The 115,343-nt window shown below is 69.8% G+C and carries 100 protein-coding genes and 6 pseudogenes (1 of these 106 running past the window's edge); 78 read left to right on the top strand and 28 right to left on the bottom strand.

Annotation, left to right across the window (positions count from 1 at the left end; all coding sequences use genetic code 11):
• Positions 1-309, bottom strand: the beginning of a protein-coding gene (gene cofC, locus ACWCP8_RS19045) for a 2-phospho-L-lactate guanylyltransferase (protein WP_352263103.1). 375 nt of this gene lie to the left of the window's left edge; 309 of the gene's 684 nt are visible here — the first part of the coding sequence; it begins with the start codon at positions 307-309; its stop codon lies beyond the left edge, outside the window.
• A gap of 150 nt (positions 310-459) precedes the next feature.
• Between cofC and ACWCP8_RS19040 the strand changes: the two genes are divergently transcribed.
• From ACWCP8_RS19040 to ACWCP8_RS19030, 3 genes are all read left to right on the top strand, one after another.
• The gene (locus tag ACWCP8_RS19040; RefSeq protein ID WP_352263105.1) at positions 460-1,212 is read left to right on the top strand and encodes a lysophospholipid acyltransferase family protein; all 753 of its coding nucleotides are present in this window, start codon (positions 460-462) and stop codon (positions 1,210-1,212) included.
• Entirely contained in the window at positions 1,209-2,219 is a 1,011-nt protein-coding gene (locus tag ACWCP8_RS19035; protein WP_352263106.1) for an NAD(P)H-dependent glycerol-3-phosphate dehydrogenase, read from the top strand. Before ACWCP8_RS19040 ends, ACWCP8_RS19035 begins: the two co-directional genes overlap by 4 nt.
• Positions 2,220-2,292: 73 nt before the next feature.
• The gene (locus ACWCP8_RS19030; RefSeq protein WP_352263108.1) at positions 2,293-3,450 is read left to right on the top strand and encodes a D-alanine--D-alanine ligase family protein; all 1,158 of its coding nucleotides are present in this window, start codon (positions 2,293-2,295) and stop codon (positions 3,448-3,450) included.
• 55 nt (positions 3,451-3,505) lie between these two features.
• Here ACWCP8_RS19030 and ACWCP8_RS19025 read toward each other — a convergent pair whose 3' ends face one another.
• Both ACWCP8_RS19025 and ACWCP8_RS19020 read right to left on the bottom strand, forming a co-directional pair.
• The gene (locus tag ACWCP8_RS19025) at positions 3,506-3,994 is read right to left on the bottom strand and encodes a DUF3515 domain-containing protein (protein ID WP_451117033.1); all 489 of its coding nucleotides are present in this window, start codon (positions 3,992-3,994) and stop codon (positions 3,506-3,508) included.
• Positions 3,995-4,014: 20 nt separating this feature from the next.
• A complete protein-coding gene (locus tag ACWCP8_RS19020; protein WP_030928667.1) occupies positions 4,015-4,248 on the bottom strand; it encodes an Lrp/AsnC family transcriptional regulator in 234 nt (77 codons plus the stop codon).
• Between the two features lie 318 nt (positions 4,249-4,566).
• Between ACWCP8_RS19020 and ACWCP8_RS19015 the strand changes: the two genes are divergently transcribed.
• Together ACWCP8_RS19015 and thiD are read left to right on the top strand one after the other, a co-directional pair.
• Positions 4,567-5,538: a thiamine-phosphate kinase gene (locus ACWCP8_RS19015; protein ID WP_352263112.1), complete on the top strand. Its 972-nt coding sequence runs from the start codon at positions 4,567-4,569 to the stop codon at positions 5,536-5,538.
• 42 nt (positions 5,539-5,580) lie between these two features.
• Positions 5,581-6,393, top strand: coding sequence for a bifunctional hydroxymethylpyrimidine kinase/phosphomethylpyrimidine kinase (gene thiD, locus ACWCP8_RS19010; protein ID WP_352263114.1), 813 nt, complete (start codon positions 5,581-5,583; stop codon positions 6,391-6,393).
• 83 nt (positions 6,394-6,476) lie between these two features.
• On the opposite strand, the gene rpmB is transcribed toward thiD, so the two are convergent.
• Positions 6,477-6,662, bottom strand: coding sequence for a 50S ribosomal protein L28 (rpmB, locus tag ACWCP8_RS19005; RefSeq protein WP_030928661.1), 186 nt, complete (start codon positions 6,660-6,662; stop codon positions 6,477-6,479).
• A gap of 258 nt (positions 6,663-6,920) precedes the next feature.
• Here rpmB and ACWCP8_RS19000 point away from each other — a divergent pair, with 258 nt between their 5' ends.
• Positions 6,921-8,561, top strand: a complete 1,641-nt coding sequence (locus ACWCP8_RS19000) for a DAK2 domain-containing protein (protein ID WP_451117031.1) — start codon at positions 6,921-6,923, stop codon at positions 8,559-8,561.
• A gap of 141 nt (positions 8,562-8,702) precedes the next feature.
• Here ACWCP8_RS19000 and ACWCP8_RS18995 read toward each other — a convergent pair whose 3' ends face one another.
• Both ACWCP8_RS18995 and ACWCP8_RS18990 read right to left on the bottom strand, forming a co-directional pair.
• Positions 8,703-11,651: a tetratricopeptide repeat protein gene (locus ACWCP8_RS18995; RefSeq protein WP_451117029.1), complete on the bottom strand. Its 2,949-nt coding sequence runs from the start codon at positions 11,649-11,651 to the stop codon at positions 8,703-8,705.
• Positions 11,648-13,555 carry an HSP90 family protein gene (locus ACWCP8_RS18990; protein WP_451117027.1) on the bottom strand — a complete coding sequence of 636 codons (1,908 nt, stop codon included), beginning with the start codon at positions 13,553-13,555 and terminating at the stop codon, positions 11,648-11,650. Before ACWCP8_RS18990 ends, ACWCP8_RS18995 begins: the two co-directional genes overlap by 4 nt.
• Before the next feature lie 161 nt (positions 13,556-13,716).
• On the opposite strand from ACWCP8_RS18990, the gene recG reads away from it, so the two are divergent.
• From recG to mutM, 8 genes are all read left to right on the top strand, one after another.
• Complete coding sequence (gene recG, locus ACWCP8_RS18985) at positions 13,717-15,927, top strand: ATP-dependent DNA helicase RecG (protein ID WP_352263121.1); 2,211 nt, start codon at positions 13,717-13,719, stop codon at positions 15,925-15,927.
• A gap of 190 nt (positions 15,928-16,117) precedes the next feature.
• On the top strand, positions 16,118-16,702 hold the full coding sequence (gene rsmD / locus ACWCP8_RS18980) for a 16S rRNA (guanine(966)-N(2))-methyltransferase RsmD (RefSeq protein WP_451117025.1): 585 nt from the start codon (positions 16,118-16,120) through the stop codon (positions 16,700-16,702).
• 26 nt (positions 16,703-16,728) lie between these two features.
• The gene (gene coaD, locus ACWCP8_RS18975) at positions 16,729-17,208 is read left to right on the top strand and encodes a pantetheine-phosphate adenylyltransferase (protein WP_277329857.1); all 480 of its coding nucleotides are present in this window, start codon (positions 16,729-16,731) and stop codon (positions 17,206-17,208) included.
• Positions 17,209-17,306: 98 nt separating this feature from the next.
• Positions 17,307-18,437 (top strand): ATP synthase F0 subunit B, encoded by a 1,131-nt coding sequence (locus tag ACWCP8_RS18970; protein ID WP_451117023.1) that lies wholly within the window; start codon positions 17,307-17,309, stop codon positions 18,435-18,437.
• Positions 18,438-18,591: 154 nt separating this feature from the next.
• Positions 18,592-19,260, top strand: a complete 669-nt coding sequence (locus tag ACWCP8_RS18965) for a YceD family protein (protein ID WP_352263125.1) — start codon at positions 18,592-18,594, stop codon at positions 19,258-19,260.
• 2 nt (positions 19,261-19,262) lie between these two features.
• On the top strand, positions 19,263-19,436 hold the full coding sequence (gene rpmF, locus ACWCP8_RS18960; RefSeq protein WP_003965982.1) for a 50S ribosomal protein L32: 174 nt from the start codon (positions 19,263-19,265) through the stop codon (positions 19,434-19,436).
• Between the two features lie 19 nt (positions 19,437-19,455).
• Positions 19,456-20,280: a ribonuclease III gene (gene rnc / locus ACWCP8_RS18955; RefSeq protein WP_352263126.1), complete on the top strand. Its 825-nt coding sequence runs from the start codon at positions 19,456-19,458 to the stop codon at positions 20,278-20,280.
• Positions 20,281-20,381: 101 nt separating this feature from the next.
• Positions 20,382-21,236: a bifunctional DNA-formamidopyrimidine glycosylase/DNA-(apurinic or apyrimidinic site) lyase gene (mutM, locus tag ACWCP8_RS18950; RefSeq protein WP_352263128.1), complete on the top strand. Its 855-nt coding sequence runs from the start codon at positions 20,382-20,384 to the stop codon at positions 21,234-21,236.
• A gap of 32 nt (positions 21,237-21,268) precedes the next feature.
• Here mutM and ACWCP8_RS18945 read toward each other — a convergent pair whose 3' ends face one another.
• On the bottom strand, positions 21,269-21,667 hold the full coding sequence (locus ACWCP8_RS18945) for a winged helix-turn-helix transcriptional regulator (protein ID WP_352263130.1): 399 nt from the start codon (positions 21,665-21,667) through the stop codon (positions 21,269-21,271).
• Between the two features lie 1,123 nt (positions 21,668-22,790).
• Here ACWCP8_RS18945 and ACWCP8_RS18940 point away from each other — a divergent pair.
• Positions 22,791-23,033, top strand: a pseudogene (locus tag ACWCP8_RS18940) (tyrosine-type recombinase/integrase); the annotation flags it as partial.
• A gap of 23 nt (positions 23,034-23,056) precedes the next feature.
• Here the strand turns inward: ACWCP8_RS18940 and ACWCP8_RS18935 are convergent.
• Positions 23,057-24,013: a CAP domain-containing protein gene (locus tag ACWCP8_RS18935; RefSeq protein WP_352263131.1), complete on the bottom strand. Its 957-nt coding sequence runs from the start codon at positions 24,011-24,013 to the stop codon at positions 23,057-23,059.
• A gap of 145 nt (positions 24,014-24,158) precedes the next feature.
• Between ACWCP8_RS18935 and ACWCP8_RS18930 the strand changes: the two genes are divergently transcribed.
• The 5 genes from ACWCP8_RS18930 (at position 24,159) to ACWCP8_RS18910 (ending at position 30,655) form a co-directional block, all read left to right on the top strand.
• Positions 24,159-24,440 carry an acylphosphatase gene (locus ACWCP8_RS18930; RefSeq protein ID WP_352263133.1) on the top strand — a complete coding sequence of 94 codons (282 nt, stop codon included), beginning with the start codon at positions 24,159-24,161 and terminating at the stop codon, positions 24,438-24,440.
• 209 nt (positions 24,441-24,649) lie between these two features.
• A complete protein-coding gene (locus ACWCP8_RS18925; RefSeq protein WP_451117019.1) occupies positions 24,650-24,790 on the top strand; it encodes a hypothetical protein in 141 nt (46 codons plus the stop codon).
• A gap of 88 nt (positions 24,791-24,878) precedes the next feature.
• Positions 24,879-25,091, top strand: coding sequence for a hypothetical protein (locus ACWCP8_RS18920; RefSeq protein WP_018551753.1), 213 nt, complete (start codon positions 24,879-24,881; stop codon positions 25,089-25,091).
• Positions 25,092-25,387: 296 nt separating this feature from the next.
• Positions 25,388-29,008, top strand: a complete 3,621-nt coding sequence (gene smc, locus ACWCP8_RS18915; protein ID WP_451117017.1) for a chromosome segregation protein SMC — start codon at positions 25,388-25,390, stop codon at positions 29,006-29,008.
• A 228-nt stretch (positions 29,009-29,236) separates the two neighbouring features.
• On the top strand, positions 29,237-30,655 hold the full coding sequence (locus ACWCP8_RS18910; protein WP_352263138.1) for a sugar porter family MFS transporter: 1,419 nt from the start codon (positions 29,237-29,239) through the stop codon (positions 30,653-30,655).
• A gap of 75 nt (positions 30,656-30,730) precedes the next feature.
• Here the strand turns inward: ACWCP8_RS18910 and ACWCP8_RS18905 are convergent, their stop codons facing one another.
• Positions 30,731-31,690, bottom strand: a complete 960-nt coding sequence (locus tag ACWCP8_RS18905; RefSeq protein ID WP_451117015.1) for an LLM class flavin-dependent oxidoreductase — start codon at positions 31,688-31,690, stop codon at positions 30,731-30,733.
• Positions 31,691-31,772: 82 nt separating this feature from the next.
• Complete coding sequence (locus ACWCP8_RS18900; protein ID WP_451117013.1) at positions 31,773-33,143, bottom strand: purine-cytosine permease family protein; 1,371 nt, start codon at positions 33,141-33,143, stop codon at positions 31,773-31,775.
• A 109-nt stretch (positions 33,144-33,252) separates the two neighbouring features.
• Between ACWCP8_RS18900 and ftsY the strand changes: the two genes are divergently transcribed.
• Positions 33,253-34,467: a signal recognition particle-docking protein FtsY gene (gene ftsY, locus ACWCP8_RS18895; protein WP_352263144.1), complete on the top strand. Its 1,215-nt coding sequence runs from the start codon at positions 33,253-33,255 to the stop codon at positions 34,465-34,467.
• A 34-nt stretch (positions 34,468-34,501) separates the two neighbouring features.
• On the opposite strand, the gene ACWCP8_RS18890 is transcribed toward ftsY, so the two are convergent.
• Positions 34,502-35,203 carry a bifunctional DNA primase/polymerase gene (locus ACWCP8_RS18890; RefSeq protein ID WP_451117011.1) on the bottom strand — a complete coding sequence of 234 codons (702 nt, stop codon included), beginning with the start codon at positions 35,201-35,203 and terminating at the stop codon, positions 34,502-34,504.
• Positions 35,204-35,628: 425 nt separating this feature from the next.
• On the opposite strand from ACWCP8_RS18890, the gene nsdA reads away from it, so the two are divergent.
• The 6 genes from nsdA (at position 35,629) to ftsH (ending at position 45,502) form a co-directional block, all read left to right on the top strand.
• Complete coding sequence (gene nsdA / locus ACWCP8_RS18885) at positions 35,629-37,104, top strand: transcriptional repressor NsdA (protein WP_451117009.1); 1,476 nt, start codon at positions 35,629-35,631, stop codon at positions 37,102-37,104.
• Positions 37,105-37,473: 369 nt separating this feature from the next.
• The gene (locus tag ACWCP8_RS18880; protein WP_352263150.1) at positions 37,474-38,832 is read left to right on the top strand and encodes an ammonium transporter; all 1,359 of its coding nucleotides are present in this window, start codon (positions 37,474-37,476) and stop codon (positions 38,830-38,832) included.
• Entirely contained in the window at positions 38,829-39,167 is a 339-nt protein-coding gene (locus ACWCP8_RS18875) for a P-II family nitrogen regulator (protein ID WP_150487428.1), read from the top strand. Before ACWCP8_RS18880 ends, ACWCP8_RS18875 begins: the two co-directional genes overlap by 4 nt.
• Positions 39,168-39,198: 31 nt before the next feature.
• A complete protein-coding gene (locus tag ACWCP8_RS18870; protein ID WP_352263152.1) occupies positions 39,199-41,652 on the top strand; it encodes a [protein-PII] uridylyltransferase in 2,454 nt (817 codons plus the stop codon).
• A gap of 134 nt (positions 41,653-41,786) precedes the next feature.
• Positions 41,787-43,337, top strand: coding sequence for a signal recognition particle protein (gene ffh, locus ACWCP8_RS18865; RefSeq protein ID WP_352263154.1), 1,551 nt, complete (start codon positions 41,787-41,789; stop codon positions 43,335-43,337).
• Between the two features lie 251 nt (positions 43,338-43,588).
• On the top strand, positions 43,589-45,502 hold the full coding sequence (gene ftsH, locus ACWCP8_RS18860) for an ATP-dependent zinc metalloprotease FtsH (protein ID WP_451117006.1): 1,914 nt from the start codon (positions 43,589-43,591) through the stop codon (positions 45,500-45,502).
• Positions 45,503-45,567: 65 nt separating this feature from the next.
• Here the strand turns inward: ftsH and ACWCP8_RS18855 are convergent, their stop codons facing one another.
• Complete coding sequence (locus ACWCP8_RS18855; protein ID WP_352263158.1) at positions 45,568-46,428, bottom strand: methyltransferase domain-containing protein; 861 nt, start codon at positions 46,426-46,428, stop codon at positions 45,568-45,570.
• A 246-nt stretch (positions 46,429-46,674) separates the two neighbouring features.
• On the opposite strand from ACWCP8_RS18855, the gene proS reads away from it, so the two are divergent.
• From proS to ACWCP8_RS18765, 18 genes are all read left to right on the top strand, one after another.
• On the top strand, positions 46,675-48,090 hold the full coding sequence (gene proS / locus ACWCP8_RS18850) for a proline--tRNA ligase (protein ID WP_352263160.1): 1,416 nt from the start codon (positions 46,675-46,677) through the stop codon (positions 48,088-48,090).
• Between the two features lie 241 nt (positions 48,091-48,331).
• On the top strand, positions 48,332-48,925 hold the full coding sequence (locus ACWCP8_RS18845; RefSeq protein ID WP_327126977.1) for a hypothetical protein: 594 nt from the start codon (positions 48,332-48,334) through the stop codon (positions 48,923-48,925).
• Positions 48,926-49,082: 157 nt separating this feature from the next.
• A complete protein-coding gene (gene rpsP / locus ACWCP8_RS18840) occupies positions 49,083-49,526 on the top strand; it encodes a 30S ribosomal protein S16 (protein ID WP_030928571.1) in 444 nt (147 codons plus the stop codon).
• Positions 49,527-49,528: 2 nt separating this feature from the next.
• Positions 49,529-49,768, top strand: a complete 240-nt coding sequence (locus ACWCP8_RS18835; RefSeq protein WP_014153811.1) for an RNA-binding protein — start codon at positions 49,529-49,531, stop codon at positions 49,766-49,768.
• 79 nt (positions 49,769-49,847) lie between these two features.
• Positions 49,848-50,417: a ribosome maturation factor RimM gene (gene rimM, locus ACWCP8_RS18830; protein ID WP_352263162.1), complete on the top strand. Its 570-nt coding sequence runs from the start codon at positions 49,848-49,850 to the stop codon at positions 50,415-50,417.
• Complete coding sequence (gene trmD / locus ACWCP8_RS18825) at positions 50,417-51,238, top strand: tRNA (guanosine(37)-N1)-methyltransferase TrmD (RefSeq protein ID WP_352263164.1); 822 nt, start codon at positions 50,417-50,419, stop codon at positions 51,236-51,238. Before rimM ends, trmD begins: the two co-directional genes overlap by 1 nt.
• A 128-nt stretch (positions 51,239-51,366) precedes the next feature.
• A complete protein-coding gene (rplS, locus tag ACWCP8_RS18820; RefSeq protein WP_267001357.1) occupies positions 51,367-51,717 on the top strand; it encodes a 50S ribosomal protein L19 in 351 nt (116 codons plus the stop codon).
• Positions 51,718-51,762: 45 nt separating this feature from the next.
• Positions 51,763-52,530: a signal peptidase I gene (lepB, locus tag ACWCP8_RS18815; protein ID WP_352263166.1), complete on the top strand. Its 768-nt coding sequence runs from the start codon at positions 51,763-51,765 to the stop codon at positions 52,528-52,530.
• Positions 52,523-53,566, top strand: a complete 1,044-nt coding sequence (lepB, locus tag ACWCP8_RS18810) for a signal peptidase I (protein ID WP_352263168.1) — start codon at positions 52,523-52,525, stop codon at positions 53,564-53,566. Before lepB (ACWCP8_RS18815) ends, lepB (ACWCP8_RS18810) begins: the two co-directional genes overlap by 8 nt.
• A 10-nt stretch (positions 53,567-53,576) precedes the next feature.
• Entirely contained in the window at positions 53,577-54,395 is an 819-nt protein-coding gene (lepB, locus tag ACWCP8_RS18805; protein ID WP_451117165.1) for a signal peptidase I, read from the top strand.
• Positions 54,396-54,446: 51 nt separating this feature from the next.
• Positions 54,447-55,199 carry a signal peptidase I gene (gene lepB / locus ACWCP8_RS18800; protein ID WP_451117002.1) on the top strand — a complete coding sequence of 251 codons (753 nt, stop codon included), beginning with the start codon at positions 54,447-54,449 and terminating at the stop codon, positions 55,197-55,199.
• Positions 55,189-55,677: an NUDIX hydrolase gene (locus ACWCP8_RS18795; RefSeq protein ID WP_352263171.1), complete on the top strand. Its 489-nt coding sequence runs from the start codon at positions 55,189-55,191 to the stop codon at positions 55,675-55,677. Before lepB (ACWCP8_RS18800) ends, ACWCP8_RS18795 begins: the two co-directional genes overlap by 11 nt.
• Before the next feature lie 64 nt (positions 55,678-55,741).
• Entirely contained in the window at positions 55,742-56,050 is a 309-nt protein-coding gene (locus ACWCP8_RS18790; protein WP_003965949.1) for a DUF2469 domain-containing protein, read from the top strand.
• A gap of 130 nt (positions 56,051-56,180) precedes the next feature.
• Complete coding sequence (locus tag ACWCP8_RS18785) at positions 56,181-56,540, top strand: YraN family protein (RefSeq protein ID WP_352263173.1); 360 nt, start codon at positions 56,181-56,183, stop codon at positions 56,538-56,540.
• Positions 56,540-58,165, top strand: coding sequence for a YifB family Mg chelatase-like AAA ATPase (locus tag ACWCP8_RS18780; RefSeq protein ID WP_352263175.1), 1,626 nt, complete (start codon positions 56,540-56,542; stop codon positions 58,163-58,165). The genes ACWCP8_RS18785 and ACWCP8_RS18780 overlap by 1 nt, the downstream gene beginning before the upstream one ends.
• The gene (dprA, locus tag ACWCP8_RS18775) at positions 58,162-59,442 is read left to right on the top strand and encodes a DNA-processing protein DprA (RefSeq protein ID WP_451116999.1); all 1,281 of its coding nucleotides are present in this window, start codon (positions 58,162-58,164) and stop codon (positions 59,440-59,442) included. The genes ACWCP8_RS18780 and dprA overlap by 4 nt, the downstream gene beginning before the upstream one ends.
• Positions 59,443-59,684: 242 nt before the next feature.
• Entirely contained in the window at positions 59,685-60,521 is an 837-nt protein-coding gene (gene whiG, locus ACWCP8_RS18770) for an RNA polymerase sigma factor WhiG (protein ID WP_352263176.1), read from the top strand.
• A gap of 93 nt (positions 60,522-60,614) precedes the next feature.
• Positions 60,615-61,172, top strand: a complete 558-nt coding sequence (locus ACWCP8_RS18765; RefSeq protein ID WP_352263277.1) for a TetR/AcrR family transcriptional regulator — start codon at positions 60,615-60,617, stop codon at positions 61,170-61,172.
• A gap of 77 nt (positions 61,173-61,249) precedes the next feature.
• Here ACWCP8_RS18765 and ACWCP8_RS18760 read toward each other — a convergent pair.
• Positions 61,250-61,849: pseudogene (locus tag ACWCP8_RS18760) on the bottom strand (peptidoglycan DD-metalloendopeptidase family protein); the annotation flags it as partial.
• 276 nt (positions 61,850-62,125) lie between these two features.
• Here ACWCP8_RS18760 and rpsB point away from each other — a divergent pair.
• From rpsB to ACWCP8_RS18735, 5 genes are all read left to right on the top strand, one after another.
• Positions 62,126-63,061 (top strand): 30S ribosomal protein S2, encoded by a 936-nt coding sequence (gene rpsB / locus ACWCP8_RS18755; RefSeq protein WP_352263178.1) that lies wholly within the window; start codon positions 62,126-62,128, stop codon positions 63,059-63,061.
• Positions 63,062-63,163: 102 nt separating this feature from the next.
• On the top strand, positions 63,164-64,000 hold the full coding sequence (tsf, locus tag ACWCP8_RS18750) for a translation elongation factor Ts (RefSeq protein WP_327421913.1): 837 nt from the start codon (positions 63,164-63,166) through the stop codon (positions 63,998-64,000).
• A 160-nt stretch (positions 64,001-64,160) separates the two neighbouring features.
• Positions 64,161-64,937 carry a UMP kinase gene (gene pyrH / locus ACWCP8_RS18745; protein WP_352263180.1) on the top strand — a complete coding sequence of 259 codons (777 nt, stop codon included), beginning with the start codon at positions 64,161-64,163 and terminating at the stop codon, positions 64,935-64,937.
• Between the two features lie 181 nt (positions 64,938-65,118).
• Positions 65,119-65,676 carry a ribosome recycling factor gene (frr, locus tag ACWCP8_RS18740; RefSeq protein ID WP_030928366.1) on the top strand — a complete coding sequence of 186 codons (558 nt, stop codon included), beginning with the start codon at positions 65,119-65,121 and terminating at the stop codon, positions 65,674-65,676.
• Entirely contained in the window at positions 65,676-66,773 is a 1,098-nt protein-coding gene (locus ACWCP8_RS18735) for a phosphatidate cytidylyltransferase (protein WP_451116995.1), read from the top strand. Before frr ends, ACWCP8_RS18735 begins: the two co-directional genes overlap by 1 nt.
• 205 nt (positions 66,774-66,978) lie before the next feature.
• Here ACWCP8_RS18735 and ACWCP8_RS18730 read toward each other — a convergent pair whose 3' ends face one another.
• Positions 66,979-67,230, bottom strand: a complete 252-nt coding sequence (locus tag ACWCP8_RS18730) for a hypothetical protein (RefSeq protein ID WP_352263185.1) — start codon at positions 67,228-67,230, stop codon at positions 66,979-66,981.
• Between the two features lie 26 nt (positions 67,231-67,256).
• Positions 67,257-67,598, bottom strand: a complete 342-nt coding sequence (locus ACWCP8_RS18725; protein WP_352263186.1) for a DUF6233 domain-containing protein — start codon at positions 67,596-67,598, stop codon at positions 67,257-67,259.
• 229 nt (positions 67,599-67,827) lie between these two features.
• Here ACWCP8_RS18725 and rlmN point away from each other — a divergent pair, with 229 nt between their 5' ends.
• From rlmN to ACWCP8_RS18700, 5 genes are all read left to right on the top strand, one after another.
• On the top strand, positions 67,828-68,934 hold the full coding sequence (gene rlmN / locus ACWCP8_RS18720; RefSeq protein ID WP_451116993.1) for a 23S rRNA (adenine(2503)-C(2))-methyltransferase RlmN: 1,107 nt from the start codon (positions 67,828-67,830) through the stop codon (positions 68,932-68,934).
• A gap of 226 nt (positions 68,935-69,160) precedes the next feature.
• Positions 69,161-70,282 (top strand): thiamine ABC transporter substrate-binding protein, encoded by a 1,122-nt coding sequence (locus ACWCP8_RS18715; protein WP_352263189.1) that lies wholly within the window; start codon positions 69,161-69,163, stop codon positions 70,280-70,282.
• Between the two features lie 116 nt (positions 70,283-70,398).
• The gene (locus ACWCP8_RS18710) at positions 70,399-72,012 is read left to right on the top strand and encodes an ABC transporter permease (protein ID WP_352263279.1); all 1,614 of its coding nucleotides are present in this window, start codon (positions 70,399-70,401) and stop codon (positions 72,010-72,012) included.
• Between the two features lie 22 nt (positions 72,013-72,034).
• The gene (locus ACWCP8_RS18705; protein ID WP_352263191.1) at positions 72,035-73,060 is read left to right on the top strand and encodes an ABC transporter ATP-binding protein; all 1,026 of its coding nucleotides are present in this window, start codon (positions 72,035-72,037) and stop codon (positions 73,058-73,060) included.
• A gap of 143 nt (positions 73,061-73,203) precedes the next feature.
• On the top strand, positions 73,204-73,656 hold the full coding sequence (locus ACWCP8_RS18700; protein WP_355999109.1) for an SRPBCC family protein: 453 nt from the start codon (positions 73,204-73,206) through the stop codon (positions 73,654-73,656).
• On the opposite strand, the pseudogene ACWCP8_RS18695 reads toward ACWCP8_RS18700, so the two are convergent.
• Positions 73,634-74,801: pseudogene (locus ACWCP8_RS18695) on the bottom strand (LOG family protein). The gene ACWCP8_RS18700 and the pseudogene ACWCP8_RS18695 sit on opposite strands and share 23 nt — an antisense overlap.
• Positions 74,802-74,878: 77 nt before the next feature.
• Here ACWCP8_RS18695 and ACWCP8_RS18690 point away from each other — a divergent pair.
• Positions 74,879-76,423: an ArnT family glycosyltransferase gene (locus ACWCP8_RS18690; protein ID WP_451116990.1), complete on the top strand. Its 1,545-nt coding sequence runs from the start codon at positions 74,879-74,881 to the stop codon at positions 76,421-76,423.
• 34 nt (positions 76,424-76,457) lie between these two features.
• Here the strand turns inward: ACWCP8_RS18690 and ACWCP8_RS18685 are convergent, their stop codons facing one another.
• From ACWCP8_RS18685 to ACWCP8_RS18670, 4 genes are all read right to left on the bottom strand, one after another.
• Positions 76,458-77,639, bottom strand: a complete 1,182-nt coding sequence (locus ACWCP8_RS18685) for a hypothetical protein (RefSeq protein WP_451116988.1) — start codon at positions 77,637-77,639, stop codon at positions 76,458-76,460.
• A complete protein-coding gene (locus ACWCP8_RS18680; protein WP_451116986.1) occupies positions 77,621-78,358 on the bottom strand; it encodes an ABC transporter ATP-binding protein in 738 nt (245 codons plus the stop codon). The genes ACWCP8_RS18685 and ACWCP8_RS18680 overlap by 19 nt, the downstream gene beginning before the upstream one ends.
• 280 nt (positions 78,359-78,638) lie before the next feature.
• Positions 78,639-80,018 (bottom strand): aspartate aminotransferase family protein, encoded by a 1,380-nt coding sequence (locus ACWCP8_RS18675; RefSeq protein ID WP_352263202.1) that lies wholly within the window; start codon positions 80,016-80,018, stop codon positions 78,639-78,641.
• Positions 80,003-80,494: an Lrp/AsnC family transcriptional regulator gene (locus ACWCP8_RS18670; protein ID WP_030928325.1), complete on the bottom strand. Its 492-nt coding sequence runs from the start codon at positions 80,492-80,494 to the stop codon at positions 80,003-80,005. Before ACWCP8_RS18670 ends, ACWCP8_RS18675 begins: the two co-directional genes overlap by 16 nt.
• A gap of 178 nt (positions 80,495-80,672) precedes the next feature.
• On the opposite strand from ACWCP8_RS18670, the gene ACWCP8_RS18665 reads away from it, so the two are divergent.
• From ACWCP8_RS18665 to ACWCP8_RS18655, 3 genes are all read left to right on the top strand, one after another.
• Positions 80,673-82,112 carry a gamma-aminobutyraldehyde dehydrogenase gene (locus ACWCP8_RS18665; RefSeq protein WP_352263205.1) on the top strand — a complete coding sequence of 480 codons (1,440 nt, stop codon included), beginning with the start codon at positions 80,673-80,675 and terminating at the stop codon, positions 82,110-82,112.
• A 179-nt stretch (positions 82,113-82,291) separates the two neighbouring features.
• A complete protein-coding gene (locus tag ACWCP8_RS18660; RefSeq protein ID WP_352263281.1) occupies positions 82,292-83,455 on the top strand; it encodes a polyamine ABC transporter substrate-binding protein in 1,164 nt (387 codons plus the stop codon).
• Between the two features lie 54 nt (positions 83,456-83,509).
• Positions 83,510-84,055: a hypothetical protein gene (locus ACWCP8_RS18655; RefSeq protein WP_382838006.1), complete on the top strand. Its 546-nt coding sequence runs from the start codon at positions 83,510-83,512 to the stop codon at positions 84,053-84,055.
• 1 nt (position 84,056) lies between these two features.
• Here ACWCP8_RS18655 and ACWCP8_RS18650 read toward each other — a convergent pair.
• From ACWCP8_RS18650 to ACWCP8_RS18630, 5 genes and pseudogenes are all read right to left on the bottom strand, one after another.
• A pseudogene (locus ACWCP8_RS18650) lies at positions 84,057-84,399 on the bottom strand (peptidase); the annotation flags it as partial.
• 195 nt (positions 84,400-84,594) lie between these two features.
• Positions 84,595-84,831: pseudogene (locus tag ACWCP8_RS18645) on the bottom strand (sensor histidine kinase); the annotation flags it as partial.
• A gap of 38 nt (positions 84,832-84,869) precedes the next feature.
• Positions 84,870-85,316 (bottom strand): annotated as a pseudogene (locus ACWCP8_RS18640) (SAM-dependent methyltransferase); the annotation flags it as partial.
• A gap of 75 nt (positions 85,317-85,391) precedes the next feature.
• On the bottom strand, positions 85,392-86,096 hold the full coding sequence (locus tag ACWCP8_RS18635; protein WP_352263209.1) for a glycerophosphodiester phosphodiesterase: 705 nt from the start codon (positions 86,094-86,096) through the stop codon (positions 85,392-85,394).
• 23 nt (positions 86,097-86,119) lie between these two features.
• Positions 86,120-87,154, bottom strand: a complete 1,035-nt coding sequence (locus tag ACWCP8_RS18630) for an adenosine deaminase (protein ID WP_451116982.1) — start codon at positions 87,152-87,154, stop codon at positions 86,120-86,122.
• Positions 87,155-87,287: 133 nt separating this feature from the next.
• Between ACWCP8_RS18630 and ACWCP8_RS18625 the strand changes: the two genes are divergently transcribed.
• A complete protein-coding gene (locus tag ACWCP8_RS18625) occupies positions 87,288-87,998 on the top strand; it encodes a DUF4190 domain-containing protein (protein WP_352263211.1) in 711 nt (236 codons plus the stop codon).
• Between the two features lie 110 nt (positions 87,999-88,108).
• Here the strand turns inward: ACWCP8_RS18625 and ACWCP8_RS18620 are convergent, their stop codons facing one another.
• On the bottom strand, positions 88,109-88,648 hold the full coding sequence (locus ACWCP8_RS18620; RefSeq protein ID WP_382837994.1) for an NADAR family protein: 540 nt from the start codon (positions 88,646-88,648) through the stop codon (positions 88,109-88,111).
• A gap of 215 nt (positions 88,649-88,863) precedes the next feature.
• Here ACWCP8_RS18620 and ACWCP8_RS18615 point away from each other — a divergent pair, with 215 nt between their 5' ends.
• The 8 genes from ACWCP8_RS18615 (at position 88,864) to ACWCP8_RS18580 (ending at position 98,646) form a co-directional block, all read left to right on the top strand.
• On the top strand, positions 88,864-90,378 hold the full coding sequence (locus ACWCP8_RS18615; RefSeq protein ID WP_382837991.1) for a gamma-aminobutyraldehyde dehydrogenase: 1,515 nt from the start codon (positions 88,864-88,866) through the stop codon (positions 90,376-90,378).
• Positions 90,379-90,420: 42 nt separating this feature from the next.
• Positions 90,421-91,671: a polyamine ABC transporter substrate-binding protein gene (locus ACWCP8_RS18610; RefSeq protein WP_451116981.1), complete on the top strand. Its 1,251-nt coding sequence runs from the start codon at positions 90,421-90,423 to the stop codon at positions 91,669-91,671.
• Between the two features lie 58 nt (positions 91,672-91,729).
• Positions 91,730-92,881, top strand: a complete 1,152-nt coding sequence (locus tag ACWCP8_RS18605; RefSeq protein WP_451116979.1) for an ABC transporter ATP-binding protein — start codon at positions 91,730-91,732, stop codon at positions 92,879-92,881.
• Positions 92,878-93,810: an ABC transporter permease gene (locus tag ACWCP8_RS18600; protein WP_352263221.1), complete on the top strand. Its 933-nt coding sequence runs from the start codon at positions 92,878-92,880 to the stop codon at positions 93,808-93,810. Before ACWCP8_RS18605 ends, ACWCP8_RS18600 begins: the two co-directional genes overlap by 4 nt.
• Positions 93,810-94,613: an ABC transporter permease gene (locus ACWCP8_RS18595; protein WP_267001213.1), complete on the top strand. Its 804-nt coding sequence runs from the start codon at positions 93,810-93,812 to the stop codon at positions 94,611-94,613. The genes ACWCP8_RS18600 and ACWCP8_RS18595 overlap by 1 nt, the downstream gene beginning before the upstream one ends.
• Positions 94,614-94,636: 23 nt before the next feature.
• Positions 94,637-96,052, top strand: a complete 1,416-nt coding sequence (locus ACWCP8_RS18590; protein WP_352263224.1) for an NAD(P)/FAD-dependent oxidoreductase — start codon at positions 94,637-94,639, stop codon at positions 96,050-96,052.
• 138 nt (positions 96,053-96,190) lie between these two features.
• The gene (locus tag ACWCP8_RS18585; protein WP_451116976.1) at positions 96,191-96,685 is read left to right on the top strand and encodes a hypothetical protein; all 495 of its coding nucleotides are present in this window, start codon (positions 96,191-96,193) and stop codon (positions 96,683-96,685) included.
• Between the two features lie 137 nt (positions 96,686-96,822).
• Positions 96,823-98,646, top strand: coding sequence for a chitinase (locus ACWCP8_RS18580; RefSeq protein WP_451116974.1), 1,824 nt, complete (start codon positions 96,823-96,825; stop codon positions 98,644-98,646).
• On the opposite strand, the gene ACWCP8_RS18575 is transcribed toward ACWCP8_RS18580, so the two are convergent.
• Together ACWCP8_RS18575 and gabT are read right to left on the bottom strand one after the other, a co-directional pair.
• Positions 98,631-99,455, bottom strand: a complete 825-nt coding sequence (locus tag ACWCP8_RS18575) for a phosphatase PAP2 family protein (protein ID WP_451116972.1) — start codon at positions 99,453-99,455, stop codon at positions 98,631-98,633. The genes ACWCP8_RS18580 and ACWCP8_RS18575 overlap by 16 nt on opposite strands.
• 123 nt (positions 99,456-99,578) lie before the next feature.
• Positions 99,579-100,919, bottom strand: coding sequence for a 4-aminobutyrate--2-oxoglutarate transaminase (gabT, locus tag ACWCP8_RS18570; protein WP_352263232.1), 1,341 nt, complete (start codon positions 100,917-100,919; stop codon positions 99,579-99,581).
• A gap of 257 nt (positions 100,920-101,176) precedes the next feature.
• Between gabT and ACWCP8_RS18565 the strand changes: the two genes are divergently transcribed.
• The 10 genes from ACWCP8_RS18565 to ACWCP8_RS18520 form a co-directional block, all read left to right on the top strand.
• Positions 101,177-103,600, top strand: a complete 2,424-nt coding sequence (locus ACWCP8_RS18565; protein ID WP_352263234.1) for a type IV secretory system conjugative DNA transfer family protein — start codon at positions 101,177-101,179, stop codon at positions 103,598-103,600.
• Between the two features lie 177 nt (positions 103,601-103,777).
• Positions 103,778-105,349: a PucR family transcriptional regulator gene (locus tag ACWCP8_RS18560; RefSeq protein ID WP_352263236.1), complete on the top strand. Its 1,572-nt coding sequence runs from the start codon at positions 103,778-103,780 to the stop codon at positions 105,347-105,349.
• A 198-nt stretch (positions 105,350-105,547) separates the two neighbouring features.
• Complete coding sequence (locus ACWCP8_RS18555; RefSeq protein ID WP_352263238.1) at positions 105,548-106,993, top strand: aldehyde dehydrogenase family protein; 1,446 nt, start codon at positions 105,548-105,550, stop codon at positions 106,991-106,993.
• Positions 106,994-107,327: 334 nt separating this feature from the next.
• Positions 107,328-109,274, top strand: coding sequence for an acyl-CoA dehydrogenase family protein (locus ACWCP8_RS18550; RefSeq protein WP_352263240.1), 1,947 nt, complete (start codon positions 107,328-107,330; stop codon positions 109,272-109,274).
• 90 nt (positions 109,275-109,364) lie between these two features.
• Positions 109,365-110,612 (top strand): 3-phosphoshikimate 1-carboxyvinyltransferase, encoded by a 1,248-nt coding sequence (aroA, locus tag ACWCP8_RS18545; protein ID WP_451116968.1) that lies wholly within the window; start codon positions 109,365-109,367, stop codon positions 110,610-110,612.
• A gap of 34 nt (positions 110,613-110,646) precedes the next feature.
• A complete protein-coding gene (locus ACWCP8_RS18540) occupies positions 110,647-111,276 on the top strand; it encodes an LppU/SCO3897 family protein (RefSeq protein WP_352263244.1) in 630 nt (209 codons plus the stop codon).
• A gap of 188 nt (positions 111,277-111,464) precedes the next feature.
• The gene (locus ACWCP8_RS18535) at positions 111,465-112,187 is read left to right on the top strand and encodes a hypothetical protein (protein ID WP_451116966.1); all 723 of its coding nucleotides are present in this window, start codon (positions 111,465-111,467) and stop codon (positions 112,185-112,187) included.
• 223 nt (positions 112,188-112,410) lie between these two features.
• Positions 112,411-113,664, top strand: coding sequence for a 1-deoxy-D-xylulose-5-phosphate reductoisomerase (gene dxr, locus ACWCP8_RS18530; protein ID WP_352263248.1), 1,254 nt, complete (start codon positions 112,411-112,413; stop codon positions 113,662-113,664).
• Positions 113,661-114,971, top strand: coding sequence for a M50 family metallopeptidase (locus ACWCP8_RS18525; RefSeq protein WP_352263250.1), 1,311 nt, complete (start codon positions 113,661-113,663; stop codon positions 114,969-114,971). Before dxr ends, ACWCP8_RS18525 begins: the two co-directional genes overlap by 4 nt.
• 208 nt (positions 114,972-115,179) lie before the next feature.
• Positions 115,180-115,343: flavodoxin-dependent (E)-4-hydroxy-3-methylbut-2-enyl-diphosphate synthase (locus tag ACWCP8_RS18520; protein WP_352263283.1), on the top strand; the 164-nt coding region annotated here is incomplete at its 3' end.

The raw sequence follows: 115,343 nt of genomic DNA, 5'->3' as shown, positions 1-115,343 counted from the left end.
CTCGCCGTGGACGAGTGCGGCGTTGAGCCCGGCGGCCGGTTCGTCGGGAACGGTGCGCGCCCCGAGCGCGGCGAGCGCCGCCGCGGCCACCGGGTCGTCCGTGACGACCACCACATCCCGTACGGCCCGGCAGGACAGCGCGGCGGCCACGGTGTCCTGGGCGAAGGCCAGGGCGAGTCGGGGGCGCAGCAGGACCCCGGCCGCCTGCGTCAGCCTGCTCTTGCCCTGTGCCAGCGGCTTCAACGGGACGACCAGGGACCACAGGCCGGTCGGGTCGGTGTTCGTGGCGATCTCCCCCTCGATGCACATCGCCGCTCATTCTCGCCTGCCGGTGCGACAACCCGGAGGGTCGGTCCCGGAGGCGGGGCGTACCGTGTTCTCGACAGAGCAGGGGCCTGGGGTCACAATTGGCCGCCCACAGTCAGGCAGCACGTCAGGTCCGTAGAGGAAGGTGTCCGAGTGTCCCGCCGCAGAATCGGCTTCTGGTACCGCCTGGCGGCGGTCATCGCAAAACCGCCGCTGGTGGTTCTGTTCAAGCGTGACTGGCGGGGAATGGAACACATCCCGGCCGACGGCGGATTCATCACTGCGGTCAACCACAACTCGTATCTGGACCCGCTTTCCTACGGTCACTTCCAGTACAACACCGGCCGGGTGCCGCGGCTTCTCGCCAAGGCGGGCCTCTTCAAGACCCCCTTTGTCGGAATGATGCTGCGTGGCACCGGACAGATCCCCGTGTACCGCGAGACGACCAATGCGCTGGACGCTTTCCGGGCCGCCGTCGACGCCATCGAGCGCGGTGAATGCGTCGCCTTCTACCCGGAGGGCACCCTCACCCGCGACCCCGACATGTGGCCGATGGCCGGCAAGACCGGTGCCGCCCGCGTCGCGTTGATGACCAAGGCCCCGGTCATCCCCGTCGCGCAGTGGGGCGCCAACCTGGCGATGCCGCCGTACGCCAAGGAGCAGAAGCTCCGGCTCTTCCCCCGCAAGACACTCCAGGTGCAGGCCGGACCGCCCGTCGACCTCTCCCGGTTCTACGACAAGGAGCCGACGCCCGACGTCCTGCGTGAGGCGACCGAGGTCATCATGGCCGCCGTCACCGCCCAGCTCGAAGTCGTACGCGGCGAGAAGGCCCCCACCGAGCTCTACGACCACCGCAAGGCACGTGCCGAACAGCGGCGCAAGGCCGAAGGGAAGGGACCCAAGTGACGCACCCCGTAAAAGTGGCCGTCTTCGGAACCGGCTCATGGGGTACGGCCTTCGGCATGGTCCTGGCCGACGCCGGTAGCGAGGTCACTCTCTGGGGCCGTCGCGCCGATGTCGTCGAGGCGATCAACACGACCCGTACCAACCCCGACTATCTGCCGGGAATTGAACTCCCCGAATTCATCAGGGCCACCACGGACGCCGCGGAGGCGCTGCGCGGCGCCGACTTCGCCGTGCTCGCCGTGCCGTCGCAGACGCTGCGCGCCAACCTCGCCGACTGGGCCCCGCACCTCGAACCGGACACCGTCCTGGTCTCGCTGATGAAGGGGGTCGAACTCGGCACCGCCAAGCGGATGAGCGAGGTCATCGAGGACGTCACCAAGGTCGGCGCGGACCGCATCGCCGTCATCACCGGCCCCAACCTGGCCAAGGAGATCGCCGAACGCCGCCCCGCCCTGGCCGTCGTCGCCTGCCAGGACGAGTCGGTGGCCCGTCGCCTCCAGGCCGCCTGCCACACCCCGTACTTCCGCCCGTACACCAACACCGATGTCGTCGGCTGCGAACTCGGCGGCGCGGTCAAGAACGTCATCGGTCTCGCCGTCGGCATCGCCGACGGGATGGGCCTCGGCGACAACGCCAAGGGCTCGCTCATCACCCGCGGCCTCGCCGAGACCACCCGGCTCGGCCTCGCCATGGGCGCCGACCCGCTGACGTTCTCCGGACTCGCGGGCCTCGGCGACCTGGTGGCGACCTGCTCCTCGCCGCTGTCGCGCAACCACACCTTCGGCACCAACCTCGGCCGCGGCATGACGCTGGAAGAGACCATCGCCGTCACCAAGCAGACCGCCGAAGGCGTCAAGTCCTGTGAATCGGTGCTCGATCTGGCACGCCGGCACAAGGTCGACATGCCCATCACGGAGACGGTCGTCTCCATCGTCCACGAGGGCAAGCCGCCGATGGTCGCACTGGGCGAGCTGATGTCGCGCAGCGCGAAGGCCGAGCGCCACTGAGCGGCTGCTCCGTACGCGGGTCGGCCCCGGGGGCGCTGACGTGACTCGTACCAGCAGGTACGCTCAACGCGATATGAGCAGCGAGAACCTCCCCCAGAGCCCGGAGCAGCAGCTCCGCAAGCCGCGTGTGGCCGTCGTGTTCGGCGGCCGCAGCTCCGAACACGGCATTTCGGTCGTCACCGCAGGTGCCGTCCTGAACGCCATCGACCGGACGAAGTACGACGTCCTGCCGATCGGCATCACGACGGACGGCCGCTGGGCGCTCACCGCCGACGAGCCCGAGCGGATGGCCATCACCGACCGGAAGATGCCGGACGTCGCACAACTGGCCGAGTCCAGCGAGGGCGGCGTGGTGCTCTCCGTCGACCCCGGCAGCCGCGAGGTGGTCTACAGCGAGCCCGGCTCGGTCCCGAAGGCGCTCGGCGAGGTCGACGTCGTCTTCCCCGTCCTGCACGGCCCGTACGGCGAGGACGGCACCCTCCAGGGGCTCCTGGAGCTGTCCGGGGTGCCGTACGTGGGCGCCGGTGTGCTCGCCTCGGCGGTCGGCCAGGACAAGGAGTACATGAAGCGGGTGTTCACCTCGTTCGGGCTGCCCGTCGGCCCGTACGTCGTGATCCGCCCCCGTGAGTGGGACACCGACCGCTCCGCTGCCCGCAAGCGCATCGTGGACTTCGCCGGTGAGCACGGCTGGCCGCTCTTCATCAAGCCCGCCCGGGCAGGTTCGTCCATCGGCATCACCAAGGTCGACGACCTCTCCGGCCTCGACGAGGCGATCGAGGAAGCCCGCCGCCACGACCCCAAGTTCCTGGTCGAGTCGCTGCTGCGGGGCCGCGAGATCGAGTGCGGGGTGCTGGAGTTCGAGGACGGACCGCGCGCCAGCGTGCCCGCCGAGATCCCGCCGGTCACCGCGCACGACTTCTACGACTTCGAGGCCAAGTACATCGACTCGGCGTCCGGGATCGTGCCCGCCCCGCTGACCGAGGAGCAGACGGCCGAGGTCCAGCGGCTCGCGGTCGAAGCCTTCGAGGCGGCGTCCTGCGAGGGCCTGGTGCGCGCCGACTTCTTCCTCACCGAGGACGGCAGCTTCGTGATCAACGAGATCAATACGCTGCCGGGCTTCACCCCGATCTCCATGTACCCGCGGATGTGGCAGGAGAGCGGCGTGAGCTACCAGGAGCTGGTGGACCGGCTGATCCAGGCGGCGTTGACCCGCCCGACCGGCCTGCGCTGAGAAGCGCCGGGCCGGATGTGCGCACCGGCGCCGGGCCGGACTGCGCGGACACTCTCTAGATGCTGCTGGGGACCGTCTTCTTGACGGCAGCGGCGAACGCCGCCAGCGGGCTCATGTCATGTGCGTACGCCGTCGAGAGCGACACCTCGACATACGCCTTGCGATAGGTGGTGGTGAAGCGCGGACCGGCGTCCTCCGGTTGCTCCAGCAGCCAGTTGACGCCGTCCGCCTCGGTCCCCTTCGCCATCGGATCGTCCATTTTTGCGGGCCGGTCGACCCCGCAGCGCAGTACGATCGCCCCGTCCCCCCAGCCGGCGGTCAGCTCCGACTTCGGTCCGGGGTCGGAGCGTTTCTGTCCGGCGACGGTCTTCGGCAGCTCCTTGTGCAGTGCACGGCAGTAGGCTGCGGCTTCCGACGTCGGGGTGGGAACCGTGATCGACGCATAGGTGTCCGTGGAAGAGCAGCCCGCCGCGGCCAGCAGCAGAACGGCAGCGGACGGGCCGAGGAACACGGGGCGGCGAAGCCGGCGGCGAAGAGACGTCACCGGCCCAGCGTATAAGGGGGCTACAGATGAACGACCGGGCAGGTCAAGGTTCTGGTGATGCCTTCCACCTGCTGGACCTTGGCGACCACCATGCGTCCGAGTTCATCGACTGTGTCGGCCTGCGCGCGCACAATCACGTCGTAGGGGCCGGTGACGTCCTCTGCCTGGATCACTCCCGGGATTTTCGTGATGGTCTCGGCGACGGTCGACGCCTTGCCCACCTCGGTCTGAATAAGGATGTACGCCTGTACCACGGAACCTCCAGGGCGGCCACGAGGATCATGTGGGGGAAAGAAACGCCACGGTATCGCGTTGCCGCGGGCCGCGGGGAGACCTGCGGACCGGATGACGTCCCACCGCGTGGCGTACGGATGGCAGCGGTTGACGTATCTCTTGACAGTACCGACAGCAGTGACGGCTCGCGACCGCAAGTGCAGCGGTCCGGATGGGGGACAGGCATGCCGGCGACAACCGGAGCAGACTGCTTCCGACGGCCGGGCCACGGTCCCGGCCCCCGGCCGCCGATCCAGGCCGGACGCCCGTCCGGCGCGATAGATGAGAGGTGAGACTCGGTGAAGGGAACCGTGGGCGAGTTGGGGGAGTTCGGGCTCATCAGGGAGCTCACTTCCCGCCTCACCACCACTTCGGCGGTACGGCTCGGCCCCGGCGACGACGCCGCGGTCGTGGCCGCTCCCGACCGCAGGGTCGTGGCCAGTACCGACATCCTGTTGGAGGGACGGCACTTCCGCCGCGACTGGTCGACGGCGTACGACGTCGGACGCAAGGCCGCCGCGCAGAATCTCGCCGACATCGCCGCCATGGGCGCCGTGCCCACCGCGCTGCTGCTCGGCTTGGTCGTCCCCGCCGAACTCCCGGTCACGTGGGCGGGCGAGCTGATGGACGGCATCCGTGACGAATGCCAGGTCGCGGGGGCGGCCGTGGTCGGCGGTGACGTGGTCGGCGGGGATACCATCACCGTCGCGATCACCGCACTCGGCGATCTGCGCAACCACGAACCGGTCACCCGGGCCGGCGCCCGCCCCGGGGATGTCGTCGCCGTCACCGGCTGGCTCGGCTGGTCCGCCGCCGGGTACGCGGTGCTCTCCCGCGGTTTCCGCTCGCCGCGCGCCTTCGTCGAGGCCCACCGGCGCCCCGAACCGCCGTACCACGCGGGCCCCGCGGCCGCCGGGCTCGGCGCCACCGCCATGACGGACGTCAGCGACGGGCTGGTCGCCGACCTCGGGCACATCGCCGAGGCCAGCAAGGTCCGGATCGATCTGCGCTCCGGTCTCATCGACATCCCCTCGCAGATGTCCGACATCGGTCAGGCGGTCGGCGTGGATCCGCTGCAGTGGGTGCTCACCGGGGGGGAGGACCACGCGATCGTCGCCACGTTCCCGGCCGACGTGAAGCTGCCCGCCCGCTGGAAGGTGATCGGCGAGGTCCTCAACCCGTCGGCGCTGCCCCAGGTGACGGTCGACGGGGCGCCCTGGACCAGCAAGGGCGGCTGGGACCACTTCGGTGGCATCGAGGACGCCCACTAGGGGGCGCCCGGCAGCTCCGGCGCCCGGAGTAGATTTCGGGGCATGCCCATATCTGCATCCCCCGCCGCACCACTCGTACCACCCCGTGTACTCACCGTCGCCGGATCCGATTCCGGCGGCGGTGCGGGCATTCAGGCCGATCTGAAGACGATGCTGGCGCACGGCGTGCACGGCATGAGCGTGATCACCGCAGTGACGGCGCAGAATTCGCTGGGTGTCCAGGGCGCTTGGGAGCTGCCCGTGGAAGCTGTCAGGGCCCAGTACCGCAGCGTCGTCGACGACATCGGGGTCCAGGCGGTGAAGACCGGCATGCTGGCGTCGGCCGCACTCGTGGAGACCGTCGCCGCACTCCTCGCGGCGACCGACGCCCCGGTCGTCGTCGACCCGGTCGGGGTCTCCAAGCACGGTGATCCGCTGCTGGCCGCCGAGGCCCTCGATTCCGTACGGCAGAAGCTCCTGCCGGTCGCGACGGTGGCGACCCCCAACCTGGACGAGGTGGCACAGCTCACCGGGGTGACCGTCACGGACGAGCCCGGAATGCGGCGGGCCGCCGGGGAGATCCTCGGATACGGGCCTCGCTGGGTCGTCATCAAGGGCGGGCATCTGCCCGGCGAACCGGTCGACCTGCTCACGGACGGCACCGAGGAGCACTGGCTGCGTGCCCCCCGGCACGACAACCGGCACACCCACGGCACGGGCTGCACCCTGGCCTCCGCGATCGCCTGCGGGCTGGCCCGGGGGCAGGACGTACCGACGGCGGTACGGGCGGCGAAGGAGTACGTCACCGGGGCGATCGCGGCAGGCTTCCCGCTGGGCGCCGGGATCGGCCCGGTCGACCACGGGTGGCGGCTGTAGGAGCTCGGCGCACAGCAAAAAGCCGGTCCACCGAGGTGGACCGGCTTTTTGGGCAACCGGAAGGCTGCGCTACGACGGGAACGTCAGCGCGCGACCTTGCCGGCCTTGATGCACGAGGTGCAGACGTTGAGCCGCTTCGGCGTCCGACCGACCACGGCACGCACGCGCTGGATGTTGGGATTCCAGCGACGGGACGTACGGCGGTGCGAGTGCGAAATGTTGTTGCCGAAGCCCGGCCCCTTGCCGCAGACGTCGCAGTTGGCAGCCACGGGTCACTCCAAAGACTTCAGGTGCACTTACAGTGAATTCCGGCGCGCCGGAATCATTTGACTGAAGTGGCGGTACCGGAGGAATGGCCCGACTCTCATCGGGCAACCGAAGCAGCATACAACGGCTGCGTCGGTGGAACGAAACTACCATGGGTTTCGCCGCCGTCCGCCCCGGCCCTGTCCCGGCCGGGCCCACCGGTCCGGACTACTCTGCGGTTCAGCCAGCCGCCCCCGGCCGCTCTCCAGGAGGAACACCACGTGCCGCAGACCGCCGACGACATGGACGCCGTCGCGGTGCGTACCTGGTGCTCGCTCGCCCTGGAGGCACTGGGCCGGGAGCGTGCGGCGATCGACGCGATCAATGTGTATCCCGTCGCGGACGGGGACACCGGGACCAACCTCTATCTGACGGTGGAGTCCGCGGCAGGAGCCGTCGAAGCGGTCTTCGCCGGGCACGAGACCGGCGCGTCCGTGCCCTCCCTCGCCGATGCCGTAAGGGCCATGGCGCACGGGGCGCTGATCGGTGCCCGCGGGAACTCCGGCACGATCCTGGCGCAGCTGCTGCGCGGCATGGCGGGGGTGCTGGCCGACGGGCACGACTCGGACCATCTGCGGCTCGCGCTGACCCGGGCCGCGACGGCAGCCAGGCAGGCCGTCGCCCACCCCGTCGAGGGCACCGTGCTGACGGTGGCCACCGCCGCCGCCGAGGCCGCCGGGCGCACGGCGGGTGACCCGAGTGCGCGGGCGGTCGTGCAGGCGGCGTACGAGGGGGCGCGCACGGCGCTGGACGCGACCCCCGGACAGCTGGCCGTCCTCGGGCGGGCGGGCGTCGTGGACGCCGGAGGACGGGGCCTGGTGACCGTCCTCGAGGCGCTCGTCGAAGCGGTCTCCGGGGAGGCACCCGAACACGGCACCTGGGTGACCCCCGACATCGCCCCCGTGACCACTGCCGCGGCCGACGACTGCGCTGCGGGCGGACCGCAGGACGGCGGCCCCGCCTTCGAGGTGATCTATCTGCTGGAGGCCGGGGACGACGCGGTCGACCGGCTGCGGACCCGGCTCGACGGGCTCGGTGACTCGCTCGTCGTGGTCGGCGGGGACGGGCTGTGGAACGTCCACGTCCATGTCGACGACGCGGGTGCGGCGGTGGAGGCCGGGGTCGAGGCCGGCCGGCCGTACCGGATCCGGATCACCCATTTCGGCGCCGACCGGGTCCACCAGCACCACGGCGAACCCGCGCAGCGCGGTGTCGTCGTCGTGGTCCCCGGCCCCGGGCTCTCCGGCCTCTGCTCGGAGGCCGGTGCGACCACCGTGCTCGCCCGGCCCGGGGAGCCGCCGGCCAGCGGCGAACTGGTCGACGCGATCCGCCGCGCGCACGCCCGCGAGGTGGTTCTCCTGCCGAACGACGCCGAGCTGCGCCACACGGCGGCGGCCGCCGCCGAACAGGCCCGCACCGAGGGCATCCGGGTCGCCCTCATCCCGACCCGGGCCGCCGTCCAGGGCATTGCCGCGCTCGCCGTCCACGAACCGGACCGCAGCTTCGACGAGGACGTGGTAGCGATGACCGCTGCGGCCGGTGCCACCCGCTACGGCGAACTGGCCGTCGCCGAACGGCAGTCCTGGACCATGGCGGGCATCTGCCAGGCCGGCGACATCCTGGGCCTGATCGAAGGCGACGTGGCGGTCATCGGCGAGGACATCCCCGGCACGGCCCGGGCGGTGATCGACCGGATGCTGGCGGCGGGCGGCGAACTCGTCACTCTGGTGCTGGGCGAGGACGTACCGGACGCCTTGGCCGATGCCCTGGAGGAGCATGTGCGGGAGGGCTATCTGGCGGTGGACACGGTGGTGTACCGGGGCGGCGGACAGGGAACGCCGCTGCTGATCGGCGTGGAGTAGGGCGGGTACGGGCGGCGCCGCCCGTGAAGCGTTGTCCCGATCGCCGGACGGGCTTGAAGGACCGGCCGACTGTCCACCGGGCAACGAAATCCAGCCCGTCCGCCGATTGCGGACAGAACGGCCACCGGGCGGGCCTGGCCCCTACTTGTGCGGCGCACGGTCCACGTACCCGAGTACCGATTCCGCCTCCGCCCGCCGCGCATGCACCGTGTCGTCCGCCTCCGTCCCGGCCCCCTCGTACACCGCAAGCACGCCCCGCGCCCGCGCCCGTGCCCCGTCGCGGCGGCCCAGATCCGCCTCCAGCCAGGCGGCCACCAGTTCCGCCGCCGTCCGCCGGCCCAGGAAGTCCGGGCCGGCCTCGGTGAAGCCGATGACAGCCCGGTCGACCTGGGCGAGCGCTTCCTCGTACGCCGAACGCGCGCTTCCGTCGTCGTCCTGGTCCGGCTCGCCCTCGCACGCGTTGGCGATCAGTTCGCCGGTCTGGCGGTGGGTGTCGGCGAGTTCCGCCCGCAGCCCGGGCACCTGTTCCGGCTCCGCGGCCACCAGCGCCGCCTCGCACTCGCGCTCCGCCGCAGCCATGAACGCCCGCGCCGCAGCCGGCCCCGGCTGCCCCTCACGGACCGCGATCCAGGCCCGTACCCGCAGCGTTCTCACCAGCGCGTGGACGTCGCTCAGCTGCCGCCACAGCTCCCCGGCCCGCGCATACGCCTTTTCCGCCTGGGAGTTGAGCTCTGCCTGGTACAGCGCCTGCCCGGCGAGGTTGGCGAGCATCGCGTGATCGCGCTGTTCGGGCCAGGTCCTCGCGATGTCCGCCGCCTTCAGCCAGTGTCCCGCCGCCTCCCGCGGCTCGCCGAGCGCGGTCAGCGCGTCACCGAGCCACCACAGTGTCTGGACGACCATGCCGTCGCCGTGGTCCTCGGCCGTGACGTCGGGCAGCACGGCCTCCAGTACGGCTGCCGCCTCCGCCGCCCGCCCCAGCTGCAGCAGCCAGCCGCCGAGCAGATGCCGGGCATGGACCCCCAGGCCGTCGCTCTCGCCCGCCTCGTCCGCCCAGTGCGCGGCATCGAGCGCCTGCTCGGACGCCTCGGCGAACTCCCCGATGCCGCCCAGGACTTCGGCGAGCTGCAGATGAAGTCGTGCGCGGCCCGGCGCGGGTACGAATGCCCCGTGCTCCAGGGCCGCGCGGGCGGCGCGTTCGGCCGTGGCGTGGTCCTGCAGTTCGACCGCGATCCGCGCGGCCTTGGTCTCGTACGCGACGGAGTACCAGGGCAGTCCGGCCGCGTCGGTCTCGGCGGCGGCCCGCGCATACAGCTCGCCCGCTCCGGGCCCGTCGCCCCGGTACGCCGCGATGTCGCCGAGGAACCCCAACGCCTCCGCAGTCCCGGTGGCCACCCCGGCCTGCGCGCCCAGCGGTTCGGTGAAGGCGAGCAGCTCCCGTACCCCCTGCTCGAGAGCGTCGACCGCGGTCTCGGCAGACGGCTCGTCCGGGGCACCGAGCACCAACTGATTGAGGATCCGGGCCCGGCAGACCAGCACGCCGCAGGCCTGGCGGCCGGTGGCCCGGCCCGCCGCGTGCAGGGCGAGGGCGCGGTCCACGAGGACCGCTGCCTCGGCGAGGGCCGCGGCCGCGTGCTCGGCCTCCAGCGAGCGGGCGTACGCGCCCCGGGCCGCCGCGGCAACGGCCTCGCCCGGGACACCCGCCGCCCCGTACAGCTCGGCCGCGGACAGGAACAGTCCCCGCGCCACGGCCGGCGCAAGGGCCCCGTCCCTCGCCCGATGGTCGTCGATGCAGGCCCGGTCGTGGTCCGCGAGCCCCGTCGATCCTTCGGCCGCACGGGCGGCGGCCTGCCAGGCGGGCCCGGCGTCCGGGTGCTGGGCATCGGAGAGGCGGCGGGCCTCGGCGAGGAGCCCGGCAAGGTCGAGCGGCGAGTCCACGGCGGTCCTCGGCTCCGCGGCCGACTTCCGGGCCGCCGCGGCCGGCCGCGGAGCCCGTAGGCCGAGCGGCAGCCGGTCCAGCAGCGGCTGCTGGGCCAGACGCTCCCGCACCACGTCGCTGACCTGCGAATTGCCGTTGCGCTCGTCGAAACGGGCGGCGAGTGCGAGCGCCTGCTCACGGGCGTGACCGGCCAGCGAGCGCGCGGTCCGGTCCGTGCCGGCGGGCCCGGGCACGGACTGGCCGCCGTGGCCCAGCGCGGTCAGCCGGTCCATCAGCAGAGCCGTGACGGCCAGGAAGTCCATCAGGGAGTCGGGGTTCCCGGCGGCGGTGAAGTACGCGGGCCGCTCGGCGAGGATCTCCAGGGCCCGCGCCTCATTGCCGGTCAGCGCGCAGAACTCGATGTGCAGCGCCACGGAGTCCCGCATGGACTCCATCGGGCGGATCATCCGGTACCCGCGCAGATGGTGGCCGCGGGCCTGCTCGGCGCGACCGGTGCGCAGCAGCGGAAGCAGCGAGGCCGCCAGCACGGCATGGGGCTCATGGGCGCAGGTGTGCTCCCCGTCGAGGACCGGCCGCCAGGTGTGAAGCGCCTCCTCGTCCAGCCCGCGGTGCACCTGCCAGGCGCCCCGGCTGTGCAGTTCGCAGGCGTGGCAGTTGGCCATCCGGTCCCGGTCGGCCGCCTGCCAGGCGGTGTACGCCCGCTCGGCCCGCTCCAGATCGCCGAGATGGCGGGCGATCTGCAGCTCGCCCTGGCGCACGGCCCGTTCGGAATGCCCGGCGAGCCGGTAGCGGTGCGCCATCTCACCCTGCCACTTCTCGATGGAGGCGAGCGGTATGTGCGGCTGATGGATCATGGAACTGGAGACCCACTTGAACATCCAGAAGAGGTGGTGGGTCATGACCTGGTCGAAGCTTCCGGGCTGTTCGTCCCACATGCGCAGCAGGCGCGCGAAGGGGACGAACATCTTGTCCTTCTCCGAGCTGTAGTTGTACGCCTGCAGCTGGTTGGCGAGCGCCTCGACGAGGAGCGGCGCGTCCCCGGTCCCTTCGGCCTCGGTCAGCAGCCGCTCCGCACGGGCGTTGCGGGCCGGCCCCTCCGGCTCCTCGTAGTTGTCCCGCAGGGCCTGCCGGATCGTCGCGATGTCGAGGCTCATCGGTCGTCCTCCTGCGGACGGTCGGGGCTCTGCGCCTGCTCCGGGGCCGGGTGAGTGGCCCACTCCAGCAGCCCGATGAACGCCCGGTTCAGCAGCGCCGAATCGGCGGGTCGCAGCGGCCGCTGCGCCATCAGCAGCGCCTGCCCGTACAGCGCCTCCGTGGCGGTGGCCGCCAGCTCCGGGGTGTCCAGCGAACCGATCCGGCGGATCAGCGGATTGAGATGGTTCAGTACGAGCCGGGCGCGCGGCGCACTCCCGCGCAGCGACCCGAGGATCCCCGCCCACAGGTCGTCGGCCTGCTCCTCCGCGTCGGCGCGGGCCTGCTCATGGCGGACCGAACGGTCGTCGAGATGGAGTGCGGGCACGGTCAGCGGATGGAAGGCGCGCAGCGCCACGTCGCAGCCCAGCGGGTCGAGCCTGGCGCGGGCAGCGGCCAGGAAGCCGCCGAGCGCCAGCTCCTGGGCCGGATCGACCGTGTCCAGATGCGCGGTGACGGTATCGGCGTCCAGCTCCGCGACCGCCGTTCCCGGCCGGACCGACGGCAACTGTTCGACCAGCTCGGTGTCGTACGTATAGCCGCCGTTGACCACCCCGATGCCCTGCGCGGACGCGATCGGTGCGACCTGTCGGTACTCCTCCACGGTCCGGGTGAAGTGCACCACCGGATGGCGCCGGGCGAACTCCTCCAGCGACAACCGGCCGTCCGTCGTCTCGAACGGCAGCCACGGCAGCATCGTCCGCAGCATGGCGCTGTCGTGCCGGGCCAGGGACTTCACTCCCAGGTGGTGCACGGACAGGAACTCCGCCAGCCGCTCCGGATCACCCGCGGCAAGCCCGGTCAGCCACTGACTGATCCGCTCGCCGAGCGCCTCCCGTACGGCGGCGAGGGTCTCGTCCGCGTACAGCGCCTCCCGCGACGCGGTGGGCCGCAGACTGTCCGTGTCGATGACGCACCGCACGAAGAACGCCCAGTCGGGCAGCAGTTCATCGGCCCGGTCGGTCAGCAGCATCCCCTTCAGATGCACCCGGTGGCCCGCACGCTGCGCCGGACTCACGGCCGATGGCAGGACGTACGCGACACCGCGGATCCCGGCGAGCGGCAGATCCAGATCGATCGCGTCGAGCGGCGAGAACCCGAACTGCTCATGGCAGTGACGGGCGAGCGCCACCCGCCGCCCCGCCGGGCTCGGATACGGACGGTCCCACGGCGCCGGAAGCGCGGTGACCGCGGCGTCACCGACCCGCACGTCGTACGGGAGGAGCGAACCGAAGTCGCGGGCGAGCGCGAGGACCCGCTCCTCGGCGAGCCAGTCCGCGCTGCCCGGGCGGGCGACCAGATGCACGGTGGTGCCCGGCTCGGCGCGGGCGCTGTCCGGGAGCGTGCGGACGGTGTACGAACCGTCGTCGCGGGCGCACCACTCGACGGGCGGCGCCCCGGGCGTGCGGGCCGACCGGCTGACGACCCTGATCTCGGCCGCGACGACGAAGCACGCCAGCAGCCCGATGCCGAACTGGCCGAGGAACTCGGCGCGCGCCGAGGCCAGCCCCTGTGCACCGTCGCGCTTGGAGCTGCGGCCGATCGTCGCGAGCAGACTGTGCACATCGGCCTCGGTCAGACCGATCCCGCTGTCCTCGATCCGCAGTCGCCCCCCGGAGGCGTACAGCCGCACCAGGGCGGGCGCGTCCGGCTGTTCGGCGCGCCGGGCCGTGATCGCGTCCACGGCGTTCTGCAGCAGCTCGCGGAGGTAGACACGGGGCGAGGAGTAGAGGTGATGGGAGAGGAGATCGACCAGTCCGCGCAGGTCCACCTGGAAGGTGTGCGGCGACCGGTCCGAGGAGCACTCGGAGGAGGATCCGGAGGACGGATCGGGGGACGCGGAGTTCGCTGAGTTCTCAGATGTCATCGTCGCAGCGCCGGTGGGGGGACGGGCGACGGCGCGGGTCGGGCGATCCCGTGGCGGTGATCGCGAGCGAGGAGCGGGGGCCCGATCCTAGGGGTGCGAAGACGTTTGTGACCAGGGGATTCCGGTGGTGCGGGCGACTTCTGTCAGTGGTGTGGTGTGCAATGGATCGCGTGTCTGCGTTCGACGAACCCCTCAAGAAGCTGCTCGGCGGTGCCACCGCGAAGGTGATGGCCGAACACCTCGACCTGCACACGGTCGGTGATCTGCTGCACCACTACCCGCGGCGGTACGAGGAGCGCGGCAAGCTGACCGCGCTGGCCGACCTCCCGCTGGACGAGCATGTGACCGTCGTCGCCCAGGTCGCCGACGCCCGGATCATGATGTTCAACAACGGCCGGGGCAAACGCCTGGAGGTAACCCTCACCGACGGCAGCGGCCGGCTCCAGCTGGTCTTCTTCGGCCACGGCGTGCACAAGCCGCACAAGGAGCTGCTGCCCGGACGCCGGGCGATGTTCGCGGGCAAGGTCTCCGTCTTCAACCGGAAGATGCAGCTTGCCCACCCCACCTACCAGCTGCTCGACGCCACGGACGCCGACGAGGCCACGGAGGCGGTGGACGCCTTCGCCGGGCGGCTGCTGCCCATCTATCCGGCCTGCAAGCAGCTCGACTCCTGGCGGATCGCCAAGGCGGTCGACACCGTGCTCCCCAGCGCCCGGGACGCCGTCGACCCGCTGCCGTCGTCGCTGCGCGAGGGGCGTGGCTTCACCCCGCTGCCCGAGGCGCTGCTGAAGATCCACCGCCCGCAGACCAAGGCGGACATCGCCGACGCCAGGGACCGGCTGAAATGGGACGAGGCGTTCGTCCTCCAGGTCGCGCTCGCCCGCCGCCGGTACGCGGACACCCAGCTTCCGGCGGTGGCACGGATCCCTGCCCACGGCGGACTGCTCGACACATTTGACGCCAAGCTGCCGTTCACCCTCACCGAGGGCCAGGAGAAGGTCTCCAAGGAGATCTTCGACGACCTGGCGACCGAGCACCCGATGCACCGACTGCTGCAGGGCGAGGTCGGTTCCGGGAAGACGCTGGTCGCGCTGCGCGCCATGCTCGCCGTCGTCGACGCGGGCGGACAGGCCGCGATGCTCGCCCCCACCGAGGTGCTGGCCCAGCAGCATCACCGGTCCATCACGGAAATGATGGGCGAGCTGGCCGAGGGAGGGATGCTGGGCGGCTCCGACCTCGGTACGAAGGTGGTGCTGCTCACCGGCTCCATGGGGATGGCGGCCCGCCGTCAGGCGCTGCTGGACCTGGTCACCGGCGAGGCCGGGATCGTGATCGGCACGCATGCGCTGATCGAGGACAAGGTGCAGTTCCACGACCTGGGGCTGGTCGTCGTCGACGAGCAGCACCGCTTCGGTGTCGAGCAGCGCGACGCCCTGCGGTCCAAGGGCAAGCAGCCGCCGCACCTGCTGGTCATGACTGCCACACCCATTCCCCGTACCGTCGCCATGACCGTCTTCGGTGACCTGGAGACGTCCGTCCTGGACCAGCTGCCGGCCGGTCGCTCGCCGATCGCCAGCCATGTCGTCCCCGCCAAGGACAAGCCGCACTTCCTCACCCGCGCCTGGGAGCGGGTCCGCGAGGAGGTCGAGAACGGCCATCAGGCGTATGTCGTATGTCCCCGGATCGGTGACGACGCCGACGACGAGACCGAGAAGAAGAAGGGCAAGAAGCCGTCGCCCGAGGACGACGGCGACAAGCGGCCGCCGCTCGCCGTGCTGGAGATCGCCGAGCAGCTCACCAAGGGCGCCCTCGACGGTCTGCGCATCGCGGTGCTGCACGGCAGGATGAACCCCGACGACAAGGACGACGTGATGCGCCGCTTCGCCGCGGGCCAGGTCGACGTCCTCGTCGCGACGACCGTCATCGAGGTCGGGGTGAACGTCCCCAATGCCACCGCGATGGTGATCATGGACGCCGACCGGTTCGGCGTCTCCCAGCTCCACCAGCTGCGCGGCCGCGTCGGCCGTGGCTCCGCCGCCGGCCTCTGCCTGCTGGTCAGCGAGGCGCACGAGGCGAGCCCCGCCCGGGCCCGCCTGTCCTCCGTCGCCGCCACCCTCGACGGCTTCGAGCTGTCCCGGATCGACCTCGAACAGCGCCGTGAGGGCGATGTCCTCGGCCAGGCCCAGTCCGGTGTCCGTTCCTCCTTGCGGATGCTCACCGTCATCGACGACGAGGAGGTCATCGCCGCCGCCCGTGAGGAGGCCGTCGCCGTCGTCTCCGCCGACCCGGAGCTGACACACCTGCCCGAGCTGCGCACCGCCCTGGACGCGCTGCTCGACAAGGAGCGCGAGGAGTACCTCGACAAGGGCTGAGCACAAGGGCTGGCGCAGGGGGAGACGGCAGCCGGGCACAGGACGGACGACAACGGCTGAGGACGGGGGAGGGACGAGACCCACGTGTCCACCGGGGCCCCCGGGCCCGAACGGGTCCGAAGCCATATCGTGGGACGCACGGCGCCCGCCCCACCCCGGCGGGCCACCCCGACCCGAGGATCAGACACTCATGACCCGCGTGATCGCCGGCTCGGCCGGCGGACGCCGCCTGGCCGTCCCGCCCGGCACCGGCACCCGCCCCACCTCCGACCGCGCACGCGAGGGCCTCTTCTCCACCTGGGAGGCGCTCCTCGGCACCCTGGAGGGCATCCGCATCGCGGATCTGTACGCGGGTTCCGGCGCCGTCGGCCTCGAAGCACTCTCCCGCGGCGCGGTCCACGCCCTGCTCGTCGAGGCAGACACCAGGGCCGTCCGCACGGTCCGGGACAACGTCCGTACGCTCGGTCTGCCCGGCGCCGAAGTCCGTACCGGCAAAGCCGAACAGATCGTGACAGGACCGGCGCCCGTGGACCCGTACGACGTGGTCTTCCTGGACCCGCCGTACGCCGTCACCGACGACGATCTTGGCGAGATACTGCTCACACTCCGTGCCCAGGGCTGGCTCACGGACGTTGCGCTCGTCACCGTGGAGCGGAGCACCAGAGGCGGAGAATTCAACTGGCCCAAGGGATTCGAGCCACTGCGGGCCCGTCGCTACGGCGAGGGAACGCTTTGGTACGGTCGCGCCGCCTCTACGTGCGAAGACGCACGATGACCGCACCGGAGAGCGAGGGACTCAAGTTGCGCCGCGCCGTCTGTCCGGGGTCGTTCGACCCCATCACCAATGGACACCTCGACATCATTGGCCGCGCCTCGAAGCTGTACGACGTCGTACATGTGGCGGTGATGATCAACCAGTCCAAGAAGGGCCTGTTCACGGTCGACGAGCGGATCGAACTGATCCGCCAGGTCACCGCCGACTTCGGCAACGTTCAGGTCGAGTCCTTCCACGGCCTCCTGGTCGACTTCTGCAAGCAGCGCGACATCCCGGCCATCGTGAAGGGCCTGCGGGCCGTCAGCGACTTCGACTACGAGCTGCAGATGGCTCAGATGAACAACGGCCTCTCCGGCGTCGAAACGCTCTTCGTGCCGACCAACCCCACGTACAGCTTCCTGTCGTCCTCCCTGGTCAAGGAGGTCGCGACCTGGGGCGGCGACGTCTCGCACCTGCTGCCGCCGCTGGTCCACCGGGCGCTCGTGGACCGGCTCGCCCAGCAGTGAACCACTGACAGCCCGTCACCAGGTGTCGGACGGGCGCCGACTGGCCGTACAGTCGTTCCGTCCGTCTCCAATCAGCAGTAGAGAGTGGCGAGCACACGGTGGACGTGCAGAAGAAGCTCGACGAGATCGTCGAAGCGGTCGGGAACGCCCGGTCCATGCCCATGTCGGCGTCGTGCGTGGTCAACCGCGCCGAGCTGCTCGCGATGCTCGAAGAGGTACGTGAGGCCCTCCCCGGCTCGCTCGCCCACGCCCAGGAGCTCCTCGGCGGCCGGGAGCAGCTGGTCGAGCAGGCCCGCCAGGAGGCCGAGCGGATCATCGAGTCGGCCCACGCCCAGCGTGGCTCACTGGTCTCCGACACCGAGATCGCCCGGCAGTCCCAGTCCGAGGCCGACCGCATCCTCGACGAGGCCCGCCGGGAGGCCGACGAGGTCCGCGCCGAGGCCGACGAGTACGTCGACAGCAAGCTCGCCAACTTCGAGGTCGTCCTCACCAAGACCATCGGCTCCGTCGACCGGGGCCGCGAGAAGCTCCTCGGCCGCGGCCAGGCCTTCGACGAGCAGGGTTACGAGGACCCGGACTTCGCCGAGGCCCCGGAGCGCAGCACCGACCCCGCCACGCTGCAGCGCCGCGCCGACGAATACGTCGACACCAAGCTCGGCGCCTTCGAGGCCGTGCTGGCCAAGACCCTGGAGGCGGTCGGCCGCGGCCGGCAGAAGCTGCACGGCCGGGTCGCCACCGACGAGCTCGGCGCGCACATGGCCGCCCAGGACGCCGCGGGCAGCCAGGGCCACACCAGCGACGAGGACCACTGGGCCGGTCTCGCCGAGCTCGCCACCCCGGAGCCGCAGCCGGTGCCCCAGCAGGTCCAACCGCACTTCCCGGCGCAGGCCCAGCCGAGCTACGCGGAGACGTACGCGTACCAGGAGCAGCCCCAGCAGGACATGTACGGCTACCAGCAGCAGCCCGACCCGTACGCCGCGTATCAGCAGCAGGGCTACGACCAGGGCCACGCACAGCCGCAGGCTCAGGGCTACGACCAGGGCCAGGCACAGCCGCAGGCTCAGGGCTACGACCAGGGCCAGGCACAGGGGTACGACAGCTGGCAGCACCAGCCCCTCCCGCAGCAGGGGCTCCACCAGCAGGGCGAGAGCGCCCTCGACGAGACCAGCCTGTTCGACACCAGCATGATCGACCTCGACCAGCTCCGCCGGTACGAGCAGGAGCGCTGACCGATTCCGGTCGGCTCGGGTCCGGAATCGGACCCGGTTGGGAGCAGGGTGACGCGTCCAGTATCCTGGTTCTTCGGTCGCGCGTAGGACTGCGATCCCGGCTGTCCGCTTCGACTCCGAACCGGTCGGCCCCTCCCGTGGTGCGTGATGCGCCATGCATACGATTTCGAAAGCAGGAAAAGCCCTGAACGGCCACCTCGACCACCGAAACCCTCTCGTGTTCGATACGCACGAGCTGGGTCGGCGTCCCGGTGCCCTTCTGCGGCTGACCCGCTCGGTGGACGCCCCCAAGGACCTCGGTATCGACGGGGTCATCGGTGTGCCGGAGAGCGCACCCGTGGAGCTGGACCTCCGCCTCGAATCGGTCATGGAAGGGGTGCTTGTCACAGGCACCGCCCGTGCGTCGGCCGAGGGGGAGTGCGTAAGGTGTCTGGAGCCGCTGCGCCAAGAGGTTGCGGCGGACTTCCAGGAGATGTTCTCGTACCCTGACGCCGATGACCGGGGCCGCATCAAAGCGGAGCCGGCCGACGACGCCGAGGACGACGAGGACAGGCTCTTCATCGAGGACGGCCTGTTCGACCTCGAGCCGGTGCTGCGCGATGCGGTGGTGCTCGCACTGCCGATGCAGCCGGTGTGCCGGGAGTCCTGTGCCGGTCTGTGTTCCGAATGCGGAATCAGGCTGGACGAGAACCCCGGTCACCACCACGATGCCGTCGACATTCGTTGGGCGGCATTGCAAGGACTCGCCGAGACCGTTTCGGACGGCGAGAAGGACAACATGGGCGGCGCCGAAGCGGGCGTCGACGAGAAGCAGGAGAAGTAGCCGTGGCTGTTCCGAAGCGGAAGATGTCGCGCAGCAACACGCGCCACCGCCGGTCGCAGTGGAAGGCTGCGGTCCCCACTCTGGTTTCGTGCGAGCGTTGCCAGGAGCCGAAGCTGCAGCACATCGCGTGCCCGAGCTGCGGCACGTACAACAAGCGCCAGGTCCTCGAGGTCTGAGCGGCTGGTGAGAGGCCCGATGTCTGAGTTGTCCCACGCCAAGAAGCAGGCAGACAACGTCAACACAGCCTCGTCCCACACGCTTCTGGAAGGGCGGCTCGGGTATCAGCTCGAGTCCGCCCTTCTGGTGCGTGCGCTGACCCACCGCTCGTACGCATACGAGAACGGCGGTCTGCCCACCAACGAGCGGCTCGAATTCCTCGGGGATTCGGTGCTCGGTCTGGTGGTCACGGACACGCTGTACCGCACCCACCCCGACCTGCCCGAAGGCCAGCTGGCCAAGTTGCGGGCCGCGGTGGTCAACTCGCGTGCACTTGCTGAAGTGGGCCGCGGCCTCGAACTCGGCTCCTTCATCCGGCTCGGCCGGGGCGAAGAGGGCACGGGCGGCAGGGACAAGGCGTCCATCCTCGCCGACACCCTTGAAGCGGTGATCGGCGCGGTCTATCTCGACCAGGGCCTCAGTGCGGCCTCGGAGCTGGTCCACCGGCTCTTCGACCCGCTGATCGACAGGTCCTCCAACCTCGGCGCCGGCCTGGACTGGAAGACCAGTCTCCAGGAACTCACCGCGAGCGAGAGCCTCGGAGTCCCCGAGTACCTCGTCACGGAGACCGGCCCGGACCACGAGAAGACCTTTACTGCTGCTGCTCGCGTCGGTGGTGTCTCGTACGGCACCGGCACCGGCCGTAGCAAGAAGGAAGCGGAGCAGCAGGCGGCCGAGTCCGCCTGGCGCGAGATCAGCGCCGCCGCGGAGGAACGGGAAGCTGCGGCCAAGGCCGCCGCCGACGGAGGGTCCGCCGACACCCCTGCCGACCCGTCGCCGTCCACGGACGTCGCTCCGGCCTGACGCGTCGACCCCTCGGTGCCTTGTGCACCGGGGGGTTTGCCGTGTCCGGAATCAAAGACAGGTACGTAACCTTGTTCCGAAGGAACTGAAGGAGCTGCACCGTGCCCGAGCTGCCCGAGGTCGAAGTCGTACGGCGCGGTCTGGACCGCTGGATCACCGGCCGTACGGTCGCCGACGTCGAGGTCCTGCACCCGCGCGCGGTCCGCCGCCATATCGCGGGCTCCACGGACTTCGCGGCCCGGCTCAGCGGCAGCCGCTTCGGTAGGGCCATGCGCCGCGGCAAGTATCTCTGGGTGCCGCTGGACGAGGTGTCCTCCTCGCTCCTCGGCCACCTCGGCATGAGCGGCCAGCTGCTCGTGCAGCCGCAGGACGCCCCCGACGAGAAGCACCTGCGGATCCGGATCCGCTTCGACGACACCCTCGGCACCGAGCTGCGTTTCGTCGATCAGCGGACCTTCGGCGGGCTCTCGCTCCACGAGAACACCCCCGACGGGCTGCCCGACACCATCGCGCACATCGCCCGCGACCCCCTGGACCCGGCGTTCGACGACGCCGCGTTCCACACCGCGCTGCGGCTGCGCCGTACGACGGTCAAGCGCGCCCTGCTCGACCAGTCGCTGATCAGCGGCGTCGGCAACATCTACGCGGACGAGGCGCTCTGGCGCACGAAGCTGCACTACGACCGGCCCACCGCGACGCTGACCCGGCCCAGGTCGGCCGAGCTGCTCGGTCATGTCCGCGACGTGATGAATGCGGCGCTCGACCAGGGCGGCACCAGCTTCGACAGCCTCTACGTCAATGTGAACGGCGAGTCGGGCTACTTCGACCGGTCGCTCGACGCCTACGGGCGCGAGGGCGAGCCCTGCCACCGCTGCGCTACGCCGATGCGCCGCCGCCCGTGGATGAACCGCTCCAGCTACTTCTGTCCGCGCTGCCAGCGGCCGCCGCGGCCCTGAGCGGCGTCCGGGCCGATCAAGCCGGACAGCGCTCAGCTCTCGCGGGCCTCGTCGTAACGGCTTTGGGCGTCCAGCACCTCGGGCATCCGGCCCTCGACGAGCTGGATCAGCCCGCGCAGCCGACCGGCGACCTCGCGTCCCAGCGAGGTCAGCTCGTAGTCGACACGCGGCGGATTGGTGGGCTGCGCCTCCCGGTGGACGAGGCCGTCCCGCTCCAGTGCGTGAAGCGTCTGGGAAAGCATCTTCTCGCTCACCCCGTCGACCCTGCGCCGCAACTCGTTGAAGCGGGCACCGGAATCGTGGAGCGCGGTCAGCGTCAGGCTGCCCCAGCGTCCGGTGACATGTTCCAGCGTGCCGCGCGAGGGGCACTGCCGGGAGAACACGTCGAAGGGCAGGCTTTCGTCGCCGTCCCGCGGAGTGCTCTCGTCCATGAAAACAGCTTACGCCCGCACAGTGCTCACTTCTGGAGTGCGCTGTGCGGCCGTAAGCGGCGAGGCCGGGAAGGCTCCGGGGCGGGTGTCCGGCGGGTCAGGAGCCGAAGAAGTGACACGCCGGGTCTCCGACCTGCGGTCACATCATCGATCGACGCTGTGACCTGCTGCTGAGCTGTCGCCGGTCGGGATGGGAGCCCACGACGCTCACCACGAATCCGCCGGCACTCGCGAACGGCGCCCCGTCCATCCCGGAGTCTGAGCGCCCCCGCCGGAGGCATGTCTTGTGTCTGCCGTTCCCCTTCGTCCAGGTTCTCTCGATCTAGTTGCGCGACCGGCGCTGAGCCGGGGAGCGCGCGACGAGCGGAACGGGGAGCCCTGATGCGGTGGAGAAACCCGGAACAGCTCTGGTAGGTAGGGCTTTGTTACGTCTCTGGGCAGGCGAGGCGCGATGATCTCGGCAAGTGCCACCATGTCGCCGACCCGTCAGCCGCTGGGTCCGCCACTGCCAAAAGCCCCACCGTTGTCATCCTTGTGTGTGCCCCTTGGCGAAGAGGGCCGGTTGAGCTCATTTGGGCTGGGGTCTTCCCCGAAATCATCTGCATCCCTCAGCCGCTGGCTTCGGGAGGAACGCTTGGCCCGTGGTCCCTGATGTCGTGCTCGAGACCGACGGCGCGAGTCCCACCAGACGAGGCCAATCAGAAGAGCGACTACGGCCATTGCTATGCCGAGGGGGAGAAACCAGCGCACAGTCGAAGCGGCCACATGGGGGAGAATCCAGCGCACAGTCGAAGTGGCCCGTGTGATGTCACTGATGGGCACCTGGCTCACATGGTGGCTCATCTGGCCCACGTCCTTCGGGAGGGGATTCCACCGCTCACAAAGCGAGACAGAGCCTTCCGCTCATTGGAGAGCCTGCGATGGCCGGAGCCGTGGGAAAGTCCAACTCCGCCGCCCTTGGCGGGTGGAGCCCGCCTGAACTGGACGTCTGGCAAGGCTCAAGCTCCCTGCTAAGTCTACGGCGGGGAGGTAGGGGGGCCGCTCCCCGCCCGTCCGGACGGAGCCTTACGGTGACACGCCCCTAGCTATAGCCAGTGCGAGTGAGTGTGGTCAGTTGATCCAGGTGGCCACCGGGCGGGATAACGGAATGCACGCGCTGCGGCACTTCTACGCGTCCGTACTCCTGGACGCGGGCGAGAGCATCAAGGCTCTCAGTGAATACCTCGGCCACCATGACCCCGGCTTCACGCTGCGTACCTACACGCATCTGATGCCGTCGAGCGAGACCCGTACGCGGGCGGCCGTAGACACAGTTTGGGCCGCCTCGGTTGCCGATAACGGCCCCGAGACGGCCCAAGAAAGCTGATAGGTCGCCGACCTGCGAAAATCTCAGAAGCCGAAGTCCTGCGTCCACCAGGGGCCGCCGGAGCCGTAGTGCACTCCGACACCGAGTGTCTTGTAGTCGCAGTTGAGAATGTTTGCTCGGTGGCCTTCGCTGTTCATCCAGGAGGCCATCACGGCCTGTGCGTCGGCCTGGCCGCGGGCGATGTTCTCGCCGCCGAGCCCCGTCACGCCGGCCTTGGTGGCACGGTCCCAGGGGGTCCGGCCGTCCGGGTCGGTGTGGCTGAAGAAGCCGCGGGCCGCCATGTCGTCACTGAAGTCCTGGGCCAGCGAGGCGAGCGAGGCGCTGGCCGTCACCGGGCTGCAGCCGACCTTCGCGCGCTCCTCGTTGACCAGGGCGAGCACGGCCGCCTGTGCGGAGGTGCCGGCAGCCGAGGGCGAGGCCTGGTGGGTCGGAGCGGCGGCCGGCGTCTTCGGCGGCGCCGAGGCCTTGGCCGTCGGGGTCTCGGTCGCCGGGGCGGCGCCGGTCCTGTCGGCCGCCGAGGGAGCAGCGCTCTCCTCTGTCCTCTGCGCCTGCTTCGTCTGCTCGGTCTTCTTCGAAGGCGAGGCGGACGGCGTTGCCGAGGAACTGGGGGAGCGCGATCCCTCGGGCCCCTGGGAACGCCCCGTACCGCGGCTGGCCGAGGCCGACGACATGCCGCGGTCGGCCGGCGCCGTGGTGGAACCGCCCTGTGTCAGCAGGTCCGGCACCCCCTCCGCGCGGACCTGGTCGGCGGCCGTGCCGCCGCTCACGTGATAGCCGGCGCCGCCCGGCAGCAGTCCGGAGGCCACGGCCACGGCTCCGACGGCCATGGCCGCGGAGACGCCGACCAGTCCGGTACGCAGATGCATGGCGGACCGCTTCCTGCGGCGTGCGCCCCGGTGGTGGCGGGTGTTCGCGACCGGGTACGCATCGGCGGCCGGACCTGCTTCGGGACCTGCGGCGGAGCGTCGATGGCGGCCCATCTGCTGACCCCTTCTGGCGATCTGGACGCCACTCCCGGCGTCAACATGCCTCACCCGATCAGGTGAGGCTATTGCGACCGGACTGTACGCCATGGCCTATGGGGCCGAAGTGCTCGTTGAGCAATTGGCCGGTTAGCGTTCTGGCATGGACGAAGATGTGCGACTCACCGCTTGGGTGCGCGGCCGAGTACAGCAAGTAGGGTTCCGCTGGTTCACCAGGGCAAATGCCTTGGAGATCGGCGGCCTCACCGGATTCGCCCTCAATCTCGACGACGGTCGGGTGCAGGTTGTCGCCGAAGGGCAACGTGAGAATTGCCACCGTCTGCTGGAGTGGCTGCGGTCCGACGACACACCCGGCCGCGTGGACGGAGTCACTGAGATCTGGGACACCCCGCGCGGTGGTTACGAGGGATTTGCCATCCGCTGATCGTGATCCGAATGCCGACCGAATTCGGGGCCGTGTTCGGACCGTGTTCGACGGGCGGCGCGGGGTGACGATGTACGCCGCTGATCCGCGTACACATGAAATGACCTGCGGAAGGACCGGGTGGTTGCCAAGAATCGGCGGGCATGCCAGGCTGCGGCAGTAAGGATGATCTCCACGCCCTTCAGGGCCCCGCAGGAGAGTCGCGCCGCATGATCGTCAAGCCGCGCGCCCCGGGACGCCCGCCTTTACGGGGTGTGATCGTGTTGACCGTCAAACTTTTTGGTGAGACGCTGAAAACCCCGCGCACCTTAGCTGTTTGGCAGAGCTGTTTGGCAGCAGAACCGCAGTGATGACAGAGCGCTGCCGAGCACCGCGGGTGCGATTCCCTCACGACCCACACCGCATCGGTCGGTCACTCAGTGTGGAGGACCATCCATCATGGCAAAGGCGCTTCTCGGTTACGTCGGCGGTTCCGACCCGCGACTCCTCGCCGAGATGCGACGGCTCCAGCAGCGCGTCCAGGATCTTGAATCCGAGCTGGTACGGATTCAGGACGAGAACGACGCGCTCAACGCCGCCGCCCAGCACCAAGAGTCGCTGCTCGACAGCATCGACATTGACGTACCCCAGGCGGAGCCGGCGCTGACCTGACCGAAGGCCCACAGGGGCCGGTCGGGCTGCTTGCGTCAGCCGTCTGAGTTCATCACCGGATCGTCACCGGATCACTGAAGATCATCGCTCTGATCTGTCGCGCTATTGATGCGCCGCGTTCTTGATCCGTCACGCAGCACAGCAGCAAGATTTAAAGGGGCGCCTCGGCGTCCCTTCTTTCTTTATCTCGCGGACCTGCGCCGGACCGCCCCCGGACGTACACCTCTTCCCTTACCGTCTGATGTGCCCTGCACCTTCATCAGCGAAACCGAGAGCGAAAGGTAGAGTCCGGCGGCGTGCATCTCAAGGCCCTGACCCTGCGTGGTTTCAAATCGTTCGCCTCCGCCACGACCCTGCGGTTCGAACCGGGGATCACCTGTGTCGTCGGTCCCAACGGTTCCGGCAAGTCCAATGTGGTGGATGCGCTCTCCTGGGTCATGGGTGAGCAGGGAGCCAAATCCCTGCGCGGCGGCAAGATGGAAGACGTGATCTTCGCCGGCACCACCGGGCGGCCGCCGCTCGGACGCGCCGAAGTGTCGCTGACCATCGACAATGCTGATGGCGCACTGCCCATCGAATACGCCGAAGTGACGATCACTCGGATCATGTTCCGCAACGGCGGCAGCGAATACCAGATCAACGGCGACACCTGCCGGCTCCTCGACATCCAGGAACTGCTCTCGGACTCCGGTATCGGCCGGGAGATGCACGTCATCGTCGGGCAGGGCCAGCTGGACTCCGTGCTCCATGCCGATCCGATGGGGCGGCGCGCGTTCATCGAGGAAGCCGCAGGCGTGCTCAAGCACCGAAAGCGGAAGGAGAAGGCGCTGCGGAAACTGGACGCGATGGGAGCCAACCTGGCCCGCGTCCAGGATCTGACGGACGAACTGCGGCGGCAGCTGAAACCGTTGGGCCGGCAGGCGGCCGTGGCCCGGCGGGCCGCCGTCATCCAGGCCGATCTGCGCGACGCCCGCCTGCGGCTGCTCGCCGACGACCTGGTGCGGCTGCGCAACGCGCTGCGCAGCGAGATCGCCGACGAAGCTGCGCTGAAGCAGCGCCGGGAGGCGGCGGAGGCAGAGCTCAAGGCGGCTCTGGCACGTGAGGCGGAGCTGGAGGACGAGGTACGGCGGCTGGCGCCGCGGCTGCAGCGCGCCCAGCAGACCTGGTACGAGCTCTCGCAGCTGGCCGAACGGGTACGCGGCACGATCTCGCTCGCCGACGCCCGGGTGAAGAGCGCCACCGCCGCACCGGAGGAGGAGCGGCGCGGTCGCGACCCGGAGGACATGGAGCGCGAGGCCGCCCGGATCCGTGAGCAGGAGGCGGAGCTGGAGGCCGCGCTGGAGGCGGCGGAACACGCGCTGGAGGACACCGCCGCCCACCGGGCTGAATTGGAAAGGGAGTTGGCCGCCGAAGAACGCAGGCTCAAGGACGCGGCCCGGGCCATCGCGGACCGGCGCGAAGGGCTGGCGCGGCTGACCGGACAGGTCAATGCGGCCCGAAGCCGGGCCGGTTCGGCGCAGGCGGAGATCGACCGGCTGGCCGCCTCGCGTGACGAGGCGCAGGAGCGGGCGGTCGCAGCGCAGGAGGAGTACGAGCAGCTCAAGGCCGAGGTGGAGGGTCTGGACGCGGGCGACGCGGAGCTGGGCGAGCGCCACGACGCCGCCAGACGGGAGCTGACGGAGGCGGAGGCGGCCCTCTCGGCCGCCCGGGAGGCCGCCACCGGTGCGGAGCGCAAGCGGGCGGCGGTAGCGGCCCGTCACGAGGCACTGGCCCTGGGCCTGCGCCGCAAGGACGGCACGGGGGTGCTGCTCGCCTCGAAGGACAGCCTGCCGGGTCTGCTCGGCCCGGCCGCGGAACTCCTGACGGTGGCCCCGGGCCACGAGGTGGCGGTGGCGGCGGCACTGGGCGCTGCGGCGGATGCGGTGGCCGTGACGGATCCGGCCACGGCAGCAAACGCGATCCGCCTGTTGCGCAAGCAGGACGCGGGGCGGGCGGCGTTGCTGCTGGGGGGCGCGGCGGCTGCGGGGCACGTACCGGGTCAGGGCGCCCCGGCCCACGGTGCTGCCGGGCTCGCCGGGGCGTCCGGCCCGGTGCCTCGTGCGGGGGGCCCGGACGCCCCGCCGGCCGTGGCCGATCTTGTTCAGGGTCCCGCCGAGCTGATGGGCGCCGTGCGCGGGCTCGTGCGGGGCATGGTGGTCGTCCCCACGCTGGAGGACGCCGAGGATCTCGTTGCCGCGCATCCCGAGCTGACCGCCGTGACCGGAGAGGGAGATGTCCTGGGGGCCCACTTCGCGCACGGCGGGTCCGCCGGCGCGCCCAGTCTTCTCGAAGTGCAGGCGTCCGTCGACGAGGCCGCCGCCGAGCTGGCGGAACTTGCCGTTCGGTGCACCGAGTTGGCCGAGTCCCAGCGACTCGCGGGGGAGCGGCGCAGCGCCTGCGCCGAACTTGCGGAGGAGCTGGCGGAGCGGCGCAGGGCCGCCGAGCGGGAGAAGTCCGGGGTGGCCCAGCAGCTCGGGCGGCTCGCCGGGCAGGCACGGGGCGCCGCGGGTGAGGCCGAGCGGTCGGCCGCCTCCGCCACCCGCGCCCAGGACGCCCTGGAGCGGGCGACCGAGGAGGCGGAGGAGCTGGCCGAGCGGCTGCTCGTGGCCCAGGAGATGCCGGTCGAGGAGGAGCCCGACAACTCCGTGCGCGACCGGCTCGCCGCCGACGGGGCCAACGCCCGCCAGACCGAGATGGAGGCCCGCCTCCAGGTGCGTACCCACGAGGAACGCGTCAAGGGGCTCGCCGGACGCGCCGACTCCCTCGACCGCGGCGCCCGTGCCGAACGCGAGGCCCGCGCCCGCGCCGAGCAGCGCCGCACCCGGTTGCGCCACGAGGCCGCGGTAGCCTCCGCCGTCGCGTCCGGCGCCCGTCAGCTCCTCGCCCACGTCGAGGTGTCCGTCGTATGGGCCGAGGAGGAGCGGGTCGCGGCCGAGGCGGCGAAGGCGGAGCGGGAGCGGGAGCTGACCGTCGAGCGCGGCCACGGCCGTGAGCTCAAGGGTGAGCTGGACAAGCTGACCGACTCCGTCCACCGCGGCGAGGTGCTGGGCGCCGAGAAGCGGCTGCGGATAGAGCAGCTGGAGGCGAAGGCCCTCGAGGAGCTGGGCGTGGAGCCGGCCGGACTGGTCGGCGAGTACGGCCCCGACCAGCTGGTGCCGCCGTCGCCGGCCGCGGAGGGCGAGGAGCTGCCGGAGGACCCGGAGCACCCGCGCAACCAGCCGAAGCCGTTCGTCAGGGCCGAGCAGGAGAAGCGCCTGAAGTCCGCCGAACGGGCGTATCAGCAACTCGGGAAGGTGAATCCGCTCGCGCTCGAGGAGTTCTCGGCGTTGGAGGAGCGGCACAAGTTCCTCTCCGAGCAGCTCGAAGACCTGAAGAAGACCCGGGCCGATCTGATGCAGGTGATCAAGGAGGTCGACGAGCGGGTCGAGCAGGTGTTCACGGAGGCATACCGGGACACGGCCCGCGAGTTCGAGGGCGTCTTCTCACGGCTCTTCCCGGGCGGCGAGGGCCGGCTCGTCCTGACCGATCCGGACAACATGCTGGCGACCGGTGTCGACGTCGAGGCCCGCCCGCCGGGCAAGAAGGTCAATCGGCTCTCCCTGCTGTCGGGCGGCGAGCGGTCCCTGACGGCCGTCGCGTTGCTGGTCTCGATCTTCAAGGCGAGGCCGAGCCCGTTCTATGTGATGGACGAGGTCGAGGCCGCGCTCGACGACACCAATCTGCAGCGGCTGATCCGGATCATGGAGGAGCTCCAGGAGAGCTCGCAGCTCATCGTGATCACGCATCAGAAGCGGACGATGGAGGTCGCCGACGCGCTGTACGGCGTGTCGATGCAGGGTGACGGGGTCTCCAAGGTCATCAGCCAGCGACTGCGCTGAAGCTTTACATATTCTTCAAGTCTTCAACGCACCTTTTGGCCGGTGCTGGGTAGAAGTGCACCATGCTCGTTTTTGACTTCGAAACTTGAACACATACTCTCTGAAACGTCGTTTTTAACTTCAAGTGGTGGCGGACGAAAAGTTGTGTGCCACTTGAGAAGAGTTCGCCCCCACGCCTGACGACTCGCCCCCCACGCCTGACGACGCGGCCAGGCATCAGGAGTTCATGTGACCAGCACATCGCAGACACCAGGATCCGGAGCCCGAGCAGCCCATCCGGAACACCTCGGCCACGTCATCTTCATCACGGCAGCCGCTGCGATGGGTGGCTTCCTCTTCGGCTACGACAGCGCCGTGATCAACGGCGCCGTCGAGGCGATCCGGGACCGCTACGACATCGGCTCCGGAACGCTTGCCCAGGTCATCGCCATCGCTCTGATCGGCTGCGCCATCGGCGCCGCCACGGCGGGTCGTATCGCCGACCGGATCGGCCGCATCCGGTGCATGCGGATCGCCTCGGTAATGTTCACCGTCAGCGCCGTCGGCTCGGCGCTCCCGTTCGCCCTCTGGGATCTTGCCTTCTGGCGGATCATCGGTGGCTTCGCCATCGGTATGGCCTCGGTCATCGGCCCGGCCTACATCGCCGAGGTCTCGCCGGCCGCCTACCGTGGCCGGCTCGGCTCCTTCCAGCAGGCTGCGATCGTCATCGGCATCGCCATTTCGCAGCTGGTGAACTTCGGCATCCTGCAGATGGCCGACGGCAAGCAGCGCGGCACGATCGGCGGCCTGGAAGCCTGGCAGTGGATGCTCGGCGTGATGGTCGTTCCCGCGCTGCTGTACGGGCTGCTGTCGTTCGCGATCCCCGAGTCGCCGCGGTTCCTGATCTCGGTCGGCAAGAAGGAGCAGGCCCGGGAGATCCTCCGTGAGGTCGAGGGCAAGACCGTCGACCTGGACGCCCGCGTCCTGGAGATCGAGACGGCCATGCACCGCGAGCACAAGTCCACCTTCAAGGACCTGCTCGGCAGCCGCTTCGGCTTCCTGCCGATCGTCTGGGTCGGTATCGGCCTCTCGGTCTTCCAGCAGCTCGTCGGCATCAACGTGGCGTTCTACTACTCGGCGACGCTGTGGCAGTCCGTCGGTATCGACCCGACCGACTCGTTCTTCTGGTCGTTCACCACATCGATCGTCAACATCATCGGTACGGTGATCGCGATGGTCCTGGTCGACCGTATCGGCCGCAAACCGCTCGCGCTGGCCGGCTCCGCCGGTATGGCGATCGCGCTGGCCTTCGAGGCCTGGGCCTTCTCCGCCGATCTGGTCAACGGCAAACTCCCGACCGCCCAGGGCGTCGTCGCCCTCATCGCGGCCCATGTCTTCGTGCTCTTCTTCGCCCTGTCATGGGGTGTCGTGGTCTGGGTCTTCCTCGGTGAGATGTTCCCGAACAGGATCCGCGCCGCCGCACTCGGTGTCGCCGCCTCCGCCCAGTGGATCGCCAACTGGGCGATCACCGCGAGCTTCCCGAGCCTGGCCGACTGGAACCTGTCGGGCACCTACATCATCTACACATGCTTCGCCGTGCTCTCGATCCCCTTCGTGCTCAAGTTCGTGAAGGAGACCAAGGGCAAGGCGTTGGAGGAGATGGGCTAATCCCCGCTGCCCCTCTCCTCGACCACGCGTCCCCGGCCCGCGCCCGCGAGCCGGGGACGCGCGCATCCGCCTACGTCATCGTGCGAGTGCATCGCAGAACAACCGCACGCTGCGCCATCCCTCCTCGACCGGCATCCCTCCGCACAGCGGATGCAGCACCAGGCTGTCCGCCTCCAGTGCGGCCAGCTGCTGCGGGGTGACGATCCGGTAGACCCCTTCGTCCCGCAGCTGCGCCACCGTCGTGGCCGCCGAACGCACGGCCGAGCGGATGTCCTTCGACTGCCAGGAGGCGTACGTCCGTGCCTCGTGCAGGAAGTGCTGACCGTACTCGGCCCAGGTCCGATCGGGATCCTCCGAGACATGAAGCAACGGCGTCTCGGCCGCCGGCATCATGCAGAACCCCTCCGTGTCGTGGACCGTGCGCTGCTCGTGGTAGTACCCCTCCAGTTCGGGCAGATGTGCGCTGGGGAAGAACGGCAGCCCCAGCCGGGCCGCCCGCCGCGCCGCTGCCCGCGAGCTGCCTCCCACCAGCAGCAGCGGATGCGGCTGGGTGTACGGGCGCGGAGTGACCTGGACCGTGCGGCCGCGGTACGGGAACGGTTCGCCGGTCCACGCCTGCAACAGGGTCTCCAGCAGCTCGTCCTGGAGCCGGCCGCGCCTGCCCCACTCGACGCCTGCCTGCTCGTACTCCTCGGGCCGGTATCCGATGCCTGCGACCGTCACCAGCCGGCCCCCGCTCAGCAGATCGAGGACTGCGATGTCCTCCGCAAGCCGCAGCGGGTCGTGCAGCGGGCCGATGATCGCCGAGACCGTGACCGCGATCCGGTTCGTGGCACCGAAGACCGATCCTGCGAAGACGAAGGGGGAGGGCAGCCAGGAGTCGGCGGCTCCGTGGTGCTCCTCGGTCTGCACGGTGTCGACGCCGTGCCCGTCGGCGTACGCGGCCATCTCCAGCGCCGCTCGGTAGCGGGCCGAAAGGGACTCGGGGGTGGCGGCGGGATCGACGAGATTGAACCGGACCACTGTGAAGGCCATGACGGGTGTCCCCTTTTCGCCGGGCGGGCTTGGCGCGCCGGGACAGTAGCTGACATGGCGTCAGAAGTGTAGGGCTGTGCCGTCACCGCGCCCCGGCCGGGCGCGGCAGCAGGGCGTACAGGGCGCCGGAGACGACGATGGTGGCCGCCCAGCCCAGGCCGTGGCGCCCGATCCAGGTGGTGGCTAGCGGGCCGGTGAACCACTCCACGGCGGTCAGCAACAGCCCGACCACCAGCCCCGAACCCCACGCGGCCACGGCGGGCACGGAGAAGCCGCCGGTGTACCAGTAGGCACCGGCGGAAGTGGTGTCCAGCAGTGCCGCCGCATCGTACGTACGCCCCCGCAGCAGATCCACACCGAAGACGCCGATCCAGGCGGAGAACGTCACCGCGAGCAACGTCAGAAAGGAGACGAATGGATCGATAAAGCCACTCGTCGCCATTATCAGCAATCCGCCGAGAAGGAGACTGATGACGGCATTCACCCCGACCGCCCAGGTGCGCGGGATCGTGAATCCCAGCGTCTGCGCGGTGAAACCGGCCGAATACATCGACATCGCGTTGATCAGTACCATTCCCACCACGGCAATCAGCAGATACGGCACCGAGATCCAGTCCGGCAGCAGCGCGCCGATGAAGGAGACCGGATCGCTGCTGGTGGCCAGGCCCGGAGTGGCCACCGCCATCACCGCACCCATCAGCACCAGTGGCAGCGAGACGAGCACCGCACCGCCCACGGTCGCCCCGACCACCGCCCGACCGGGAGCGGTGCGCGGCAGATAGCGGGTGAAGTCCGGGCCGGACGGCACCCAGCTGATGCCACCGGCCGCCAGGGTGCCGATCCCGGCGATCATCAGCGCCGTCGGTCCGGCCGGTATGTCCAGGACGGCCCGCCAGTCGGTCCCGACCCCCAGATGGATCAGCACGAGGACACTGAACCCGCCGAAGAGATACGCCGACCAGGTGGAGCACGCCCGCAGCGCGCCCGCCCCGAGCCCGGACACCAGAAAGCTGCTCGCCACGAAGGCCACCAGCACCGCCATGACCAGGCCTGTGGTGGAGCGGACGGAGAACAGCAGATCGAGCACGGCCAGCAGGGCGTACGCACCGGTGACCGCGTTCACGGTCTCCCAGCCCCAGCGGGCGATCCAGATCAGCGCACCGGGCAGCAGATTGCCGCGCTGCCCGAAGACGGCACGGGAGAGGGCCATGCCTGGCGCGCCGCCCCGCTGCCCGGCGACCGAGACCAGGCCGACCAGTCCGTAACCGACGACGGGCGCCGTGGCGGCGACGATCAGCACCTGCCAGAAGTTCAGGCCGCTGAAAACGACGAGCCCCGCGCCGACGGTGAGCAGCAGGACGGTCATATTGGCGGCGGCCCAGGTGGGGAAGAGGGTGCGGACCCGACCGGTGCGCTCGCTGTCGGGGACGGGTTCCAGGCCGCGGGTCTCCACAAACGGGATCGTACCTTTACCGCCAAAAGGTGCATAACGTCCTGTTGGATTCCGGGGTGATCCTCCGGTGCTGCCCACGGGCGCGGCCGTGACTGATACTGGGGGGGTTATGGAATTCGTCATCCTTGCTGTAGTCATCGCCGCCCTGGTCGTGGCCGGCCTGGTCAGCGGGCTCGTGGTCAGCGGCCGCAAGAAGAAGCAGCTGCCCCCGGCACCGTCGAGCACGCCGACCCTCACTCCTCCCGCCGAACCCCATGTCGGCGAGGAAGCCGAGACACCGCGCGAGGAACCGCGCCGCACCATCGAGGAGGCCGGTCCCCCCGACGCCCAGGCTCCCGTCGCGGAAGCCCCGGCAGTCGCCGAGCCGGAGGCACCCGCTGTCCCCGCGCTCGAGATCCCCGAGCCCACCGCGGGCCGTCTCGTACGGCTGCGTGCCCGGCTCGCCCGTTCGCAGAGCACCCTTGGTAAGGGGCTCCTCACGCTCCTGTCCCGCGACAATCTGGACGAGGACACCTGGGAGGAGATCGAGGACACCCTGCTGACCGCCGATGTCGGTGTCGCACCCACCCAGGAGCTGGTGGAGCGGCTGCGCGAGCGCGTCCGCGTCCTCGGCACCCGTACCCCCGAGGGGCTGCGCACACTGCTGCGCGACGAGCTCCTCGCCCTGCTCGGCACCGACTTCGACCGTGTGGTCAAGACGGAGAGCGGTGTCGACACCCCCGGCGTCGTGATGGTCGTCGGTGTCAACGGCACCGGTAAGACCACCACCACGGGCAAGCTGGCCCGGGTCCTCGTCGCCGACGGCCGCAGTGTCGTGCTCGGCGCCGCCGACACGTTCCGTGCTGCCGCCGCCGACCAGCTCCAGACCTGGGGCGAGCGCGTCGGTGCCCGCACCGTCCGCGGACCGGAGGGCGGCGACCCGGCGTCGGTCGCCTTCGACGCGGTGAAGGAAGGTATTGCCGAGGGCGCCGACGTCGTGCTCATCGACACCGCCGGCCGACTGCACACCAAGACCGGGCTCATGGACGAGCTCGGCAAGGTCAAGCGTGTCGTCGAGAAGCACGGCCCGCTCGACGAGATCCTGCTCGTCCTCGACGCCACGACCGGGCAGAACGGTCTGGTTCAGGCCCGGGTGTTCGCCGAGGTCGTCGACATCACCGGCATCGTCCTCACCAAGTTGGACGGCACCGCCAAGGGCGGCATCGTCATCGCCGTCCAGCGCGAGCTGGGCGTACCGGTGAAGCTGGTGGGTCTGGGCGAGGGTCCGGACGATCTGGCTCCGTTCGAGCCGGAGGCGTTCGTCGACGCGCTGATCGGCGACTGACGCCGGCCGGGTCCGCCCGGTCGCCGTTTCGTCCTCAATTGCCGGACGGGCTCGCTTTCGAGCCCGCCCGGCAATCGGGTTTCACGGCCCTGGAGCGATGGCAGATGTACGCCAGCGTGCCCAGCAGCAGCCGCGCCTGCGGCGGCCTGCCCGACGTGTCCAGCACCGGTGGACGCAGCCAGCGGACCGGGCCGAGCCCGCCCTCGTCGGACGGCGGGGCGGTGATGTGGCAGCCGGGACCCAGCGCCCGCAGATCCAGATCCGCGTCGTCCCAGCCCATCCGGTACAGCAGCTGCGGAAGTTCGGCGGCAGCGCCCGGCGCGACGAAGAACTGGGCCCGCCCGGACGGTGTCACCGTCACCGGGCCGAGCGGCAGACCCATCCGCTCCAGCCGCACCAGCGCCCGGCGCCCGGCCGGTTCGGCGACATCGAGGACGTCGAATGTGCGCCCCACCGGCAGCAGCATCGAAGCGCCCGGCACCTCCGCCCACGCGCTTGCCGCCATGTCCAGCGTGGCGCCGGCGGGCACCTCGTCGGCGAAGTCCAGCGGATGTGCGCCCGGGGAGGCGCAGCCGTTGTCACCGCACGAGCAGCGGCCGGCCGCGGCCCGCGCTCCCGGCGCGACGGCCCAGCCCCACAGCCCTGTGTATTCGGCCACCGCGGTGCACTCGGCCGTACGGCCTCGACGCCGTGAGCCGGATCGCATCTCACGGATGCCGCCGATCGTGAAGCCCATACCCCCTCCAACGGGTCCGGCTCGCCGGTGGTTACGACGCGGAGTGCGGTCGTTACATTCCGTCGCCCCGTCGACCGAGCGGCGCACGCACGAACCCCAGGTGGTGCGACACGGTCCGCGCGCCCCTGTATGCGTCACTGCGTCTGCTGCTGATCGCCGTCTGTCAAGTGAATCGCGCCCGACGGTGAACGCGTTCATTCGATGGGGTGGCGAATGGTGGCGTTTCTGTAATCGCGGTCGTCGAGCGGGTGATCGTAGGATTACCGTCGGTACACGAACCATGGAAGTATGTGCGCCGATGGGTATGCCGGAGGCAAATCGATTTTCTGTTCGATGGTGCGAAACCGCCGTACGGACGGCTTCGGCCCACGGCATTCTGATAGTGGTTCGCGCGACACGTATTCAGCGGGATGGGGGGCGTTCCAGTGAGTGGCAGCGGCGCAGGCGATTCGAATGCCGGTAAGCGCCCCAACGGGCAATTGGGATCATGGTTCGTGCGCAGCGGCTGGTCGAAGGGCGAGCTGGCACGGCAGGTGAACCGCAGGGCGCGCCAGATGGGCGCCCACCACATCAGCACGGACACCTCCCGGGTCCGGCGCTGGCTCGACGGTGAACAGCCGCGTGAGCCGATTCCGCGCATCCTCTCCGAGCTCTTCTCGGAGCGCTTCGGCACCGTCGTCGCCGTCGAGGACCTCGGGCTGCGCTCCGCCCATCAGTCGCCGTCGGTGGCCGGTGTCGACCTGCCCTGGGCGGGCCCGCAGACCGTCGCCCTGCTGAGCGAGTTCTCCCGCAGCGACCTGATGCTCGCCCGCCGCGGCTTCCTCGGCACCTCGCTCGCCCTCGCCGCGGGCCCGGCCCTCATCGAGCCCATGCAGCGGTGGCTGGTGCCGGTCGCCGCCGCGGCCCCGGCGGATCCGGAACCGTCCGCGGCGGACCGGCGCCCCTCCCGCCTCTCGAGACCCGAGCTCGACCTGCTGGAGTCCACCACTGTGATGTTCCGCCAGTGGGACGCCCAGTGCGGCGGCGGCCTGCGACGCAAGGCCGTCGTGGGCCAGCTCCACGAGGTCACCGACCTGTTGCAGGAACCGCAGCCCGCGGCCACCGCCAAGCGGCTCTTCCGGTGTGCGGCCGAACTCGCCGAACTGGCGGGCTGGATGAGCTATGACGTGGGCCTCCAGCCCACCGCCCAGAAGTACTTCGTCCTCGCGCTGCACGCCGCCAAGGAGGCCGGCGACAAACCGCTGGGCAGTTACGTCCTGTCCAGCATGAGCCGCCAGATGATCCACCTGGGACGGTCCGACGACGCCCTCGAACTCATCCATCTCGCCCAGTACGGCAGCCGGGACTGCGCCACCCCGCGCACCCAGGCCATGCTGTATGCGATGGAGGCCCGCGCCTACGCCAACATGGGCCAGCCCAGCAAGTGCAAGCGAGCCGTCCGGATGGCCGAGGACACCTTCCACGACGCCGGGATCGACGGCGAGCCCGAGCCCGACTGGATCCGCTTCTTCTCCGAGGCCGAACTCAACGGCGAGAACTCCCACTCGTACCGTGACCTGGCCTATGTCGCCGGCCGCAGCCCCACGTACGCCTCGCTCGCCGAGCCGATCATGGAGAAGGCCGTCGAGCTCTTCGGCGAGGACGACGAGCACCAGCGGTCGTACGCACTGAACCTGGTCGGCCTCGCCACGGTGCACCTCCTCAAGCGCGAACCCGAACAGTCCACGCTGCTGGCCGAAAAGGCCCTGCGGATCGCCAAGAAGGTCCGCTCCGAGCGTGTCAACACCCGGCTGCGCAAGACCGTCGACACCGCTGCCAGGGACTTCGGAGACATCCCCGAGGTCGCCAGGCTCACCGATCTGCTCACCGAGCAGCTGCCCGAGACCGCTGGAGCGATCTGACCGGGCACCCAGCACTCCGGCCACGACGAGCACCCCGCACAGACCGATTTCGGCTCCCCCTTGCCAGGTCAGTGGGTGATCGGCGTGGCCGGTTCGCGTTCCCGTTCCCGTACTCCAGAGTCGTAACCGCACCGTATGCGGCCCCGGCCGCAGGGTAGGCCCGGCCCCGGATACGCCACTCACGATTCATGGGGACGTAACACGACACACCTCTTCGTCACTGCGGCGAAACATCGTGCGGCATCGACGGAAACCGCGCTGGGCGAACCTCATGGCGCATAACCGGCCCGCACCTTTTCCACAGTGGTCCCGCAAGTGGTCCCGCAGGTTTTGCCCGCACGCGGCCGCACCGACGACGAGGAGACGCCGATGCCCCCAGGCATCACGACGCTAGCCGCAGACGCCCCGACGCTGTCTGCCGCCAACACCGGGTTCATGCTCATCTGCTCGGCCCTGGTGATGATCATGACCCCGGGTCTGGCCTTCTTCTACGGAGGCATGGTCCGCGTCAAGAGCACCCTCAACATGCTGATGATGAGCTTCATCAGCCTCGGGATCGTCACGATCCTGTGGGTGCTGTACGGATTCAGTCTCGCCTTCGGCACCGACATCGGCTCGTTCATCGGCTGGAGCTCGGACTTCGCAGGCCTCAGCGGGATCGGTATCACCCAACTCTGGGACGGCTACACGATCCCGGTCTATGTCTTCGCCGTCTTCCAGCTGATGTTCGCGATCATCACTCCGGCCCTGATCAGCGGTGCCCTCGCCGACCGCGTCAAGTTCACCTCCTGGGCGCTGTTCATCACCCTGTGGGTGACCGTCGTCTACTTCCCGGTCGCGCACTGGGTCTGGGGCGCCGGCGGCTGGCTCTTCGAGCTCGGCGTCATCGACTTCGCCGGTGGTACGGCCGTCCACATCAACGCCGGTGCGGCAGCCCTCGGCGTGATCCTCGTCATCGGCAAGCGGGTCGGCTTCAAGAGGGACCCGATGCGGCCGCACAGCCTGCCGCTCGTCATGCTCGGCGCCGGTCTCCTGTGGTTCGGCTGGTTCGGCTTCAACGCCGGTTCGTGGCTCGGCAACGACGACGGCGTCGGCGCGGTGATGTTCGTCAACACGCAGGTTGCCACCGCCGCCGCGATGCTCGCGTGGCTCGGATACGAGAAGCTCCGCCACGGCTCCTTCACCACCCTCGGTGCCGCCTCCGGCGCGGTCGCCGGCCTCGTCGCCATCACCCCGTCCGGCGGCGCGATCAGCCCGCTCGGCGCCATCGCCGTCGGTGCCATCGCCGGTGTGCTCTGCGCCATGGCGGTCGGCCTCAAGTACAAGTTCGGCTACGACGACTCCCTCGATGTCGTCGGCGTCCACCTCGTCGGCGGTGTCGCGGGCTCCCTGCTCATCGGCTTCTTCGCCACCGGCGGCGTCCAGTCCGACGCCAAGGGCCTCTTCTACGGCGGCGGATTCGACCAGCTCGGCAAGCAGGCCGTCGGTGTCTTCGCGGTCCTCGCGTACTCTCTGGTCGTCTCCGCGGTCCTTGCCTTCCTCCTCGACAGGACGATCGGCATGCGGGTCGACGAGGACGACGAGATCTCCGGCATCGACCAGGTCGAACACGCCGAGACCGCGTACGACTTCAGCGGCGCCGGCGGCGGCGCGGCCCCGCGCACCACGGGCTCCGCACCGGTATCGGACTCGACGGCAGCAGCGCAGACCAAGAAGGTGGACGCATGAAGCTCATCACGGCGGTCGTGAAGCCGCACCGGCTCGACGAGATCAAGGAGGCCCTGCAGGCCTTCGGCGTCCAGGGCCTCACGGTCACGGAGGCCAGCGGATACGGTCGCCAGCGCGGCCACACCGAGGTCTACCGGGGCGCCGAGTACACCGTCGACCTCGTCCCCAAGATCCGTATCGAGGTACTGGTCGAGGACGAGGACGCCGAACAGCTCGTCGATGTCGTGGTGAAGGCCGCCCGAACCGGCAAGATCGGAGACGGCAAGGTCTGGAGCGTCCCCGTCGAGACAGCCGTACGGGTCCGCACGGGTGAACGCGGCCCGGACGCACTCTGACCGACGGTCTCGCAAACTGAAAGGCAGCTGGGTGACGAGCACTGAAGTGACCACCGATTCCGAAGACTCGGGACCCAGCGGCTACGCGGCGGCCCGACTGCGCCTCCTCCAGGAGAAGGCGCAGTCCGGGCCGCCGCGCCGTGCGGCCCTCGCCTCACTCACCGACGACTGGCTGACCGCCCTGTTCACCACCGCCGCCGAGGCGACCGGCGTCCGCGGCGCAGCCCTTGTTGCCGTCGGCGGCTACGGCCGCGGCGAACTCTCCCCGCGCAGCGACCTCGACCTCCTGCTGTTGCACGACGGCAATGCCGACGCCGGCGCCATCGCCTCCCTCGCCGACCGCATCTGGTACCCCGTCTGGGACCTCGGCCTCGCGCTCGACCACTCCGTACGCACCCCCGCCGAAGCCAGGAAGACGGCCGGCGAGGACCTCAAGGTGCAGCTCGGACTGCTCGACGCCCGACCCGTCGCCGGAGACCTCGGCCTGGTCGCCGCGATGCGCACCACGATCCTCGCCGACTGGCGCAACCTCGCCCCCAAACGCCTCCCGGCCCTCGATGAACTCTGCCGTGAACGGGCCGAACGCCAGGGCGAGCTCCAGTTCCTCCTCGAACCCGACCTCAAGGAGGCCCGCGGCGGACTGCGCGACGCCACCGCCCTGCGCGCCGTCGCCGCCTCCTGGGTCGCAGACGCGCCCCGCGAAGGCCTCGCCGAGGCCCGCCGCGTACTCCTCGACGCCCGCGACGCCCTGCACCTGACCACCGGCCGCGCCACCGACCGCCTCGCCCTCCAGGAACAGGACCAGGTCGCCACCGCCCTCGGCCTCCTCGACGCCGACGCACTGCTGCGCCAGGTGTACGAGGCCGCGCGCACCGTCTCGTACGCCACCGACGTCACCTGGCGCGAGGTCAACCGCGTGCTCCGCGCCCGGTCCGTGCGCCCCCGGCTGCGCGCCATGCTGGGCGGCGGCAAGGCGGCCGCCCCGGAGCGCACCCCGCTCGCCGACGGCGTCGTCGAGGCCGACGGCGAAGTCGTCCTCGCCCGCACCGCCCGCCCCGAACGCGACCCGGTGCTCGTGCTGCGCGCGGCCGCCGCGGCCGCCCAGTCCGAACTGCCGATCTCCCGGCATGTCGTACGCCACCTCGCCACCGTCGCGCGCCCGCTGCCCGTGCCCTGGCCCGCCGAGGCCCGTGAGGAACTCGTCACCCTGCTCGGCGCGGGCGAGGCCACCATCCCCGTCTGGGAAGCCCTCGAAGCGGAAGGGCTGATCACCCGGCTGCTGCCCGACTGGGAACGCGTCCACTGCCGGCCCCAGCGCAACCCCGTGCACACCTGGACCGTCGACCGCCACCTCGTCGAGGCGGCCGTCCGGGCCTCCTCCCTCACCCGCCGCGTCGGCCGCCCCGACCTCCTCCTCGTCGCCGCCCTGCTGCACGACATCGGCAAGGGCTGGCCCGGCGACCACTCCGTCGCCGGAGAAGTCATCGCCCGCGACGTCGCCGCCCGGATCGGCTTCGACCAGCACGACGTGGGCGTCATCGCCACCCTCGTACGTCACCATCTGCTGCTCGTCGAGACCGCCACCCGCCGCGACCTCGACGACCCGGCGACCGTCCGGTCCGTCGCCACCGCTGTCGGGACCACGTCCACGCTGGAACTCCTGCACGCCCTCACCGAGGCCGACGCGCTGGCCACCGGGCCCGCCGCCTGGTCCACCTGGCGCGCCTCCCTCGTCACCGACCTGGTCAAGCGCGTCGCCGCCGTCCTCGCGGGCGAGGCCCCGGACGAACCCGAACCGGCCGAACCCGGCGCCGAGCAGGAACGCCTCGCCATCGAGGCACTGCGCACCGGCGAACCCGTCCTCGCCCTGCACGCCCAGGCCGAACCCGCGAACGGGGACGGCGAACCGGAACCCGTCGGTGTCGAACTCCTCATCGCCGTCCCCGACCGCCCCGGCGTCCTGCCCGCCGCCGCCGGAGTACTCGCCCTGCACCGCCTCACCGTCCGCGCCGCCGACCTGCGGGCCGTCGAGCTCCCCACCGAACTCGGCGAGTGCGTCGACGTCCTGCTGCTCAGCTGGCGGGTGGCGGCCGAATACGGCTCCCTGCCGCAGGCCACGCGGCTCCGCGCCGATCTCGTACGCGCCCTGGACGGCTCCCTCGACATCCAGGCCCGCCTCGCCGAACGCGAAGCCGCCTATCCGCGGCGCCGCGGGGTGAAGGCCCCGCCGCCCCGGGTGACGGTCGCACCGGCCGGTTCCCGGCTGGCGACGGTGATCGAGGTGAGGGCCCAGGACGCCCCGGGGCTGCTGCACCGGATCGGCCGGGCGCTGGAGCAGAGCGCGGTACGGGTGCGCAGTGCGCATGTGTCGACGCTGGGGGCGAACGCGGTGGACGCGTTCTATGTCACAGGGGCGGATGGCGAGCCGTTGGCCGATGTACGGGCCGCCGAGCTGGCCGGAGAGGTGCAGCGGGCCCTGAGCTGAGCTTCCGCGATCACGTGAAGAGGCCCTCGTCCGTCACGAGTATGCGGGCGAGGGCTTTGCGTTTCCCGGCGTCCGGATACCCTGGGGGACGACTGACCTGCACCCGACCCCGACCCTGAGGACCGACGAGCGCCGTGTTCGATACTCTCTCCGACCGCCTTGCCGCGACTTTCAAGAACCTCCGGGGCAAGGGCCGCTTGTCCGAGGCGGACATCGACGCCACGGCACGCGAGATCCGTATCGCCCTGCTCGAGGCCGATGTCGCGCTTCCCGTGGTCCGCGCCTTCATCGCCAACGTCAAGGAGCGGGCGCGCGGCGTCGAGGTCTCCCAGGCGCTGAACCCTGCCCAGCAGGTCGTCAAGATTGTCAACGAGGAGCTCGTCGGCATCCTCGGCGGCGAGACCCGGCGGCTGCGATTCGCCAAGAACCCGCCCACCGTGATCATGCTCGCCGGTCTGCAGGGTGCCGGTAAGACCACCCTGGCCGGAAAGCTCGGTGTCTGGCTCAAGGGCCAGGGCCACTCACCGCTGCTCGTCGCCTGTGACCTCCAGCGCCCCAACGCCGTCAACCAGCTGAGCGTCGTCGCCGACCGCGCCGGCGTCGCGGTGTACGCCCCGCAGCCGGGCAACGGCGTCGGTGACCCGGTCCAGGTCGCCAAGGACTCCATCGAGCACGCCCGCTCCAAGCAGTTCGACGTGGTGATCGTCGACACCGCGGGCCGCCTCGGTATCGACCAGGAGCTGATGCAGCAGGCCGCGGACATCCGTGACGCCGTCAGCCCCGACGAGATCCTCTTCGTCGTCGACGCGATGATCGGCCAGGACGCGGTCAACACCGCCGAGGCCTTCCGCGACGGTGTCGGCTTCGACGGCGTGGTGCTCTCCAAGCTCGACGGTGACGCCCGCGGTGGTGCCGCCCTGTCGATCGCCCATGTCACGGGCAAGCAGATCATGTTCGCGTCGAACGGTGAGAAGCTCGAGGACTTCGATGCCTTCCACCCCGACCGCATGGCGTCGCGCATCCTCGACATGGGTGACCTGCTCACCCTGATCGAGCAGGCGGAGAAGACCTTCACCCAGGAAGAGGCCGCCAAAATGGCCTCCAAGCTGGCGTCCAGCAAGGGCAAGGACTTCACGCTCGACGACTTCCTGGCGCAGATGGAGCAGGTCAGGAAGATGGGCTCCATCTCCAAGCTGCTCGGGATGCTGCCCGGCATGGGGCAGATCAAGGACCAGATCAACAGCATCGACGAGCGGGACGTGGACCGTACCGCCGCGATCATCAAGTCGATGACGCCGCACGAGCGTCAGGAGCCGACGATCATCAACGGCTCGCGCCGGGCCCGTATCGCCAAGGGTTCGGGTGTCGACGTGTCCGCCGTGAAGAACCTGGTGGAGCGGTTCTTCGAGGCGCGCAAGATGATGTCGAAGATGGCGCAGGGCGGCGGCATGCCTGGCATGCCGGGGATGCCCGGCATGGGTGGCGGTCCCGGTCGCCAGAAGAAGCAGATCAAGCAGGCCAAGGGCAAGCGCAAGAGCGGCAACCCGATGAAGCGCAAGGCCGAGGAGCAGGCCGAGGCGGCCCGCCGCGAGCAGGCGGCGGCGCAGGGCGGCGCGTTCGGTCTGCCGGCCCAGGAGGACAAGAACTTCGAGCTGCCGGACGAGTTCAAGAAGTTCATGGGCTGACGTTCCCGGCCCATGCGCGAAAGGGGCGCCCGCCTACCCGGCGGGCGCCCCTTTCGCGCGCTCCCCGCGTGCGCAGGCCGTGTGCCGCCCCGGCCGCAGCGTCGTCCCGTCGGCCGGCCCCGAACAGGGCTCTGGATATTGCCAGGGCTTCACGCGTCCGCGCGCCGATGTCCCCCCATGGGCCCACTGGACGGGCCCCTGGAGGCTCTGGTGCTTAATGTCGCCTCAAGGTCGTCGGCAGAGGAGCGCGCGTGACCAGTCCTGTACCGCCACGCGATCGGACCGACCAGCCGTGGCGCTCCGAGGGCGCCCCACCGCCCCCTCCGCCGCGTCGGAAGATGCCTGGCGGCTGGGGCGGACTGCTGCTGACCGCGCTGGCCGTCTATCTGATCACCAACCTGGTGCTCTCCTTCTTCAACGGCAGGAACGAGCCGACCATCGCCTACACGGAGTTCAGCAAGCAGGTCACGGCGGGCAACGTCTCCAAGATCTACTCCAAGGGCGACGCCATCCAGGGGCAGCTGAGGAAGGAGGCGAAGGTCCCCGGCAGCGACAGGACGTACACCAAGTTCGTCACCCAGCGGCCCGCCTTCGCCGACGACAACCTCTGGGCCGAGCTGATCAAGGACGATGTCACCGTCACCGCGGAACCGGTCGTCCAGCAGCGCAGCTTCCTCGCCAATCTGCTGATCTCCCTGGCCCCGATACTGCTGCTCGTCCTGCTGTGGGTCTTCATCGCCCGCCGGATGTCCGGAGGGTTCGGCGGCGCCGGCGCACTGGGCCGCAAGGCCCCGCCCAGACCGGTCGAACTGGAGGGCGCCAAGCGCACCACTTTCGAGGACGTGGCCGGGATCGACGAGGTCGAGGGCGAACTCAACGATGTCGTCGACTTCCTGAAGAACCCGCAGGAGTACCGGAAGATGGGCGCCCGGATGCCCGGGGGAGTGCTGCTCGCGGGCCCGCCCGGCACCGGCAAGACGCTGCTCGCACGGGCCGTCGCGGGCGAGGCCGGGGTGCCGTTCTTCTCCGCCTCCGCCTCCGAGTTCATCGAGATGATCGTGGGCGTCGGCGCGAGCCGGGTACGGGAACTCTTCGCCGAGGCCCGCAAGGTCGCCCCCGCCATCGTCTTCATCGACGAGATCGACACCATCGGCCGGGCCCGCGGCGGCGGCTCCGGCATGGGCGGCCACGACGAGCGCGAACAGACGCTGAACCAGATCCTCACCGAGATGGACGGCTTCTCCGGATCGGAAGGCGTCGTCGTCCTCGCCGCGACCAACCGGGCCGATGTCCTCGACCCGGCGCTCACCAGGCCCGGCCGCTTCGACCGGATCGTCCAGGTGAGTCCACCGGACCGGGGCGGCCGGGAGGCGATCTTGAAGATCCACACCCGGCAGATCCCGCTCTCCGAGGACGTGAGCCTCGGCCAGGTGGCCCGCACGACCCCCGGCATGACCGGTGCGGACCTCGCCAACCTCGCCAACGAGGCCGCCCTGCTCGCCGTCAAGCGCAAAAAGTCCGAGGTCAACCAGGCCGACCTGTCGGACGCCCTGGAGAAGGTCCAGCTCGGAGCCGAACGACCGCTGGTCATGCCGGAGGAGGAGCGCCGCAGGACCGCGTACCACGAGAGCGGCCACGCCCTCCTCGGGATGCTCCAGCCCGGCGCCGACCCGGTCCGCAAGGTCACCATCGTGCCGCGCGGCCGGGCCCTCGGCGTCACCCTCTCGACGCCGGAGGCCGACAGGTACGCGTACACCGAGGACTATCTGCGCGGCCGCATCATCGGCGCCCTTGGTGGCATGGCCGCGGAACAGCTCGTCTACGGAGTGGTCACCACAGGCTCGGAGAGCGACCTGGAGCAGGTCACCAGTCTGGCGCGTGGAATGGTCGGGCGCTGGGGGATGAGCGAAAGAGTGGGCAGGCTGACGGCGATCCCGGGCGACGCCCAGCAGGCGTACGGACTCTCGGCGGCGCCCGCCACGCTGGACGCGGTGGACCATGAGATGCGGCGCATCGTCGATGAGTGCTACATCGAGGCGCAGCAGCTGCTGCGCGAGCACCGGGAGAAGCTGGATGCGCTGGCGTCCGCGCTGCTGCAGAACGAGACGCTGGACGAGGAGGCGGCCTACCGGGCGGCGGGCGTCGCGCGCCTGGCCAAGCACTGAGAGCCGCCCGGCCGGGCACGGAACGCCCATCTGCGGAACACACTTCCGAGGTGCGGAGCGCCCTTCTAGGGAGTGGTGCAGACGAGATAGCGGAAGACATTCGGCATCCAGACCGTGCCGTCCCGGCGCCGGTGCGGATGCAGTGCCTCCGCGACCTCCTTCTCCACCTGGGACCGGTCCGTCGCCCGTACCGCCGCGTCGAACAGCCGGGTCGACAGCAGCCCGCGCACCGCGCTGTCCATGTCCGCGTACCCGAACGGGCACGCCACCCGCCCCGAGCCGTTCGGATTGAGCCCGACCCGGAACGCGACCTCCTCCAGATCATCCCGGCGCGCCGGGCGCCAGCCTCCCGCGCGGGGCGCACGCACCCCGTCACCGAGCCGCGTGGCCACCCGCAGCACCGCCGCAGTGGCACACCGCTCGGGCGGACCCCATCCGGTCAGCACCACCGAGCTGCCTCGCGCGACCAGCGGAACAGCGGCCTCCAGCTCCGGCTTCAGCCCTTCGGAGTCGCCCGCCGAGCAGCCGATCGGGGTGAACACGGTGAGCAGGTTGTACGGGGAGCCTTCGGGCCGGGCGGCGACGGACGGATCACCGTCGAGGAGCACCGGTCGGCCGTCCCCGGCCCGCTCGGGCCCGGGATCGGGCAGCAGCCGTTCGCGGGCCAGAGCAAGACGTTCACGATCGGTGTCGACGCCGGTGACGTGCGCCGCACGGGCAGCGGCCATCAGCAGCGCGAGCCCGGAGCCGCAGCCGAGGGAGAGCATTCGCGTACCGGCTCCGATTTCGAGCCGCTCGTACACCGCTTCGTACAGCGGTGCGAGCATGCGCTCCTGGATCTCGGCCCAGTCACGGGCACGGGTTCCGGGGTCCACCGGGGCAGATGCATCCGCCTGCCTGTGGTGCCGGACGAGCGTTGGTGTCATGAAAGCGCCCCAATCCGCCGAGAAGTCGGTCGTACCCGAGTGGACGGCCCCCGTGTGTCTGCGCGCCCGCACTCCCCCGTAAGTCAGAGAACTCCGCATCCGCGGCTTCGTCCAGGGGTCGGAGGGCAATGGTTGCGAGCTACGGTCGTGCGCCCCGGGGGGCACGACGTGCGCCCCCGGATACAGGCCACGAAGGCCGGTCCCGTCACTCCGTGCGGAGCGAAATGTCGCCGTACGATGCGCGCCATGGCAAAGGCACCCGTTCTCACACCCCAGGCCGAGGACTTTCCCCGCTGGTACCAGGATCTGATCAACAAGGCCGAACTCGCGGACAACGGTCCGGTGCGCGGCACCATGGTCATCCGACCGTACGGATACGGCCTGTGGGAGCGGATGCAGCAGGAGATGGATGCCCGCATCAAGGATGCGGGCGCCCAGAACGCCTACTTCCCACTCTTCATCCCCCAGTCTTACCTGACACGCGAAGCGGAGCACGTCGAGGGCTTCGCACCCGAGCTCGCCATCGTCACCCACGGAGGCGGCAAGGACCTCGAAGAGCCCGTGGTGGTGCGGCCGACGTCCGAAACGATCATCAATGAGTACTTCTCGAAATGGGTCCAGAGCTACCGGGATCTGCCCCTCCTGATCAACCAGTGGGCCAACGTCGTCCGCTGGGAGATGCGCCCGCGGGTCTTTCTCCGTACGACAGAGTTCCTCTGGCAGGAGGGCCACACCGCCCACGCCACGTTCGAGGACGCCCGGGAGTACGCCGCCCGCATCCACCGGGACGTCTACGCGGAATTCATGACCGATGTCCTCGGCATCGATGTGGTGCTCGGCCGCAAGACCCCGAGCGAGCGGTTCGCGGGCGCGATCAACACGCTCACCCTCGAAGCGATGATGGGCGACGGCAAGGCCCTGCAGATGGGTACGAGCCATGAGCTCGGTACCAATTTCGCCAAGGCCTTCCACACCGAGTACCTGTCGAAGGAGGGCAGGCAGGAGCTGGTCTGGCAGACCTCCTGGGGCACCTCGACCCGGATGGTCGGCGGCCTGATCATGTCGCACGGCGACGACCAGGGGCTCCGCGTCCCGCCGCGGCTGGCCGCCGTCCAGGCGGTCGTCCTCGCGATCAAGGAGGACGAGGCGGTACTCACCGCGGTCCGCTCCATCGGCGACCGGCTGCGCGCCGCCGGGATCAGGGTCCACGTCGACGACCGCACGGACACCCCGTTCGGCCGGCGCGTGGTCGACTGGGAGCTGAAGGGCGTACCCGTACGGATCGAGGTCGGCCCGCGCGATCTGGAGAACGGCACGGCGATGCTGGCCCGCCGCATCCCCGGCGGGAAGGAACCGGTCCCGATCGAGGCGCTGGCAACCCTGCTGCCGGCCGTTCTGGAGGAGGACCAGGCGACCCTGCTGCGCCAGTCCCGGGCCCGCCGCACCTCCCGCACCAGTGAGGCGGCCACCGTCGAGGAGGCCGCAGAGGCAGCGGCCGCGGGCGGCTGGGCCTGCATTCCGTGGGACGTCCTCGGCCCGGCAGGGGAGGCCCGGCTCGCGGAGCAGGGAGCCTCGGTACGGTGTCTGGTGGCCGAGGACGGGTCGGTGCCGCAGTCCGACGACGCCCCGGGTACTGTCGCCGTCGTGGCCCGCGCCTACTGACGCCCGACGGTGTCCCCGGAACCGTCCCGACCCGGCGCGCAGGCGCTGTCCACGCGCCGGGGCGTACGCGTCACGGCGTACGCGTCACTACGTACCGGCTTCGTGCGAGCTGCGAGAGTTCTCCGCAGATCAGCGCACCTGCCCTCGTCAGGACGCATGAATGGCAACTGACTGGTACGTGCAAAATATTTGGGATGGCCCGGAATCGGAACACCGGGGCACTCAGGCTCGTTGTCACGACGTGAGCACGACACCACCTGTACTTGCCGCAGAGCTGGCGCAGGCGTGGGCCGACATTCAGCGGTACCACCCCGAGCTGCCCGATCTTGCCGCGCCCGAGTCCCTGATCGGAGAGTCCTCGTCCGCCTGTGGCGCCGAGCTCTCCTTCGAGCGACTGCTGCATGAGGCAGTCCATGGCATCGCCGCCGCCCGAGGTGTCCGTGACACCTCCCGCGCCGGCCGCTACCACAACAGACGATTCCTCGCGATCGCCGAGGAGCTGGGTCTCGACCATTCCGAGGAGCCCCACCCCAGCAGTGGCTTCTCGCTGGTCACGCTCAACCCCGAGGCCAAGCGCCGGTATCGCCCGACGATCGAGCGACTGCAACGCGCCCTCAAGGCGCACACGGTCGCCACCGCCGCCGACACCAAACGCTCCTTCCGCGGGCCGGCCGCCCGGCACGGCTCCTCCGGAGGCGGCGTGCGCGTCAAGGCCGTCTGCGACTGCGGACGCAACGTCCGGGTCGTTCCGTCGGTCCTCGCCCAGGCGCCGATCGTCTGCGGTGGCTGCGGAAAGCCCTTCCGTATCCCGGAAGCGGCGGTCGCGGTGGGGTGACCCGATGTGGTGTGGCACAATGGCTAGCTGTACTCGACAGCCGCACAGGAACCCTCTCGCCTCCGGCTGACGCGTCCATCGGGCACCCGAGTACCGCAACCCCACGTGGCATCTTCGTTGTGCCCAACCACGTCATAGACCAGGAGACACCACTTCCGTGGCAGTCAAGATCAAGCTGAAGCGTCTGGGCAAGATCCGTTCGCCTCACTACCGCATCGTCGTCGCCGACTCCCGTACCCGCCGTGACGGCCGGGCCATCGAGGAGATCGGCCTGTACCACCCGGTGCAGAACCCCTCGCGCATCGAGGTCAACTCGGAGCGTGCGCAGTACTGGCTGTCCGTCGGCGCCCAGCCGACCGAGCCGGTTCTCGCGATCCTGAAGCTCACCGGTGACTGGCAGGCCCACAAGGGTCTCCCCGCCCCCGCGCCGCTGCTGCAGCCGGAGCCCAAGGCCGACAAGCGCGCCCTGTTCGAGGCCCTGGCCAAGGACACCGGCGAGGAGTCCAAGGGCGAGGCCATCACGCAGAAGGCGAAGAAGGCCGACAAGAAGGCGGACGAGGCGGCTGACGCTGCTGCGCCCGCCGAGTCGACCGAGGCCTGAGCATGCTCGAGGAGGCTCTCGAGCACCTCGTGAAGGGCATCGTCGACAACCCCGACGATGTGCAGGTCGCCTCGCGCGACCTGCGCCGTGGTCGTGTGCTCGAGGTCCGGGTCCATCCCGATGACCTCGGCAAGGTGATCGGCCGCAACGGCCGCACCGCACGCGCGCTGCGAACCGTCGTGGGCGCCATCGGCGGCCGTGGCATCCGCGTCGACCTCGTCGATGTGGACCAGGTTCGCTGACAGAGTTGAACACCGGCACGGGCCGGGGAGGGCCTTGCGCCCGCCCCGGCCCGTCGTCGTACGACAGGAGAGACACAAGGTGCAGCTGGTAGTTGCGCGGATCGGCCGCGCCCACGGCATCAAGGGTGAGGTCACCGTCGAGGTGCGTACGGACGAGCCGGAGCTGAGGCTCGGCCCCGGGGCCCGCCTGGCCACCGACCCGGCAGCGAACGGGCCGCTGACGATCGAGACCGGACGGGTGCACAGCGGCAGGCTGCTGCTGCGTTTCGAGGGCGTACGCGACCGTACGGCGGCCGAGGCCCTCCGGAACACCCTGCTGATCGCCGACATCGACCCGGCGGAGCTCCCGGAGGACCCCGAGGAGTTCTACGACCACCAGCTCATCGACCTCGATGTGGTCCTCACCGACGGCACCGAGATCGGCCGGATCACCGAGATCTCGCACCTGCCGTCCCAGGACCTCTTCATCGTGGAGCGCCCGGACGGCAGCGAGGTGATGATCCCGTTCGTCGAGGAGATCGTCACCGAGATCGATCTGGAGGAGCAGCGCGCGGTCATCACCCCGCCGCCCGGCCTGATCGACGACAGCCAGGCCGTGATCGTCTCCTCGCGGGACGAAGAGGCCTCCGAGCCGGGGAACGACGCCTGATGCGGCTCGACGTCGTCACGATCTTCCCCGAGTACCTGGAACCGCTGAACGTCTCGCTCGTCGGCAAGGCCCGCGCCCGCGGCCGCCTCGATGTGCATGTGCACGATCTGCGGGACTGGACGTACGACCGGCACAACACGGTCGACGACACGCCGTACGGCGGCGGTCCCGGCATGGTGATGAAGACCGGGCCGTGGGGTGACGCCCTGGACGAGACCCTGGCGGACGGGTACGAGACCGGGGCGCACTCCCCGGTGCTCGTGGTACCCACACCCAGCGGCCGTCCCTTCACCCAGGAGCTCGCCGTGGAGCTCTCCGAGCGGCCGTGGCTGATCTTCACCCCGGCCCGCTACGAGGGCATCGACCGCCGGGTGATGGACGAGTACGCCACCCGCATACCGGTCGTCGAGGTCTCCATCGGGGACTATGTGCTGGCCGGCGGGGAGGCTGCCGTGCTGGTCATCACCGAGGCGGTGGCCCGGCTGCTGCCCGGTGTGCTCGGCAATGTCGAGTCGCACCGCGACGACTCCTTCGCACCCGGCGCCATGGCCAATCTGCTGGAGGGCCCGGTCTTCACCAAGCCGCCCGAGTGGCGTGGCAGGGGCATCCCGGACGTCCTGCTCAGCGGTCACCACGGGAAGATCGCACGCTGGCGACGGGACGAGGCGTTCCGCCGTACCGCGGTCAACCGGCCCGATCTCATCGAGCGTTGCGAGGCGAGCGCCTTCGACAAGAAGGACCGTGAGATCCTCTCCATCCTCGGCTGGTCGCCGGAGCCCGGCGGCCGATTTTGGCGCAGACCCGAAGGCGTGGAAGAATAGGCCGCTGCTGTACGTCCGGTGTGCGCCCCTGCCACAGGGGGAACGACGCCCATCCGACGCGATCAGCACCCTGATTCCTTACGATCTCCCGTCGATGACCTGTGGCATCGGCGAAGAAAGCAGACAACATGGCTTCCCTGCTCGATGGCGTCAATGCCGCCTCCCTGCGTACGGACGTCCCGGCGTTCCGCCCCGGTGACACCGTCAACGTCCACGTGCGAGTGATCGAGGGCAACCGCTCCCGTATCCAGCAGTTCAAGGGCGTAGTCATCCGCCGCCAGGGCTCTGGCGTCAGCGAGACCTTCACGGTCCGCAAGGTCTCCTTCAGCGTCGGTGTCGAGCGCACCTTCCCGGTGCACAGCCCGATCTTCGAGAAGATCGAGCTCGTCACCCGCGGTGACGTCCGCCGCGCGAAGCTGTACTTCCTCCGTGAGCTGCGCGGCAAGGCCGCGAAGATCAAGGAGAAGCGCGACAGGTGAGCTAGCTCCCAGGTCCACAGCACAGCCGGTTAAGCTCTGGCTGCGATGGACACGGAAGCAAAGACCACGGAGCGCGACCGCTCCTCCGCACCCGAAGCAGGGTCGGAGGAGAGGTCGCGCTCTTCGCGTATCCCGGACCGGTTCGCCACGATGTCGTGGCGGCGGACAGCCGCGCTCGGCGCCGGCTGCGCGGTCTTCCTGCTGCTGTTCAGCACCTATGTGCTGCAGCCCTTCCTGATCCCCAGTGGCTCGATGGAGTCCACGCTGCGGGTGGGGGACCGGGTGCTCGTGAACAAACTGGCGTACCGTTTCGGCTCCGTGCCGCAGCGCGGCGATGTGGTGGTCTTCGACGGCACCGGATCCTTCGTACAGGAGAAGCCCGAGGAGAACCCCGTCACCGCCTTGGTGCACGGCGTGGCGGCATCCCTTGGGCTGGCGGAGCCCGCCGAGACCGACTTCGTGAAGCGGGTGGTGGGCGTGGGTGGCGACCGGGTGGTCTGCTGCGACAAGCGGGGCAGGGTCGAGGTGAACGGCCGGCCGGTGGACGAGGGGTACCTGTATCCGGGCGACGCCCCGTCCAGGGCCGCGTTCGACATTGTTGTCCCCGACGGCACGCTGTGGATGATGGGCGACCACCGCAGCAACTCCCGCGACTCCCGTGACCATCTGGGCGAGCCGGGCGGCGGCATGGTGCCGGTCGACCGGGTGATCGGCCGGGTGGACTGGATCGGCTGGCCGCTGGGCCGGCTGGGCCCGCTGCCGGACACCGGTGCCTTCGACGGCGTACGGATACCGGGCGGGACCCATGGGTAACCGCGGGCGCGGCAGCCGCGCCTCGGACCCCGGCACGCCGCTGCCGACCGGCAGCAGGCCGACGGCCGCGCGCTCGCTGCCGACCCGGGCGGAGCGGCGCAAGCTGGCCCGCAAGGTGAAACGGCGGCGGCGCAGGTCGGCCGTGAAGGAGATCCCCCTCCTGATCACCGTGGCGCTGCTCATCGCGCTCGTTCTCAAGACCTTCCTGGTGCAGGCCTTCGTGATCCCGTCCGGGTCGATGGAGCAGACCATCCGGATCGGCGACCGGGTACTCGTCGACAAGCTGACACCGTGGTTCGGTGCAAAGCCCCGGCGCGGCGATGTCGTCGTCTTCAAGGATCCGGGCGGCTGGCTTCGGCAGGAGAACGTCGACAAGAAGGATCCGCCCGTCGTCGTCAAACAGATGAAGGAAGGACTGACCTTCATCGGGCTGCTGCCGTCCGACGACGAACAGGATCTGATAAAACGTGTGGTCGCGGTCGGCGGCGACACCGTGAAGTGCTGCGACAAGGACGGCAAGGTCACCGTCAACGGTGTCCCGCTCGATGAGCCCTATCTGCATCCGGGCAATCCGCCCTCTACACTCAAATTCGAGGTAAAGGTTCCGGCCGGCCGAATCTTCGTCATGGGTGATCATCGCTCGAATTCCGCCGATTCGCGCTTCCATCTGGATGAGCCCGATCACGGCACTGTCTCCGAGAACGAGGTCGTGGGGCGGGCCGTCGTCATCGCCTGGCCCTTCGGCCACTGGCGGAGGCTGGAGGAGCCGCAGACATTTGCCTCGGTGCCGGACGCGCGCGCCGGGACGGCGGCTGCGTACGGACTGTCGAATAGTGTGTCCTCGCAGGATCTCAATGGAATGGTCCGGCTCCCGACCCCTGCGGAACTACCGCTCGTTATGGGAGTGGTGGGCCTGCGTCGAATGGGTCGCGGGCGGTGGCACGGAGTGAGGAGTGGATGTGGGGGATTTGGCGGTCGGCGCACGATCCGGACACGACGAACCCGAGGACCGGGCGGAGCATCCGGAGAACGGTGAATCCTCCGAGGTGGCGGGCCGGGCGGAGAGTGACGGTGACTCCCCGGACAGCGGTGCTACGGCTCCGAGGAAGCCACGCTCCTTCTGGAAGGAGCTGCCCCTGCTCATCGGCATCGCGCTGATTCTGGCGCTGCTGATCAAGACGTTCCTGGTGCAGGCGTTCTCGATTCCCTCGGACTCGATGCAGGACACGCTCCAGCGGGGCGACCGGGTGCTGGTCGACAAGCTGACCCCGTGGTTCGGCTCGGAGCCTCAGCGGGGCGAGGTCGTGGTCTTCCACGACCCGGGCGGCTGGCTGGAGAGCGCCCAGACACCGACACCGAATGTGGCGCAGAAGTTCCTCAGCTTCATCGGACTGATGCCGTCCGCCGAGGAGAAGGACCTGATCAAGCGGGTCATCGCGATCGGCGGCGACACGGTGGAGTGCAAGGAGAACGGGCCGGTCACGGTCAATGGCGTGGCGCTGAACGAGACGTCGTTCATCTACCCGGGCAACACCCCCTGCAATGACGAGCCGTTCGGCCCGATCAAGGTGCCCGAGGGCCGTATCTGGGTGATGGGCGACCACCGACAGAACTCCCTCGACTCGCGCTACCACCAGGAGCTGCCCGGTCAGGGCACGGTCTCCACGGACGAGGTCGTCGGCCGGGCCATCGTGGTCGCATGGCCGATCAACCGCTGGGCGGCCCTGCCGATCCCGAGCACATTCGACCAGCCGGGGATCAACGCGGCGACGGGGCTGGTACCGGGAGCACTCGGTGTAGCCGGAGCGCTGCCCCTCGTGTTGTGGCGCCGCAAGAAGCTGACCAACGTGCGTACCGCCGGGTAGGGTGCCGACTCGGATCAGCGATTGTCGATCTCCGAGGTGGGGGACGCTGGGATGAGTGGAACAGGACGTACGGGTGACGGCCACGGCCGGCTCGGCAGCACGCTGTCGGGGCTGGCCGTGGCCGTCGGCCTTGTGCTCTTCCTCGGCGGGTTCGCCTGGGGTGCGGTGGTGTACAAGCCGTACATCGTGCCGACCGAGTCGATGACGCCGACGGTGAATGCGGGAGACCGGGTCCTCGCGGAGCGCGTGGACGGCAGCGAGGTGCGCCGGGGTGACGTGGTGGTCTTCACGGACCCGGCCTGGGAAAACAACATGCCGATGGTCAAGCGGGTCGTCGGAATCGGCGGCGACAGGATCGCCTGCTGCGAGAGGAGCGGCCGGCTCACCGTCAACGGCAAGCCCATTGAGGAACCGTATCTGCAGACAGAGGGCCTCGCCTCGGTGAAGAACTTCACGGCGGAAGTGCCCAAGGGGCAGCTCTTCCTCCTCGGGGACGAGCGCAGCGGCTCCCTGGACTCCCGGGTCCACCTGAACGACCCGGGGCAGGGGTCGGTGCCGCGCAGCGACGTACAGGCCCGGGTGGACGCCATCGTCTGGCCGATGGACGGCATGATCGAGCGACCGCAGGCGTTTGCCGCTCTCCCCGGCGGGGTGTCGGCCCCCGGCCCCCTGAAGCTTCAGCTCGGGGCCGTGGTGGCGGGCGTGGTGCTCATCTTCGGAGGCAGCGCGTACGGTCCGATCGCCGCGCGGTCCGCACGCAGGAGGAACGGGCAGGACCGAAGGATGCCTGCCGGTGTCCACTGAGAAGCGGAAGGTGGCCCGGGTGGTCCTGCTGGACCCCGACGACCGCATTCTGCTGATGCACGGATATGAACCGGAGGACCCCACGAGCACCTGGTGGTTCACCCCCGGCGGTGGTCTGGAGGGCGACGAGAGCCGGGAGCAGGCGGCTCTGCGCGAGCTGGCCGAGGAGACCGGGATCACCGATGTCGAGCTGGGTCCGGTGCTCTGGCAGCGGATCTGCTCCTTCCCGTTCGACGGGCGGCGCTGGGACCAGGACGAGTGGTACTTCCTGGCACGTACGACGCAGACCGCGACGGACCTGAGCGGGTTGACCGGGCTGGAACAGCGCAGTGTCGCGGGTCTGAGGTGGTGGACCTCCGCCGAACTGTCGGTGGCGCGTGAGACGGTGTACCCGACCAGACTCGCCGAGTTGCTGCGCACGCTGCTCGAAGAGGGTCCGCCGCGTACGCCAGTGGTTCTGGCCCCCGAAATCGTCTAAGCATCCAGGGGTGCCGGAGCCTGGCGCACAATAGGTGGACGCACGGCTGAAGGGGAACATGCCAATGAGCGCCGAGGACCTCGAGAAGTACGAGACCGAGATGGAGCTGAAGCTCTACCGGGAGTACCGCGATGTCGTCGGTCTGTTCAAATATGTGATCGAGACCGAACGACGCTTCTACCTCACCAACGACTACGAGATGCAGGTGCACTCGGTCCAGGGTGAGGTGTTTTTCGAGGTGTCCATGGCGGATGCCTGGGTCTGGGACATGTACCGGCCCGCCCGATTCGTCAAACAAGTACGCGTGCTGACGTTCAAGGACGTCAACATCGAGGAGCTCAACAAGAGCGACCTCGAACTGCCGGGCGGCTGAGCCGCCGAGGGCGCCCCTCCGGTCGGTCCCCCTCACGGGTGGCCGGGTTATCCACAGTCGCCGAGTTGTCCACCAAGATCCACAGGTCGGGGTCGGACAGGTCAGAGTCGGTGCCGGAGGTGGTGCCGATATGAACGCACGCGGGGCACTCGGGCGGTACGGCGAGGATCTGGCGGCGCGGCTGCTGACCGACGCCGGCATGGCTGTACTGGCACGGAACTGGCGCTGCCGCGCCGGTGAGATCGACATCGTCGCCAAGGACGGCGACGCGTTGGTCGTCTGCGAGGTCAAGACCCGCAGGGCGGGGGCGTTCGAGCATCCGATGGCGGCCGTCACCCCGGTCAAGGCGGACCGGCTGCGACGGTTGGCCGAGATCTGGCTCGACCGGAACGGCGGTCCGCCGCCGGGCGGGGTGCGGATCGATCTGGTCGGTGTGGTGGTGCCGAGGCGCGGAGCGCCGGTCGCCGAGCATGCGCGGGGGGTGGCCTGATGGGGTTCGCGCGGGCGTGCTCGGTGGCGCTCGTCGGCGTCGACGGCGTGGTGGTGGAGGTCCAGGCGGACCTGGAGCCCGGGGTGGCGGCGTTCACCCTGGTCGGGCTGCCGGACAAGAGCCTGGTGGAGAGCCGGGACCGGGTCAGGGCCGCGGTGGTCAACTCCGGGGCCGCGTGGCCGCAGAAGAAACTCACGGTCGGGCTCTCCCCGGCCTCCGTGCCCAAGGGCGGCAGCGGATTCGACCTGGCCGTGGCGTGCGCCGTGCTGGGCGCGGCCGAGCGGATCACCCCTGCGGCCATCGCAGATGTGGTGATGATCGGGGAACTCGGGCTCGACGGCCGGGTGCGGCCCGTGCGCGGAGTGCTGCCCGCCGTACTCGCCGCGGCGGAGGCCGGGTACCGCAAGGTCGTCGTCCCCGAACAGACCGCGGGCGAAGCGGCGCTGGTGCCGGGGGTGTCGGTCCTCGGGGTGCGGAGCCTGCGGCAGCTGATCGCCGTACTCAGCGACGAACCGGTGCCCGATGAGCCGAAGATGCGCGAGGAAGGGCGCCCCGACACCATGCTCGCGGGGCTGATGGTGCCGGGCGCGGGCATCGGCACCGGACTGGCGCTGGGCTCCGCGCAGGGCGACGGACACCGGCCGGACCTGGCGGACGTCGCCGGCCAGGAGACGCCGCGAAAGGCCCTGGAGGTGGCCGCGGCGGGCGGTCACCATCTGCTGCTCTCCGGACCGCCGGGCGCCGGCAAGACCATGCTGGCCGAGCGGCTGTCCGCGATTCTGCCCCCGCTGACCAGGCAGGAATCCCTCGAAGTGACCGCGGTGCACTCGGTCGCGGGCATCCTGCCGCCCGGCGAACCGCTGGTCTCCCGGGCGCCGTACTGCGCACCGCACCACTCCGCGACCATGCAGTCGCTGGTCGGCGGGGGCAACGGACTGCCGCGGCCCGGTGCGGTCTCGCTGGCCCATCGCGGTGTGCTCTTTCTGGATGAGGCGCCGGAGTTCTCCGTGCGGGCCCTGGACGCGCTGCGCCAGCCGCTGGAGTCGGGGCATGTGGTGGTGGCGCGCAGCGCCGGCGTGGTGCGGCTGCCCGCCCGCTTCCTGATGGTGCTGGCCGCCAACCCGTGTCCGTGCGGACGCCACACCCTCACCGGCGCCGCCTGCGAATGCCCGCCCTCGTCGGTCCGTCGCTATCAGGCGAGACTTTCCGGGCCCCTGCTCGACCGGGTGGATCTGCGCGTGGTCGTCGCTCCGGTCACCCGTGAGGACCTGATGGGGCGGGGCGGCCGGGGCGAGTCGACGGCCGATGTCGCCGCCCGGGTGCGGGAGGCCAGGTCGCGGGCGGCTGACCGGCTCACGGGCACACCCTGGACCACCAACAGCGAGGTCCCCGGCCATGAGCTGCGGACCAGGCTGCTCACGGCGCCGGGGGCGCTCATGGAGGCGGAACGGGACATGGAGCGCGGACTGCTCACCGCGCGGGGACTCGACCGGGTCCTGCGGGTGGCATGGACCCTCGCCGACCTGCGCGGCGCCGATCGCCCGGAGGCGTTCGACATCGCGGTGGCCCTGGAATTGCGGACGGGGATTTCGCGCGGGGCCTCGGTGCTGGACCGGGCTTCATGACGCCGGACGGACTCGACGCCGGACCGGGCATCAGGGCGCCGGAGGGTCTTGACGAGGGACGGGGCGTCAGCACGCCGGGCGTCCCGGAGCGGAGCCGGGAAGCGGGGTGGGCGCGATCGGCGGTGGGCGACCGGGAGCGACTGGCGCGGGCCGCCCTGACCCGCGTCCTCGAGCCGGGCGACGAACGCGGGGGCCGCTGGCTGCGCGAAGTCGGCGCCGCCGAACTGATGCGGCGGATCACGGACCGGGACGGGACCGCGGAACAGCTTCGGGGCATGACGCCGAAGCGGCTGGCCGGCTACCGGCTACGGGCCGAGGGCGTCGACCCCGAGCGGGACCTGGCGTCGGTCGCCGCTGTGGGCGGCCGCTTCGTCTGCCCCGGCGACCGTGAGTGGCCCAGCCAACTCGACGACCTGGGCGACTCACGGCCGACCGGCCTCTGGGTTCGGGGGCGGCCCGATCTGCGGCTCTGGGCGCTGCGCTCGGTCGCAGTGGTGGGCGCCCGGGCCTGTACGCCGTACGGGGCGCATATGGCGGCGAGCCTCGGGGCGGGGCTGGCGGAGCTGGGCTGGGTGGTGGTGTCGGGCGCCGCGTTCGGGGTGGACGGGGCGGCCCATCGCGGCGCCCTCTCGGCCGGCGGGGCCACCATGGCGGTCCTGGCCTGCGGCGTGGACGTCGCCTATCCCCGAGGGCATGCCGAGCTGATCGGACGTGTGGTGGAACAGGGGCTGGTCATCGGAGAGCTGCCACCGGCCGATCATCCGACGCGCAGCAGATTCATCCTCCGGAACCGGGTGATTGCCGCGGTGACCCGTGGCACGGTCGTGGTCGAGGCCGAGTACCGCAGCGGCTCACTGGTCACCGCACGCAGTGCGCAACGGCTGGGCCGGTTCACCATGGGGGTGCCGGGTCCCGCCACCAGCGGTCTGTCGGCCGGGGTCCACGAACTCCTGAGGGGTGAGGGAGTCCTGGTCACCGACGCCGCGGAAGTCGCCGAACTGGTGGGGGAGATCGGCGACCTCGCCCCGGCCCGGCGCGGTCCCGTACTCCCCAGGGACCTGTTGGACGCCGCCTCCGCACGGGTGCTCGACGCCCTGCCCTCCCACGGCTCCGTCAGCGGAAGGGACATCGCCCGCACCGCGGGAACCAGCGCCGACGAAGCACTCGGCAGATTGTACGAACTGCACTCACTGGGGTTCGTCGAACGCGCTGGCGAAGGCTGGCAGTTGGCGCCGCGCCCGACACACATTGGCGGCCCGCGGCGAGGCGGTCCTTGACCTGGAGCATTCGGGTGAAAAGGTGATGCCGATGACCTCGGCGGATCCTTCAATGACGCCTCCGGGACCGGCTCACGCGGTGACGGTTCCGGAGCGCAGTCATGTCCATTCGTCCGGAAGTGCCCGGCGCCGATCCTCTATCCTTCGCGCACCGCAACACTTCAGTCACGCTACGCTCACAAGGATTCCGGCCCAGACACAAGTCCCCCAGCAGTCCACAGCAGAACGGCTCAAGGCACCACATGCCCCAGCACACCTCCGGGTCTGACCGTGCGCCAGTACCACCGGCTGCGCGTGGCACTGTGCGCCCTCCTGCCCCTTCCTCGCTCGACGAGTTGTGGCGTTCGTACAAGTCCACGGGCGACGAGCGGCTGCGGGAGCAGCTGATCCTGCATTACTCGCCGTTGGTGAAGTACGTCGCGGGCCGGGTGAGCGTGGGACTGCCGTCCAACGTCGAGCAGGCGGACTTCGTCTCCTCGGGAGTCTTCGGACTGATCGACGCGATCGAGAAGTTCGACATCGAACGGGCCATCAAGTTCGAGACGTACGCAATCACCCGCATCCGTGGCGCGATGATCGACGAACTCCGGGCGCTGGACTGGATCCCGCGCTCCGTGCGGCAGAAGGCGCGGGCCGTGGAGCGCGCCTACGCCACGCTGGAGGCGCAGTTGCGGCGCACCCCCTCCGAGCCGGAGGTCGCCGCCGAAATGGACATCACGCTGGAAGAACTGCACGCGGTTTTCAGCCAGTTGTCGCTGGCGAACGTGGTCGCGCTGGAGGAGCTCCTGCATGTCGGCGGCGAGGGCGGTGACCGGCTGAGCCTGATGGACACGCTGGAGGACACCGCAGCCGACAACCCCGTGGAGGTCGCCGAGGACCGTGAGCTCAGACGGCTGCTCGCCCGGGCGATCAACACACTCCCGGACCGCGAGAAGACGGTCGTCACGCTCTACTACTACGAGGGCCTCACCCTCGCCGAGATCGGCAACGTGCTCGGGGTCACCGAGAGCCGAGTCAGCCAGATCCACACCAAATCGGTGCTGCAGCTTCGTGCGAAACTGGCCGACGCCGGACGCTGAGACAGTGCCCGGCCGGCGATCGGTGCCGTCCGCCACCCTCTCCCGCAGGTGCCGCCGTACAGTGGAGCCGTGCCCAGGATTCGAGCGGCCTCCGTGGCCGAGCACCGGACCATGCAGCGCGGCGCCCTCCTGGACGCTGCCCGATCCCTGCTGTCCGAGGGTGGTACGGAGGCGTTGACCTTTCCCGCTCTCGCCGAGCGCACAGGCCTCGCCAGGTCCTCCGTCTACGAGTACTTCCGCTCCCGCGCGGCCGTCGTCGAGGAGCTGTGCGCCGTCGACTTCCCCGTCTGGGCGGCCGAGGTCGAGCACGCCATGGAGCGGGCCGGGACCCCTGAGGGAAAGATCGAGGCGTATGTGCGCCGCCAGCTCGACCTGGTCGGGGACCGGCGGCACCGGGCGGTTGTCGCCATCTCCGCGAGTGAGTTGGACGCGGGCGCACGCGAGAAGATCCGGGCCGCGCACGGCGGGCTGATCGCCATGATCGTCGAGGCGCTCGGCGACCTCGGCCACGAGCAGCCGAGGCTCGCGGCGATGCTGCTGCAGGGCTCGGTGGACGCCGCCGTGCGCCGTATCGAGCTGAGCGTGGCGGAGGCACCGGACGTGATCGCGGACACCGCTGTCGCCATGATCCTGCGGGGCGTCCGGGGCTGACGCCCGGACCGGAGGGCCGCCGTGGCGAGCAGTGCGGCAGGGGCCACGTATCCGATGGCGCCCGGCGTGTCCGGCCTCGGTTCAGGCACGCCGACGACCGGCAGCAGCCGGGACGGGCCCCGTCGAAGCAGTGACGGCGGCAGCAGGGTCAGCGGATCCAGATAGGCGTCACCGCGTCGCAGCCCCCAGTGCAGACACCCGGACGCACAGTGGAACGGCCCGGCCTCCAGGACCGCGACCACCTGCCCCGCGACGGCCTCCTCGCCCTTCTCGATCAGCGCGCGCACCGGCTCGTAAGTCGTGCGCAGCGGCGGATCACCCGTCCCCGCCACCTCGATCGCGACCACCCCGCGCCCCGCGACGCGCCCCGCGAACGAGACCCGGCCGGAGGCGGCGGCGCGCACCGGCGTACCGGGCCCGGCGGCGAGATCGACGCCACGGTGCCCCCGTCCGTAGGCACTGGCCGGCGGTTCCCACCCCCGTACGACCGCAGGGCGCCCCTCGAGCGGCCACACGCGCTCGGCACCGGACCCGGAGTCATCGGCGGCGGTGGCGGCGTGCGCACTGCACAGCAGAGTGAATACGGTCAGGGCCACCGCCGCGAGCAGGGCCCGAGCCCGACGGGGACGGCCCGGCTCACCGCGTCGCGCAGCGGGCGGTTCAGGTGTGTATCGCATGACCGGAACCGTCCCGCACCCGGCGGATCCATGGGGATCACGGACCGGATCTGTGGACTACCGGCCGGTTGTGGACATCGCCGTCACCCGGCACCCGATGGGTCCCGTACACTTCTTGTGGCGATCCGGGTCACCGGGTCGACTTCGCACGCCCCGCCACCTCCCTCTCTGGACGGTGGCCGCGCTCCTCGGTCCCTTGTGGCACGGCGCGTCGGGGCGTCAGGCGCGACAGCAATCCTGCGGTCGCGACAACCGAGCACCTCAAGGAGTACGGCCATGGCCGTCGTCACGATGCGGGAGCTGCTGGAAAGCGGCGTCCACTTCGGTCACCAGACCCGTCGCTGGAACCCGAAGATGAAGCGCTTCATCTTCACCGAGCGCAACGGCATCTACATCATCGACCTGCTCCAGTCGCTGTCGTACATCGACCGCGCCTACGAGTTCGTCAAGGAGACCGTCGCGCACGGCGGCTCCATCATGTTCGTGGGTACGAAGAAGCAGGCCCAGGAGGCCATCGCCGAGCAGGCGACGCGCGTCGGCATGCCGTACGTCAACCAGCGTTGGCTCGGTGGCATGCTCACCAACTTCTCCACCGTCTACAAGCGCCTTCAGCGTCTGAAGGAGCTCGAGCAGATCGACTTCGAGGACGTGGCCGCCTCCGGCCTCACCAAGAAGGAGCTCCTGGTTCTCTCCCGCGAGAAGACCAAGCTGGAGAAGACCCTCGGTGGTATCCGCGAGATGCAGAAGGTGCCCAGCGCCGTCTGGATCGTCGACACCAAGAAGGAGCACATCGCCGTCGGTGAGGCGCGCAAGCTCCACATCCCGGTCGTCGCGATCCTCGACACCAACTGCGACCCCGACGAGGTCGACTACAAGATCCCGGGCAACGACGACGCGATCCGCTCCGTCACCCTGCTCACCCGCGTGATCGCCGACGCCGTCGCCGAGGGCCTCATCGCCCGCTCCGGCGCCGCGACCGGCGACTCGAAGCCGGGCGAGAAGGCCGCCGGCGAGCCGCTCGCCGAGTGGGAGCGCGACCTGCTCGAGGGCGAGAAGAAGGACGACGCCGAGGTGCAGACGTCCGCCGAGACCGAGAAGGTCGCGGACGCCGCCGAGACGCCGGCCGAGGCCGAGGCCGCTGCTGAGGCTCCGGTCGCTGCTGAGGCTCCGGCCGCTGCCGAGGCTCCGGCCGCGGACGCCGAGCAGGCCTGACCACTGCGTCACGGCTGAATGACGGCGGGGGCCGGTGCCACAAGCACCGCCCCCGCCGTTCACCCGTAGATCTTTCAGACTTCGAGAGAGAAACACAGACTCATGGCGAACTACACCGCCGCTGACGTCAAGAAGCTCCGTGAGCTCACCGGCGCCGGCATGATGGACTGCAAGAAGGCGCTCGACGAGGCCGACGGCAGCGTCGACAAGGCTGTCGAGGCCCTCCGTATCAAGGGCCAGAAGGGCGTCGCCAAGCGCGAGGGCCGTTCTGCCGAGAACGGCGCCGTTGTCTCCCTCATCTCCGAGGACAAGACCTCCGGCGTCCTGCTCGAGCTCAAGTGCGAGACGGACTTCGTCGCCAAGGGCGAGAAGTTCCTCGCCGTCGCCGACGCGCTCGCCGCCCACGTCGCCGCGACCTCGCCGGCCGACCTGGCCACGCTGCTCGCCTCCGAGATCGAGGCCGGCAAGACCGTCCAGGCGTACGTCGACGAGGCCAACGCCAACCTCGGTGAGAAGATCGTCCTGGACCGCTTCGCGCAGTTCACCGGCGGTTACGTGGCTGCGTACATGCACCGCACCATGCCCGACCTCCCGCCGCAGGTCGGCGTGCTCGTCGAGCTGGACAAGGAGAACGCCGAGGTCGCCAAGGACGTTGCGCAGCACATCGCTGCCTTCGCCCCGAAGTACCTCAACCGCGACGAGGTCCCGGCCGAGACGGTCGAGAACGAGCGTCGGGTCGCCGAGGCCACCTCTCGCGAGGAGGGCAAGCCCGAGGCCGCCCTTCCGAAGATCGTCGAGGGTCGCGTCAACGGCTTCTTCAAGGACGTCGTCGTCCTGGAGCAGGCCTTCGCCAAGGACAACAAGAAGTCTGTCCAGAAGGTCCTGGACGAGGCCGGTGTCACCCTGAAGCGCTTCTCGCGCATCAAGGTCGGCATCTGAGTCCGTCCGCGAAAAACGGTGGACCCCGATAGGGTCTAGTGCAGTCGTACGGCCGCACACCTGCCGTACGACCGCAGATCTGACGAGGAGGCCATTGCCGCTGAGGGACACCAGACCCACCGGCAATGGCCTTCTTCGTATGTGCACGAGGAGAAACTCCATGAACAAGGGCGCGGACGCCGCACAAGGTGACCACAAGCGCGAGGACGGCAAGGTGCCCGGGCGCTTCATGCTGAAGCTGTCCGGCGAGGCGTTCGCCGGCGGCGGGGGTCTCGGTGTCGACCCCGACGTCGTACACGCCATTGCCCGGGAAATCGCGGCGGTCGTCCGGGGCGGTGCCGAAATCGCGGTCGTCATCGGCGGCGGCAACTTCTTCCGCGGCGCCGAGCTCCAGCAGCGCGGCATGGACCGGGCGCGCTCCGACTACATGGGCATGCTCGGCACGGTCATGAACTGCCTTGCTCTCCAGGACTTCCTGGAGAAGGAGGGCATCGACTCCCGGGTCCAGACCGCCATCACCATGGGCCAGGTCGCGGAGCCGTACATCCCGCTGCGCGCCGTGCGCCACTTGGAGAAGGGCCGCGTCGTCATCTTCGGTGCCGGTATGGGCATGCCGTACTTCTCCACCGACACCACTGCCGCCCAGCGCGCTCTGGAGATCGACGCCGAGGGCCTGCTGATGGGCAAGAACGGTGTGGACGGTGTCTACGACTCCGACCCCAAGACCAACCCCGACGCGGTGAAGTTCGACGCTCTGGAGTACAGCGAGGTGCTCGCCCGCGATCTCAAGATCGCCGACGCCACCGCCATCACGCTCTGCCGTGACAACCGGCTGCCGATCCTTGTCTTCGAGCTCACCGCGACCGGCAATATCGCCCGTGCCGTCAAGGGTGAGAAGATCGGCACGCTCGTGAGCGACCAGGGCACCCGGGCCTGAGAACCGGGGGACGGTTCCGGGGAATCCCGGTGCAGTCCCGGGGCTCTCCGGGAAAACTCCTGGAGGGGCCCCGAAGGATGGACAACGGCCTGCCGGTCGGACACCGTGCAGGTGAGGACGCGACGCAGGACCCGCCGGGCCGGAGCAAGCCGGGCCCACTCTAGACACGCAGGAGCACGTGGTGATCGAAGAAACCCTCCTCGAGGCCGAGGAGAAGATGGAGAAGGCCGTCGTGGTCGCGAAAGAGGACTTCGCCGCGATCCGGACCGGCCGTGCGCACCCGGCGATGTTCAACAAGATCGTCGCCGACTACTACGGCGCGCTGACCCCGATCAACCAGCTGGCCTCTTTCTCGGTTCCCGAGCCGCGGATGGCCGTCGTGACGCCGTTCGACAAGAGCGCTCTGCGCAACATCGAGCAGGCGATTCGCGACTCCGACCTCGGCGTCAACCCGAGCAACGACGGCAATATCATCCGGGTGAACTTCCCGGACCTCACCGAGGAGCGTCGCCGCGACTACATCAAGGTCGCGAAGACGAAGGCCGAGGACTCCAAGATCTCGATCCGGGCCGTCCGCCGCAAGGCCAAGGAGACCCTGGACAAGCTGGTCAAGGACAAGGAGTCCGGCGAGGACGAGGTGCGCCGCGCCGAGAAGGAGCTCGACGACACCACCGCGAAGTACGTCGCGCAGGTCGACGAGCTGCTCAAGCACAAGGAAGCCGAGCTGCTCGAAGTCTGATGAACGACTCTTCCTGGGGCGCCCCGCAGGCCGGCTACTGGGGTGCGCCCGAGATGCAGGCTGCTCCGGCGGGTCCTGCATTCGATGTGCATGACGCCCAGCACACTCGGCCCATGCCCATCGTGCCTGACGTTCCCGACGCAGGTAGAGACGCTGACGACCGTGACGACCGTGACGACCGTGACGAGCGGGACAGGGGAGCCGCCCGCCGGGGCGGTGGCCCCCTGTTCCGTGACGAGAAGCCGCAGGAGCCCATGTCCACCCCGCCGCCCCCGCAGAAGAAACGTGCGGGCCGTGATCTGCGAGCCGCCATAGGGGTCGGCGTGGGGCTCGGTGCCGTCATCGTCGCCTCGCTCTTCGTCGTCAAGGCCGTTTTCATCGGCGTGATAGCGATCGCCGTCGTCGTCGGCCTCTGGGAGCTCACCTCCCGGCTCGAGGAGCGCAAGGGCATCAAGGCGCCGCTCGTACCGCTCGCGGTCGGCGGCGCGGCGATGATCGTGGCCGGCTATGTCCGCGGCGCCGAGGGCGCGTGGGTCGCGATGGCGCTGACCGCCCTGGCGGTGCTCGTCTGGCGGATGACCGAACCGCCGGAGGGGTACCTCAAGGACGTCACGGCCGGGGTCTTCGCCGCGTTCTACGTACCGTTCCTGGCCACCTTCGTCGCGATGCTGCTGAGCGCGGACGACGGGCCGCAGCGGGTCCTCACCTTCCTGCTGCTGACCGTGGTCAGTGACACGGGGGCGTACGCCGTCGGCTGGCGCTTCGGCAAGCACAAGCTCGCACCGCGGATCAGCCCCGGCAAGACCCGCGAGGGCCTGTTCGGGGCGGTCGCATTCGCGATGGTCGCCGGTGCGCTGTGCATGCAGTTCCTGATCGATGGTGGCACCTGGTGGCAGGGTCTGCTGCTCGGCCTCGCCGTCGCCGCCAGTGCCACTCTCGGTGACCTGGGTGAGTCCATGATCAAGCGGGATCTCGGGATCAAGGACATGGGCACGCTGCTGCCGGGGCACGGCGGGATCATGGACCGGCTGGACTCGCTGCTGCCGACCGCTCCGGTGGTCTGGCTGCTGCTGGTGCTTTTCGTCGGCTCCAGCTGAACAGTCGGGTCGTCGCCCATCCTGACCTGCGTTTTTACGAGTGAGGGTCCGTTGCCCACAGGGCGGCGGGCCCTCACTCTTCCGTCTGCGAAACTGCAAGCACCATGCCTGAGCCCGGGGCTTTAGAAGTAGCCAACCGGGGATCGAACTCCTGAAGCGAGTGTCGACCCACCTGTCTCGACTCGGACGTTGCTGTGGGGTCTACCTACAGCCGGGGGCCGAGCGGGCCGGAAGTCTCATCGACGGAGGCTGCGTCGTACTCGTGTGGGCGCCCGCCCTGCCATTGCACCCATCGTGGGTCGTCAAGCACGTCACCGGCGTCGGGCAGGCCCGCGCGGCGTAGGAACTCGATCACGTCGTTGTCGCTGCCGGCGAGGCCCGCGGCCTGGGCGCGGATTGTCACCCGTCGGCCACCCGTTCCGGCTGTGCGGTGGATGACGATGGGTGCTTCGCTCATGTCCTCAGGTTCCGATGGTCCGTGGTTCACAGCACTCCCAGCTCTCTGTCCGGCCGGCAGTACGGGCAGGCCGTGATGCCGTCTTCCGTGAGCGCACGCAGGGCCTGCTCCCGGGTCATCGGCTTGGTTCTCCTGCCGCCCATGCCGCAGTCGCCCGTGTGGACGGCGTCGGCATGGGAGGTGCCGCCCGCGCGCAGCAGGGAGAGTTTCCAGTCGGGTGCCGGCGGCGGCAGGGTGCGTGCTGCCCGGGCGGCTGCGGCCTCGCGTTCTTCCAGCTCGGCGATCGTCCGATCGGTTCGGCCGAGCTGGTACGCCTGCCACTCGCGCACGATGCGCAGGCGATCCAGACGAGAGAGGTTTTCGGACACGCATTCGATTCTAGGTCTCGGTGAGGTGCTGTGCGCACGTCCTCTCTGTAGTGCAATCGGTCACTGCCACTTGGGGCGCTGGGCCGTCTCTGGGCCGTCTGTGGGCCGTCAAAGGGCCACCGACGTCGACTGATGACGACCAACGGCGACCGGGCGTGTATGCACCGCACCCTTCCTGACCTGGCGAAGGCCTCTGCTACCACGGCGTGTCTGCAACACTGGAGGAACCATGCCTAAGCCCGGAGAACTCACTTTCGTCGCGCCCCGCGGAGCCAAGAAGCCGCCGCGGCACCTCGCCGACCTCACGCCCGCCGAGCGCAAGGAAGCCGTCGCCGCGATCGGCGAGAAGCCTTTCCGCGCGCAGCAGCTGTCTCAGCACTACTTCGCGCGGTACGCGCACGACCCGGCGGAGTGGACCAACATCCCGGCCGGTTCGCGGGACAAGCTCGCCGAGGCGTTGTTCCCCGACCTGATGTCCGTGGTCCGGCACATCAGCTGTGACGAGGACACCACCCGTAAGACGCTGTGGAGGCTGCATGACGGGACGCTGGTCGAGTCCGTCCTCATGCGGTACCCGGAGCGGGTGACGATGTGCATCTCGTCGCAGGCCGGATGCGGGATGAACTGCCCGTTCTGCGCGACGGGGCAGGCCGGCCTGGACCGCAATCTGTCGACCGCCGAGATCGTCCACCAGATCGTGGACGGCATGCGGGCGCTGCGCGACGGAGAGGTGCCGGGCGGGCCCGCGCGGCTCTCCAACATCGTCTTCATGGGCATGGGTGAGCCCCTGGCCAACTACAAGCGGGTGGTCGGCGCGATCCGCCGGCTGACCGACCCCGAGCCGGACGGTCTCGGTCTGTCGCAGCGCGGGATCACTGTTTCCACCGTGGGCCTGGTGCCGGCCATGCTGCGCTTCGCCGACGAGGGCTTCAAGTGCCGGCTCGCGGTCTCGCTGCATGCGCCGGACGACGAGCTGCGGGACACGCTCGTGCCGGTGAACACGCGCTGGAAGGTACGCGAGGTGCTCGACGCGGCCTGGGAGTACGCGGAGAAGTCCGGCCGCCGGATCTCCATCGAGTACGCGCTGATCCGCGACATCAACGACCAGGCCTGGCGTGGTGACCTGCTCGGCCGGCTCCTCAAGGGTAAGCGCGTGCATGTCAATCTGATTCCGTTGAACCCGACGCCCGGCTCGAAGTGGACGGCCTCGCGACCCGAGGACGAGAAGGCGTTCGTCGAGGCGATCGCCTCCCACGGGGTGCCCGTGACCGTGCGGGACACCCGCGGTCAGGAGATCGACGGGGCGTGCGGGCAGCTGGCTGCATCCGAGCGCTGAGGAACGGCCCGTGTAGTCTGGGCCGAAATCAATTTCATATTCCGACAGGGGAGCGCCACAGCGCTGAGAGTGCGGCACCGACGACAGGCTGGCCGCAGACCCTCTGAACCTCGCCCGGGTCATTCCGGGTAGGAAGTTCGGTCATCAACTCATGCTGTTGCGCCCTGCCCGCCTCCCGGCGGGCAGGGCCGCGTCTCTTCCTGGTCAAACCCAGGAGGAATCAACAATGAGCACCACCAGTACCACGCGCCGCACCAAGCAGCTTGCGGCGACGGCCGTCGCCGCCGCGCTCGGCGTCACGGCACTCGCCGGCTGCGGCAGTTCCGACGGCTCGGCCTCCGGGTCCGGCGGCACGAAGGGCTCCGGGTCCAAGACCGTGACCCTGGTCAGCCATGACTCCTTCAACGCCTCCAAGGACGTACTGAAGGCGTTCACCGAGGAGACCGGCTACACCGTCAAGGTGCTCAAGAGCGGTGACGCCGGCGCCGCACTCAACCAGGAGATCCTGACCAAGGGCTCCCCGCGCGGCGATGTGTTCTTCGGCGTCGACAACACGTTGCTCTCCCGCGCCCTCGACAACGGTCTGTTCACGCCGTACGAAGCGAAGGGCAGCGACCGGGTCGCGGCCGACACCCAGCTGGACGCGACCAAGCACCGGGTCACGCCGATCGACACCGGCGACATCTGCATCAACTACGACAAGAAGTACTTCGCCGACAGGAAGCTCGCGCCGCCGACGACCTTCGATGATCTGGCGAAGCCCGCGTACAAGAACCTCCTCGTCACGGAGAACGCCGCGACCTCGTCGCCCGGGCTCGGCTTCCTGCTGGGCACCGTCGCCACCTACGGCGAGAGCGGCTACCAGGATTACTGGAAGAAGCTGAAGAGCAACGGCGTCAAGGTTGTCGACGGCTGGGAGCAGGCGTACAACGAGGAGTTCTCCGGCTCCGCGGGCGGCAAGAAGACCAAGGCCGACCGGCCGCTCGTCGTGTCGTACGCCTCCAGCCCGCCGGCCGAGGTGCTGTACGCGAAGCCGCAGCCGACCGAGGCCCCGACGGGGGTCGCGACCGGCACCTGCTTCCGGCAGATCGAGTTCGCGGGGCTGCTGAACGGCGCGAAGAACGAGGCGGGGGGCAAGGCGCTGCTGGACTTCCTGATCAGCAAGAAGTTCCAGGAGGACATGCCGCTCAACATGTTCGTGAGCCCGGTCACCAAGGACGCGAAGCTGCCGGAGATCTTCACCGAATTCGGTGCGACGGTCGACAAGCCGACCACCGTGGCCCCCGACACCATCGCCAAGAACCGTGAGCAGTGGGTCCAGTCGTGGTCCTCGCTCGTAGTGAAGTAGCGAAGACGCCCGCACCCGGCCCGGGCGCGCGCGAGGAAGGTCGGCGCGCCCGGCCGGGGCGCGCGAGCGCCGCGCGCCCGAGGGCGTGGCGCGGGAGCGCGGTGCGGCTCGGCCTGATGGCCGTGCCCGTCGCGTTCTTCGTGGTGTTCTTCGCCTACCCCGTCGTCGCGATAGTCGGCCGCGGGCTGAAGGCCGACGGCGTCTGGCAGTTCGGCCGGATCGGCGAGGTGCTGAGCCGGCCGGACATCCTCGACGTCCTCTGGTTCACCACCTGGCAGGCGCTCGCCTCGACCGTGCTGACCCTGCTGATCGCGCTGCCCGGCGCCTATGTCCTCGCCCGCTTCGACTTTCCCGGCAAACAGCTGCTGCGAGCGGTCGTCACCGTGCCGTTCGTCCTGCCGACCGTCGTCGTCGGGACGGCCTTCCTGGCGCTGCTGGGGCGCGGCGGCCTCCTCGACGAACTGGCGGGCGTACGGCTCGACACCACCGTGTGGGCGATCCTGCTCGCCCATGTCTTCTTCAACTACGCGGTGGTCGTACGGACCGTCGGCGGGCTGTGGTCGCAGCTCGACCCACGGCAGGAGGAGGCCGCCCGGGTGCTGGGCGCCGGACGGTTCGCGGCGTGGCGGCGGGTGACGCTGCCGGCCCTCGCGCCCGCCGTGGCCGCCGCGGCGCTGATGGTCTTCCTCTTCACGTTCACCTCCTTCGGGGTCGTGCAGATCCTCGGCGGTCCGGCGTACTCCACGCTGGAGGTGGAGATCTACCGGCAGACCGCTCAGCTGCTCGACCTCCCCACGGCCGCCGTGCTGACGATGGTGCAGTTCGCCGCCGTCGGCGCGATCCTGGCCGTACACGCGTGGACCGTGCGGCGCAGGGAGACGGCGCTGAAGCTGGTCGACCCGGCGCAGACCGCCCGCAGGCCGCGCGGCGCCGGGCAGTGGGTGTTGCTCGGCGGGGTCCTGCTGACCGTGCTGGTGCTGATCCTGCTGCCGCTCGGTGTGCTGGTGGAGCGCTCGCTGGACGTGCCCGGCGGCCACGGCTTCGCCTACTACCGCGCCCTGCAGTCCGCGGACGCGAGCGGCAGCACTTTCCTGGTCGCGCCGCTCGAGGCGATCTGGAACTCACTGCAGTACGCCTTGGTCGCGACCGTGATCGCGCTGGTCGTCGGCGGGCTCGCGGCGGCGGCGCTGACGAGGCGCGCCGGACGGCTCGTCCGCGGCTTCGACGCGCTGCTGATGCTGCCGCTCGGGGTGTCCGCGGTCACCGTCGGCTTCGGTTTCCTGATCACGCTGGACAAACCCCCGCTGGATCTGCGGACCACCTGGATCCTGGTGCCGCTGGCCCAGGCGCTGGTCGGTGTGCCATTCGTCGTACGCACGATGCTGCCTGTCCTGCGGGCGGTGGACGGTCGGCTGCGCGAGGCGGCGACGGTACTCGGCGCGTCACCGCTGCGGGCCTGGCGCGAGGTCGACCTGCCGCTGGTGCGGCGGGCGCTGCTGGTCGCGGCGGGCTTCGCGTTCGCCGTCTCGCTCGGCGAGTTCGGGGCGACGGTGTTCATCGCGCGGCCCGACAACCCGACGCTGCCGGTCGCCGTGGCCCGGCTGCTCGGGCGGTCCGGGGAGCTCAACTACGGCCAGGCGATGGCCCTCAGCACGATTTTGATGCTGGTGTGCGCGGTGTCGCTGCTGTTGCTCGAACGTATCCGCCCGGACCGGTCCGGGGAGTTCTGAAGATGCTCGGGGTGTTCTGGACATGCTGACACTGGAAGCCGCCACCGTCCTCTTCGGGAGGCGGGCGGCGCTCGACGCGGTGGATCTGGAGGTCGCGGACCACGAGATCGTCTGTGTGCTGGGGCCGAGTGGCAGCGGCAAGTCGACACTGCTGCGGGTGGTCGCCGGACTGCACCCTCCGGACGGCGGCCGGGTGCTCCTCGACGGCGTCGACCAGACCGACGTACCGGTGCATCGGCGCGGTCTGGGGCTGATGTTCCAGGATCATCAGCTCTTCCCGCACCGGGACGTCGGCGCCAACGTCGCCTTCGGGCTGCGGATGCACGGAGCGACCCGTGGCGACCAGGACCGCAGGGTCGCCGAACTCCTCGAACTGGTGGGCCTGCCCGGCAGCGAAAGGCGGGCTGTCGCCGCGCTGTCCGGCGGCGAGCAGCAGCGCGTCGCTCTCGCGCGGGCGCTCGCCCCGCGACCGAAACTGCTGATGCTCGACGAACCGCTCGGCCAGCTCGACCGCAGCCTGCGCGAACGCCTCGTCGTCGAACTGCGCACATTGTTCGCCCGGTTGGGTACGACGGTGCTCGCCGTCACCCATGACCAGGGCGAGGCGTTCGCCCTCGCGGACCGGGTCGTTGTGATGCGCGACGGACGCATCGCCCAGGTGGGCACTCCGCTGGAGGTCTGGCAACGCCCCGCCTCCGCGTTCGTCGCCCGGTTCCTGGGTTTCGACAATGTGGTGGATGCGACGGTGACCGGCGCGTCCGCGGCGACGAGGTGGGGCAAGGTGCCGGTGCCGGACGGGGCGCCGCAGGGCCCGTGCGCTCTGCTGGTGCGTCCGGCGGGCGTACGGATCGGCGGCCCGGCGGACGGCCTGCCGTGTACGGTCGGCGCCCGCACCTTCCGGGGCAACCATGTCGCCGTGACACTGCACCCCGACAGCGGTCCGCTCCTGGAGGCGGAGTGCCCGCTGCGGGACACCCCCCAGGAGGGTGCGAAGGTCGGCGTGACGTTCGACGCGTCGGAGACGGTGGTGCTGCCCGCGGCGGGCTGATCGCGGGCGGCGCGTCGGTGCCGCTCGCGACGCCACGCGGTGGGGACCACTACCGGGTGTTCCGGAAGAGCAGTTTCGGCCGTTTCGGGGAACACCTCATGCGACGGGGGAAGATCCGGAACGACTCCGAAAGGGCAGGGACTATGACTGGAACGGCACGCGAGGGCATCGACATCACCCGCGTCTTCGACGCCCCGCGGGAACAGGTCTTCGCGGCCTGGACGACCCCCGAGCACTTCGCCGCCTGGTACGGCGGCGACGCCGATGTGCCGCTCGACCGGGTGTCGATGGACGTCAGGCCGGGGGGCACGTGGAGCCTGGTCATCGTGGTGCCGGGCACCGAGATGCCGTTCCACGGGGTCTACCGCGAGGTGGTCGCGCCGGAGCGGCTGGTCTTCACGCTGAAGGACGCCGGCGCGCCTGCCGACATCGAAGGCGAGATCGTCACCGTCACCTTCGCCGAGCGCGGCCGCAAGACCACCGAAATGGTCTTCCAGCAGCGCGGCGGCAACCTCACGCCCGAGCAGTACGCGGCGGCCGAGGACGGCTGGGAGGCCTTCTTCGACGCGCTGGTCAACCGGCTCGCAGCGATCTGAACCGGACAGGCTCTCGGCCGGCCCCTCGGCCGGTCAGCCGGGCGAGTGCCTCGGGGGGCCTCGTCCACCGTGTCGACCAGTGCGATACGGGACTCCATCGGCCGGCCCGCGGCGAGCGCCCGGAGCAGCGGCCAGGTGGGCAGTTCGTCCGTCCAGTGGGCGCTGCCGACCAGCACCATCGGCGTCGGTGTGCCGCGTGAGCCGTAGTAGTTCGGCGTCGTGTTGTCGAAGATCTCCTGCACGGTTCCGGCGGCGCCCGGCAGGAAGATCACGCCCGCGGTGGAGCGGGCGAGCAGTCCGTCCTCGCGCAGCGCGTTGGCGAAGTACTTGGCGATGTGGTCCGCGAACGGGTTCGGCGGCTCGTGACCGTAGAACCAGGCGGGGATGGAGACCGAGCCGCCTCCGTCCGGCCATCGCTGCCGTACGGTGAAGGCGGCCAGCGCCCATTCGGTGATCGACGGGGTGAACGAGGGCACGGCCGCCAGGAGTTCGCAGGCTTTGTCCAGCATCGGATCGGGGTGCGGAGCTGCGTAGGCGCCGAGGTTCGCCGCCTCCATCGCGCCGGGGCCACCGCCGGTGGCCACCATCAGTCCGCTGCGGGCCAGCGTTCTGCCCAGCCGGGCCGCGGCCGCGTACGCGGCGCTGCCGCGGGGCGTTGCGTGGCCGCCCATCACCCCGACCACCCGGGCCCCGGTGAGAAGTTCGTCCAGCGCGTCGGAGACCGCGTCGTCGTGGAGCGCCCGCAGCATCGAGGCGAAGGTGTCGCCGTTGGCCCGGGTCTGCCGGAACCATCGGTACGCGCGGGCGTCGGGCGTCGCCTCGTAGCCTCCGTCCGCGAGTCCTGCGTAGAGCGCGTCGGGGGAGTAGAGCAGGCCGCGGTACGGGTCGAAGGGCAGCCCCGGCACGGGCGGGAAGACGAACGCCCCCTCGGCTCGCACCTTCGCGGCCGCTTCGGGCGTCATCCGGCAGCCGAGGAAGACGGCGCCGGACGTGTCGGCGGCGAGCAGCGCGGCGCTGCGGTCCGTCAGGTCGACGGACTGGATGCGATGTCGGGCCAGTGTCCCTGCGGCGACCGCGGCGTCGAACTCGGCGACCGACTCGATCTCGATGCCGGGTGCAGGAATGCTGTCGTCCGGGTTGTCCACGCTGTCATGCTACGTACCGGCCGGGGGGTACAGCTCCTTTCGTACGGTCATATGCCCCCGAGCCGGGAGGTGGCACCGTGACGGACGTGACTCCTGGGGCGGACCGGGACCAAGTGGTGCGCACGCCCGTACCACCGGTCCCGCCTCCCCTCGCGCTGCGTCGCATCGCCGCCGTCTCCGCCGGGACCGGGGTGCTCCTTCTCGCGCTCGGTGCCCGCTACGGCTACCACCGCGACGAGCTGTACTACCGGGCCGCAGGCGACCACCTGGCCTGGGGATACGACGACCAGCCGCCGCTCGTCGTCCTGCTGGCCCGCGCCGAGACCGCGCTCCTCGGGGATTCACCGACCGCGCTGCGCACCGCCTCGGCCGTCGCGGTCGCCCTGACCGTGCTGCTCGTCGGACTGATCGCCCGGGAACTCGGCGGCGGCGCCCGCGCGCAGACGCTCGCCGCCCTTGCCTGGGCGGTCGCCCCACTCACCGTCATCTCCGGGCACCTGCTCTCCACGACCACCCTCGACCTGCTGGTCTGGACGCTCATCAGCTGGCTCGTGGTCCGTATGGTGCGTACCCGTGCGCACCGGCTGTGGCTGATGATCGGGCTGGTCACCGGGGTCGGTCTGCTCAACAAGTACCTGGTGGTGCTCTTCGTCGTCGCCCTGCTCACCGGGATGTTCGCGGCAGGTCCGCGCACAGTCCTGCGTACCCGCTGGCTGCCGGCGGGCGCGGCGCTCGCGCTCCTGATCTCCCTGCCCGATCTGCTGTGGCAGGCGGCGCACGGCTGGCCGCAGTTCGAGCTGGCCCGGGCGATCGCGCAGGACGGAGACCAGGGGGGCAGGGCGGGCTTCCTGCCGTTCCAACTTCTGCTCACCGGACCGCTGATGGCGCCCCTGTGGGCGGTGGGACTGTGGCAGCTGGGCCGGGTGGAACGACTGCGTCCGTACCGGCTGTTCGTCTGGGCGTACGGGGCACTGGCCCTCGTGTTCCTGGTCACCGGCGGCAAGGCCTACTACCAGGGCGGCGCTTATCCGGTACTGCTGGCCGCGGGCGCGCTCACCGTCGAGGAGTGGCTCGCACGCGCGGGCCGCAGAGCCTGGCGCGGAGTGCGTACCGGGATCGTGGCAGTCAGTGGTGCGGTCACCGTACTCATCGGGCTGCCTGTCGTGCCGCTCGCCGCGTTCGCCGACAGTCCGCAGCCGGCCGTCAACGGGGACAGCGCCGAGACGGTCGGCTGGCCGCAACTCGCTGCGACCGTGAGCCGGGTGTACCGGACGCTGCCGCCCGCGGAGCGCGGGGCGACGACGATCGTGACCCGCAACTACGGTGAGGCGGGGGCACTCGCGCGGTACGGCGACGCGTACGGGCTGCCGACCGCGTACAGCGGGCACAACGCCTACCACCGGTGGGGGCCGCCGCCGTCGGACCGCAGCGCCGTGACGCTCTTCGTCGGGGCCCGGAGCGCGGGCGAACTGCGGCGCTACTGGCGCGAGGTGGAACCCGCCGCCCGGATCGACAACGGGTACGGAGTCGACAACGAGGAACAGGGCGCGGAGGTCTGGATCTGCCGGGGTCTGCGCGAGCCCTGGCCGGAGATCTGGCCCGCCTTCCGGCACCTCGGCTGACCGCCGACCGTCTTCACGGCCGGCCGACGGTCCCTCAGCCGGTCAGCGGCAGCGCGGCCAATTCGGCGATCGCCCACGTGATCGGGGCGAACACGACCAGCAGGACGGCGACGCGCAGGGCCGTCGCGGCCCGCAGCGCCGAGGCCGGCGCACCGAGTCGCAGCAGCATCCGAACCACGTGGGCGCGGGCCTGCTTCGCCTCGAGGGCGGAGGTCAGCAGCGTCGCCGTCGTACAGCCCAGGACCAGTACGGCGCCGAGCGCGGTGAGCGGGCCGAAGGGACGCGGTCCCGTCCCGTACAGCGCGAAGGCCGCGATCACCGCGGAGAGCACCGCGCAGACCGCACCCAGCGGCCGGCCGATCCGGTGCGCCTCGTCCATCAGCATCCTTCCGGCCAGCAGGCGTACGGCTCCAGGGCGCATCGCCTGCAGCAGCCGTCCGGCGAAGTGCGTCAGTCCGGGGCCTGCCATGGCCAGACCGATCGCGGTCAGCGACCATCCCGCCAGTACCCACGCCGGGGTGGTGTCGAGCTTCCCCGGCAGGGGGAACGCACTGCCCACGCCATCACGGCTCGAGTACGCCTCGACCGCGAGACCGACTGCTGTCAGCGCCACACCCCACGGCAGTCCGGTCGGCGCCGGTGCCGGAGCCGGCATCTGGTCGTCCGGCGCGATGTCCTGCTCGTCGTCCGGCACCGCCGCCCGCACCGGCTGGGTGCGCAGCGCCATCGCACTTGCCGTCGCCGCGGACACCGGTGCCAGCGCCAGCAGCATGAGGGCCGCGGCCACCGGCAACGGGGCGCCTGCGCCGAGCAGACCGGCCGCCGCCCCGTCGAACGGCAGGCCGGTCAGATCGCCGCGCAGATGCAGGAAGAGGAGCAGCGCCACCATCGACCCGAGGGTGCAGGACACCGCGGTGGAGACCGCGGCCAGCACGCTGAGCCGGAACGGTCCGAGACCGACGGCGGACAGTCCCGGACGCGGGCGCGTACTGGGATCCGTGCGGGCCACCGCGACCGCGAACTGCACGGTGGCGGCCAGCGGTACGAAGCACCACAGCAGCCGCAGCGCGGCGGTGGTCGAGTATGCCGGATGCGTGGACGCGTACTCCAGGGTGCACAGCAGCAGGAAGCCGACCCCGGCGGAGGCGGCCGCGACCAGCAGCCGCCGCACGTGGACCAGCGGATGGGTGCCGCGGGCTAGACGGAGAGCGAGCACGCCGCGTGGCCTTCCGTATCGGACACGGAGGGCAGGGCGACGGTGGTGACACGGCGGCCGTCCAGCAGCGGGACCGTGCGGTCGGCGAGCGAGGCGACCTCCGCGTCATGGGTGGCGAGCACGATCGTGATGCTGTGCGAGCGGGCCGCGCTCATGAGCGTTCGCAGCACATGGGAGCGGTCGGCGCGGTGCAGTGTCGCGGTCGGCTCGTCGGCGAAGATGACCGTGGGCGTGCCGGCCAGCGCGCGGGCCACGGCGATCCGCTGGCGCTGCCCCTGGAGCAGCGTGTGCGGCCGCTTCTCGGCGCACATGCCGATGTCGAGCCGCTCCAGCCACTCCATGGCGGCCTTCTTCGCGACCCGGTGCGATGTGCCGCGCAGCAGCAGCGGAAGCGCCGCGTTCTCCCAGGTGTTCAGCTCGGGTACGAGCTGGGGTTCGGGCGCGATCCAGCCGAACCGGTCCCGGCGCAGCCGCTCGCGCAGCCGCGGCCCCATGGTGTGGACCGGGACACTGTTGAACCACACCTCGCCCTGCTGGGGCACCAGTTGACCGGAGAGGCAGTGCAGCAGAGTCGTTTTGCCGCTGCCGCGCGGGCCGGTCACGGCGAGGATCTCACCGTCGCGGACGCCCAGGGAGACCCCGCCGAGCGCGGGTGAGCCGTTGTGGGAGTGGTGCAGGGAACGCGCCCAGATCACATCGTTGTCCGGCGGAGCCACCATGGCGTACACCTCGGTTCAGATCAGAGTTCCCGTCCCCTGCACGGGGGAACGAAGAGGGGGCCGATCGGTCACTGGGCACCGTAAGGATTCGAACCACGGCACCACGGCACCACGCGGCCCGGGTGCGCTCCTTCCCACTCGAATGGGCGCATCCGGGCCGCGTGAACCGTATGAAATGACTGCTGGAAGCCGGGGTGAGCGATGATCCGGCCGTGGTCAATCGGTCAGTCGATCCGTGGTCGATCGACCGATCGACTCACGAGCCGGATCACAGTTCGGATCAGAGCTTCGTCCAGGCCTCCGTCAGCACCGACCGCAGGATGGACTCGATCTCGTCGAACGTCGACTGGTCGGAGATCAGCGGCGGGGCGAGCTGGACGACCGGGTCGCCGCGGTCGTCGGCCCGGCAGTACAGACCGTTCTCGTACAGCGCCTTGGAGAGGAAGCCGTACAGGACGCGCTCGGTCTCCTCGTCGGTGAAGGTCTCCTTGGTGACCTTGTCCTTCACCAGCTCGATGCCGTAGAAGAAGCCGTTGCCGCGGACGTCGCCGACGATCGGCAGGTCGTGCAGCTTCTGCAGCGTCGTGAAGAACGCGTTCTCGTTGTCCAGGACGTGCTGGTTGAGACCCTCGCGCTCGAAGATGTCGAGGTTGGCGAGGCCGACCGCCGCGGAGACCGGGTGGCCACCGAAGGTGTAGCCGTGCAGGAAGGTGTTGCCACCCTCGTAGAACGGCTCGGCGATACGGTCCGAGACGATGCAGGCGCCGATCGGGGAGTAGCCCGACGTCATGCCCTTGGCGCAGGTGATCATGTCCGGCACGTAGCCGAACTTGTCGCAGGCGAACATCGTGCCGAGACGGCCGAAGGCGCAGATGACCTCGTCGGAGACGAGCAGCACGTCGTACTTGTCGCAGATCTCGCGTACGCGCTGGAAGTACCCGGGCGGGGGCGGGAAGCAGCCACCGGCGTTCTGCACGGGCTCCAGGAAGACTGCGGCAACCGTTTCCGCGCCCTCGAACAGGATCTCCTGCTCGATCTGGTCGGCGGCCCAGCGGCCGAAGGCCTCCGGGTCGTCGCCGTGGATCGGGGCGCGGTAGATGTTGGTGTTCGGCACCTTGCGCGCGCCGGGAACCAGCGGCTCGAACGGGGCCTTCAGGGCGGGCAGACCGGTGATCGAAAGGGCGCCCTGCGGGGTGCCGTGGTAGGCGACGGCGCGCGAGATGACCTTGTACTTGGTCGGCTTGCCCATGAGCTTGAAGTACTGCTTGGCGAGCTTCCAGGCCGTCTCGACGGCCTCGCCGCCACCGGTGGTGAAGAAGACCTTGTTGAGGTCACCCGGCGCGTAGTCGGCGAGGCGCTCGGCCAGCTCGACCGCCTTCGGGTGAGCGTAGGACCACACCGGGAAGAAGCCCAGCTCCTGGCCCTGCTTGTACGCCGCCTCGGCGAGCTCGTGACGGCCGTGACCGGCGTTGACCACGAACAGGCCGGACAGGCCGTCGAGGTAGCGCTTGCCCTGATCGTCGTAGATGTAGGTGCCCTCGCCACGCACGATGGTGGGAACGGGCGCGTTCTCGTAGTCCGACATGCGGGTGAAGTGCATCCACAGGTGGTCGTACGCGGTTCGGCTGAGGTCCTTGCTCACGGCTATCGGGTTCCCCACATATAGGTCTGCTTCTTGAGCTTCAGGTAGACGAAGCTCTCGGTGGAGCGCACGCCGGGGATGGCCCGGATGCGTTTGTTGATCGTTTCCAGCAGGTGGTCGTCGTCCTCGCAGACGATCTCCACCATCAGGTCGAAGGAGCCCGCGGTCATCACCACGTACTCGCACTCGGCCATGGCCGACAGCGCCTCCGCGACGGGATCGAGATCGCCTTCGACATTGATGCCGACCATCGCCTGCCGCCGGAACCCCACGGTGAGCGGGTCCGTGACGGCGACGATCTGCATCACGCCCTGGTCGAGCAGCTTCTGAACGCGCTGCCGTACAGCCGCCTCGGAGAGGCCCACGGCCTTGCCGATCGCGGCGTACGGACGACGCCCGTCCTCCTGGAGTTGCTCGATGATTGCGAGGGACACGGCATCGACCGCTGGTGACGATCCGTTCCCGGTCCTGGAGTCTGCGCTGCGACTGGCCACGGATCCACTCTGCACCGGGACTCGTCTGTCTGGCAACCCTGGATCGATGAAATTCGTTGTTTGAAGGCCTTGATCTAACTGAATCCGAAGTTCGCGGCAGTTGGGTATGTCGAAAGCGTTACCCCAGCGACTAGGCTGGACATCTCACCCATTGGACGTGTCGACAGGAGGGGTGGTTGTGACCACCGAGGTGCGCCGTCTGCGCAACTACATCAACGGAGAGTTCCGGGACGCCGCGGACGGGCGGACCATCGACGTGGTCAACCCGGCGACGGAAGAGGTCTACGCGACCTCGCCGCTCTCCGGCCAGGCCGATGTCGATGCCGCCATGGCCGCCGCGGCCGCCGCCTTCCCCGCCTGGCGCGACGCCACGCCCGCCGAGCGCCAGAAGGCCCTGCTGAAGATCGCGGACGCCTTCGAGGAGCGCGCGGAGGACCTGATCGCCGCCGAGTCCGAGAACACCGGCAAGCCGCTCGAACTCACCCGCACCGAAGAGATCCCGCCGATGGTGGACCAGATCCGCTTCTTCGCGGGTGCGGCGCGGATGCTCGAAGGCCGCTCGGCCGGGGAGTACATGGAGGGCCTGACCTCCATCATCCGCCGCGAGCCGGTCGGCGTCTGCGCACAGGTCGCGCCGTGGAACTACCCGATGATGATGGCCGTCTGGAAGTTCGCCCCGGCGCTCGCCGCGGGCAACACCGTCGTCATCAAGCCGTCCGACACCACCCCGGCGTCGACCGTGCTGATTGCCGAGATCATCGGCCAGATCCTGCCCAAGGGCGTCTTCAACGTCATCTGCGGCGACCGGGACACCGGCCGCGCGATGGTCGAGCACCCGACCCCGGCGATGGCCTCCATCACCGGTTCGGTACGGGCCGGCATGCAGGTCGCCGAGTCCGCCGCCAAGGACGTCAAGCGGGTCCATCTGGAGCTCGGCGGCAAGGCGCCCGCCGTCGTCTTCGAGGACTCCGACATCGCCAAGGCCGTCGAGGGCATCTCCGTCGCGGGCTTCTTCAACGCCGGCCAGGACTGTACGGCCGCGACCCGCGTCCTTGTCCACGAGTCGATCCACGACGAGTTCGTCACCGCGCTCGCCAAGGCCGCCGCCGACACGAAGACGGGGCAGCCGGACGACGAGGACGTGCTGTACGGCCCGCTCAACAACGCCAACCAGCTGAAGCAGGTCAGCGGTTTCATCGAGCGGCTCCCCGCCCACGCGAAGGTCGAGGCGGGCGGCCACCGGGTCGGCGACAAGGGCTACTTCTACGCCCCGACCGTCGTCTCCGGCCTGCGCCAGGACGACGAGATCATCCAGAACGAGGTCTTCGGCCCCGTCATCACCGTCCAGTCGTTCACCGACGAGACGCAGGCCGTGGCGTACGCGAACGGCGTCGAGTACGCTCTCGCCTCCTCGGTGTGGACCAAGGACCACTCCCGGGCGATGCGGATGTCCAAGAACCTCGACTTCGGCTGTGTGTGGATCAACACCCACATCCCGCTCGTCGCCGAGATGCCGCACGGCGGATTCAAGAAGTCCGGCTACGGCAAGGACCTCTCCGCGTACGGCTTCGAGGACTACACGCGCATCAAGCACGTCATGACGTCTCTCGACGACTGACCCTCCGTGCACGCGGTGGCGGCCCCGGGCTCCGGCCCGGGGCCGTTTCCGTGCCCCGCTTCTGACGGGGCATCGACAGGGTGTGCGGGTGGAGCGCATGCCGCTGGACGAATGGTCCATTGTCCGCCGGAGCCGCCGACCGGCATCCTGCGCAGGTGCGAGCGATCCCGAACCACCTCATGTCCCGCCGGTCCCTGCTGCGCGCCTTCGGGGCGGGAGCGGCCGGTGCCACGCTGGCCGGCTGCGGAGTGCCCGCCGCGTATGTGCAGCCCGGTGACCGCGCCGGACGCGACTTCTCCGCCACCGACCGCACGCTGCGGTTCGCCAACTGGCCGCTGTACATCGACACCGACGACGAGGACGAGTCCAAGCGGCCCACCCTCGACACGTTCACCGAGCGCACCGGGATCTCCGTCGGATACACCGAGGAGATCAACGACAACGACGAGTTCTTCGGGAAGATCAGCCCGGCGCTGATGAACCACCAGCAGACCGGCCGGGACCTGATCGTCATCAGTGACTGGATGGCCGCCCGGTTCGTACGGCTCGGCTGGGTGCAGGAGATGGACCGGACCGAGCAGCCCAACGTCGCCAAGTACCTGGACCCGCAGCTGCGTTCGCCCGCTTTCGATCAGGGCCGGACACACAGCGTCCCCTGGCAGTCCGGGATCACCGGCATCGCGTACAACCGCAAGAAGCTCGGCCGCGAGATCAAGCACACGAGCGATCTCTGGGCGGACGACCTGCGCGGCAAGGTGACGCTGCTCTCCGGGCTCGACGAGTCCTTCGCTCTGCTGATGCAGGGCAACGGCGTCGACATCACCCGCTGGACGCGGGACGACTTCTACACGACGTGCGACCAGGTGGAGAAGCTGGTGAAGAAGAAGCACATCCGCCGCTTCACCGGCAACGACTACATCAAGGATCTGTCCACCGGCGATGTGCTCGCCTGCCAGGCCTACTCGGGCGATGTCATCCAACTCCAGGCGGACAACCCGGAGATCGAGTTCGTGGTGCCCGAGGAGGGGGCCGAGCTCTGGGCGGAATCGCTCATGATCCCCAACCTCGCCCGTCACAAGCGCAATGCCGAGAAACTGATCGACTACTACTACGAGCCCGAGGTCGCCGCGGAACTCGCCACCTGGGTCAACTACGTCTGTCCGGTCCCGGCCGCCCGCGAGGTACTGGCCTCGGCCAAGGACGAGGAGACCGCCGCCCTCGCCGAGGATCCACTGATCTTCCCCGACGACGCGATGCGCAGACGGCTGGCGATCGCCCGCGACATCACGTCCGAGGAACGCACCGAGTTCGCGAAGAAATGGAACTCCATCGTGGGTCTCTGAGCGAGGTGCGGGGGCGACGTAAAGGGCAGGTAAACCCGGGCGTACGCTGCGGGCATGAGCGAGCGAGGAGCCCTGCTGAGGCGCATACGCGTGTGGTTGGTCGTCTTTATCGTATGTCTGGTGCTGAGCGGGCTCACTGCCTTCCCGCTCGTCCATGAACTCCACTGGACCGAGGACCTGCTGAGGTCCTCGGCCTCACCCGTGCCCGAGCACTTCCCGGCTCTGATGGAGTGGATCACCCGGGTCCGGACCGGTCTGGACGAGGCCGACGCGAAGTACCCCTTCGTGCTGTACGGCACCGACTGGCTGGCCTTCGCGCATCTCGTCATCGCCGTCGCCTTCTACGGTCCGTACCGCGACCCGGTCCGCAACATCTGGGTCATCGAGTTCGGCATGATCGCCTGCGCCGGGATCATCCCGCTCGCGCTGATCTGCGGACCGGTCCGGGGGATCCCCTTCTGGTGGTCGGTCATCGACATGTCGTTCGGTGTCATCGGGGTGATCCCGCTGCTCGTCGTCCGCCGCATGATCAAGCGGCTGGAGGCGATGGAGCGGACGCCGGATCCGGTGGCCGGCCCGGCGGCGGCTCCAGCGGTCTGAGTCACCCGGCCGACGGGGCACCGAAGGCGGCCACCACGATGTTCATCGCCGGTGGCGTTCATGCCCTCGCACTTCGCGTCCGTCGCGTGGACGCTGTAGACGAGTGTCCGGGAGAGATCACGGGTGGCCACGACAGCCGTGTTGCAGCCCCAGCGGCCACCCGTCTTGCCCCACACCTCGCGGCCACCCAGCTTCACCACCGACAGACCCGCGCTGTATGCGGCCGGCTCGCCCGTGTCGTATTCGCGCACCGATGCGCCGGGCAGCGTGAACATCTCCTCCAGGAGCGGTCCGCGCACCGCCTGCCCGCGGAACAGGGCCCGGATGAAGTGCTCCAGGTCGGCTCGCCGGGCGCGTCTGTCTGCGTGGCCGCAAGCGGAATCGTCACCCGGACCCGGAATCCCCGGCCACCCGGACCCGGGCCTGTGCAGGCGGTGCCGCCGTGTGCCGATCAGACCCATTCCGGTGACGGTCCCGGGTCCGCGCCCGTCATCGGTGACCGTGAGGGTCAACGCTGCGGACTCATAAGTCAGTTGTACGCAGACGGTGTCGGCGGCGGCATGCTTGACGACGTTCGTCAGAGCCTCCTGCACGATCCGGTACACGGTGGCCTCGACGTCCAGGCCGGGCGGCCGGGCCGGACCCGTGACCTCGTACGAGATCTCCAGGCCGCTGGCGCGTCCTCGCTCGACCAGGCCGGGGAGCCCGGCCGGCGCGGGCTGGGGTTTCCGGGGCGCACCGTGCGGGCCCTCGTTCTCGCGCAGCACGCCGAGCATCCGGCGCAGCTGCACCATGGCATCCCGCCCCGTCTCCGGGTTGGTTCGACCGCCTGCAGGATCCGCTCCGGGTGGCGGGCGTCCGCGTCGATGTAGGTGGTCGCACCCTCCGGCGAGCTGGTGAGCAGCGCGCGGGCGTGCGCCGGCACGACCGGGTCGTTGTCGACGTACACGATGCGGGCGTCCGGCGCGGTGTGCTGCGCGACCTCATGGATGTTGTCTGCCGTCGGCAGGCCGGTGCCTATGTCCAGGAACTGGCCGATTCCCGCGTCACCGGCCAGATGGCGGACCGCTCGCCCCAGGAACGCCCGGTCGGCGCGGGCCACTTCACCGATGCTCGGGTACATGCCGGTGACCTGATCGCCTACCGCGCGGTCGACGGGGTAGTTGTCCTTGCCGCCCAGCCAGTAGTTCCAGACCCGGGCGTTGTGCGCGATGTCGGAACGGACACGGGGGGAAGGAGGGTTGCTCCGTGGATCGGTCACACCAGTCACATCTGCTCCTCCGGCGACGGGGGCGACGTCGCGATCGATGAGGCACCGTCCATCATGCCGGATCGATCAAGGGAGCTCGGTGACAGTCGAGTTGGCTAGGAGAGCGTGCAGGGCGTCGACCCGATTGGTGGTGATCGAGTCGACGCCGTGCGCGATCAGGCGGCGCATGGTGCGCCTGGTGTCGGCCGTCCAGGCCGAGACCAGCAGCCCGTCCCGGTGGACACGGTCCGTCAACTCGCGGCTCACCAGGCCGAACCGGTAGTTCAGCCAGCGTGGCTTCACCACGTCCAGCAGGCCGGCACGGGGCGGGGCGAGTGACGTCCAGGTCAGGGCGATCTCGGCGGACGGATCGGCTGCGCGCACCCGCAGCATGGCCTCGGGCCCCGCGCAGTAGTACGTACGCTCCCCGGCCCCGCACTCGCGGACCACACCGACGGTCCTGCGTACCGAATCGTCGGTGGAGCCGGGCAGGTCGACCATGAGGCGATGCGTTCCGGCGGCGAGCAGCGCCTCGCGCAGGGTGGGCACACCGCCCCCGGTCACTTCGGTGACCTCCTGATGGGTGAGCCCGTCCAGCCTGAGGTCGTGGCCCCACAGCCGTTCCAGCGTGGAGTCGTGCAGCAGGACGGGCACCCCGTCGCGGGTGACCCGGACATCGATCTCGACCGCGTCCGCCCCCCGCTCGATCGCGGAGCGGATCGACGGGAGGGTGTTCTCGCGGACACGGTACGGATCGCCGCGGTGAGCCACGGCGGTGACAGAGGTGGCCATGGGGCCATTGTCACCGCCTCCGGTCACCGGCCGGTGCGCTCCAGCCAGCTCGTCGTGTACGTGTCGATCTCGGCGGCCAGCGTCCGCTTGCCGACCGGGTCGAGGTACGAGGCCTCCACCGCGTTCTTCGCGAGTGCGGCGAGACCTCGCTCGTCCAGGCCGAGGAGACGGGCCGCCACCCCGTACTCGTTGTTGAGGTCCGTGCCGAACATCGGCGGGTCGTCGCTGTTGATGGTGACCAGAACGCCGGCGTCCACCATCTCCTTGACCGGGTGCCGGTCGAGGTCCGTGACGGCGCGGGTCGCGATGTTCGAGGTCGGGCAGACCTCCAGCGGAATCCGGTGCTCGGCGAGGTGGTCGAGGAGCCTCGGGTCCCGGGTGGCGCTGGTGCCGTGGCCGATGCGCTCGGCGCGCAGCTCGGTGAGGGCGTCCCAGATGGTCTGCGGACCCGTGGTCTCCCCGGCGTGCGGGACGGAGTGCAGGCCCTCGGCGATCGCCCGGTCGAAGTAGGGCTTGAACTGCGGGCGGGGCACGCCGATCTCCGGACCGCCGAGCCCGAACGCGACGAGCCCCTCGGGCCGCAGCCCGACCGCGAGCCGGGTGGTCTCCTCGGCGGCTTCCAGTCCGGCCTCGCCGGGGATGTCGAACGTCCAGCGCAGTACGACCCCGAGCTCGGCCTCGGCGGCCTTGCGGGCGTCCTCGATGGCCTCCATGAAGCCCTGCTCCGGGATCCCGCGCCGGGTCGAGCTGAACGGGGTGACGGTCAGTTCCGCGTACCGGATGTTCTGGCGGGCCATGTCACGGGCGACCTCGAAGGTCAGCAGCCGGACGTCCTCCGGGGTGCGGATCAGGTCCACGACGGAGAGATAGACATCGATGAAGTGAGCGAAGTCGGTGAAGGAGAAGTAGTCGGCCAGTGCCTCGGGGTCCGTGGGGACCTTGGAGTCCGGGTGGTGGGCGGCCAGTTCGGCGACGATGCGGGGAGAGGCGGATCCGACATGGTGGACATGCAGTTCAGCCTTGGGCAGCCCCGCGATGAAGGGGTGCAGATCGGTCATCGGATCCTCCGGAACGTGAGGTTCGAGCGGTCCGGGCGCATTGCGGCCCGGGGCGGGACGGGGATCATCGTAGGCCGGGGCCGGACCGGCGGGAGCGGGCCGTAGCATGACGGGACCACGATGGGGGAGGCCCATGTCAGACAACACAGAGCAGCCAGGGGGCGGGGCAGCGCCACGCGACCCGTGGGCTCCGCCGGACAGCAGAGTGCCGCTGGAGAAGCCGTCCGGTGATCCTCGTCCGCCTGCTGTGCACGACCAGCCGACGGTGACCGCGATGCCGGGTGTGGGGGACGGTCCCGCACCTGCCACCGGACCGGGGTTCGGTCCGGGAGCTCCGACCGGTCCGGCGCCGGCCTCCGGCCCCGGGGAGGTACCGCCGCCGCCGATCGCACCGAACGGACCGGGCCAGCAGGTCCCGCCGGCCGCGGGGCAGTACGGCTACCCGGCCGCGCCGGGCGCGCAGTACGGGAGCTACCCGGGGTATTCCGCCTACGGCCAGACGTCCTGGGGCAGTGCGCCTTCCAATGGCATGGGTACGGCAGCCATGGTGCTCGGCATCCTGGCCGTCTGTCTGTTCTGCATCTACGGGATACCCAGCCTGATCCTGGGCGCACTCGCCCTGATCTTCGGCATCCTGGGCCGTAAGCGAGTGCAGCGCGGCGAGGCGACCAACAGCGGCCAGGCGCTCGCCGGGATCATCATGGGGTCCATCGGCATGGTTCTCGGTGTGGCGATCATCAGCTTCTTCATCTGGCTGTTCGTCACCCATGCCGATGAGTTCGACAGCAACACCTACAAAGACGACCCGTACTCCTCGTCCCTGGTCGTCGACGTCACGCGATAGGTGATGCCGGGCGGCGGTACCCGAACCTTCAGGGACCGGTGCGCGTATGCCACCCGATGGCCGGGCGGGCCGGGCTCCGGCCCGCCCGGCCAACGCGCATCCTGGCCGCCTCATGGCGTGCGCAGCTCCGTCCGGGCGTCCATCAGCGCGAACCCCAGCAGATTCAGCCCGCGCCAGCTCGCCGGGTTCTCGGCACGCGGATCGTCCGCCGCCAGCCCGATGCCCCAGATCCGGTCCACGGGGCTGGCTTCGACGAGCACCCGGTCCCCGGTGTTCACCAGGAACTCCCGCAGCTCGGCGTTCTGGCCGAACTTGTGGACGCTGCCCGCCACCACCAGGGCGAACCGCTCCCGCTCCCACACGGACTCGTCGAAACCGCGGACCAGCCGGCCCGTCTTCTTCGCCGCAGCGGGGCTGCTCGCGGACACGGCCCGGCGCTCCGCCTCCTCGTCGCCGAAGAGCCGCGCCTTGCCGGCCATCATCCAGTGCTCGGCCGACGCGTACGTCACGCCGTCGACGGTGAACGGCGACGGCCACCACTGACTGAGGCAGCTCGCACCGATCCGCCCGTCCGGAAGCGGGCGGTGTCCCCAGAACCGCAGGTACTTCACCTTTTCGCCGCGACGGGTCCGCGCCACAAGATCGTTCATGTGCTCCATGACACGCGAGTGTGGCATCCGCCACTGACACTCCGTACGGGGATTTCCGCACCGACGCGACACATGGTCGACAGATTCCGTCGCGTAACCAAAAGGCAACAACGGAATCACTTGTTGGGCTCAGTGTCCTCTGTCAGGATCGGCACTCAATTCGAGCAGAAGCTACGCCGCCCCGGTCGACGGGAACAGCGGCGGAGGAGAGCGTCATGGGCAACGGCTTCCAGGTGCAGGACCGCTTCGCGGACGGCGCGCAGTACATCGGCGGAAGTCTGCGGTCCGGCACATCGGGACGCAGTCACGCGGTCGTGAACCCGGCGACGGGCGAGACCGTCTACACCTACGAACTGGCGGGCACCGCCGATGTCGACGCGGCCGTCGCTGCCGCCCGGGAAGCCTTCCCCGGCTGGTCCGGCGCCACACCGGCCGAGCGGTCCGAGGCGATGCACCGCTTCGCCGCCGTACTTGCCGAGCAGGCCGACGACTTCGCGTACGCCGAGTCGCTCCAGTGCGGCAAGCCGATCAAGCTCTCCACCGAGTTCGACGTGCCGGGCACCATCGACAACACCTCCTTCTTCGCGGGCGCCGCCCGCCATCTGGAGGGCAGGTCCGCGGGCGAGTACGACGGCGACCACACCTCGTACGTACGCCGTGAGGCGATCGGTGTCATCGGCTCCATCGCTCCCTGGAACTACCCGCTCCAGATGGCCGCCTGGAAGATCCTCCCGGCGATCGCGGCAGGCAACACGATCGTGCTGAAGCCCGCCGAGATCACCCCGCTGACCTCGTTGATGTTCGCGCAGGCGGCCACCGGGGCGGGCATCCCGGACGGTGTGATCAACATCGTCACCGGGGCGGGCAAGGACGCGGGCGAGCACCTCGTCGGCCACCCGGACGTCGTGATGACCTCCTTCACCGGCTCCACCGCAGTGGGCAAGCGGGTCGCCGAGATCGCCACCGCCACCGTCAAGCGCCTCCACCTCGAACTGGGCGGCAAGGCCCCCTTCCTGGTCTTCGACGACGCCGACCTCGACGCCGCCGTCAACGGCGCGGTCGCCGGAGCGCTCATCAACACCGGCCAGGACTGCACCGCCGCCACCCGCGCCTACGTCCAGCGCCCGCTCTACGACGCCTTCGTCCAGGGGGTCGCCGAGCTGATGGCGACCGTCCGGCTCGGCGACCCCTTCGACCCGTCGACCGACCTCGGCCCGCTGATCAGCCACGTTCAGCGGGACCGGGTCGCCGGATTCGTCGAGCGCGCCCGTGCGTACGCCACCGTCGTCACCGGTGGCGAGGCGCCCGGCGGCGACCTCGAGGACGGCGCGTACTACCGGCCGACGCTGGTCGCCGGAGCCGCTCAGGACAGCGAGATCGTCCAGTCGGAGATCTTCGGCCCGGTTCTGGTCGTGCTGCCCTTCGACACCGACGACGAGGGCATCGCTCTTGCCAACGACACCCCGTACGGACTCGCCGCCTCCGCCTGGAGCCGGGACGTGTACCGGGCGGGCCGCGCCACCCGCGAGATCAAGGCGGGCTGCGTGTGGGTCAACGACCACATTCCGATCATCAGTGAGATGCCACACGGCGGATACAAGGCCAGTGGCTTCGGCAAGGACATGTCGGCGTACTCCTTCGAGGAGTACACACAGGTCAAGCATGTGATGTACGACAACACCGCGGTCGCCCGCAAGGACTGGCACCGCACGATCTTCGGGGACCGATAGCCCGGCCGACCACGGCCATTTCCACCCGAAAGGGCAACGCGCATGGAGCAGTACGAGTCCGAGCACCTCTCTGCAGCGCAGCTGGCCGCAATGCGGCGCAGTCTGACCAGCGGCAGGGGCGCCCTCACCCGGCGTTCGCTCATCCGCGCCTCCGGCATGGGCGCGCTCACGCTCGGCGGACTGGGGACGCTGAGCGCATGTGGCATCCCGCCCGCGAAGCGGGAAGGGGACGCCGCAGCGGCCTCGGACGACCATTCGGCCAAGGAGAAGCAGATCAACTTCTCCAACTGGACCGAATACATGGACGTCAGCGAGGACGAGAAGCACCGGCCCACCCTGGAGGCGTTCACAAAACGCACCGGGATCACGGTCAAGTACACCGAGGACATCAACGACAACGTCGAATTCTTCGGCAAGATAAAGCCGCAGCTGGCCGCGGGCCAGGACACCGGCCGGGACCTCATCATCGTCACCGACTGGCTGGCCGCGCGGATCATCCGGCTCGGCTGGGCCCAGAAGCTCGACCCGGTGAACCTGCCGCATGCCTTCGCCAACCTCTCGTCCCAGTTCCGCACCCCCGACTGGGACCCGGGCCGCGCCCACTCGTACCCCTGGACGGGCATTCCGACCGTCATCGCCTACAACTCCAAGGCGACCGGCGGGCGCAAGGTCGACTCCATCACGCAGCTGCTCGACGACCCCTCCCTCAAGGGCAGGGTCGGGTTCCTCTCCGAGATGCGTGACTCCGTCGGCATGACCCTGCTCGACATGGGCAAGGACCCCGGGACGTTCACGGACGCCGACTTCGACGCGGCGATCGGCCGGATCCAGAAGGGCGTCGACAAGAAGCAGATCCGCCGCTTCACCGGCAACGACTACACCGCGGACCTGGACAAGGGTGACATCGCCGCCTGCATCGCGTGGGCCGGCGACATCATCCAGCTCCAGTCCGGAAACCCGGACATCAAGTACGCGATCCCGGCCGCCGGTTACATCACGTCGAGCGACAACATGCTGGTCCCCGCCAAGGCCCGGCACAAGACCAACGCCGAGAAGCTCATCGACTACTACTACGAGCCGCCGGTCGCCGCCCAGCTCGCCGCGTACATCAACTATGTCTGTCCGGTCGACGGTGTCCGTGAGGAACTCACCAAGATCGACAAGGCGATGGCCGCCAACACACTCATCCTCCCCGACAAGGAGATGGCGGCCCGATCGCACGCCTTCCGTTCGCTGACAAGCAAGGAAGAGACGGCGTACGAGCAGAAGTTCGCCAAGCTCATCGGCGCCTGACCGCCGTGCCATTTCCCCCTCGCCCGATCTCCCCCTGACACCACTGGGACTGCGACCCATGACACAGCAGCAGACAGAAGGCGGCGACGTCCGCCTCACCGGGATCAGCAAGATGTTCGGTTCCTTCGCCGCCGTCCAGCCGCTCGACCTGACCGTCCCCCAGGGCTCCTTCTTCGCCCTGCTCGGAGCGTCCGGCTGCGGCAAGACCACCACCCTGCGGATGATCGCGGGGCTGGAGGAGGCAACCACCGGCACCATCTCGCTCGGCGGCCGGGACATCACCGACCTGCCCCCGTACAAGCGGCCCGTCAACACCGTCTTTCAGAGCTACGCGCTCTTCCCGCACCTGGACATCACCGAGAACGTCGCCTTCGGTCTGCGCCGGCGCGGCATCAAGTCGGTGAAGAAGCAGGTCGACGCCATGCTGGAGCTCGTTCAGCTCGGCGACTTCGCGAAGCGCAAACCGCACCAGCTCTCCGGCGGCCAGCAGCAGCGCGTCGCCGTCGCCCGCGCCCTGATCAACCACCCGCAGGTGCTCCTGCTCGACGAGCCGCTCGGCGCCCTCGACCTCAAGCTGCGCCGCCAGATGCAGCTCGAGCTCAAGCGCATCCAGACGGAGGTCGGCATCACGTTCATCCATGTCACCCACGACCAGGAGGAGGCCATGACCATGGCCGACACCGTCGCGGTGATGAACGCGGGCCGCGTCGAGCAGCTCGGCGCCCCCGCCGATCTGTACGAGAACCCGAAGACGACCTTCGTCGCCAACTTCCTCGGCACCTCCAACCTCATCGAGGGCGAGATCACCGAGTCCGGCACGGACATCCTCGTCGGCGTGGGCGGCAGCACACTGCGACTGCCCGCCGGGCGATGCTCGGCCCCCACCGCCCTCGGCGGGAGGATCCTGGTCGGCATCCGCCCGGAGAAGATCTCCCTCGCATCCGCCGGCGAAGCGGACACCATAGCCGCCGGACGCAACCGGGTGACCGGCCGGATCGTCGACTCCAGCTTCATCGGCGTCTCCACGCAGTACGTGGTGGAGAGCCCGGCCGGCAAGGCACTGCAGGTGTACGAGCAGAACGTCGGGCATCGCGCGGGACTCACCCGCGGCGCAGAGGTTGTCCTGCACTGGAACCCGGAGCACACCTTCGGCCTCGACGCGACCCAGGACATCGACGCCGGTGTGGAGACGGTGGAGGACGCGACATGACCGTCACCGAAGCGCCGCCCGCGCCGCCCAAGGACCCCGCCGAACTCCCCGTACGCAAGGCCTCCACCCGCAAGCGGCTCGTCCCGTACTGGCTGCTGCTCCCCGGCATCCTCTGGCTGGTCGTCTTCTTCGCCCTGCCGATGGTCTACCAGGCATCGACCTCCGTACAGACCGGATCCCTGGAGAAGGGGTTCGAGGTCACCTGGCACATCCAGACCTACTGGGACGCGCTGTCCGAGTACTACCCGCAGTTCATCCGGTCCCTGCTGTACGCGGGCACCGCGACGATTCTCTGCCTACTGCTGGGCTACCCGCTCGCGTATCTCATCGCGTTCAAGGCGGGCCGCTGGCGCAATGTGGTGCTGGTGCTGGTCATCGCGCCCTTCTTCACCAGCTTCCTGATCCGTACCCTCGCCTGGAAGACGATCCTCGCGGACGGCGGCGCGGTCGTCGACGTACTGAACGCCCTGCACGTCCTGGATGTCACCAGCTGGCTCGGCTGGACCGAGAACAACCGGGTGCTGGCCACGCCGATGGCCGTGGTCTGCGGTCTGACATACAACTTCCTGCCGTTCATGATCCTGCCGCTCTACACCTCGCTGGAGCGGATCGACGGCAGGCTGCACGAGGCGGCCGGCGATCTGTACGCCACCCCCGCCACCACCTTCCGCAAGGTGACGTTCCCGCTCTCCATGCCGGGTGTCGTCTCGGGCACGCTGCTGACCTTCATCCCGGCCAGCGGTGACTACGTCAACGCCGAACTGCTGGGCTCCACCGACACCAAGATGGTCGGCAGCGTCATCCAGACCCAGTTCCTGCGCGTCCTCGACTACCCGATGGCCGCCGCGCTCTCCTTCATCCTCATGGCGGTCGTCCTGCTGATGGTGACCGTCTACATCCGCCGCTCCGGGACGGAGGACCTGGTCTGATGCCCGTACTGCGCTGGCTCCGCCGCCATCTGATCGTCATCGCGGGTCTGCTGACCCTCGCCTACATGATCCTTCCGAACATCGTCGTGATGGTGTTCTCCTTCAACAAGCCGAACGGGCGCTTCAACTACGCCTGGCAGCGCTTCTCGCTGGACGCCTGGACGGACCCCTGCGGCGTCGCCGACATGTGCGGCTCGCTCTCGCTCTCCCTCCAGATCGCCACCTGGGCGACGATCGGCGCGACCGCGCTCGGCACGATGATCGCCTTCGCACTGGTCCGCTACCGCTTCCGGGCGCGCGGCGCGATCAACTCGCTGATCTTCCTGCCGATGGCGATGCCCGAGGTCGTCATGGCCGCCTCACTGCTCACGCTCTTCCTCAACATGGGCGCCCAACTGGGTTTCTGGACGATCCTCATCGCACACATCATGTTCTGCCTGAGCTTCGTCGTGACGGCGGTCAAGGCACGCGTGATGTCGATGGACCCGCGACTGGAGGAGGCGGCCCGCGATCTGTACGCGGGACCCGTGCAGACCTTCGTCCGGGTGACCCTGCCGATCGCCGCCCCCGGAATCGCCGCGGGAGCGCTGCTCGCCTTCGCGCTCTCCTTCGACGATTTCATCATCACCAATTTCAACGCGGGCTCGACCGTGACCTTCCCCATGTACGTCTGGGGTTCGGCGCAGCGCGGCACACCCGTGCAGATCAACGTCATCGGCACGGCGATGTTCGTCATTGCCGTTCTGGTGGTTGTCGCCGGCCAACTCATCACGAACCGGCGAAAAAACAGCGCACGACCCTGAAAGTCCTGAAGGAGTTGGAAACCATGGCCCCAGCTGCCATGCGTACTGCTGCACAGTCACTCTCCGGCGCACGGCCGGTCTCGTTCTGGCTGGACGATCCCGGCAGGCCCGACGCGCTTCCCGCGCTCACCGGCGACGAGCACTGCGATCTGCTCGTCATCGGCGGCGGATACAGCGGACTGTGGACCGCACTGATCGCCAAGGAACGCGATCCGGAACGGGACGTCGTACTGATCGAGGGGCACGAGGTGGGCTGGGCCGCCTCGGGCCGCAACGGCGGATTCTGCGCCGCCTCCCTCACCCACGGCCTCCCCAACGGTCTGGAACGCTGGCCGGACGAGATCAAGAAGCTGGAAGAGCTGGGCGAGCAGAACCTCGACGCCATCGAGGCGGCCGTCGCCCGCTACTCCATCGACTGCGCATTCGAGCGCACCGGCGAAATCGATGTCGCCACCGAACCGCATCAGCTGGAAGAGCTGCGGGAATGGCACCAGGAAGCCGAGAAACTCGGCTTCACCGGAGTGGAATTCCTCGACCGGGAGGCACTGCGCGCGGAAGTCGACTCACCGACCTTCCTCGGCGGACTCTGGGACCGGCGCGGAGTCGCCATGCTGCACCCCGCCAAGCTGGCCTGGGGCCTCAAGCGGGCCTGCCTCGATCTGGGGGTGCGGGTGTACGAGCACACCCGGGGCCTCGAACTGGCCAGGACCGCCACCGGGATGGCGGTCCGCACGCCGTACGGGAAGGTCCTCGCCCGCCGGGTCGCACTCGGTACGAACATCTTTCCGTCGCTGGTCAAGCGAGTGCGCCCGTACACCGTCCCGGTCTACGACTACGCGCTGATGACCGAGCCGCTCACCGCCGACCAGCTCGCCTCCATCGGCTGGAAGAACCGGCAGGGACTGGGCGACAGCGCCAATCAGTTCCACTACTTCCGGCTGTCCGAGGACAACCGGATCCTGTGGGGCGGCTATGACGCGATCTATCCGTACGGCGGCCGGCTGAGCGCTGATCTCGACCAGCGGCCGGAGACGTTCCTCAAGCTCGCGGGCCAGTTCTTCGACTGCTTCCCGCAGCTGGCAGGGGTACGTTTCAGTCACGCCTGGGGCGGTGCGATCGACACCTGTTCCCGCTTCTCCGCCTTCTTCGGCACGGCCCATCAGGGGCGGGTCGCCTACGCCGCCGGGTTCACCGGCCTCGGCGTCGGAGCCACCCGGTTCGGCGCCGATGTGATGCTCGATCTGCTCTCCGGTGAACGGACCGGGCGGACCGGTCTGGAGATGGTGCGCACCAAGCCGATGCCGTTCCCGCCGGAGCCGTTCGCCTGGGCCGGGATCGAACTCACGAAGAGGTCCCTGGCCAGGGCGGACAGCCATGGGGGCCGGCGCAATCTGTGGCTGCGCACGATGGACCGGCTGGGGCTCGGCTTCGACAGCTGACCCAGGTCCGGGAGACGCCGGCCGGGGTGTGACCCAATTCACTTCCGGCTGGTGCCCCCGACTCGCGTAATGATCCGGGCCGAACCCGCTCTCGCCGTGCGTACGCACTGTCGGTGCACACGGAACGGGAGGCCGGCCATGACTGGCTCGGAGGTAAGGGCGGCAGTCGGATGGCTTGCCTCGGTGGCGCCGGATCCGGCTGCGTGCCGGTGGGAATGGGAGCGCAATCCCCTGGGGATTGCGCTCCTTCCCGCAGGCAGGCGCTGGGACGTACTGATTCTTCCGCGGGAGCTCGGCTATCCGACGTTCGATGTGCTCGCCCGTCTCATCGACCGGCCGGGGCCGGTCCTCTGCGACTTCGGCGACGGCCGCATGGGCTTCTTCGTGCCGCCGGGTACGGCCGCCCGCTGGATCGGAACGGGGGTGCGGGGAGTGGGACTCGGGACCTGGATCCTCGTGCCGTACCCGGGGCGGGCGTCCGGCGGGGTGCGCTGGCTGATACCGCCCGACGGCTCGGGGACGCTGACCGACGCAACTCTGCTGGAGCTGGCGATGCACGAGGCCGCGGCGGCGACAGCCCGGGGTGGAGGCAGGGACGGAGGCGGGGGCGGGTGGTGGGGTACTGGGGGCTGAAAGGGCGCCGGGTGGCTGGGTGGTGGGGCTGACGGCCGGTGCGGCGAGTCCGGGGTGGCGCCAGAGGTCTTGACAACCTGATTGGTCTGGACCATGTTGTGGCGCCACGCTCAATTCCCCCCTGCACGGAGGCCGTTGTGGAACGCACGGGACCCCCCGCCCGATTTTCCGGACTTCTGGCCGCCCTCTCGGCGGCTCTGCTCGTCGGCGGCGGCCTGGCAGCCTCGGCGCCGGCCGCCGCGGCTGCCGACACCGATCTGGCGCGCAACGGCGGTTTCGAGGCCGGCCTGGACGGCTGGAGCTGTACGGGCGGCAGCGGAGCCGTCGTCAGCACACCCACCCACAGCGGCACTTCCGCACTCAAGGCGACGCCGGCCGGCAGTGACAACGCCGAGTGCTCCCAGACCGTCACGGTCAAGCCGGACTCCACGTACACGCTGAGCGCCTGGGTGCAGGGCAGCTACGTCTACCTCGGCGCATCCGGAACCGGCACCACCGATGTGTCGACCTGGACGCCGTCCTCTCCCGGCTGGACGCAACTCGCCACCACGTTCAGGACCGGTGCCGCCACGACGTCCGTGAAGATCTACACCCACGGGTGGTACGGCACCCCCACCTACTACGCCGACGACCTCACTCTCGTCGGCCCCGGTGGCGACCCGGTCGCGATCCCCGCGACCCCCGCCGGGCTGAGGGCCGGCACGATCACCTCCTCCTCCGTAGCCCTCTCCTGGACCGGCTCCACGGGAGCGGCCGGCTACAACGTCTACCAGGGTGGTACGAAGGTCCTCTCGGTCACCGGGACGTCCGCCACCGTGACGGGTCTGGCCGCCTCGACCGCGTACAGTTTCCAGGTCACCGCGACCAACTCCGCCGGGGAGTCCGCCAAGTCCGCAGCCGTCACCGCCACCACCACGGCGGGCGGCGGAGGCGGCGGCTCCGGCCTCCCCACCCACGCGCTCGTCGGCTATCTGCACTCCAGCTTCGCCAACGGCTCCGGCTACACGCGGATGGCGGACGTCCCCGACTCCTGGGACGTCATCGACCTGGCCTTCGGCGAGCCGACCTCCGTCACCTCGGGCGACATCCGGTTCTCGCTCTGCCCGGTCACCGAGTGCCCGAACGTCGAGTCCGTGGCCGAGTTCAAGGCGGCCATCAAGGCCAAGCAGGCCGCGGGCAAGAAGGTGCTGATCTCCATCGGCGGCCAGAACGGTCAGGTGCAGCTCTCCACCACGGCCGCCCGTGACACCTTCGTCTCCTCCGTCAGCAAGATCATCGACGACTACGGTCTGGACGGTCTCGACATCGACTTCGAGGGCCACTCGCTCTCACTGAACACCGGCGACACCGACTTCCGTAGTCCGACCACCCCGGTCATCGTCAACCTGATCTCCGCGGTGAAGACCCTCAAGGCCAAGTACGGCGACAAGTTCGTGCTGACCATGGCCCCCGAGACGTTCTTCGTGCAGCTCGGCTACCAGTACTACGGGTCGGGCCCCTGGGGCGGCCAGGACCCGCGCGCCGGCGCCTATCTCCCGGTCATCCACGCCTTGCGTGACGACCTCACCCTGCTGCACGTCCAGGACTACAACTCGGGCTCCATCATGGGTCTGGACAACCAGTACCACTCGATGGGCGGCGCCGACTTCCACATCGCCATGACCGACATGCTGCTCACCGGCTTCCCGGTGGCCGGTGACACCACCAAGGTCTTCCCCGCGCTCCGCCCCGACCAGGTCTCCATCGGGCTTCCTGCCTCCACCCAGGCGGGCAACGGCTACACCTCACCCATCGAGGTCAACAAGGCGCTGAACTGCCTGACGAAGAAGGCCGACTGCGGTTCGTACGCGACGCACGGCACCTGGCCCGGACTGCGCGGACTGATGACGTGGTCGATCAACTGGGACCGCTTCAACAACGGTGAGTTCTCGAAGAACTTCGACGCCTACTTCGGCGGCTGACGCCGCCGTGATCGACCGCTCGACCAGCTGAGCGCCACCAGCAACAGCCCGCCCAGGCACCAGCCGGCGAGCACATCCAGCGGCCAGTGATAGCCGCGCAGCAACAGACCGATGCCCGTCGCCACTGTCAGCAGGACAGCGGCGACGGGCATCATCCATGGCCGCTTCGACCGTTCAGCAGGCCTTGTGCGGTACGCGACCAGCAGCGCCGCCGCCCCGTACGCCACGGCGGCCGTCGTCGCGTGGCCCGACGGGTAGTAACCGGTCTCCCCGGTCAGTGGTCCCGTCCGGCCGATCCAGTCCTTGAGCGGGACGACCAGTGCGGGCACCGCGGCCATGGCGAGAACGGCGTACAGCGGCACCCGGCGTGCGCCCCGCACCAGGGCGTAGACGACCGCGCAGCCCAGGACCGGGAGCGCCACCTGCGTGTTGCCGAGATCGGCGAGGAATTCGGTGAGGCGGCCGGGGCCGTGCCCGGCGACGCTCCGGCCGATCCGCTCGTCCAGCCTGCGCAGCGGACCGTCGGCCGCGACCTGCCAGGTGAGGAGCGCGAAGACCGCGAGAAGCGGCGGCACGAGGAAGAGGAGAGGAGCCGGCCGCCCCGGAACAGGGGGGGTGGTTCCGGGGCGGCCGCCGTGATCGGTTTGCCGCGCGCCCCGGGGGGTTTGGGGCGAGCGGCCATCCGATCGGTGAGGAGTTCCGGAGCCGGAGGCTCCAGTGGTGTGCGCGATGGCACGACCAGGACGGTGCTGGGGATGCTCCGACCCGGTATCACCCGCAGTCCCCTGCGAGCGGGGTGTTTCTCTCATCTGCAGGAACCGTACGGCAGCCGACGGGGGACCGACAGCGGGAACCGGATCCCGCCATGGGCCCCCCACACGTTCTTCACAGGCCCTCACGTGGACCCGGTCAGGATCGGCGCCAGGATCGGATCAGATCTGGGCGAAAGCCTGCTCGATGACGTCGAGGCCCTCGTTGAGCAGGTCCTCGCCGATCACCAGCGGCGGCAGGAAGCGCAGCACGTTGCCGTACGTGCCACAGGTGAGGACGAGCACGCCCTCCGCGTGGCAGGCCTTGGCGAGCGTCGCGGCGGCCTCCGGGTTCGGGTCCTTCGTGCCGGCCTTCACCAGCTCGATCGCGATCATCGCGCCACGGCCACGGATGTCACCGATGACATCGCCGTTCGGCAGCTTCGCCTGCATCTCGGCGAGGCGGCCCTTCATGACCTCCTCGATGTGCTTGGCCTTCCCGTTGAGGTCCAGCTCGCGCATCGTCTCGATGGCGCCGAGCGCGCCCGCGCAGGCCACCGGGTTTCCGCCGTACGTACCGCCGAGGCCGCCCGCGTGCGCGGCGTCCATGATCTCGGCGCGACCCGTCACGGCGGAGAGCGGCAGACCGCCCGCGATGCCCTTGGCGGTGGTGATCAGGTCGGGGACGATGCCCTCGTCCTCACAGGCGAACCACTGGCCGGTACGGCAGAAGCCGGACTGGATCTCGTCCGCGACGAAGACGATGCCGTTGTCCTTGGCGAACTGCGCGATCGCCGGGAGGAAGCCCTTCGCCGGCTCGATGAAGCCACCCTCGCCGAGCACCGGCTCGATGATGATCGCGGCGACGTTGTCGGCGCCGATCTGCTTCGTGATCTGGTCGATGGCCTGAGCGGAAGCCTCGGCACCGGCGTTCTCCGCACCGGTCGGCCAGCGGTAGCCGTACGCCACCGGGACCCGGTAGACCTCGGGCGCGAACGGACCGAAGCCCTGCTTGTACGGCATGTTCTTGGCGGTCAGCGCCATCGTCAGGTTCGTCCGGCCGTGGTAGCCGTGGTCGAAGACGACGACCGCGGTGCGCTTGGTGTAGGCACGGGCGATCTTCACTGCGTTCTCGACGGCCTCGGCGCCCGAGTTGAACAGCGCGGACTTCTTGGCGTGGTCGCCCGGCGTCAGCTCGGCGAGCTGCTCGCAGACCTCGACGTACCCCTCGTACGGCGTGACCATGAAGCAGGTGTGGGTGAAGTCGGCGAGCTGCGCGGAGGCGCGGCGTACGACGGCCTCGGCGGAGGCGCCGACCGACGTCACGGCGATGCCGGAGCCGAAGTCGATCAGACGGTTGCCGTCCACGTCCTCGATGATGCCGCCGCCTGCGCGGGCGGTGAACACCGGCAGGGTGGAGCCCACACCTGCGGCGACCGTCGCGAGACGGCGGGCCTGCAGCTCCACCGACTTCGGGCCGGGAATGGCAGTGACGACGCGGCGCTCCTGCGGAATTGCGGTCATGAGGGGCTCCTGGGGGTGTTTCGGACGCTTCTCTGTCTGCAGGCTAGGGGCGAGGCCGGGGGTCCGGCATGTTCCGTTCGGGAGAAGTGGCCCGACGCGGTTGTCCGCCACGGACATAGCGACGGCCTGGCGACCGGTGGCGGGACTTCCCGCCGGACAGCGTCTGACGGGGTGCTACTGGGCACTAGATTGAGGGGATCGGGGCGCCTGCGCCCGTGGTTACCGGTCGGCGCTGGTCAGGGGACGAGGGACAGCACATGGACACCGAGGGCACGTACGACTCACGCGGCACCCGCTCCGGTCATTCGGTGCCGCGCCCGGCCGGCCCGCCACCGCCCATACTGCCGCCCATGCCGGGCCACGCGCCCGCCACCGGCCCCTCCCTGGGGGACTGGCTGCGCATCCCCAGGCCCCTCGCGGAACCGGGCGTCTGGCGGTCCGGACACACCGACCGGCCCGCCGAGGAGGCGGAGCGCACGCCCGACCGCACGCTGCTGAGCGGAGCGCTGATCTCGCTCCTTGCCTGCATCCTCGTCTGGTCGCTCTGGCGCAACGGATACATCCCGTACTGGCGGGTCCCGCTGACACTCTTCACCCCCGACGAATGGTGGGGACCGTTCGACCATCAGCCGCTGACCCATGGGGCGGTACGCGCGCTCGACATCTACCGTCTGCTGATCATCGGAGCCATCGTCTACGGGTTCGGCCGGTTGGGTAACTGGCCCGCTGCTTTCGAACGCTCGGTCGCCGGCCGAGGGCCCGGCGCCCGCGCGGCCGGTGCGGCTGCCGGCGCGGTGCTGGTCTGGATCCTCGTGTGGACGGGGACCGTGCCCGGCATGGAGCTCACCTTCAGCTTCGTGGCCGGCCCGTGGATGGGCACCGACCGCACCCTGACCACCGTGGTCACGTACACGCTGTACGCCCTGATCACCCTGGTGATCGTGTGGCCGTTCGCGAAGCTGGGCCGATGGTCCCGGCTGCGCCGCGGGAACGCCGGAGGTGAGCACCCGCCGACGGCACAGGCCGGCACCTCGGGGAGCGCGCGCGCAACCGCGGACCGGGGCACGGCCCGTGAGGCAGGCAACGACACGGAGGCCCGGGCGGCGGGCGGCCCGGACGATCCGGCCGAGTGGCCCGACCTGCGCGCCGCCGGACAGGACCGGGCGGCAGCCAAGCTCGCCCAGGAGGCCCGGTCGGGCCGGATGAACGACGTCGACTACGCCCGTATCCGACGCGCCTGGACCTCCGTACGTGCCGACAGCACCCGGCTGCCCGCCTTCACCGACACCGTGCTGCGCAACGGCGCCGCCGCCTGCACCCACCCGTCCGGCGCGCGCGATCTCCCGGTCCGCGCCGCCCGGCACGATCTGCTCGTCGACCAGGTCAGGCTCGGCACGGTCGACGACAACGAGCGCAACCCCTATGCGCGCCGCGGCAGCGGAGTCGCCCTCGACCCCGGGCTGCTCGGCACCTCCCTGCTCGCTGTCGGACCGCCGGGGGCGGGCAAGAGCCACGCACTGATCCGGCCCGTCGTCGAATCCCTCGCCCTTCAGGCGCTCGCCGGACGGGCCGCCGTCGTCGCGGTATGCGCCACCGGCACCCAACTCGGCGCCGACGAGGGGTTCGACGTCGTGGTCAGGCTCGGCGACCCGGCCTCCGTCCACGATCTCGACCTCTACGGCGGCACCACCGACCCCGACGAAGCCGCGGCCGTGCTGGCCGAGGGGCTCGTCGGAGACCTCCCCGAAGTGGACAACAGGCGAGCCGCCACCGCCCTCGCGCAGCTCCTCGGCCCCTACCGCGCCGCCCACGGCCGCTTTCCCTCCGTCCCCGAGCTGCGGGAGCTGCTGGACGGTGTCCCGGTCGCGCTCGCGGCCCTGCGCGAGGCCGTCGACGCGGCGGGTGGGCAGAGCATGCACCGCGAACTCGACGCCCGCGCCCGCCAGTCCGGCGCTCCCGGAGACCCGGGACCCGCACTCGCCGACCGGGTCGCGCTGCTCGACCGGCCCGCGTTCGCCGATTTCTTCGACACCACGGGCAAGGCCCGCCCCTTCTCCCTGCGGGCCCTGGAGCACCCGCTCCGGGTCCGCATCGATCTGCCCGAACGCGGCCATGCCGAGGCGTCGCGGATGCTGGCCCGTCTCGTCCTCGCCCAGTTCACGGCGAGCGCCGCCGCCCGCGCCGACCGCTCGCTCTTCGCCTGCCTGGTCCTCGACGACGCGACCCGCGCCCTGACCCCCGACACCATCCGCGGCATCCAGCGGCTGCGCTCCGCGCACGCCGGGGCCGTGCTCACGCTGCGCACCCTCGACGACGTCCCGGAGAGCCTGCACACGGCGCTGCTGGGCGCGGTCGGCTGCCGGATGGCGTTCTCCGGGATCACCACCTGGGACGGCAAGCGGTTCGCCGAGGCATGGGGTACGGAATGGGTCGAGACCCGGGACGTCACCCAGCGCACGGTCTTCGCCGACCAGCCGATGACCCGGGCCATCCACGCCTTCCGCAAGCTGGTCACCGGCAAGGCGGTGACCACGGACGCGGTGACCGTGCGCCAGGTCGAGCGCGAACGCTGGTCGGCCTCCGAACTGGCCCATCGCGTCCCGGCCGGACACGCGGTGCTGTCTCTGACGACGGTGCGAGGGGAGCACGCACCGCCCCTGCTGGTGAACCTGAACGGCTGAACCGGGGCCGGGCGGCGGCCATGACGTGCGGGCCGGGTCCGACGCGGCGGATCCGGTGGGTCGCGGCGGTGCCGGATCACTGAGAGTGGTTACGGCGGACCCTGCCGTCCTGGCAGAATCGGCAGGAGCCGTTCGTACGGGACGGCGAAATCGACTCCCGAAGGTCCCGCGGTCCCCATGCCCCCTACTCTCGCCTCGCTCGTCCAGCATTCGGCGCTCAAACTCACGGTGCGTGCGGGGGCGGACCGGCTCGACGCGCCGGTCCGCTGGGCTCACGCCAGCGAGCTGGCCGACCCGGTCCCGTACATGGAGGGCGGCGAACTCCTCCTCATCACCGCCACCAACCTCGACGCCGAGAACCCCGAAGCGATGCGTCGGTACGTGCGCCGACTGGCCGCCGCCGGAGTCGTCGGGCTCGGCTTCGCCGTGGGCGTCAACTACGACGAGGTGCCGCAGCCGCTGATCGACGCCGCCGAGGAGGCGGGACTGCCGCTCCTCGAAGTCCCGCGCCGCACCGCCTTCCTCGCCATCGCCAAGGCCGTCTCCTCGGCGATCGCCGCCGACCAGTACCGGGCCGTGACAGCGGGCTTCGAGGCCCAGCGTGATCTCACCAAGGCCGCACTCGCCGGGGAGGGCCCCGGTGAACTTCTCAGCCGACTCGCCGCCCAGGTCGACGGCTGGGCCGCGCTGTACGACGCCTCCGGCGCCGTCGTAGCCGCCGCCCCCGACTGGGCCGCCCGCAGAGCGGCCCGGCTCACCCCCGATGTGGAACGCCTGCGGGACCGCCCCGCCCCGGCGAGCGTCGTCGTCGGTGACACCGACGACCGGGTCGAGCTCCAGACCCTGGGTACCGGCCGCCGGGCCCGCGGCGCGCTGGCCGTGGGCACCGGGTCCGCCCTCGGCACCGCCGAGCGCTACGCCGTGCACTCGGCCGTCGCCCTGCTGACCCTCACCACCGCCCGCTCCCGCGCCCTTCAAGGCGCCGAACAGCGGCTGGGCGCTGCGGTACTCCGGATGCTCCTCGCCGGCCAGCCGGACCATGCGCGGGCCGTTGCCGGAGACCTGTACGGAGGGCTGCTCGACGCCCCGTTCCGCCTGCTGATCGCGGAGGCGTCCGATCCGGCGACACCGGCACCGCTCGGCGAGGCGATGGAGTCGGCGGCCGCCCGTTCCGGGGAGGCCCTGCTGATGGTTCCCGAAGGAGAACGGCTCGTCGTCCTCGCCGCGAACGGCGGTGCGGCCGTCGCGGCCTGCGCGGCATACGCGGAGGCCCAGGAGGAGCGAACCCCGCACGACCAGGCGGCACCGGAGGACACCGAGGTGGTCGTCGGGCTGTCCGCACCGGCAGGCCCGACCGCCGTCTCCACCGCGTACAAGCAGGCCGAACAGGCACTCTCGGTCGCCCGCCGCAGGGGCAGGGCCTTGGTCGAGCACGAGGAGCTGGCGGCCGGCTCGGTCCTGCCGCTGCTTGCGGACGACGCGGTCCGGGCCTTCGCGGACGGCATGCTCCGCGCCCTGCGCGAACACGACGCGAAGGGCCGCGGCGACCTGGTCGCCTCGCTGCGCGCCTGGCTCAGCCACCACGGCCAGTGGGACGCGGCCGCGGCCGACCTGGGCGTGCACCGCCACACCCTGCGGTACCGGATGCGACGGGTGGAGGAGATCCTGGGCCGTTCCCTGGACGACCCGGATGTGCGGATGGAGCTGTGGCTGGCACTGAAGGCCACGAGTTCCGCGACGACGCCGTGAGATGAAGGCCCGTCCGGCCCCTGGGCACGTAACTGCTTGCCGGACGGTCGTGGTGAACCGTCCCGGCGGTCCGGGTCATCCGACAAACCGGCGCATGCCTGCCCGCTTCTGCTCCGTACCGGACAAACGCCAGGCCGACCGTACGGCCCTACGGTGGGGGAGCAGGACACCCCACGACTCCGAAGGGCCGGAACCTCCATGACTTCCACCCACGCCTTCTGGCTCGCCGGCCGCCAGGCCACCGGCGAGGACAGCTTCGACGTCACCAACCCCTGGGACGGTCGTCTCGTCGGCACGGTCAGCGTGCCGACCGACGCGCAGATCGAGGAGGCCGTCGCCGCCGCGCACGCCGTGCGCGAGGAGTTCGCCGCGACGCCTGCCCACGTCCGCGCCGCCGCGCTCGACCACGTCGTACGGCGTCTCGTGGAGCGCACCGAGGAGATCGCCCAGCTGATCTCCGCCGAGAACGGCAAGCCCATCAAGTGGGCCCGCGGTGAGGTCGGCCGCGCCGTCTCCGTGTTCCGGTTCGCCTCCGAGGAAGCCCGCCGCTTCAACAGCGGCGAGGCCCAGCGCCTCGACACCGACGCCGGTGGCACCGGTCGTCTCGGGCTGACCCGCCGCTTCCCGCGCGGCACGGTCCTCGGTATCGCGCCCTTCAACTTCCCGCTGAACCTGAGCGCCCACAAGGTGGCCCCGGCCATCGCCGTCGGCGTCCCGATCATCCTGAAGCCCGCCCCGGCCACCCCGATCTCGTCGCTGATCCTCGGTGAGCTGCTGGCCGAGACGGACCTTCCGGCCGGTTCGTGGTCCGTGCTCACGGTGCCCAACGACCGCATGCCCGCCCTCGTGCAGGACGAGCGGCTGCCCGTGATCTCCTTCACCGGGTCGGCGGCCGTCGGCTACTCGATCATGGAGTCGGTGCCGCGCAAGCACTGCACCCTGGAGCTCGGCGGCAACGGCGCGGCGGTCGTCCTCGGCGACTACGCCTCCGAAGAGGACCTGGACTGGGCCGCGACCCGTATCGCGACCTTCTCCAACTACCAGGGCGGCCAGTCCTGCATCTCGGTGCAGCGCGTCATCGCGGACGCCGCGGTCTACGACCGGCTCGTTCCGAAGATCGTCGCGGCCGTCGAGGCTCAGGTCACCGGTGACCCGTCCGACGCCGCGACCGATGTCGGCCCGCTGGTCAACGAGGACGCCGCCAAGCGCGTCGAGTCCTGGGTCGACGAGGCCGTGCAGGCCGGCGCCCAACTCCTCGCCGGCGGCAAGCGGGATGGTGCGACCTACGCGCCGACCGTGCTGACGGAGCTCCCGGACGGCGTCACCCTCGCCTCCGAGGAGGTGTTCGGACCGGTGCTCACCATTCAGAAGGTGGATGGCGAGGCCGAGGCCTTCGCCTCCGTCAACTCGTCCAAGTACGGCCTGCAGGCAGGTGTGTTCACACACGACCTGCAGACCGCGTTCCGCGCCCACCGCGCCCTCGAGGTCGGCGGCGTCATCATCGGTGACGTCCCGTCCTACCGCGCCGACCAGATGCCGTACGGCGGAGCCAAGCAGTCCGGCGTCGGCCGCGAGGGTGTTCGCTACGCGATGGACGACTACACCTACGAGCGCGTGCTGGTTCTCACCGGCCTCGCCCTGTAGTCCGTAAGCAGGATCGAACCGATCCACCACAGCCGCCTGTAATCCGCCTGGACAGCACGACAGCAGGCGGCAGACGAACGGCCGGAGCCCACTGTGCGGGGGCTCCGGCCGTTTCTGTTTCCCCTCCCACCCGTCCCGACCGCAGTTCGCCAGCTGAACGTGCCACTGGAGTGGCTCGCGACCCGATCGGCGTCGGAGGGCTGGTGAGGGCGGCAGGAATCGGGTACATACGGACGAGTAGCACCGGTTGGTATGCCTCGGCAGGCGCGCGCATGCGCGCTCCGCGCGGACCGGCCGGGTCCGCCCACCGACAACGCGGCGAGGTGAGCTCCTCATGACCGCACCATCCGCTCCAAAGAACACGCCCAAGGTCACCGAGCGTGAAGCGCGTCAAGTGGCCGAAGCCGCACGCGAGCAGGACTGGCGCAAGCCCAGTTTCGCCAAGGAACTCTTCCTCGGCCGCTTCCGGCTGGACCTGATCCATCCGCATCCACAGCCGGCCGCCGACGACGTCCGGCGCGGCGAGGCGTTCCTCGCCCGGTTGCGCGACTTCTGCGAAACCAAGATCGACGGCGCCCTGATCGAGCGTGAGGCGAAGATCCCCGACGAGGTCATCAACGGCCTCAAGGAGCTCGGCGCCCTCGGGATGAAGATCGACCCGAAGTACGGCGGCCTGGGACTGACCCAGGTCTACTACAACAGGGCCCTCTCCCTGGTCGGCTCCGCCAACCCGGCGATCGGCGCGCTGCTCTCCGCCCACCAGTCCATCGGCGTACCGCAGCCGCTGAAGCTCTTCGGCACCCAGGAGCAGAAGGACACGTTCCTGCCCCGGCTCGCCCGTACCGACATCTCGGCGTTCCTTCTCACCGAACCGGATGTCGGCTCCGACCCTGCCCGGCTCGCCACCTCGGCCGTTCCGGACGGTTCCGACTACGTCCTCGACGGTGTGAAGCTGTGGACGACCAATGGTGTCGTCGCCGACCTGCTGGTCGTCATGGCCCGTGTCCCGAAGTCGGTCGGCCACAAGGGCGGCATCACCGCGTTCGTCGTGGAGGCGGACGCCCCGGGCATCACCGTGGAGAACCGCAACGCCTTCATGGGGCTGCGCGGGCTCGAGAACGGCGTGACCCGCTTCCACCGCGTCCGGGTCCCGGCCGCCAACCGCATCGGCCCCGAAGGCGCCGGCCTCAAGATCGCCCTCACCACCCTCAACACGGGACGGCTGTCCCTGCCCGCCATGTGTGTCGGCGCCGGGAAGTGGTGCCTGAAGATCGCCCGCGAATGGTCGGCGGTCCGCGAGCAGTGGGGCAGGCCGGTTGCCCGGCACGAAGCTGTCGGCGCCAAGATCTCCTTCATCGCCGCCACCACCTTCGCCCTGGAAGCCGTCGTCGATCTCGCCTCCCAGATGGCGGACGAAGACCGCAACGACATCCGGATCGAAGCGGCCCTGGCCAAGCTGTACGGCTCCGAGATGGGCTGTCTGATGGCCGACGAACTGGTCCAGATCCGCGGCGGCCGGGGCTTCGAGACCGCCGACTCCCTCGCCGCCCGGGGCGAGCGTGCCGTCCCCGCCGAACAACTCCTGCGGGATCTGCGGATCAACCGGATCTTCGAGGGCTCCACGGAGATCATGCATCTACTGATCGCCCGTGAGGCCGTCGACGCCCATCTGAAGGTCGCGGGTGACTTGATCGACCCCGACAAACCTCTCTCCGCCAAGGCGAAGGCGGGAGCGAACGCGGCCGGCTTCTATGCCCGCTGGCTGCCCAAACTGGTCGCGGGCCCAGGACAACTCCCGCGCACCTACAGCGAGTTCCATCCGTCCGGCCACCCGGACCTTTCCACCCATCTGCGTTACGTCGAACGCTCCGCCCGCAAGCTGGCCCGCTCCACCTTCTACGCGATGTCGCGCTGGCAGGGCCGCATGGAGACCAAGCAGGGCTTTCTCGGCAGGATCGTCGACATCGGAGCGGAACTCTTCGCGATGAGCGCCGCCTGCGTCCGCGCCGAACATCTGCGCACCACAGGTGATCACGGCCGAGAGGCCTACCAACTCGCCGACGCCTTCTGCCACCAGTCCCGCATCCGGACCGAGGAACTCTTCACCCGCCTCTGGTCCAACACGGACAACCTCGACCGACGCGTGGTCGATGCCGTCCTGACCGGTGCGTACACCTGGCTGGAGGAGGGGGTCGTCGACCCGAGCGGCGAAGGCCCTTGGATTGCCGACGCCACCCCCGGCCCGGCCACCAGGGAAAACGTTCACCGCACCATCCGCTGACCGTCGGACAGCCGGGCCGGCCGGGCGGGGTGCGTCCACTCGCTGGACGCACCCCGCCCGGCCGCGCGCCGCACGGCAGGATGGGGACCCGTGACCGTCATCCACATCCCCGGCTCCAAGTCCGTCACCGCACGCGCCCTCTTCCTGGCCGCTGCCGCGGAGGGCACCAGCACCCTCGTACGTCCCCTGTGCTCGGACGACACCGAGGGCTTTGCCGAGGGCCTTGCGCGCCTTGGCTACGACGTCGCGAAGGAAGCGGACCGCTGGCACATCGAGGGCCGCCCGGCCGGACCCGCCGCCACCGAGGCCGACGTCCACTGCCGCGACGGCGCCACCACGGCACGCTTCCTGCCCACCCTCGCCGCGGCCGCAGCCTCCGGCTCGTACCGCTTCGACGCCTCCGCGCAGATGCGCCGCCGGCCCCTTGCCCCGCTCACCGGGGCCCTGCGCGCGCTCGGTGTCGATCTGCGCCACGAGGCAGCCGAGGGCCACCACCCGCTGCGGGTCACCGCATCCGGGATCAAGGGCGGCGAACTCGCCCTGGATGCGGGGGAGTCCTCCCAGTACCTCACCGCACTGCTGATGCTCGGGCCGCTGACGGCGGAAGGGCTCCGGATCACCGTCACCGACCTGGTCTCCGCTCCGTACGTCGAGATCACCCTCGCGATGATGCGCAGCTTCGGCGTCGAGGTGACCCGCGGCGGCCACGACAACAACGTCTTCACCGTGCCGCCCGGCGGCTACCGGGCCACGCCCTACGCCATCGAACCCGACGCATCCACCGCGAGCTACTTCTTCGCCGCAGCAGCCCTCACCGGCCACGAGGTCACCGTCGCCGGCCTCGGCAAGGACGCACTCCAGGGCGACCTGCGGTTCGTCGACGTACTACGCCGCATGGGCGCCGATGTGCGCAGCACCTCGGATTCCACCACCGTCCGATCCAGTGGCACGCTCCGCGGGCTCACGGTCAACATGCGCGACATCTCCGACACCATGCCGACGCTGGCCGCACTCGCGCCCTTCGCCTCGGGCCCGGTACGCATCGAGGACGTCGGCAACACCCGGGTCAAGGAGTGCGACCGGCTGGAGGCCTGTGCGCAGAACCTGCGGAGGATGGGCATCACCGTCGAGACCGGTCCGGACTGGATCGGGATCCACCCCGGTACACCGCACCCCACTGAGATCGTCACCCACGGCGATCACCGCATCGTGATGTCGTTCGCCGTCGCGGGCCTGAGGGTTCCCGGCATCACCTACGACGATCCCGGCTGCGTGCGGAAGACGTTCCCGCAGTTTCACGAGGCATTCGCGGAGTTCGCGGAACTCACGAACCGTTAGGGTTCCTGGGCCCACGCCGTTCCCGGGAGTTCTCATGTCCACGCCGCCCCACCACCCTCTTCCTTCGTTCGGATCCGTCGTGTCGTGTCACATCTGCGGTGCTGTACCCGCCGTCCACACCGTCGTGCGCGGACACCAGGGTCTTGTCATCACGCTCCGCTTCCTGACCGAGGAAGGCACCTTCTGCCGTACCTGCGGAACCGCGACCTACCGCCGGATGACGTCCGACACCCTGTGGCAGGGCTGGTGGGGCCTGCTGTCCGTGTTCGCCGCTCCGGTCACCATGCTGATGAACATCGGTGCCCGCTCCCGCATCCGTTCCCTGCCCCACCCGGTGGGAAATCTGCGTCCTCAACTCGCCCCCGGCCGCCGTGTCCTGGCCCGCCCGCCCGCGCTCGCCATCATGACCGTCCTGGTCCTGGCGCTCGCCACTGTCGTCGTACCCGGGCTGATCCCCGACACCCGGCCCACGTTCACGGCCGGAGACTGTGTCCGTAACAACGCGGAGTGGCCCGACCAGGACCTGGAAGAGGTCGGATGCAGCTCGCCCGAGGCCGAGTTCTGGATCTCGGACGGAGACAAGTGCTGGGGCAAGGACTGGCTGCTCCACCTGGAATACAGCGCCCGGAACAAGGCCCTGTGCGCGCACCCGATGTCGAAGTAGGCGCGCTCGGCAGGACCGGAACGGTGGGCATGCAGTGGGCATGCAGCACAATCGGGCGTCGATCAAGAACGACGGACTCCAGCACGACCTGCAGAACCTGCAGAAGAACCAGCATCACCAACAGCGAAATGGGGGCAGGGATGTTCGGGGTGGGTATCCGGCGCGGACAGTGGCGCGGAGCCGCGGCCGTGACGATTGCAGTCGTGATGGCTCTGGGAGCAACCGGGTGCAGCAGTGACAAGGACAGTTCGGGTGGTCCGGGCGGGTCCGGCGGCTCAGGGAGGGACGACAAGCCCTCGGCGGCGGCCCATGGACCCAAGGCGCTCAGCGAGGCACAGCTCAAGGCGGCTTCGTTCACCGACGGGCAGACCGTCGGAAAGTACACAGCCTCCGAGTACACCCTCGACGGTCCACTCGGCGACTCCTACACCGCAGATCCCGCCGGCTGCCAGCCGCTCGTCAGTCTCGCCGGTGATGTCAGCGACCACGACCCCGCCGCGCAGGTCCAACGCAAGGTCGACATCCCCGGCGAGATGCTCGGCATCACCGTCGATGTCACCCTCCGGTCCTACTCCAACGGCGATGCGGCCGAGGTCATGAAGGCACTCGACAAGGCCGGCAAGGACTGCGCCGGGGGATTCACCGAGGAGCGGGCCCTTGCGAGCGCGAAGTATCTGAAGGTCGAGCCCGCCGAGGCACCCGACTTCGCGGCCGAGGCCGACGAGGCCAAGGCCTACCGCTTCACCATCCTCGACGTGAAGGGGAAGCTGAAGCTGTACGAATACCTCACCGTCGTCCGCTCCGGCTCCACCACCCTCGCCTTCCGCGGCGAGATCCCCGGCACCAAGGACATCGGCGGCATCCCGCAGGACATCATGACCGCGCAGTGGACCAAGTTCCGCGCAGCATGATCGCCGCGCTCGCCCAGCTGCTCCGGCACGCCCCGTATGCGATCGTCCCTGCCCGGCCGGCCCGGCTCGTGCAGCAGCGCGACGAGCTCCTCGCGAACCGGGTTCGGTGGGCCGTGGCCCGGCGGCTGCCGACATTCACAGGAAAGCCGCCGGAGCTGCTCCTCCCGGAATTCTCCGGGACGCGCTGTCAACCCGCTGGGCCGATGCGGCAACAATGGGGGGCATGAGCGACAGTCCTGCCCCCCTCGCCGACCCGCATCTCGTCTTCGACGCAGCGGAAGGCCGCCGGGATCTCGTCATCCTCGGCTCCACCGGGTCCATCGGCACCCAGGCCATCGACCTGGTGCTGCGCAACCCCGACCGCTTCCGCGTCACCGCGCTCTCCGCCGCAGGCGGCCGGGTTGCCCTCCTCGCCGAGCAGGCGCGGCAACTGAAGGTGCGCACCGTGGCCGTCGCCGCACCGGACGCGGTGCCGGCCCTTCGCGAGGCGCTGCGCGAGCAGTACGGGGCCGGGGAGCCGCTGCCCGAGATCCTGGCGGGTCCGGACGCCGCCACGCAGCTCGCCGGGAGCGACTGCCACACCGTGCTCAACGGAATCACCGGCTCGATCGGCCTCGCCCCCACGCTCGCCGCGCTCGAGGCGGGCCGCACGCTCGCCCTCGCCAACAAGGAGTCGCTGATCGTCGGCGGCCCGCTGGTGAAGGCAGTGGCCAAGCCCGGCCAGATCATCCCGGTCGACTCCGAGCACGCCGCGCTCTTCCAGGCGCTCGCCGCCGGCAGCCGTGCCGACGTGCGCAAGCTTGTGGTCACCGCCTCCGGCGGCCCCTTCCGGGGACGGACGAAGAGCGAGCTGGCGAACGTCACGCGCGAGCAGGCCCTCGCGCACCCGACCTGGGCCATGGGCCCGGTCATCACGATCAATTCCGCCACCCTCGTCAACAAGGGACTGGAGGTCATCGAGGCTCATCTTCTCTACGACATCCCGTTCGACCGGATCGAGGTCGTCGTCCACCCTCAGTCGTACGTTCACTCCATGGTGGAGTTCACCGACGGCTCCACCCTCGCCCAGGCCACCCCGCCGGACATGCGCGGACCGATTGCCATCGGCCTCGGCTGGCCGGAGCGCGTCCCGGACGCGGCACCCGCATTCGACTGGTCGAAGGCCTCCACCTGGGAGTTCTTCCCGCTCGACAACGACGCCTTCCCGTCCGTGGGACTGGCCAGGCACGTGGGCACGCTCGGCGGCACCGCCCCGGCGGTGTTCAACGCCGCGAACGAGGAGTGCGTGGACGCTTTCCTGGCAGGACAGCTGCCGTTCAACGGAATCATGGATACGGTCACGGCGGTGGTGGCCGAACACGGCACACCGCCGACGGGAACTTCACTCACGGTCGCAGACGTCCTGGAAGCGGAGACCTGGGCGCGGGCCCGGGCTCGGGAACTCTCGGCGAAAGCGACAGCGGAGGCGCGCGCATGAGTATTACGACGGTCCTGTTGACGATTCTGGGCATCGTCGTCTTCGCCATCGGCCTGCTGTTCTCGATCGCCTGGCACGAGCTGGGTCACCTGTCGACCGCGAAGCTCTTCGGCATCCGCGTCCCGCAGTACATGGTCGGCTTCGGACCGACCATCTGGTCGCGGAAGAAGGGCGACACCGAGTACGGGATCAAGGCGATTCCGGCCGGTGGCTACATCCGCATGATCGGCATGTTCCCGCCCGGTCCGGACGGGCGGCTGGAAGCGCGCTCCACCTCGCCGTGGCGCGGCATGATCGAGGACGCCAGAGAGGCCGCCTTCGAGGAACTCGAACCGGGTGACGAGAAGCGTCTCTTCTACACGCGCAAGCCGTGGAAGCGCGTGATCGTGATGTTCGCCGGACCGTTCATGAACCTGATCCTGGCCGTCGCGATCTTCCTCGGGGTCGCGATGAGCTTCGGCTTCCAGACCCAGACCACCGAGGTCGCGGGTGTCCAGAAGTGCGTGATCGCACAGAGCGAGAAGCGCGACGCCTGTAAGAAGAGCGACCCGGTCTCGCCCGCGCAGGCCGCCGGACTGAAGAAGGGCGACAAGATCGTCGCCTTCGACGGCCGGAAGGTGGACGACTGGGCCACCCTCTCCGACCGGATCCGCGAGACCATCGGTCCCGCCACCATCACCGTCCAGCGCGACGGCCAGGAGAAGACCCTCCACGCCGTGCTGCAGAAGAACTCGGTGGCCGAGAAGGACTCCAACGGCGAGGTGGTGCCCGGCAAGTTTGTCCCGGCCGGATACCTCGGCTTCGCCGCTCGGACGGACATCGTCCCGCTCTCCTTCGGCGACTCGGTCGTCCGCATGGGCGACATGATCGAGAACGGCGTCGACTCGATCATCGCCCTCCCGTCCAAGATCCCGAGCCTGTGGAACGCGGCCTTCAGCGACGGGGAGCGAGCAGCGGATTCCCCGGTCGGCGTGGTCGGTGCGGCCAGGATCGGCGGCGAGGTGATGACGCTGGACGTCCCTGCGACGAACCAGATCGCGATGATGCTGTTCCTGCTCGCGGGCTTCAACCTCTCGCTGTTCCTCTTCAACATGCTGCCCCTGCTGCCGCTCGACGGCGGGCACATCGCGGGAGCGCTCTGGGAGTCCGTGCGGCGCAACGTGGCGCGGGTCTTCAAGCGCCCCGACCCCGGCCCCTTCGACGTGGCCAAGCTGATGCCGGTCGCCTATGTCGTCGCCGGCGTCTTCATCTGCTTCACACTGCTGGTCCTGGTGGCCGACATCGTCAACCCGGTGAAGATTTCCTGACCGGCCAGGTGCGCGGATCGCACCCTGCGCGCCGCCCGCACCGCGTGCACCACGGGTGGCGGCCGGACATACACCCGGTGTCCGGCCGACCACCTTTGTGCTCACTTGGGGATGCGGTGTGCTCCGGGATCCCACCCGTGGCGTAACCTCGAAGGTCGGAGCCCGCCGATCTCGGGACCTTGATCCACACCTTGGGGATGCTCAGCGCATGACTGCGATTTCTCTCGGAATGCCGTCCGTTCCGACCAAGCTCGCCGACCGGAGGGTCAGCCGCAAGATCCAGGTCGGGTCGGTGGCGGTCGGTGGGGATGCGCCGGTGTCGGTGCAGTCGATGACCACGACCCGGACGTCGGACATCGGTGCGACGTTGCA

This window comes from Streptomyces sp. NPDC002206, from assembly GCF_053593595.1.
This window is presented reverse-complemented; position numbering and strand designations above follow the sequence as displayed.

What these genes read in the sequence shown, in the direction of transcription:
- ACWCP8_RS19030 (WP_352263108.1), top strand. Translation starts at nt 2,293, where the DNA reads ATGAGCAGCGAGAACCTCCCCCAGAGCCCGGAGCAGCAGCTCCGCAAG.
- thiD (WP_352263114.1), top strand. Translation starts at nt 5,581, where the DNA reads ATGCCCATATCTGCATCCCCCGCCGCACCACTCGTACCACCCCGTGTA.
- ACWCP8_RS18995 (WP_451117029.1), bottom strand. Translation starts at nt 11,651, where the DNA reads ATGAGCCTCGACATCGCGACGATCCGGCAGGCCCTGCGGGACAACTAC.
- ACWCP8_RS18990 (WP_451117027.1), bottom strand. Translation starts at nt 13,555, where the DNA reads ATGACATCTGAGAACTCAGCGAACTCCGCGTCCCCCGATCCGTCCTCC.
- recG (WP_352263121.1), top strand. Translation starts at nt 13,717, where the DNA reads ATGGATCGCGTGTCTGCGTTCGACGAACCCCTCAAGAAGCTGCTCGGC.
- rsmD (WP_451117025.1), top strand. Translation starts at nt 16,118, where the DNA reads ATGACCCGCGTGATCGCCGGCTCGGCCGGCGGACGCCGCCTGGCCGTC.
- ACWCP8_RS18965 (WP_352263125.1), top strand. Translation starts at nt 18,592, where the DNA reads ATGCATACGATTTCGAAAGCAGGAAAAGCCCTGAACGGCCACCTCGAC.
- rnc (WP_352263126.1), top strand. Translation starts at nt 19,456, where the DNA reads ATGTCTGAGTTGTCCCACGCCAAGAAGCAGGCAGACAACGTCAACACA.
- ACWCP8_RS18945 (WP_352263130.1), bottom strand. Translation starts at nt 21,667, where the DNA reads ATGGACGAGAGCACTCCGCGGGACGGCGACGAAAGCCTGCCCTTCGAC.
- ACWCP8_RS18935 (WP_352263131.1), bottom strand. Translation starts at nt 24,013, where the DNA reads ATGGGCCGCCATCGACGCTCCGCCGCAGGTCCCGAAGCAGGTCCGGCC.
- ACWCP8_RS18930 (WP_352263133.1), top strand. Translation starts at nt 24,159, where the DNA reads ATGGACGAAGATGTGCGACTCACCGCTTGGGTGCGCGGCCGAGTACAG.
- ACWCP8_RS18925 (WP_451117019.1), top strand. Translation starts at nt 24,650, where the DNA reads ATGATCGTCAAGCCGCGCGCCCCGGGACGCCCGCCTTTACGGGGTGTG.
- ACWCP8_RS18920 (WP_018551753.1), top strand. Translation starts at nt 24,879, where the DNA reads ATGGCAAAGGCGCTTCTCGGTTACGTCGGCGGTTCCGACCCGCGACTC.
- ACWCP8_RS18905 (WP_451117015.1), bottom strand. Translation starts at nt 31,690, where the DNA reads ATGGCCTTCACAGTGGTCCGGTTCAATCTCGTCGATCCCGCCGCCACC.
- ftsY (WP_352263144.1), top strand. Translation starts at nt 33,253, where the DNA reads ATGGAATTCGTCATCCTTGCTGTAGTCATCGCCGCCCTGGTCGTGGCC.
- ACWCP8_RS18890 (WP_451117011.1), bottom strand. Translation starts at nt 35,203, where the DNA reads ATGGGCTTCACGATCGGCGGCATCCGTGAGATGCGATCCGGCTCACGG.
- ACWCP8_RS18880 (WP_352263150.1), top strand. Translation starts at nt 37,474, where the DNA reads ATGCCCCCAGGCATCACGACGCTAGCCGCAGACGCCCCGACGCTGTCT.
- ACWCP8_RS18875 (WP_150487428.1), top strand. Translation starts at nt 38,829, where the DNA reads ATGAAGCTCATCACGGCGGTCGTGAAGCCGCACCGGCTCGACGAGATC.
- ACWCP8_RS18855 (WP_352263158.1), bottom strand. Translation starts at nt 46,428, where the DNA reads ATGACACCAACGCTCGTCCGGCACCACAGGCAGGCGGATGCATCTGCC.
- proS (WP_352263160.1), top strand. Translation starts at nt 46,675, where the DNA reads ATGGCAAAGGCACCCGTTCTCACACCCCAGGCCGAGGACTTTCCCCGC.
- ACWCP8_RS18835 (WP_014153811.1), top strand. Translation starts at nt 49,529, where the DNA reads ATGCTCGAGGAGGCTCTCGAGCACCTCGTGAAGGGCATCGTCGACAAC.
- trmD (WP_352263164.1), top strand. Translation starts at nt 50,417, where the DNA reads ATGCGGCTCGACGTCGTCACGATCTTCCCCGAGTACCTGGAACCGCTG.
- rplS (WP_267001357.1), top strand. Translation starts at nt 51,367, where the DNA reads ATGGCTTCCCTGCTCGATGGCGTCAATGCCGCCTCCCTGCGTACGGAC.
- lepB (WP_352263166.1), top strand. Translation starts at nt 51,763, where the DNA reads ATGGACACGGAAGCAAAGACCACGGAGCGCGACCGCTCCTCCGCACCC.
- lepB (WP_352263168.1), top strand. Translation starts at nt 52,523, where the DNA reads ATGGGTAACCGCGGGCGCGGCAGCCGCGCCTCGGACCCCGGCACGCCG.
- lepB (WP_451117002.1), top strand. Translation starts at nt 54,447, where the DNA reads ATGAGTGGAACAGGACGTACGGGTGACGGCCACGGCCGGCTCGGCAGC.
- ACWCP8_RS18790 (WP_003965949.1), top strand. Translation starts at nt 55,742, where the DNA reads ATGAGCGCCGAGGACCTCGAGAAGTACGAGACCGAGATGGAGCTGAAG.
- ACWCP8_RS18785 (WP_352263173.1), top strand. Translation starts at nt 56,181, where the DNA reads ATGAACGCACGCGGGGCACTCGGGCGGTACGGCGAGGATCTGGCGGCG.
- ACWCP8_RS18780 (WP_352263175.1), top strand. Translation starts at nt 56,540, where the DNA reads ATGGGGTTCGCGCGGGCGTGCTCGGTGGCGCTCGTCGGCGTCGACGGC.
- dprA (WP_451116999.1), top strand. Translation starts at nt 58,162, where the DNA reads ATGACGCCGGACGGACTCGACGCCGGACCGGGCATCAGGGCGCCGGAG.
- whiG (WP_352263176.1), top strand. Translation starts at nt 59,685, where the DNA reads ATGCCCCAGCACACCTCCGGGTCTGACCGTGCGCCAGTACCACCGGCT.
- rpsB (WP_352263178.1), top strand. Translation starts at nt 62,126, where the DNA reads ATGGCCGTCGTCACGATGCGGGAGCTGCTGGAAAGCGGCGTCCACTTC.
- tsf (WP_327421913.1), top strand. Translation starts at nt 63,164, where the DNA reads ATGGCGAACTACACCGCCGCTGACGTCAAGAAGCTCCGTGAGCTCACC.
- pyrH (WP_352263180.1), top strand. Translation starts at nt 64,161, where the DNA reads ATGAACAAGGGCGCGGACGCCGCACAAGGTGACCACAAGCGCGAGGAC.
- ACWCP8_RS18735 (WP_451116995.1), top strand. Translation starts at nt 65,676, where the DNA reads ATGAACGACTCTTCCTGGGGCGCCCCGCAGGCCGGCTACTGGGGTGCG.
- ACWCP8_RS18730 (WP_352263185.1), bottom strand. Translation starts at nt 67,230, where the DNA reads ATGAGCGAAGCACCCATCGTCATCCACCGCACAGCCGGAACGGGTGGC.
- rlmN (WP_451116993.1), top strand. Translation starts at nt 67,828, where the DNA reads ATGCCTAAGCCCGGAGAACTCACTTTCGTCGCGCCCCGCGGAGCCAAG.
- ACWCP8_RS18715 (WP_352263189.1), top strand. Translation starts at nt 69,161, where the DNA reads ATGAGCACCACCAGTACCACGCGCCGCACCAAGCAGCTTGCGGCGACG.
- ACWCP8_RS18710 (WP_352263279.1), top strand. Translation starts at nt 70,399, where the DNA reads ATGGCCGTGCCCGTCGCGTTCTTCGTGGTGTTCTTCGCCTACCCCGTC.
- ACWCP8_RS18705 (WP_352263191.1), top strand. Translation starts at nt 72,035, where the DNA reads ATGCTGACACTGGAAGCCGCCACCGTCCTCTTCGGGAGGCGGGCGGCG.
- ACWCP8_RS18700 (WP_355999109.1), top strand. Translation starts at nt 73,204, where the DNA reads ATGACTGGAACGGCACGCGAGGGCATCGACATCACCCGCGTCTTCGAC.
- ACWCP8_RS18680 (WP_451116986.1), bottom strand. Translation starts at nt 78,358, where the DNA reads ATGGTGGCTCCGCCGGACAACGATGTGATCTGGGCGCGTTCCCTGCAC.
- ACWCP8_RS18660 (WP_352263281.1), top strand. Translation starts at nt 82,292, where the DNA reads ATGTCCCGCCGGTCCCTGCTGCGCGCCTTCGGGGCGGGAGCGGCCGGT.
- ACWCP8_RS18655 (WP_382838006.1), top strand. Translation starts at nt 83,510, where the DNA reads ATGAGCGAGCGAGGAGCCCTGCTGAGGCGCATACGCGTGTGGTTGGTC.
- ACWCP8_RS18635 (WP_352263209.1), bottom strand. Translation starts at nt 86,096, where the DNA reads ATGGCCACCTCTGTCACCGCCGTGGCTCACCGCGGCGATCCGTACCGT.
- ACWCP8_RS18630 (WP_451116982.1), bottom strand. Translation starts at nt 87,154, where the DNA reads ATGACCGATCTGCACCCCTTCATCGCGGGGCTGCCCAAGGCTGAACTG.
- ACWCP8_RS18625 (WP_352263211.1), top strand. Translation starts at nt 87,288, where the DNA reads ATGTCAGACAACACAGAGCAGCCAGGGGGCGGGGCAGCGCCACGCGAC.
- ACWCP8_RS18620 (WP_382837994.1), bottom strand. Translation starts at nt 88,648, where the DNA reads ATGAACGATCTTGTGGCGCGGACCCGTCGCGGCGAAAAGGTGAAGTAC.
- ACWCP8_RS18615 (WP_382837991.1), top strand. Translation starts at nt 88,864, where the DNA reads ATGGGCAACGGCTTCCAGGTGCAGGACCGCTTCGCGGACGGCGCGCAG.
- ACWCP8_RS18610 (WP_451116981.1), top strand. Translation starts at nt 90,421, where the DNA reads ATGGAGCAGTACGAGTCCGAGCACCTCTCTGCAGCGCAGCTGGCCGCA.
- ACWCP8_RS18605 (WP_451116979.1), top strand. Translation starts at nt 91,730, where the DNA reads ATGACACAGCAGCAGACAGAAGGCGGCGACGTCCGCCTCACCGGGATC.
- ACWCP8_RS18600 (WP_352263221.1), top strand. Translation starts at nt 92,878, where the DNA reads ATGACCGTCACCGAAGCGCCGCCCGCGCCGCCCAAGGACCCCGCCGAA.
- ACWCP8_RS18595 (WP_267001213.1), top strand. Translation starts at nt 93,810, where the DNA reads ATGCCCGTACTGCGCTGGCTCCGCCGCCATCTGATCGTCATCGCGGGT.
- ACWCP8_RS18590 (WP_352263224.1), top strand. Translation starts at nt 94,637, where the DNA reads ATGGCCCCAGCTGCCATGCGTACTGCTGCACAGTCACTCTCCGGCGCA.
- ACWCP8_RS18585 (WP_451116976.1), top strand. Translation starts at nt 96,191, where the DNA reads ATGACTGGCTCGGAGGTAAGGGCGGCAGTCGGATGGCTTGCCTCGGTG.
- ACWCP8_RS18575 (WP_451116972.1), bottom strand. Translation starts at nt 99,455, where the DNA reads ATGAGAGAAACACCCCGCTCGCAGGGGACTGCGGGTGATACCGGGTCG.
- gabT (WP_352263232.1), bottom strand. Translation starts at nt 100,919, where the DNA reads ATGACCGCAATTCCGCAGGAGCGCCGCGTCGTCACTGCCATTCCCGGC.
- ACWCP8_RS18565 (WP_352263234.1), top strand. Translation starts at nt 101,177, where the DNA reads ATGGACACCGAGGGCACGTACGACTCACGCGGCACCCGCTCCGGTCAT.
- ACWCP8_RS18560 (WP_352263236.1), top strand. Translation starts at nt 103,778, where the DNA reads ATGCCCCCTACTCTCGCCTCGCTCGTCCAGCATTCGGCGCTCAAACTC.
- ACWCP8_RS18555 (WP_352263238.1), top strand. Translation starts at nt 105,548, where the DNA reads ATGACTTCCACCCACGCCTTCTGGCTCGCCGGCCGCCAGGCCACCGGC.
- ACWCP8_RS18550 (WP_352263240.1), top strand. Translation starts at nt 107,328, where the DNA reads ATGACCGCACCATCCGCTCCAAAGAACACGCCCAAGGTCACCGAGCGT.
- ACWCP8_RS18540 (WP_352263244.1), top strand. Translation starts at nt 110,647, where the DNA reads ATGTCCACGCCGCCCCACCACCCTCTTCCTTCGTTCGGATCCGTCGTG.
- dxr (WP_352263248.1), top strand. Translation starts at nt 112,411, where the DNA reads ATGAGCGACAGTCCTGCCCCCCTCGCCGACCCGCATCTCGTCTTCGAC.
- ACWCP8_RS18525 (WP_352263250.1), top strand. Translation starts at nt 113,661, where the DNA reads ATGAGTATTACGACGGTCCTGTTGACGATTCTGGGCATCGTCGTCTTC.